The organism is Streptomyces anulatus (assembly GCF_014650675.1).
Classification (GTDB): Bacteria; Actinomycetota; Actinomycetes; order Streptomycetales; family Streptomycetaceae; genus Streptomyces; species Streptomyces anulatus.
This window is the reverse complement of sequence record NZ_BMVK01000002.1, coordinates 115,344-230,686: the sequence shown is the minus strand read 5'-3', so window position 1 is coordinate 230,686 and position 115,343 is coordinate 115,344. Positions and strand designations below refer to the sequence as shown.

Annotated in this window: 97 protein-coding genes, 1 tRNA gene and 1 riboswitch (2 of these 99 cut by a window edge); of the genes, 52 read left to right on the top strand and 46 right to left on the bottom strand. The window is 72.2% G+C overall.

The window, feature by feature from the left end; all coding sequences use genetic code 11:
- Positions 1–169, bottom strand: the beginning of a protein-coding gene (locus tag IE272_RS05715) for a glycoside hydrolase family 6 protein (RefSeq protein ID WP_050360367.1). Its footprint begins 881 nt before the window's first position; 169 of the gene's 1,050 nt are visible here — the first part of the coding sequence; its start codon is at positions 167–169; its stop codon lies beyond the left edge, outside the window.
- A gap of 138 nt (positions 170–307) precedes the next feature.
- Complete coding sequence (locus IE272_RS05710) at positions 308–1,291, bottom strand: ArsR/SmtB family transcription factor (protein WP_056700521.1); 984 nt, start codon at positions 1,289–1,291, stop codon at positions 308–310.
- 83 nt (positions 1,292–1,374) lie between these two features.
- Here IE272_RS05710 and IE272_RS05705 point away from each other — a divergent pair, with 83 nt between their 5' ends.
- The 4 genes from IE272_RS05705 to icmA all read left to right on the top strand — a co-directional run bounded on the left by IE272_RS05705 (position 1,375) and on the right by icmA (position 5,507).
- Complete coding sequence (locus IE272_RS05705; RefSeq protein ID WP_190006397.1) at positions 1,375–2,796, top strand: MFS transporter; 1,422 nt, start codon at positions 1,375–1,377, stop codon at positions 2,794–2,796.
- Positions 2,797–2,806: 10 nt separating this feature from the next.
- Entirely contained in the window at positions 2,807–3,316 is a 510-nt protein-coding gene (locus IE272_RS05700; protein WP_007448021.1) for a MarR family winged helix-turn-helix transcriptional regulator, read from the top strand.
- Positions 3,317–3,383: 67 nt separating this feature from the next.
- Complete coding sequence (locus tag IE272_RS05695; protein ID WP_026290710.1) at positions 3,384–3,710, top strand: DUF3817 domain-containing protein; 327 nt, start codon at positions 3,384–3,386, stop codon at positions 3,708–3,710.
- A gap of 96 nt (positions 3,711–3,806) precedes the next feature.
- Complete coding sequence (gene icmA / locus IE272_RS05690) at positions 3,807–5,507, top strand: coenzyme B12-dependent isobutyryl-CoA mutase large subunit (RefSeq protein WP_050360364.1); 1,701 nt, start codon at positions 3,807–3,809, stop codon at positions 5,505–5,507.
- 95 nt (positions 5,508–5,602) lie between these two features.
- On the opposite strand, the gene IE272_RS05685 is transcribed toward icmA, so the two are convergent.
- The gene (locus tag IE272_RS05685; protein WP_007448029.1) at positions 5,603–6,229 is read right to left on the bottom strand and encodes a TetR/AcrR family transcriptional regulator; all 627 of its coding nucleotides are present in this window, start codon (positions 6,227–6,229) and stop codon (positions 5,603–5,605) included.
- A 472-nt stretch (positions 6,230–6,701) separates the two neighbouring features.
- Here IE272_RS05685 and IE272_RS05680 point away from each other — a divergent pair, with 472 nt between their 5' ends.
- The 4 genes from IE272_RS05680 to IE272_RS05665 all read left to right on the top strand — a co-directional run bounded on the left by IE272_RS05680 (position 6,702) and on the right by IE272_RS05665 (position 10,882).
- The gene (locus tag IE272_RS05680; protein ID WP_229897215.1) at positions 6,702–7,652 is read left to right on the top strand and encodes a tetratricopeptide repeat protein; all 951 of its coding nucleotides are present in this window, start codon (positions 6,702–6,704) and stop codon (positions 7,650–7,652) included.
- Between the two features lie 650 nt (positions 7,653–8,302).
- Positions 8,303–8,956: a DUF6230 family protein gene (locus tag IE272_RS05675; RefSeq protein WP_056703868.1), complete on the top strand. Its 654-nt coding sequence runs from the start codon at positions 8,303–8,305 to the stop codon at positions 8,954–8,956.
- Positions 8,957–9,051: 95 nt separating this feature from the next.
- Entirely contained in the window at positions 9,052–9,597 is a 546-nt protein-coding gene (locus IE272_RS05670; RefSeq protein WP_050360360.1) for a DUF6114 domain-containing protein, read from the top strand.
- Positions 9,587–10,882, top strand: a complete 1,296-nt coding sequence (locus tag IE272_RS05665; protein WP_190006396.1) for a hypothetical protein — start codon at positions 9,587–9,589, stop codon at positions 10,880–10,882. The genes IE272_RS05670 and IE272_RS05665 overlap by 11 nt, the downstream gene beginning before the upstream one ends.
- 99 nt (positions 10,883–10,981) lie before the next feature.
- Here the strand turns inward: IE272_RS05665 and pyk are convergent, their stop codons facing one another.
- The 3 genes from pyk to pta form a co-directional block, all read right to left on the bottom strand.
- Entirely contained in the window at positions 10,982–12,412 is a 1,431-nt protein-coding gene (pyk, locus tag IE272_RS05660; RefSeq protein ID WP_050360358.1) for a pyruvate kinase, read from the bottom strand.
- 103 nt (positions 12,413–12,515) lie between these two features.
- Positions 12,516–13,736 (bottom strand): acetate kinase, encoded by a 1,221-nt coding sequence (locus tag IE272_RS05655; protein WP_190006395.1) that lies wholly within the window; start codon positions 13,734–13,736, stop codon positions 12,516–12,518.
- A 53-nt stretch (positions 13,737–13,789) separates the two neighbouring features.
- Positions 13,790–15,871, bottom strand: coding sequence for a phosphate acetyltransferase (pta, locus tag IE272_RS05650; RefSeq protein WP_190006394.1), 2,082 nt, complete (start codon positions 15,869–15,871; stop codon positions 13,790–13,792).
- 331 nt (positions 15,872–16,202) lie between these two features.
- Here pta and IE272_RS05645 point away from each other — a divergent pair, with 331 nt between their 5' ends.
- Complete coding sequence (locus IE272_RS05645) at positions 16,203–17,228, top strand: ATP-dependent 6-phosphofructokinase (RefSeq protein ID WP_007448045.1); 1,026 nt, start codon at positions 16,203–16,205, stop codon at positions 17,226–17,228.
- A gap of 58 nt (positions 17,229–17,286) precedes the next feature.
- Here the strand turns inward: IE272_RS05645 and IE272_RS05640 are convergent, their stop codons facing one another.
- The 3 genes from IE272_RS05640 to IE272_RS05630 all read right to left on the bottom strand — a co-directional run bounded on the left by IE272_RS05640 (position 17,287) and on the right by IE272_RS05630 (position 20,589).
- Complete coding sequence (locus IE272_RS05640) at positions 17,287–17,991, bottom strand: helix-turn-helix domain-containing protein (RefSeq protein ID WP_190006393.1); 705 nt, start codon at positions 17,989–17,991, stop codon at positions 17,287–17,289.
- 181 nt (positions 17,992–18,172) lie between these two features.
- The gene (locus tag IE272_RS05635; RefSeq protein ID WP_050360354.1) at positions 18,173–18,847 is read right to left on the bottom strand and encodes a response regulator; all 675 of its coding nucleotides are present in this window, start codon (positions 18,845–18,847) and stop codon (positions 18,173–18,175) included.
- Complete coding sequence (locus IE272_RS05630) at positions 18,844–20,589, bottom strand: sensor histidine kinase (RefSeq protein WP_229897214.1); 1,746 nt, start codon at positions 20,587–20,589, stop codon at positions 18,844–18,846. The genes IE272_RS05635 and IE272_RS05630 overlap by 4 nt, the downstream gene beginning before the upstream one ends.
- 157 nt (positions 20,590–20,746) lie before the next feature.
- On the opposite strand from IE272_RS05630, the gene IE272_RS05625 reads away from it, so the two are divergent.
- From IE272_RS05625 to IE272_RS05605, 5 genes are all read left to right on the top strand, one after another.
- A complete protein-coding gene (locus tag IE272_RS05625) occupies positions 20,747–22,111 on the top strand; it encodes a cation:dicarboxylate symporter family transporter (protein WP_050360352.1) in 1,365 nt (454 codons plus the stop codon).
- A gap of 225 nt (positions 22,112–22,336) precedes the next feature.
- Positions 22,337–23,632 carry an LAETG motif-containing sortase-dependent surface protein gene (locus IE272_RS05620; RefSeq protein WP_057665838.1) on the top strand — a complete coding sequence of 432 codons (1,296 nt, stop codon included), beginning with the start codon at positions 22,337–22,339 and terminating at the stop codon, positions 23,630–23,632.
- A gap of 117 nt (positions 23,633–23,749) precedes the next feature.
- Entirely contained in the window at positions 23,750–24,160 is a 411-nt protein-coding gene (locus IE272_RS05615) for a MerR family transcriptional regulator (RefSeq protein WP_190006392.1), read from the top strand.
- The gene (trxA, locus tag IE272_RS05610; RefSeq protein ID WP_190006391.1) at positions 24,157–24,552 is read left to right on the top strand and encodes a thioredoxin; all 396 of its coding nucleotides are present in this window, start codon (positions 24,157–24,159) and stop codon (positions 24,550–24,552) included. The genes IE272_RS05615 and trxA overlap by 4 nt, the downstream gene beginning before the upstream one ends.
- Before the next feature lie 51 nt (positions 24,553–24,603).
- Entirely contained in the window at positions 24,604–25,497 is an 894-nt protein-coding gene (locus IE272_RS05605) for an NAD(P)-dependent oxidoreductase (protein WP_050360348.1), read from the top strand.
- A gap of 79 nt (positions 25,498–25,576) precedes the next feature.
- Here IE272_RS05605 and glgB read toward each other — a convergent pair whose 3' ends face one another.
- The 4 genes from glgB to IE272_RS05585 form a co-directional block, all read right to left on the bottom strand.
- Positions 25,577–28,006: a 1,4-alpha-glucan branching enzyme gene (gene glgB, locus IE272_RS05600; RefSeq protein WP_190006390.1), complete on the bottom strand. Its 2,430-nt coding sequence runs from the start codon at positions 28,004–28,006 to the stop codon at positions 25,577–25,579.
- 135 nt (positions 28,007–28,141) lie between these two features.
- Positions 28,142–29,563 carry a maltokinase N-terminal cap-like domain-containing protein gene (locus IE272_RS05595; RefSeq protein WP_057665842.1) on the bottom strand — a complete coding sequence of 474 codons (1,422 nt, stop codon included), beginning with the start codon at positions 29,561–29,563 and terminating at the stop codon, positions 28,142–28,144.
- A 234-nt stretch (positions 29,564–29,797) separates the two neighbouring features.
- On the bottom strand, positions 29,798–31,504 hold the full coding sequence (gene treS, locus IE272_RS05590; protein ID WP_047178879.1) for a maltose alpha-D-glucosyltransferase: 1,707 nt from the start codon (positions 31,502–31,504) through the stop codon (positions 29,798–29,800).
- Positions 31,501–33,519, bottom strand: coding sequence for an alpha-1,4-glucan--maltose-1-phosphate maltosyltransferase (locus IE272_RS05585; RefSeq protein ID WP_056703903.1), 2,019 nt, complete (start codon positions 33,517–33,519; stop codon positions 31,501–31,503). Before IE272_RS05585 ends, treS begins: the two co-directional genes overlap by 4 nt.
- 685 nt (positions 33,520–34,204) lie before the next feature.
- Here IE272_RS05585 and glgP point away from each other — a divergent pair.
- Together glgP and IE272_RS05575 are read left to right on the top strand one after the other, a co-directional pair.
- On the top strand, positions 34,205–36,874 hold the full coding sequence (gene glgP, locus IE272_RS05580) for an alpha-glucan family phosphorylase (protein WP_190006389.1): 2,670 nt from the start codon (positions 34,205–34,207) through the stop codon (positions 36,872–36,874).
- 237 nt (positions 36,875–37,111) lie between these two features.
- Positions 37,112–38,332 (top strand): alginate lyase family protein, encoded by a 1,221-nt coding sequence (locus IE272_RS05575; protein ID WP_056703909.1) that lies wholly within the window; start codon positions 37,112–37,114, stop codon positions 38,330–38,332.
- A gap of 100 nt (positions 38,333–38,432) precedes the next feature.
- Here the strand turns inward: IE272_RS05575 and IE272_RS05570 are convergent, their stop codons facing one another.
- Together IE272_RS05570 and IE272_RS05565 are read right to left on the bottom strand one after the other, a co-directional pair.
- The gene (locus IE272_RS05570; RefSeq protein ID WP_190006388.1) at positions 38,433–40,478 is read right to left on the bottom strand and encodes a M4 family metallopeptidase; all 2,046 of its coding nucleotides are present in this window, start codon (positions 40,476–40,478) and stop codon (positions 38,433–38,435) included.
- Between the two features lie 444 nt (positions 40,479–40,922).
- Entirely contained in the window at positions 40,923–41,513 is a 591-nt protein-coding gene (locus IE272_RS05565) for a TetR/AcrR family transcriptional regulator (protein ID WP_056703915.1), read from the bottom strand.
- 124 nt (positions 41,514–41,637) lie between these two features.
- Here IE272_RS05565 and IE272_RS05560 point away from each other — a divergent pair, with 124 nt between their 5' ends.
- From IE272_RS05560 to IE272_RS05550, 3 genes are all read left to right on the top strand, one after another.
- Positions 41,638–42,729 (top strand): FAD-dependent oxidoreductase, encoded by a 1,092-nt coding sequence (locus tag IE272_RS05560; protein ID WP_190006387.1) that lies wholly within the window; start codon positions 41,638–41,640, stop codon positions 42,727–42,729.
- Between the two features lie 79 nt (positions 42,730–42,808).
- A tRNA-OTHER gene (locus IE272_RS05555) sits at positions 42,809–42,927 on the top strand.
- A 126-nt stretch (positions 42,928–43,053) separates the two neighbouring features.
- The gene (locus IE272_RS05550) at positions 43,054–43,920 is read left to right on the top strand and encodes a TIGR03620 family F420-dependent LLM class oxidoreductase (protein WP_056703920.1); all 867 of its coding nucleotides are present in this window, start codon (positions 43,054–43,056) and stop codon (positions 43,918–43,920) included.
- Between the two features lie 20 nt (positions 43,921–43,940).
- On the opposite strand, the gene IE272_RS05545 is transcribed toward IE272_RS05550, so the two are convergent.
- Together IE272_RS05545 and IE272_RS05540 are read right to left on the bottom strand one after the other, a co-directional pair.
- A complete protein-coding gene (locus IE272_RS05545; protein WP_190006386.1) occupies positions 43,941–45,821 on the bottom strand; it encodes an ABC transporter ATP-binding protein in 1,881 nt (626 codons plus the stop codon).
- Entirely contained in the window at positions 45,818–47,761 is a 1,944-nt protein-coding gene (locus tag IE272_RS05540; protein ID WP_098893241.1) for an ABC transporter ATP-binding protein, read from the bottom strand. The genes IE272_RS05545 and IE272_RS05540 overlap by 4 nt, the downstream gene beginning before the upstream one ends.
- Before the next feature lie 163 nt (positions 47,762–47,924).
- On the opposite strand from IE272_RS05540, the gene IE272_RS05535 reads away from it, so the two are divergent.
- From IE272_RS05535 to IE272_RS05520, 4 genes are read left to right on the top strand one after another with little or no spacing between them, the layout of a single operon-like run.
- A complete protein-coding gene (locus IE272_RS05535) occupies positions 47,925–48,842 on the top strand; it encodes an ABC transporter ATP-binding protein (protein WP_056704333.1) in 918 nt (305 codons plus the stop codon).
- 1 nt (position 48,843) lies between these two features.
- A complete protein-coding gene (locus IE272_RS05530) occupies positions 48,844–49,641 on the top strand; it encodes an ABC transporter permease (protein ID WP_050362330.1) in 798 nt (265 codons plus the stop codon).
- 14 nt (positions 49,642–49,655) lie between these two features.
- The gene (locus tag IE272_RS05525; RefSeq protein WP_190006385.1) at positions 49,656–51,005 is read left to right on the top strand and encodes a sensor histidine kinase; all 1,350 of its coding nucleotides are present in this window, start codon (positions 49,656–49,658) and stop codon (positions 51,003–51,005) included.
- A complete protein-coding gene (locus IE272_RS05520) occupies positions 51,002–51,655 on the top strand; it encodes a response regulator (RefSeq protein ID WP_190006384.1) in 654 nt (217 codons plus the stop codon). The genes IE272_RS05525 and IE272_RS05520 overlap by 4 nt, the downstream gene beginning before the upstream one ends.
- 16 nt (positions 51,656–51,671) lie before the next feature.
- On the opposite strand, the gene glgX is transcribed toward IE272_RS05520, so the two are convergent.
- Positions 51,672–53,930, bottom strand: coding sequence for a glycogen debranching protein GlgX (gene glgX / locus IE272_RS05515; RefSeq protein WP_190006383.1), 2,259 nt, complete (start codon positions 53,928–53,930; stop codon positions 51,672–51,674).
- 154 nt (positions 53,931–54,084) lie between these two features.
- Between glgX and IE272_RS05510 the strand changes: the two genes are divergently transcribed.
- The 7 genes from IE272_RS05510 to IE272_RS05480 all read left to right on the top strand — a co-directional run bounded on the left by IE272_RS05510 (position 54,085) and on the right by IE272_RS05480 (position 61,107).
- Entirely contained in the window at positions 54,085–55,326 is a 1,242-nt protein-coding gene (locus IE272_RS05510; protein WP_050362333.1) for a L,D-transpeptidase, read from the top strand.
- 218 nt (positions 55,327–55,544) lie between these two features.
- A complete protein-coding gene (locus tag IE272_RS05505; RefSeq protein WP_056703936.1) occupies positions 55,545–56,792 on the top strand; it encodes a L,D-transpeptidase in 1,248 nt (415 codons plus the stop codon).
- A gap of 93 nt (positions 56,793–56,885) precedes the next feature.
- Positions 56,886–57,653: an enoyl-CoA hydratase/isomerase family protein gene (locus IE272_RS05500; protein ID WP_050362334.1), complete on the top strand. Its 768-nt coding sequence runs from the start codon at positions 56,886–56,888 to the stop codon at positions 57,651–57,653.
- Positions 57,654–57,927: 274 nt separating this feature from the next.
- Positions 57,928–58,443, top strand: a complete 516-nt coding sequence (locus IE272_RS05495; RefSeq protein WP_032793793.1) for an ATP-binding protein — start codon at positions 57,928–57,930, stop codon at positions 58,441–58,443.
- Positions 58,444–58,824: 381 nt separating this feature from the next.
- The gene (locus tag IE272_RS05490) at positions 58,825–59,640 is read left to right on the top strand and encodes a polysaccharide deacetylase family protein (protein ID WP_056703939.1); all 816 of its coding nucleotides are present in this window, start codon (positions 58,825–58,827) and stop codon (positions 59,638–59,640) included.
- 39 nt (positions 59,641–59,679) lie between these two features.
- Complete coding sequence (locus IE272_RS05485) at positions 59,680–59,895, top strand: EF-hand domain-containing protein (RefSeq protein WP_007457219.1); 216 nt, start codon at positions 59,680–59,682, stop codon at positions 59,893–59,895.
- Positions 59,896–60,039: 144 nt separating this feature from the next.
- Entirely contained in the window at positions 60,040–61,107 is a 1,068-nt protein-coding gene (locus IE272_RS05480; RefSeq protein WP_073957630.1) for a CopD family protein, read from the top strand.
- Here IE272_RS05480 and IE272_RS05475 read toward each other — a convergent pair.
- From IE272_RS05475 to IE272_RS38590, 12 genes are all read right to left on the bottom strand, one after another.
- Entirely contained in the window at positions 61,104–62,597 is a 1,494-nt protein-coding gene (locus IE272_RS05475; RefSeq protein ID WP_190006382.1) for a carboxylesterase/lipase family protein, read from the bottom strand. The genes IE272_RS05480 and IE272_RS05475 overlap by 4 nt on opposite strands.
- A 36-nt stretch (positions 62,598–62,633) precedes the next feature.
- The gene (locus IE272_RS05470; protein ID WP_190006381.1) at positions 62,634–64,922 is read right to left on the bottom strand and encodes a peptidoglycan recognition protein family protein; all 2,289 of its coding nucleotides are present in this window, start codon (positions 64,920–64,922) and stop codon (positions 62,634–62,636) included.
- 290 nt (positions 64,923–65,212) lie between these two features.
- Complete coding sequence (locus tag IE272_RS05465; protein ID WP_408997626.1) at positions 65,213–66,079, bottom strand: terpene synthase family protein; 867 nt, start codon at positions 66,077–66,079, stop codon at positions 65,213–65,215.
- Between the two features lie 545 nt (positions 66,080–66,624).
- On the bottom strand, positions 66,625–67,491 hold the full coding sequence (locus IE272_RS38595; RefSeq protein ID WP_229897213.1) for a zinc ribbon domain-containing protein: 867 nt from the start codon (positions 67,489–67,491) through the stop codon (positions 66,625–66,627).
- A gap of 508 nt (positions 67,492–67,999) precedes the next feature.
- Entirely contained in the window at positions 68,000–68,575 is a 576-nt protein-coding gene (locus IE272_RS05455) for a phage tail protein I (protein ID WP_050362340.1), read from the bottom strand.
- On the bottom strand, positions 68,572–70,533 hold the full coding sequence (locus IE272_RS05450; RefSeq protein WP_190006378.1) for a putative baseplate assembly protein: 1,962 nt from the start codon (positions 70,531–70,533) through the stop codon (positions 68,572–68,574). The genes IE272_RS05455 and IE272_RS05450 overlap by 4 nt, the downstream gene beginning before the upstream one ends.
- On the bottom strand, positions 70,533–70,982 hold the full coding sequence (locus tag IE272_RS05445) for a GPW/gp25 family protein (RefSeq protein ID WP_050362342.1): 450 nt from the start codon (positions 70,980–70,982) through the stop codon (positions 70,533–70,535). The genes IE272_RS05450 and IE272_RS05445 overlap by 1 nt, the downstream gene beginning before the upstream one ends.
- Complete coding sequence (locus IE272_RS05440; protein WP_012378964.1) at positions 70,979–71,296, bottom strand: PAAR domain-containing protein; 318 nt, start codon at positions 71,294–71,296, stop codon at positions 70,979–70,981. Before IE272_RS05440 ends, IE272_RS05445 begins: the two co-directional genes overlap by 4 nt.
- 104 nt (positions 71,297–71,400) lie before the next feature.
- Entirely contained in the window at positions 71,401–73,182 is a 1,782-nt protein-coding gene (locus IE272_RS05435) for a VgrG-related protein (protein ID WP_190006377.1), read from the bottom strand.
- Positions 73,179–73,901: a CIS tube protein gene (locus tag IE272_RS05430; protein ID WP_050362344.1), complete on the bottom strand. Its 723-nt coding sequence runs from the start codon at positions 73,899–73,901 to the stop codon at positions 73,179–73,181. The genes IE272_RS05435 and IE272_RS05430 overlap by 4 nt, the downstream gene beginning before the upstream one ends.
- A gap of 49 nt (positions 73,902–73,950) precedes the next feature.
- Positions 73,951–74,376 carry a phage tail protein gene (locus tag IE272_RS05425; RefSeq protein ID WP_007457195.1) on the bottom strand — a complete coding sequence of 142 codons (426 nt, stop codon included), beginning with the start codon at positions 74,374–74,376 and terminating at the stop codon, positions 73,951–73,953.
- A gap of 67 nt (positions 74,377–74,443) precedes the next feature.
- The gene (locus tag IE272_RS38590) at positions 74,444–74,857 is read right to left on the bottom strand and encodes a hypothetical protein (protein ID WP_229897212.1); all 414 of its coding nucleotides are present in this window, start codon (positions 74,855–74,857) and stop codon (positions 74,444–74,446) included.
- A 1,258-nt stretch (positions 74,858–76,115) separates the two neighbouring features.
- Here IE272_RS38590 and IE272_RS38585 point away from each other — a divergent pair.
- Positions 76,116–76,262, top strand: coding sequence for a hypothetical protein (locus tag IE272_RS38585; protein WP_229897211.1), 147 nt, complete (start codon positions 76,116–76,118; stop codon positions 76,260–76,262).
- Between the two features lie 15 nt (positions 76,263–76,277).
- The gene (locus tag IE272_RS38580; RefSeq protein WP_229897210.1) at positions 76,278–77,408 is read left to right on the top strand and encodes a hypothetical protein; all 1,131 of its coding nucleotides are present in this window, start codon (positions 76,278–76,280) and stop codon (positions 77,406–77,408) included.
- A 138-nt stretch (positions 77,409–77,546) separates the two neighbouring features.
- Here the strand turns inward: IE272_RS38580 and IE272_RS05415 are convergent, their stop codons facing one another.
- From IE272_RS05415 to IE272_RS05395, 5 genes are all read right to left on the bottom strand, one after another.
- On the bottom strand, positions 77,547–77,705 hold the full coding sequence (locus IE272_RS05415; RefSeq protein ID WP_003966147.1) for a DUF6760 family protein: 159 nt from the start codon (positions 77,703–77,705) through the stop codon (positions 77,547–77,549).
- A complete protein-coding gene (locus IE272_RS05410) occupies positions 77,702–78,196 on the bottom strand; it encodes a hypothetical protein (RefSeq protein ID WP_050362346.1) in 495 nt (164 codons plus the stop codon). The genes IE272_RS05415 and IE272_RS05410 overlap by 4 nt, the downstream gene beginning before the upstream one ends.
- Positions 78,193–78,633, bottom strand: a complete 441-nt coding sequence (locus tag IE272_RS05405; RefSeq protein WP_007457189.1) for a phage tail protein — start codon at positions 78,631–78,633, stop codon at positions 78,193–78,195. The genes IE272_RS05410 and IE272_RS05405 overlap by 4 nt, the downstream gene beginning before the upstream one ends.
- Positions 78,634–78,695: 62 nt before the next feature.
- Positions 78,696–80,228 (bottom strand): phage tail sheath family protein, encoded by a 1,533-nt coding sequence (locus tag IE272_RS05400; protein ID WP_190006375.1) that lies wholly within the window; start codon positions 80,226–80,228, stop codon positions 78,696–78,698.
- 705 nt (positions 80,229–80,933) lie between these two features.
- Positions 80,934–82,223: a COG1470 family protein gene (locus IE272_RS05395; RefSeq protein WP_190006553.1), complete on the bottom strand. Its 1,290-nt coding sequence runs from the start codon at positions 82,221–82,223 to the stop codon at positions 80,934–80,936.
- 237 nt (positions 82,224–82,460) lie between these two features.
- On the opposite strand from IE272_RS05395, the gene IE272_RS05390 reads away from it, so the two are divergent.
- From IE272_RS05390 to IE272_RS05375, 4 genes are all read left to right on the top strand, one after another.
- Positions 82,461–83,222, top strand: coding sequence for a helix-turn-helix transcriptional regulator (locus IE272_RS05390; RefSeq protein ID WP_050362349.1), 762 nt, complete (start codon positions 82,461–82,463; stop codon positions 83,220–83,222).
- Between the two features lie 121 nt (positions 83,223–83,343).
- Entirely contained in the window at positions 83,344–86,598 is a 3,255-nt protein-coding gene (locus tag IE272_RS05385) for a DUF11 domain-containing protein (RefSeq protein ID WP_229897209.1), read from the top strand.
- Entirely contained in the window at positions 86,595–87,299 is a 705-nt protein-coding gene (locus tag IE272_RS05380; RefSeq protein ID WP_056703969.1) for a Pvc16 family protein, read from the top strand. Before IE272_RS05385 ends, IE272_RS05380 begins: the two co-directional genes overlap by 4 nt.
- Positions 87,296–89,419: an ATP-binding protein gene (locus tag IE272_RS05375; protein ID WP_190006374.1), complete on the top strand. Its 2,124-nt coding sequence runs from the start codon at positions 87,296–87,298 to the stop codon at positions 89,417–89,419. Before IE272_RS05380 ends, IE272_RS05375 begins: the two co-directional genes overlap by 4 nt.
- Before the next feature lie 100 nt (positions 89,420–89,519).
- On the opposite strand, the gene IE272_RS05370 is transcribed toward IE272_RS05375, so the two are convergent.
- Positions 89,520–91,511: a heavy metal translocating P-type ATPase gene (locus IE272_RS05370; RefSeq protein WP_190006373.1), complete on the bottom strand. Its 1,992-nt coding sequence runs from the start codon at positions 91,509–91,511 to the stop codon at positions 89,520–89,522.
- A gap of 95 nt (positions 91,512–91,606) precedes the next feature.
- Between IE272_RS05370 and IE272_RS05365 the strand changes: the two genes are divergently transcribed.
- Positions 91,607–91,993 carry an ArsR/SmtB family transcription factor gene (locus tag IE272_RS05365; RefSeq protein WP_007457171.1) on the top strand — a complete coding sequence of 129 codons (387 nt, stop codon included), beginning with the start codon at positions 91,607–91,609 and terminating at the stop codon, positions 91,991–91,993.
- A 187-nt stretch (positions 91,994–92,180) separates the two neighbouring features.
- On the top strand, positions 92,181–92,399 hold the full coding sequence (locus IE272_RS05360; RefSeq protein ID WP_032793799.1) for a hypothetical protein: 219 nt from the start codon (positions 92,181–92,183) through the stop codon (positions 92,397–92,399).
- Between the two features lie 117 nt (positions 92,400–92,516).
- Here IE272_RS05360 and IE272_RS05355 read toward each other — a convergent pair whose 3' ends face one another.
- The 4 genes from IE272_RS05355 to gcvT all read right to left on the bottom strand — a co-directional run bounded on the left by IE272_RS05355 (position 92,517) and on the right by gcvT (position 97,038).
- Positions 92,517–93,902: an L-serine ammonia-lyase gene (locus tag IE272_RS05355; protein WP_007457163.1), complete on the bottom strand. Its 1,386-nt coding sequence runs from the start codon at positions 93,900–93,902 to the stop codon at positions 92,517–92,519.
- Positions 93,903–94,136: 234 nt separating this feature from the next.
- On the bottom strand, positions 94,137–95,396 hold the full coding sequence (glyA, locus tag IE272_RS05350; RefSeq protein ID WP_190006372.1) for a serine hydroxymethyltransferase: 1,260 nt from the start codon (positions 95,394–95,396) through the stop codon (positions 94,137–94,139).
- Between the two features lie 19 nt (positions 95,397–95,415).
- Positions 95,416–95,793: a glycine cleavage system protein GcvH gene (gene gcvH, locus IE272_RS05345; RefSeq protein ID WP_010060008.1), complete on the bottom strand. Its 378-nt coding sequence runs from the start codon at positions 95,791–95,793 to the stop codon at positions 95,416–95,418.
- A 120-nt stretch (positions 95,794–95,913) separates the two neighbouring features.
- Positions 95,914–97,038 (bottom strand): glycine cleavage system aminomethyltransferase GcvT, encoded by a 1,125-nt coding sequence (gene gcvT / locus IE272_RS05340; protein ID WP_050362355.1) that lies wholly within the window; start codon positions 97,036–97,038, stop codon positions 95,914–95,916.
- 173 nt (positions 97,039–97,211) lie between these two features.
- Positions 97,212–97,309, bottom strand: a riboswitch (glycine riboswitch).
- A gap of 163 nt (positions 97,310–97,472) precedes the next feature.
- On the opposite strand from gcvT, the gene IE272_RS05335 reads away from it, so the two are divergent.
- From IE272_RS05335 to IE272_RS05290, 10 genes are all read left to right on the top strand, one after another.
- Entirely contained in the window at positions 97,473–98,165 is a 693-nt protein-coding gene (locus tag IE272_RS05335; protein WP_190006371.1) for an AAA family ATPase, read from the top strand.
- Between the two features lie 72 nt (positions 98,166–98,237).
- Positions 98,238–99,008, top strand: coding sequence for an enhanced serine sensitivity protein SseB (locus IE272_RS05330; RefSeq protein WP_050362357.1), 771 nt, complete (start codon positions 98,238–98,240; stop codon positions 99,006–99,008).
- Between the two features lie 186 nt (positions 99,009–99,194).
- Positions 99,195–99,941 carry an enhanced serine sensitivity protein SseB C-terminal domain-containing protein gene (locus tag IE272_RS05325; RefSeq protein ID WP_007457149.1) on the top strand — a complete coding sequence of 249 codons (747 nt, stop codon included), beginning with the start codon at positions 99,195–99,197 and terminating at the stop codon, positions 99,939–99,941.
- A 289-nt stretch (positions 99,942–100,230) separates the two neighbouring features.
- Positions 100,231–101,901 (top strand): ABC transporter substrate-binding protein, encoded by a 1,671-nt coding sequence (locus IE272_RS05320; RefSeq protein ID WP_098891534.1) that lies wholly within the window; start codon positions 100,231–100,233, stop codon positions 101,899–101,901.
- 85 nt (positions 101,902–101,986) lie between these two features.
- On the top strand, positions 101,987–102,991 hold the full coding sequence (locus tag IE272_RS05315; protein WP_050362360.1) for an ABC transporter permease: 1,005 nt from the start codon (positions 101,987–101,989) through the stop codon (positions 102,989–102,991).
- A 1-nt stretch (position 102,992) separates the two neighbouring features.
- Positions 102,993–103,955 carry an ABC transporter permease gene (locus tag IE272_RS05310; protein ID WP_050362361.1) on the top strand — a complete coding sequence of 321 codons (963 nt, stop codon included), beginning with the start codon at positions 102,993–102,995 and terminating at the stop codon, positions 103,953–103,955.
- 6 nt (positions 103,956–103,961) lie between these two features.
- On the top strand, positions 103,962–104,954 hold the full coding sequence (locus IE272_RS05305; RefSeq protein ID WP_050362362.1) for an ABC transporter ATP-binding protein: 993 nt from the start codon (positions 103,962–103,964) through the stop codon (positions 104,952–104,954).
- A complete protein-coding gene (locus IE272_RS05300) occupies positions 104,951–106,174 on the top strand; it encodes an ABC transporter ATP-binding protein (RefSeq protein WP_057665888.1) in 1,224 nt (407 codons plus the stop codon). The genes IE272_RS05305 and IE272_RS05300 overlap by 4 nt, the downstream gene beginning before the upstream one ends.
- Before the next feature lie 18 nt (positions 106,175–106,192).
- Positions 106,193–106,864 carry a trimeric intracellular cation channel family protein gene (locus IE272_RS05295; RefSeq protein WP_007457135.1) on the top strand — a complete coding sequence of 224 codons (672 nt, stop codon included), beginning with the start codon at positions 106,193–106,195 and terminating at the stop codon, positions 106,862–106,864.
- Positions 106,865–106,935: 71 nt separating this feature from the next.
- Entirely contained in the window at positions 106,936–107,805 is an 870-nt protein-coding gene (locus IE272_RS05290; protein WP_190006370.1) for a thioesterase family protein, read from the top strand.
- A gap of 8 nt (positions 107,806–107,813) precedes the next feature.
- Here the strand turns inward: IE272_RS05290 and IE272_RS05285 are convergent, their stop codons facing one another.
- The 3 genes from IE272_RS05285 to IE272_RS05275 form a co-directional block, all read right to left on the bottom strand.
- Positions 107,814–108,635 carry a MerR family transcriptional regulator gene (locus IE272_RS05285; RefSeq protein WP_050362366.1) on the bottom strand — a complete coding sequence of 274 codons (822 nt, stop codon included), beginning with the start codon at positions 108,633–108,635 and terminating at the stop codon, positions 107,814–107,816.
- 106 nt (positions 108,636–108,741) lie between these two features.
- Positions 108,742–109,626: a DUF2268 domain-containing putative Zn-dependent protease gene (locus IE272_RS05280; protein WP_190006369.1), complete on the bottom strand. Its 885-nt coding sequence runs from the start codon at positions 109,624–109,626 to the stop codon at positions 108,742–108,744.
- Positions 109,607–110,296, bottom strand: coding sequence for a TetR family transcriptional regulator (locus tag IE272_RS05275; protein WP_098891531.1), 690 nt, complete (start codon positions 110,294–110,296; stop codon positions 109,607–109,609). Before IE272_RS05275 ends, IE272_RS05280 begins: the two co-directional genes overlap by 20 nt.
- A 138-nt stretch (positions 110,297–110,434) precedes the next feature.
- On the opposite strand from IE272_RS05275, the gene IE272_RS05270 reads away from it, so the two are divergent.
- The 3 genes from IE272_RS05270 to IE272_RS05260 all read left to right on the top strand — a co-directional run bounded on the left by IE272_RS05270 (position 110,435) and on the right by IE272_RS05260 (position 112,458).
- Positions 110,435–110,590: a hypothetical protein gene (locus IE272_RS05270; RefSeq protein WP_097967998.1), complete on the top strand. Its 156-nt coding sequence runs from the start codon at positions 110,435–110,437 to the stop codon at positions 110,588–110,590.
- A gap of 77 nt (positions 110,591–110,667) precedes the next feature.
- Positions 110,668–111,069 (top strand): hypothetical protein, encoded by a 402-nt coding sequence (locus IE272_RS05265; protein ID WP_050362369.1) that lies wholly within the window; start codon positions 110,668–110,670, stop codon positions 111,067–111,069.
- A gap of 219 nt (positions 111,070–111,288) precedes the next feature.
- A complete protein-coding gene (locus IE272_RS05260) occupies positions 111,289–112,458 on the top strand; it encodes a cysteine desulfurase family protein (RefSeq protein ID WP_190006368.1) in 1,170 nt (389 codons plus the stop codon).
- Between the two features lie 33 nt (positions 112,459–112,491).
- Here IE272_RS05260 and IE272_RS05255 read toward each other — a convergent pair whose 3' ends face one another.
- Positions 112,492–113,238 (bottom strand): N-acetylmuramoyl-L-alanine amidase, encoded by a 747-nt coding sequence (locus tag IE272_RS05255; RefSeq protein ID WP_190006367.1) that lies wholly within the window; start codon positions 113,236–113,238, stop codon positions 112,492–112,494.
- 61 nt (positions 113,239–113,299) lie between these two features.
- Here IE272_RS05255 and mnmA point away from each other — a divergent pair, with 61 nt between their 5' ends.
- Positions 113,300–114,436, top strand: a complete 1,137-nt coding sequence (gene mnmA, locus IE272_RS05250) for a tRNA 2-thiouridine(34) synthase MnmA (protein ID WP_190006366.1) — start codon at positions 113,300–113,302, stop codon at positions 114,434–114,436.
- A 3-nt stretch (positions 114,437–114,439) separates the two neighbouring features.
- On the opposite strand, the gene IE272_RS05245 is transcribed toward mnmA, so the two are convergent.
- Together IE272_RS05245 and IE272_RS05240 are read right to left on the bottom strand one after the other, a co-directional pair.
- Positions 114,440–115,243: an alpha/beta fold hydrolase gene (locus IE272_RS05245; protein WP_190006365.1), complete on the bottom strand. Its 804-nt coding sequence runs from the start codon at positions 115,241–115,243 to the stop codon at positions 114,440–114,442.
- Positions 115,244–115,339: 96 nt separating this feature from the next.
- Positions 115,340–115,343 carry the 3' portion of an eCIS core domain-containing protein gene (locus IE272_RS05240; protein WP_190006364.1) on the bottom strand. Its footprint extends 1,625 nt past the window's final position, so only the last 4 of its 1,629 coding nucleotides appear in the window; the start codon falls outside the window, past its right edge — the gene reads right to left on this strand; the stop codon is at positions 115,340–115,342.

Genomic DNA, 115,343 nt, shown 5'->3' with positions numbered 1-115,343 from the left:
CGCTCGGGGCGGGTTCGCCCCGGACGAGGTCGTCCGCCGCCTCGGCGGTCCGGGTGACGTGCGGTTCCGGTGTCGAGCAGCCCGTGGTGAGGACGGTCGCCAGGGTGAGGGCGGCCAGGACGGGGACGGTACGGGGGAGAGCGCGGGGGACGATTCTGCGGCCGGACATCCAGACCCCTCGGACGGCGGTGACTCACGGATACGGAGCACAGGGAAACGTGAGCAATCGTGACATGACGGTCACCGAGAGTGGCGGCGCGACACCGTCCGTGACCCTTATGCCGCTAGGGCCTGGGCCAGGCGCGCGTCACTCCGAGGCGGCCAGCGCGATCCCCAGCGGCGTGCGCTCGTACAGCACCTGGTGTCCGTAGCGCCGCGAGGCCAGCAGCCCCGCCCCGCGCAGCACGGACAGATGGGCCGACACGGACGAGGGGGCGAGGCCCAGCCGGTGTGCCAGGGCGCTCGTCCCGGCCGGTTCGTCCAGCGCGCACAGCACATCGGCCCGGACCCGGCCGAGCAGCCGGGCGAGGGTCCCCGGGGTCCGGTCGCCGGACTCGCTCCACAGCCCGCCGATACCGCGCGCCGGGTAGATCAGCCCCGGCTGCCAGGGCTCCTCGTGGCCGCCCACCACCTCCGGCCAGACGAATACGCTCGGCATCAGCACCAGGCCCTGCCCGCCCAGCACCCGCTGGTGATCGCCCCGGGTCCCGGTCACGGTGAGCGTCGAGCCGTTCCAGCTCAGCCGAGGACTCACCTCGCCCAGCACCTGTTCGAGCCCGCTGTCCGCGAGCCGCCTCGAGTGGTAGGCGATGTCCGCCTCCAGCAGCGCCCGCAGCCGGGGCCAGTACGGCTCGATCAGCGTCTGCCAGGCCCGCTCCAGCAGATCGGCGAGCTCGTGCACGGCCCGCGCCGGATCGGCCAGCAGCCGCCGCCCGGTCGCCGATTCGGGACCGCCCGGCCGGTCGCCCAGCGCCAGCGCCATGTCGGCCCGCGCCACCTCCGGATCGACGGCCCGCACCGCCGCGATCTCCTCCTCGAAGGTGGCCAGCGGTCCTATCGGCGGAGGGCAGATGAAGTCCGGGTTGTGGCCGCTGTCCGGCATCAGCAGCCACAACGGCTCCAGGTCCAGCGTCACGGCCGCCTCCCGGATCCGGCGGAGCCAGGGCAGGTGGTAGCCGTGGCGGTAGGGGCGCGACAGGGTGCGCACCGCCTCCTGGGTCTCGAACAGCGGTGACAGCGCGAACCGGCAGCGCAGCAGATCGCTCTCGCCGAAGTGCAGCTGGAACGGCATGTCTCCCCCTCGCTCGCGGCCGCGAACATTCGGCTCCAGCCGAAAGTCTAGGGCCGGCCGCGCCCCGGCCCCAGGCTCGTCCCATGCCGACCGAAAGCCCCGCCCCGGCGGACACACCCCGTACACCGCCCGCCCCGGCGACACCGGTCCCGGCTCCGCCCCCGGAGCGTGCCGCCCACCCTGACCCGGGCCCCGGGCCCACGCTCCGGGAGCCCGCCGCCCCCGCCCCCGGTGCCCCGGCGCCCGCCGCCCCGCGCGGCTACCGGGCCGTCTTCGCCGTCACCGAGTTCCGGGCCGTCTTCGCCGCGCATCTGCTCTCGCTGCTCGGCGTCGTGGTCAGTGAACTGGCGCTCACCGTGCTCGTCTACGACCTCACCGGCTCCCCGCTGCTCAGCGCGCTGACCTTCGCGCTGGGGCTGCTTCCGTACATGATCGGCGGCACCCTGTTCGCGGGGGTCGCCGACCGCTACCCGGCCCGCCGCGTCCTGGTCGTCTGCGATCTGCTCTGCGCCGCCTGCGTCGCCGTGATGCTGGTGCCCGCCACCCCGGTCGCCGGGCTGCTCGCCCTGCGCTGCCTGGTCGCCGCCATCGCGCCCGTCTTCACCGGGACCCGGATGGCGGCGCTCACCGACATCCTCGGCGAGGGCGACCTCTACGTGCTGGGCCGCTCCTTGCTGCGGATCGTCTCGCAGAGCGCGATGCTCATCGGGTTCGGCGCGGGAGGAGTGCTGCTCACCGTGCTGTCCCCGCGCGGCGCGATCACCGTCACCGTGGTGACCTTCCTGTGCTCGGCCGCCCTGCTCCGCTTCGGCACCCGCGACCGCCCCGCCCGCTCGGTCACCGGCGACGGCGGCGGGACGCTGCTGAAGGAGTCGCTCTCCGGGGCCCGTCTGGTGCTGGGAGACCGCCGCATCCGGGCGCTGATGCTGCTGTTCTGGCTGCCCGCGATGTTCGTGGTGGCCCCGGAGGCGCTCGCCGCCCCGTACGCCGACGCGATCGGGGCCTCGCCCGCCGCGCTCGGGCTGCTGCTCTGCGCGATGGCCGTCGGGCACATCGGGGCCGAGCTGTTCGTGGGCTCCGCGCTCAGCCCCCGTAACCGCTCCCGGATCGTCCTGCCGGTCGCCGCCGCCGGCCTGCTCCCGCTCCTCGTGTACGTGGTCCGCCCCGGGCTGCCGCTCGCCCTGGCGGCCCTCGCCCTGGCCGGCGCCGGCGCCGCGTACGTGATCGGGCTCGACCAGTGGTTCGTCGACGCCGTGCCCCCGGAGCTGCGCGGCCGGGCCATGACGCTGCTCACCGCCGGGCTGATGACCGTCCAGGGCCTAGGGATGGGGCTGGCGGGGCTCGCGGCCGAGTTCTTCCCCGTGCACCAGGTGGTCGCCGGATCCGGAATCATCGGTACCGTCAGCACGCTCCTGCTCGTCGCCGAGGTCCGCAGGACAGCCCCCGGACGGATGTCCGATACCGAAGGACGAGACAGGGCTGACCGGCATATGACCAGTCGGTAAGGTCGATGCCGTGCCGAAGCCGCTCAGTCTTCCCTTCGATCCCATCGCCCGCGCCGACGAGCTCTGGCAGCAGCGCTGGGGACCCGTGCCCTCGATGGGGGCGATCACGTCGATCATGCGGGCCCAGCAGATCCTGCTCGCCGAGGTCGACGCCGTCGTCAAGCCGTACGGGCTGACCTTCGCCCGGTACGAGGCGCTGGTGCTGCTCGCCTTCTCCAAGGCCGGTGAGCTGCCGATGTCCAAGATCGGGGAGCGGCTGATGGTGCATCCCACCTCGGTCACCAACACCGTGGACCGGCTGGTCAGGTCCGGTCTCGTGGGGAAGCGGCCGAACCCCAACGACGGCCGCGGAACGCTGGCGTCCATCACCGACAAGGGCCGCGACGTCGTCGAGGCGGCCACCCGGGACCTGGTCGCGATCGACTTCGGGCTCGGGGTGTACGACTCCGAGGAGTGCGCCGAGATCTTCGCCATGCTGCGTCCGCTCCGGGTGGCGGCCCAGGACTTCGAGGAGAAGTGAACGCGGCCTTCCGGTGAGGCCGGGGTCGCGCGAAGATCGCCCCGGTCGTCCCGTTACGCTCGTAGCCATGAAACAGAACGTGCTCACCCGCTACCGGGTGATGGCCTACGTCACCGCCATCTGGCTGCTCGTCTTCACCGTGGCGATCATCGCGAAGTACGGCTTCGAGACCGGCGACACCATGCTGATCTCGCAGATCCACGGCGTGCTGTTCATCGTCTACGTCGTCTTCGCGTTCGATCTCGGCTCCAAGGCGAAGTGGCCCTTCGGCAAGCTCCTGTGGGTGCTGGCCGCGGGCTGCATCCCCTTCGCCTCGTTCTTCGTCGAACCCAAGGTCAGCCGCGAGGCCCGCGCCCTGGTCACCGACCCCGCACCGGTGACCGCCAAGGCCTGAGCCACAGGGCTCCGGACCACCCCGAACCGCCCCGCGCGAAAAGCGCCGGGCGGTTTGCCATCGACATTTACTAGGACGTCCTAGTAAATTCGAGGTATGGACGCTGACGCGATCGAGGAAGGCCGCCTCCGCTGGCAGGCCCGTTACGACAAGGCCCGCAAGCGTGACGCGGACTTCACCACGCTCTCCGGCGACCCGGTCGAGCCCGCGTACGGGCCGCGCCCCGGTGACACGTACGAGGGATTCGAGCGGATCGGCTGGCCGGGGGAGTACCCCTTCACCCGCGGGCTGCACCCCACCGGCTACCGGGGCCGCACCTGGACGATCCGCCAGTTCGCCGGCTTCGGCAACGCCCAGCAGACCAACGAGCGCTACAAGATGATCCTCGCGGCGGGCGGCGGCGGCCTCAGCGTCGCCTTCGACATGCCGACGCTGATGGGCCGGGACTCCGACGACCCGCGCGCGCTCGGCGAGGTCGGCCACTGCGGGGTCGCCATCGACTCCGCCGCCGACATGGAGATCCTCTTCGGGGACATCCCCCTCGGCGACGTCACCACCTCGATGACGATCAGCGGCCCGGCCGTGCCCGTCTTCTGCATGTACCTGGTCGCCGCCGAGCGCCAGGGCGTCGACCCGGGCGTGCTCAACGGCACGCTCCAGACCGACATCTTCAAGGAGTACATCGCGCAGAAGGAGTGGCTCTTCCAGCCCGAGCCCCACCTGCGCCTCATCGGCGACCTGATGGAGCACTGCGCCCGCGACATCCCCGCCTACAAGCCGCTCTCCGTCTCCGGCTACCACATCCGCGAGGCCGGGGCGACGGCCGCGCAGGAGCTGGCCTACACCCTCGCGGACGGCTTCGGCTACGTGGAACTGGGCCTCTCGCGCGGCCTGGACGTCGACACCTTCGCCCCCGGGCTCTCCTTCTTCTTCGACGCGCACCTGGACTTCTTCGAGGAGATCGCCAAGTTCCGCGCCGCCCGCCGCATCTGGGCCCGCTGGATGAAGGAGACGTACGGCGCGCAGACCGACAAGGCGCAGTGGCTGCGCTTCCACACCCAGACCGCCGGTGTCTCGCTCACCGCGCAGCAGCCGTACAACAACGTGGTGCGCACCGCCGTCGAGGCGCTCTCCGCCGTGCTCGGCGGCACCAACTCGCTGCACACCAACGCCCTCGACGAGACCCTCGCGCTCCCCTCCGAGCAGGCCGCCGAGATCGCCCTGCGCACCCAGCAGGTGCTGATGGAGGAGACCGGCGTCGCCAACGTGGCCGACCCGCTGGGCGGTTCCTGGTACGTCGAGCAGCTCACCGACCGGATCGAGGCCGAGGCCGAGAAGATCTTCGACCAGATCAAGGAGCGCGGCACCCGGGCCCACCCCGACGGGCAGCACCCCATCGGGCCGATGACCTCCGGCATCCTGCGCGGCATCGAGGACGGCTGGTTCACCGGCGAGATCGCCGAGTCCGCGTTCCAGTACCAGCGAGCCCTGGAGAAGGGCGACAAGCGGGTCGTCGGCGTCAACGTCCACCACGGCTCGGTCACCGGCGACCTGGAGATCCTCCGGGTCAGCCACGAGGTCGAGCGCGACCAGGTCAGCCAGCTCGCGGACCGCAAGGCCGCCCGCGACGACGCCAAGGTGACCGCCGCCCTCGACGCGATGCTCGCCTCCGCCCGCGACGGCTCGAACATGATCGCGCCGATGCTGGACGCCGTGCGGGCCGAGGCCACGCTCGGCGAGATCTGCGGGGTGCTGCGCGAGGAGTGGGGCACCTACACGGAGCCGCCGGGCTTCTGAGTTCCCGTCATCCCCCGGTGACCCGGTGACTTTCCCGCCGGGTCACCGGGGCGCCGTGGGCAACCGGGCCAGGGCCCGGTCGTCCCGCCGCCCCGCTATCCGGCCTGCGCGCCCGCCAGCCCCAGCAGCAGCAGCGAGGTGAAACCGCTCGCCCACTCGGAGTCCACCGGCTCCGCGCTCACCAGGGTGCGGTGCACCACGGCTCCGGCGATCACGTCGAAGATCAGGTCCGCGTTGCGGGCAGCCGTCGAGGCGTCGTCCTCGTACCGCAGCTCGCCGCGGGCCTGGGCGCGTTGCCGGCCCAGGAGCACCAGCCGCTTCTGCCGGTCCACGATGGCCGAGCGGATCCGGAGGCGCAGCGAGTCGTCGCGGGTGGACTCGGCGACCACCGCCATCAGCGCCGTACGGGCCTCCGGCCGCTCCAGCAGGGCGGCGAACTGGAGCACGACGCCCTGCACATCGGCGGCCAGACTGCCCCGGTCGGGCAGCTCCAGCTCGTCGAAGAGGACGGCGACCGCGTCCACGACCAGCTCGTTCTTGCCCGCCCAGCGCCGGTAGAGGGTCGTCTTGGCGACACCGGCCCGGGTCGCCACATCCCCCATCGTCAGCTTCGACCAGCCGAGATCGACCAGGGACGCCCGCGTCGCTTCGAGGATCGCGGCATCGGCCGCGGTGCTCCGCGGACGTCCTGTTCGGGTGGCTTTGGGGTCGCTGTCGTTCATGATGCGGCGACCATACCGGCCGGTAGGGGAAACGGTTGTGCTCCGGTGCCCGTGAGACAGATCACCGGGATCATCTGTCCGGGCGGGGTGATCCGCAGTTACGCTACGGGTCGTAGCGTAAGGAAGGCGGCCGGATCGCCCCCGAGCGCCACGGAACGAACGAGCGACAGCCACCGGGGTCTCCACGGAGATCCCAGGCGCCGGGTGGGGACCCGGGGCCGCACGGACCGGCCGGATGGGGATCCGGAAGGTCCACCCGGGCCTTCGGGCCCGGTCAGTTCCAGCCAGGGTCTTTCAGGGGCCCGACCGGTTCCACCGGGCCTTTCGGGGCCTCCGGGGAGCCGGGACCGCCTCGGCCCGTCCGCCCCCGCACACCGGTGGGGGCGCCCGGGCCGGTCCGGTTCTCGCACTCGCTTTCCGGAACGGTGTGCTCAGGGGGGAGGATGTACGTATGCAGCCTAGGAACATGTCCATGAGCGGCGTTGTCGACCTCGCCGCCGTCAAGGCGGCCGGCGAGGCCAAGGCCAGGGCGGAGCAGGCCCGCGCGGAGGCCTCCCGTACCGGGGGCGCCGGCGCCGTCGCGCCCGCCGCCCTGGTGATCGACGTCGATGAAGCCGGCTTCGAGCGCGACGTCCTCCAGCGCTCCGCCGAGGTCCCCGTCGTCATCGACTTCTGGGCCGAGTGGTGCGAGCCGTGCAAGCAGCTGGGCCCTCTGCTGGAGCGCCTGGCCGTCGAGTACAACGGCCGCTTCCTGCTGGCCAAGGTCGATGTCGACGCGAACCAGATGCTGATGCAGCAGTTCGGCATCCAGGGCATTCCGGCCGTCTTCGCCGTCGTCGCCGGGCAGGCCCTCCCGCTCTTCCAGGGCGCGGCCCCCGAGGCTCAGATCCGCGAGACGCTGGACCAGCTGATCCAGGTCGGCGAGGAGCGCTTCGGGCTGACCGGGATCGCCGTCGACCCGGACGCCGCCCCGGCGGACGCCGTCCCGGCCGAGGCTCCCGCCGGCCCGTACGACGCCGTGCTGGAGGCCGCCGCGTCCGCTCTCGACGCCAATGACTTCGGCGGAGCGGTCCAGGCGTACAAGAACGTCCTCGCGGACGACCCGGGCAACCCGGAGGCCAAGCTCGGCCTGGCCCAGGCGGAGTTGCTCGGCCGCGTCCAGAGCATGGACCCGCAGGCGGTCCGCAAGGAGGCCGCGGACAACCCGGGCGATGTGAACGCCCAGCTCGCCGCCGCCGATCTCGACCTGGTCGGCGGACATGTCGAGGACGCCTTCGGCCGGCTCGTCGAAGCGGTCCGCCGCACCGCGGGCGACGACCGCGACGCCGCCCGGCTGCGACTGCTGGAGCTGTTCGAGGTGATCGGTCCGGAGGACCCCAGGGTCACCGCCGCGCGCACCTCGCTGGCCCGCGTCCTGTTCTGACACGGTCCGCCGTCCGCTCCGGACGAGCTCGATTGTTCCGATGTGACAAGTCGGCCGCGCTGCCCCCCGGGCAGCGCGGCCGTTTTGCCGTTCCGACGCCAAAGAAGACCGCGAGAAGCCTTCGCTTTACCAAATCTTGACAAAGATGCAAGCTGTTACTCGCAGTAAGGCGGGTCGGTGATTCTGTCCTGTTTCCATGAAGTTTCCCGCCATTCCGATGTCCCTTTCGTGCCACCCTGCGTCGCCGTGTGATGCCGCCCTGTCGCCCTGTGGTTATCGGGCCGTTACTAGCCAGTAACGATCCCCCTTGTGTCGCGGCCGTGAATGCACCACGATCGGCCACGCTCGGTCCAATACCTTCAGCCCGGTCTCCAGCCGGTGCCTGAGGGGCTGTTGGGTCCCCACCGAGTGGTCGGCGGCAGAGGCGCCGACCGCGGACAGGGGGGTTCCCGCCCACGGGTGGGGCCTGTCCGACCGGCTGTGCGGAAAGCGCGGCCAGTGGTTGTCGCTCGGGGGTGAACGCCGGTGGATCGGATGCGGGACACGTCTCCGATACGGGCGCTCTCCTTCCCGAGGACGTAGCACTTCTCCCATCCCAGGACGGGCACGATGCCCGGCCGGAGATGTACGTCCGAGAAGAAGGAGCAAGTATGAGTTCCCAGGTTCGCGGTGGGACGAGATGGAAGCGGTTCGCTCTGGTCATGGTGCCGAGCGTCGTCGCCACGGCGGCGGTGGGCGTCGGCCTCGCACAGGGCGCGCTCGCCGCGTCGTTCAGTGTGTCGGGGCAGAGCTTCAAGGTCAGCACCGACAAGCTGGACGGTCACGACTTCGTCCAGTACGGCAGTGTCGCGGTCGGTAAGGACCTCGAAGGCAAGGAAGCCGCGCACCCGGTCGCGGTGTCGGGCTTCAGCAGTGCCACGATCACCAACATGTGCCAGTCGGTGGTCACGCCGAAGGTCCCCTTCATCGGCAAGAGCGTCAGTCTTGAGCTGAGGGCCGGTACCGACCCGGACCGGCCGGTCGAGGCCACCAACCTCTACCTGGACGTCGCACAGCTGGACGCCGACGCCGACTTCGAGAACATCGACATCGGTGTCGCGGCCGGTTCGCTGAAGAAGAAGGACAGGCCGAACGGGATAGGCATCCAGCCCGGCACCAAGGCGAACGAGGCCGGCTTCGCGCAGCGTGCCGACCGTGCCGTTCTGACCAAGGTGAAGCAGACGGCGTGGGCGACCACCGCCGGTACCTTCAAGCTCAGCGACCTGAAGCTGAAGCTGCACACGGGCGTCAAGGAGTGCTTCTAGCCTCCGGCTCGGGTGGCCGGAAAGTCCCCTCAGGGCTTTCCGGCCGCCCACCCTCCCCTTCTCACGGCAGTACCGGTTCCAGGGAGCTGTTTTCCATGAGCCCCGAGTCCACAGGGCAGAACGAGCACTACATCCGCGTCCTTCGGCGACGCTTCCGCGCCTGGCGGGGTCACCGGCCGTTCTGGGCCGGACTGTTCACCATGGTCGGTGGGATTCCCATCGCCTACTTCCCGTACGCGAGCATGACGCTCGGCAACATGACGCTGGCCATGTCCACCACGGCCGGCGCCGGATCCCTGATCATCGGGGTCCTGCTGATCACGCTCGGCCTGACGATGTGGTACCACAGCATCGTGCGGGTCTTCGCCGGTGTCGCGGCCATCCTGCTCGCGCTGATCTCCATCCCCGTCGCCAACATCGGCGGCTTCGTCGTCGGATTCGCCCTCGCCCTCGTCGGCGGAGCCCTGTCCATTTCCTGGGCCCCGGGCAAGCCCGAGAGCGCCGACGGGACCCCGCTCGCCGAGCACCCGGACGAGGAGCGGTCGAAGGATGAGCTCCACGCCGCGGCCGTGCCGCAGCAGCAGGGCTCCGGGTACGACCTGGCAGTCGACACCGACGGCGGGGGGCACCGTGCGGGGTGACGACGGACAGCAGACGAACGCCTACCCCGGCGACGACCTCCGCGAGCGCAGGGGCCCCCGTCACGCGGCCCCCAGGAAGTCGCTGCTGACCAAACTCCACCTGCCCAGCGGCAAGAAGGCGCTGGCGCTCGCGGCGATGCCGACGGCGGTCTTCGTCGGCATGGGGCTGACGCCCAAGCTGGCCCTGGCCGACGACCGTGCCGACATCCCGTTCGCGCCCGGACCGTGCGTCACCCGGTCCGACGAGCCGAGCGAGTCCGATTCGCCGAAGGCCACCCCGTCCCCGTCGGCCACGGCGAAGGACGAGCAGGACGACGCGTCCGGCAAGGACGACGCCGCGACCCCGAAGCCCTCGGCGAGCGGTTCCGCCTCCGACCCGGACAAGGACCCCGCGCCCGGCACGGACGCGGACAAGTCGGCGCGGTCCGCCGGGGAGACGCCCGCCGAGGCGCCCTCCGCGACCCCGACGCCCACGAAGTCGAAGAACCCGCTCGACCCGCTCGGGGTCGGCGACGCGCTCAAGGACCTCTTCGACGGGCCCGACGACGAGGCCACCGAGGAGCCGGCGAGCCCGTCCCCGAGCCCCACGACCGAGGCCCCGAAGCCGTCCGACGAGGCGAAGGACCCGGCCAAGGACGCGGCGGACAAGGCGAAGGAGACGTCCGACAGGACGGCCGACGCCATCCGCGAGGCGGCCGAGAAGGCGGGCAAGGACGTCGAGGAACTCGACGAGGACGCCAAGGGACTCGACCCCAAGAAGGACGAGGACATCCCCGACGGCGCCAAGCCCCGCTTCCCGTGCCCCGAGGCCGACCCGGACGCACTCGCCGCGGCCGAACTGGAGCCCGGCATCCCGCTGCTCCCGTCCGACCCGTGGACCCTGGAGTCGACGCTGCTCACCCTCAACGGCCTGGACTACCACGGCATCGTCGAGGTGAAGAAGGCGGACGGCAGCATCAAGAAGGTGCTGAAGTTCACCGCCAGTTCCATCGACATCAAGGACCTGCACCAGCTGACCGTCGGCCCCGCGGGCACGACCGGTCATGTGAAGTCGCGGCCCGGATCCACCTCGACGATCCGCAACGGCGAGGTGACGATGTACACGGAGGAGCTGAAGGGCAACCTCTTCGGTCTCATCCCGATCACCTTCAGCCCGGAGACCCCGCCGCCGCTGAACGTCCCCTTCGCCTTCTTCACCAAGGTGAAGGTGGTTCAGGCCGGCCAGTTCGGCGGCACGCTCACCGTTCCGGGACTGCAGAACTTCCTCGACGGCGGCAACGGCTGACAGCCGTCCGCCCCCCGAACCCGTCCGGGAGCCGCACAACGCCGTGGGCCGTACTCCTCACCAGGAGTACGGCCCACGGCTCTGCGGTGCGGGGTGCGGTCAGTCCCGCTCGCCGCCGCCCAGGTGGTGCACCCGGACCATGTTGGTGGTGCCGGGGATGCCGGGGGGCGAGCCGGCGGTGATGACCATCGTGTCGCCGTCGTTGTAGCGGTTCAGCTTCAGCAGCTCAGCGTCGACCAGGTCGACCATCGCGTCGGTGTTGTCCGCATGCGGGACGACGTGCGACTCGACGCCCCAGCTCAGGGCGAGCTGGTTGCGGGTGGACTCGTCCGTGGTGAAGGCCAGGATCGGCTGGGCGGTGCGGTAGCGGGAGAGACGGCGGGCGGTGTCGCCGGACTGGGTGAAGGCGACCAGGGCCTTGCCGTCGAGGAAGTCCGCGATCTCGCAGGCCGCGCGGGCCACCGAACCGCCCTGCGTACGGGGCTTCTTGCCGGGGACCAGCGGCTGGAGGCCCTTGGAGAGCAGCTCCTCCTCGGCGGCGACGACGATCTTCGCCATCGTCTTGACCGTCTCGATCGGGTACGCGCCCACCGAGGACTCGGCGGACAGCATGACCGCGTCCGCGCCGTCCAGGATCGCGTTGGCGACGTCGGACGCCTCGGCGCGGGTCGGACGCGAGTTGGTGATCATCGACTCCATCATCTGGGTCGCCACGATCACCGGCTTGGCGTTCCGCCGGCACAGCTCCACCAGGCGCTTCTGCACCATCGGGACCTTCTCCAGCGGGTACTCGACGGCCAGGTCGCCGCGGGCCACCATCACACCGTCGAACGCCGCGACGACGCCCTCCATGTGCTCGACCGCCTGCGGCTTCTCCACCTTGGCGATGACGGGGACCCGGCGGCCCTCCTCGTCCATCACCTTGTGGACGTCCTTGACGTCGTCGGCGTCCCGGACGAAGGAGAGGGCGACCAGGTCGCAGCCCATCCGCAGCGCGAAGCGCAGGTCCTCGACGTCCTTCCCGGACAGGGCCGGGACGTTGACCGCCGCGCCGGGCAGGTTGATGCCCTTGTGGTCGGAGATGACACCGCCCTCGATGACGATGGTCCTCACCCGGGGGCCCTCGACCGCCACGACCTTCAGCTCGACGTTGCCGTCGTTGATCAGGATCGGGTCGCCCTTGGCGACGTCGCCGGGCAGACCCTTGTAGGTCGTGCCGCAGATCGACTTGTCGCCGGGGACGTCCTCGGAGGTGATGGTGAACTCGTCCCCGCGGACCAGTTCGACCGGGCCCTCGGCGAACTTCGCCAGCCGGATCTTCGGGCCCTGGAGGTCGGCGAGCACGCCCACCGCGCGGCCGGTCTCGGCGGCCGCCTTGCGGACACGGTCGTAACGGCCCTGGTGTTCCTCGTGGGTGCCGTGACTGAAGTTGAAACGGGCCACGCTCATGCCGGCCTCGATCAGAGCGACGAGCTGCTCATGGGAGTCGACGGCGGGACCGAGGGTGCAGACGATTTTGGAACGGCGCATGAGGCGGATCCTATCGGTTTGTTTCGCTGCGGAATATTCCGTCTGGTGGAAGATACAAAGGGGCGCGGGGGTGCTCAGTTGTCGACCTGTCCGAGGCCCCGGATCAGGGCGAACCGGGCCCCTCGACGAGCGCGAACGTCTGGTCGGCGATCTCCAGCTCCTCGTCCGTCGGCACCACGGCGACCGCCACCCGGGCGTACTCCGGCGAGATCAGCCGCGGCTCCGCGGACCGTACGGCGTTGAGCGAGGCGTCCACCGCCATGCCCAGCTCCTCCAGGCCCGCGATGGCAGCTTCCCGCACCGGAGCCGCGTTCTCCCCGACCCCCGCCGTGAACGCCACCGCGTCCACCCGGCCGAGGACCGCCGTATAGGCGCCGATGTACTTCTTCAGCCGGTGGATGTAGATGTCGAAGGCCAGTGCCGCCCGCTCGTCGCCCTCGTCGATCCGGCGGCGGATCACCCGCATGTCGTTGTCGCCGCACAGGCCGACCAGCCCGCTCTTCTTGTTCAGCAGGACGTCGATGTCGTCGGCCGACATGCCCGCCACCCGCTTCAGGTGGAAGGTGACCGCCGGGTCGATGTCCCCGGAGCGCGTACCCATCACGAGCCCCTCCAGGGGTGTCAGGCCCATGGAGGTGTCCACGCACCGCCCGCCCGCGACCGCCGATGCGGACGCCCCGTTGCCCAGGTGCAGCACGATGACGTTCACGTCCTCGGGGGCCCTGCCCAGCAGCTCGGCCGTCTTCCGGGAGACGTACGCGTGCGAGGTGCCGTGGAAGCCGTAGCGGCGGATGCGGTGCGCGTCGGCGGTCTCCACGTCGATCGCGTACCGCGCGGCCGCCTCCGGCATCGTCGTGTGGAACGCCGTGTCGAATACCGCGACCTGCGGCAGGTCCGGCCGCAGCGCCCGCGCCGTGAGGATGCCCGTGATGTTCGCCGGGTTGTGCAGCGGCGCGACCGGGACGAGGCGCTCGATCTCCCGCAGCACCTCGTCGGTGATCACGGTCGGCGCGCTGAACCTCAGCCCGCCGTGCACCACCCGGTGCCCGATCGCGGCGAGTTCGGGGGAGTCGAGGCCGAGGCCGTCCGCCGCCAGCTCCTCGGCCGCCGCCTTGAGCGCCGCGTCGTGGTCGGCGATCCGGCCCGTACGCTCACGGGGCTCGGCGCCGTCGCCGGTCAGCGGCGTGTGCACCAGGCGCGAGGTCTCCTCGCCGATCCGCTCGACCAGGCCCGAGGCGAGCCGTGAGCGGTCGCGCATGTCGAGGAGCTGGTACTTCACCGACGAGGAGCCGGAGTTGAGGACGAGGACACGATGCGGTTCCACAGGGGCTGCCGTGCTTTCGTTTCCGGAGGGAGTGGCCGGGGGAGTGGGCGCCGTCATGCGGGGCGCTCCTCGCCCTGCGCCTGGATCGCCGTGATCGCCACGGTGTTGACGATGTCCTGGACGAGCGCGCCGCGCGACAGGTCGTTGACCGGCTTGCGCAGACCCTGGAGCACCGGGCCGACCGCCACCGCGCCCGCCGAGCGCTGCACGGCCTTGTAGGTGTTGTTGCCGGTGTTCAGGTCCGGGAAGATCAGCACGGTCGCCTGGCCCGCCACCTCGGAGCCGGGCAGCTTCGTCGCCGCGACGGACGGCTCGACCGCCGCGTCGTACTGGATCGGCCCCTCCACCCGCAGCTCGGGCCGCTCCGCCCGCACCCGCTCGGTGGCCTCGCGCACCTTGTCGACGTCCGCGCCGGAGCCGGAGGTCCCGGTGGAGTACGACAGCATCGCGATCCGGGGTTCCACGCCGAACCGGGCCGCCGTCACCGCCGACTGCACCGCGATGTCCGCGAGCTGCTCCGCGTTCGGGTCCGGGTTGACGGCGCAGTCGCCGTACACGAGGACCTTGTCGGCCAGGCACATGAAGAAGACGGACGACACGATCCTGGCGTCGGGCTTCGTCTTGATGATCTCGAAGGCTGGGCGGATCGTGGCCGCCGTGGAGTGCACCGACCCGGACACCATCCCGTCGGCGAGACCCTCCTGCACCATCAGCGTGCCGAAGTAGTTCACGTCCGCCACCACGTCGTGCGCCAGTTCCACCGTCACCCCGCGGTGCGCGCGGAGTTCGGCGTACCGCTCGGCGAAGGCCCCCCGCAGCTCCGAGGTGTGCGGGTCGATCAGCTGGGTGTCCGCGAGGTCGATGCCGAGGTCGGCGGCCTTCTTGCGGATCACGTCCACGTCGCCGAGCAGCGTGAGGTCGCAGACGTCCCGGCGCAGCAGTACGTCGGCGGCGCGCAGCACCCGCTCCTCGGTGCCCTCCGGCAGCACCACGCGCTTGCGGTCGGAGCGGGCCTGCTCCAGCAGCTCGTGCTCGAACATCATCGGCGTGACGCGTCCGCTGCGGGCCACCGAGATCCGGTCGAGGAGGGCGCCGGTGTCGACGTGGCGCTCGAACAGGCCGAGGGCGGTCTCCGCCTTGCGGGGCGTCGCCGCGTTCAACTTCCCTTCGAGGGCGAAGAGTTCGCCGGCCGTGGGGAAGGATCCGCCGGCCACCGACACGACCGGGGTCCCCGGTGCGAGCCGGGCGGCCAGCGTGAGTATCTCCTCGCCGGGGCGCTCGTTCAGGGTCAGCAGCACGCCCGCGATGGGCGGGGTGCCCGCGCTGTGCGCGGCCAGCGAACCCACCACCAGGTCCGCCCGGTCCCCTGGGGTGACCACCAGGCAGCCGGGCGTCAGCGCGTTCAGCAGGTTCGGCAGCATGGCCCCGCCGAACACGAAGTCCAGCGCGTCGCGCGCGAGCCCCGCGTCGTCGCCGAGCAGCACCGTGCCGTCCAGCGCCGCGGTGATCTGGGCGACCGTGGGCGCCGAGAGCGCCGGGTCGTCCGGCAGGACGGAGACGGGCACCGGCAGCCGGGCCGCGAGCCGCTCCGCGATCGCCGCGCGGTCCTCGGCGGCGACCCGGTTCACCACCATGGCCAGCACATCGCAGCCGAGGCCCGCGTAGGCGCGGTAGGCGTTACGGGTCTCGGCGCGGACGGACTCCGCGTTCTGCCCCTTGCCGCCGACCACCGCGATCACCGACGCCCCGAACTCGTTGGCGAGCCGGGCGTTCAGCGCCAGCTCGTCGGGGAGCTGCGTGGCGGCGAAGTCGCTGCCCAGGACCAGGACCACCTCGTACGCGCGGGCGACCTGGTGGAAGCGCTCGACGAGCCGGGAGACCAGCTCGTCCGTGCCCTTCTCCGCCTGCACGGCGGAGGCCTCGTGGTAGTCCAGGCCGTAGACGGAGGCCGGGCTCTGGGAGAGCCGGTAGCGGGCCCGGAGCAGCTCGTAGAGCCGGTCGGGTCCGTCATGGACCAGCGGACGGAACACACCGACCCGGTCCACCTGACGCGTCAGAAGCTCCATGACTCCCAGCTCGACGACCTGCCGGCCGTCCCCCCGGTCGATCCCGGTCACGTACACGCTGCGCGCCACGCGTGCTCTCCCGTCCTTGTGTTCGGTGCCGCGACCCGTGGGCGTCCGGACGTGCGGTGATGCCCCCGTGCCCGCCCGGTGATCCGCCGGGTGCGGCAGTGGCCTGCATTGCCTCTTGACGATACCTGCGGGGGCCGCTATGCCGCCCGCCGGAGGCCCCGCTCCGGCAGGGACGCACGTCCCCTGCCGGAGAGGGCCTCCTACCCCCTGGACCCGGCCGAAAGCGCGGGGTCCGTGCCGGGCGTGGGACAATCGTCCTGGTTCAGGGCACGGAGGCCGCCACGGTCGGTCTCCCGGAAAAGCGCGACTAGCGAGCAGGAGACACACCTCGATGCGCATCGGAATTCTCACCGCGGGCGGCGACTGCCCCGGCCTGAACGCAGTGATCCGGTCGGTCGTCCACCGGGCCGTGGTCGGCCACGGCGACGAGGTCATCGGCTTCGAGGACGGCTTCAAGGGGCTGCTCGACGGCCACTTCCGCCCCCTCGACCTCAACGCGGTCAGCGGCATCCTCGCCCGCGGCGGCACCATCCTCGGCTCGGCCCGCCTGGAGCGCGACCGGCTGCGCGAGGCCGCCGAGAACTGCGAGGAGCTGTCCCGCCGTTACGGCATCGACGCGCTCATCCCGATCGGCGGCGAGGGCACGCTCACCGCGGCCCGCATGCTCTCCGACGCGGGCATGCCGGTCGTCGGCGTCCCGAAGACCATCGACAACGACATCTCCTCCACCGACCGGACCTTCGGGTTCGACACGGCGGTGGGCGTCGCGACCGAGGCCATAGACCGTCTCAAGACCACCGCCGAGTCCCACCAGCGGGTGATGGTCGTCGAGGTCATGGGCCGGCACGCGGGCTGGATCGCGCTGGAGTCCGGGATGGCCGGCGGCGCCCACGGCATCTGCCTGCCCGAGCGCCCCTTCCAGGTCGACGACCTGGTCAAGATGGTCGAGGAGCGGTTCGCGCGCGGCAAGAAGTTCGCCGTCATCTGCGTCGCCGAGGGCGCGCACCCGGCGGAGGGCTCCATGCCGTACGCCAAGGGCGAGATCGACCAGTACGGCCACGAGCGCTTCCAGGGCATCGGCAACCGCCTGGCCATCGAGCTGGAGACCCGGCTCGGCAAGGAGGCCCGGCCGGTCATTCTCGGCCATGTCCAGCGCGGCGGCACGCCGACCGCGTACGACCGGGTGCTCGCCACCCGCTTCGGCTGGAACGCCGTGGAGGCCGTGCACCGCGGCGACTTCGGCCGGATGACCGCCCTGCGCGGCAACGACATCGCCATGGTCCCGCTCGCCGACGCCGTCACCCAGCTGAAGAGGGTCCCCGCCGAGCGGATGTACGAAGCCGAGTCGGTCTTCTAGCCGTCCCTCCGGCCGACCCTCCGGAACCGCACGGGCCGCACGGGCGGCCCGTGCGGGGTCACACCCCGGCGGTCCGCCAGAACTGGTCCACCACCCGGGACAGGAACGCCCGCCCCGCGTCGCCCGTCGACCCGGCGCGTTCCTGCCCCGTGCTGCTCCAGCTCAGCGTGGAGACCATCAGGGCCTGGTAGTCGGCGTGCAGTTGTTCCAGCACGTCCTGGATCAGCGCCCGGTCCAGCGGGACGACCTTGGCCACCGGGCGGACGTACGCCTGCCAGCGCGTGGTGACCGCGCTGCTCAGCAGCTCCGCCAGCTCCTCGTCGCGGCCCGTCGCCGTCAGGAACTGCGCCGCCGTCAGATCCAGCGCCCGGCACAGCGCCGCCGACTGCTTCTCGTTGCCCCGCCAGCGCCCCGACTCCTCCATCCGCAGGTACGAGGCGCCGGTCATTCCCAACTGGCGGGCCAGGTCGTCCACGCTCAGATCCCGGGTCATACGGTGCTCGCGCAGGGTGGCGGCGGCCGCCAGCAGCTCTCCGGGGGCGCACCACAGAACGCCGGCGAGGGCGGTCAGCTCGCGTTCCCCGGGCGTCGCGAGGCCGCGCTCCCAGGCGATGACGGTCTCTGCGCTGATCCGGAGTCCGTACTGGGCGGCGAGCCCGTAGGCGACATGGCCGGGAGCCATCCCCAGTGCCTCGCGGAGACGGCGCGCGGCGGGGGCGTTGAATGGCGGGGTGGGGTGCACGGGCCCACCGTAGAAGTCCATTTCCGCCCTGGCTACGGTACGTTCCCCACAGATCACGCTTCGTAGGAACCTCCAGCCGCGAACCGGGCGGACGGTACGCGAATGCCGCCCCACCAGCGCTTTCTTTTGATCATCCGTAGCAGCCCGCCAAGGCCGTGAAACCGACCGGCAAGCGCTTGTCGGCCATTTCCGCGACGGCCGGTCAGCGCCCTGCGGCCAGCCAGCGGTAGTGCAGCTCAGGTCGGCCGACCTGCCCATAATGCGGACGCCTCGCGGCGCTGCCGACGGTCACCAGGTGCTCCAGGTACCGGCGGGCCGTGATCCGCGAGATGCCCAGCCGCTCCCCGGCGGCAGCCGCCGTCACCCCCTCCGGCGACTCCTTCAGCACCCGGGTCACCGCCTCCAGCGTCGGGCCGCTGAGTCCCTTGGGCAGCGCGGCCGGATGGGCGACCCGCAGCGCGCCCAGCGCCCGGTCCACCTCCTCCTGCCCGCTCGCCTCCCCGGCGACGCCTCGGAACTCCGCGTACCGCACCAGCCGGTCCCGCAGCGTGGGGTACGTGAACGGCTTCAGCACGTACTGCACGACGCCGAGCGACACCCCCTCCCGGACCACCGCGAGATCCCTCGCCGAGGTCACCGCGATCACGTCCGCCCCGTGGCCGGAGGCCCGCAGTGAGCGCAGCAGCCCGAGCCCGTGCCCGTCCGGCAGATAGAGGTCGAGCAGCAGGAGATCCACCGGCGTCCGCTCCAGCGCCCGCACCGCCGCCGCCCGGGTGTGCGCCACCGCCGTCACCGTGAAGCCCTCCACCCGCTCCACGTACATCTGGTGGGCGGCGGCGGCCACCGGATCGTCCTCCACCACCAGGACCCGGATCATGTCGTGACCTCCTCGGACGCGGACGTGGACGCGGGCGTGGTTCCGGGCGTGGACGGGGACGTGGACTCGGCCCCGGACCCGGGTCGCGAACCTGTCGACCGGGCCCGAAGCGGCAGCCGTACGGTGAACCGCGCGCCGCCGTCCGGACCTGGATCCAGCTCCACCGTGCCCCCGTTGCGGTACGCCGCCTGCCGCACCAGCGCCAGGCCGAGCCCGCGCCCCGCCCCGTGCGTCGACCAGCCGCGCCGGAACACCTCGTCCGCCTCCTCCGGGCCGATACCCGCTCCCGTGTCCGCGACCCGCAGCAGCAGCTCCCGCTCGTCCGCGAGCGCGGTCACGGTGACCCGGGCCCGCCCCGCCGGGCCCCCGGGCGCCCGGGGCGACGGCACCGCCCCGGAGCCGTCGTCGGTGCCGTCCGAAGCCGCTTCCACCGCGTTGTCGATCAGATTCCCCAGGATCGTCACCAGATCGCGCTGGGCCAGCGAGGGCGGCAGCGCCCCGTCGTCGATCAGGCTGTCCTCCGCGAGCACCAGCTCCACGCCCCGCTCGTTCGCCTGGGCCGCCTTGCCGAGCAGCAGAGCCGCCAGCACCGGCTCCTCCACCGCCCCCACCACCCGGTCGGTCAGCACCTGGGCCAGCTCCAGCTCCGCCGTCGCGAAGTCCACCGCCTCCTCCACCCGGCCCAGCTCGATCAGCGACACCACGGTGTGCAGCCGGTTCGCCGCCTCGTGGGCCTGGGAGCGCAGCGCCTGCGTGAAACCGCGCTCGGAGTCCAGCTCACCGGAGAGCGCCTGCAACTCGGTGTGGTCGCGCAGGGTCACCACCGTGCCGCGCCGCTCACCGCCCACCACCGGACGGGTGTTGACCACGACGACCCGCTCCGCCGTCAGGTGCAGCTCGTCCACCCGCGCCTCCGACGCCAGCAGCGCCCCGGTCAGCGGCGCGGGCAGGGCCAGCTCGTCGACCGTACGGCCGACCGCCTCCGCGTCCGGCTCCAGGCCCAGCAGCTCCCGCCCGGCGTCGTTGATCAGCGCGATCCGCCGCCGCCCGTCCAGCATCAGCAGCCCCTCGCGCACCGCGTGCAGGGTGGCCTGGTGGTAGTCGTGCAGCCGGCTCAGCTCGGCCGCGTTCATCCCGTGGGTGTGCCGCCGCAGCCGCGCGTTGACCACGTACGTGCCGATCCCGCCGAGCGCCAGCGCCCCGCCCGCCGCGAGCGCGAGCGCGCCGAGCTGGTCCCGTACCTGCGAGGAGACCCGGTCCACGGTGATGCCCGCGCTGACCAGGCCGACGATCCGCCCGTTGTCGCGGATCGGGGTCACCACCCGGATCGAGGGGCCCAGCGTGCCGGTGTACGTCTCGGTGAAGGTCTGCCCGCGCAGGGCCTTCGCGGTGTTCCCGAGGAAGGTGTCCCCGATCTGCGCCGTGTCCGGATGCGTCCAGCGCACCCGCTCCGTGTCCATGATCGTGATGAAGGCGATCCCGGTGTCCTCGCGCACCCGCTCCGCGTACGGCTGGAGCGCGGCGGACGGGTCCGGGGTACGGATGGCCTCCCGTACGGAAGGGGAATCGGCCACCGCCAGCGCCGCCACCCGCACCTGCCGGGCGGCCGTCTCCTCGGCCTGCGCGCTGCCCGAGACGTACGCGAAGACGGCGCACCCCGCCACCACCGCGGCGATCAGTACGACCTGCATGGCGAAGAGCTGGCCCGCCAGGGATCGGGGGCGGGTACGGGGGAGGCGCATACCCCACAGTCTGCCTGGCCCCGCCGGACCTGCTCCGGGTGGCCGGAAAGTGCCTGTGAACGATATGAACGCAAGGGTGACCGGGGTCACAGGGCGGTGGATAGTCGCCGGAGCCCCCAGGGACGGGGGCGTCGTGACCGAGCCGAGGAGCCCCACCATGGCTGTGGCAGCCAAACAACGGGACCGCACCCACTACCTGTACATCGCCGTGATCGCCGCCGTGGCGCTCGGCATCCTGGTGGGCTTCGCGGCCCCCGGGGTGGCCGTCGAGCTGAAGCCCATCGGCGCCGGCTTCGTGAACCTGATCAAGATGATGATCTCGCCGATCATCTTCTGCACGATCGTGCTGGGCGTCGGCTCGGTCCGCAAGGCCGCCAAGGTCGGCGCGGTCGGCGGTCTGGCGCTGGGCTACTTCCTGGTCATGTCGACCGTGGCCCTCGCCATCGGCCTGCTCGTCGGCAACGTCCTGGAGCCCGGCTCCACCCTCCACATCACCGAGCAGGCGCGGGCCGCCGGCGAGGCACAGGCGTCCGGCGCGAGCGAGTCCACCGTGGACTTCCTGCTCGGCATCATCCCGACGACGATCGTCTCCGCCTTCACCGCGGGCGAGGTCCTCCAGACCCTGCTCGTCGCGCTGCTCGCGGGCTTCGCGCTCCAGGCGATGGGCTCGACCGGCGAGCCGATCATCCGCGGCATCACCCACATCCAGCGCCTCGTCTTCCGCATTCTCGCCATGATCATGTGGGCCGCCCCGGTCGGCGCGTTCGGCGCGATCGCCGCGGTGGTCGGCGAGACCGGCCTCGACGCCCTGAAGTCCCTGGCGATCATCATGATCGGCTTCTACGTCACCTGCGCGCTGTTCGTCTTCGTGGTGCTCGGCGCGATCCTGCGCCTGGTCGCCGGGGTGAACCTGTTCTCGCTGCTGAAGTACCTGGGCCGCGAGTTCCTGCTCATCCTGTCCACCTCCTCCTCGGAGTCGGCCCTGCCGCGGCTGATCGCGAAGATGGAGCACCTGGGCGTCAGCAAGCCCGTCGTCGGCATCACCGTGCCGACCGGCTACTCCTTCAACCTCGACGGCACCGCGATCTACCTCACGATGTCCTCGCTGTTCATCGCCAACGCGATGGGCGACCCGCTGAGCGCGAGCGAGCAGATCTCGCTGCTGGTCTTCATGGTCATCGCCTCGAAGGGCGCGGCGGGCGTGACCGGCGCGGGTCTGGCGACCCTGGCCGGCGGACTCCAGTCGCACCGCCCCGAACTCGTCGACGGCGTCGGCCTGATCGTCGGCATCGACCGCTTCATGAGCGAGGCCCGCGCGCTGACGAACTTCGCGGGCAACGCGGTCGCCACGGTGCTGGTCGGCCACTGGACCAAGGAGATCGACAAGGACCGGGTAAACGAGGTGCTGGCCGGCCGGGTCCCGTTCGACGAGAAGACCCTCGTCGACGACCACGCCCCGGCAGGCGGCTCCGGAGAGGTCCCCGAGCAGCGGGACACCCCCGGGCAGCCCGTCAAGGTCTGACCCCGCGGCTTCCTCGCATCGCCCCACAGCCACTGCGGCACCCCCCCCACCCGAGGACACCCGTACCCCCGGTACGGGTGTCCTCGGTCCGTGTCCGGTACTGGTGCCTTGTGTCCGTGTTCTGTCACGACCGCTCAGGTCGGCACAACCCTCCTCGTCCGGCACCGGTCTTGAGAGGTGAAGGACCGCAGTCAGCCCGCGAGCCCCCACGACCGAAGGATTTCCATGCGCATCCCCCCTTCCCGCAGCCGTACCCTGCGCGGCGGGACCGCCGCCGTAGCCGCCGCAGCGCTGGTGGCGCTGGGCGCCGTGCCGGCGCTCGCCGCCGAGGCGGAGCCGGATCTCGGCGTCGGAACGATCGCGCCGGTCGAGGGGGTTCAGCCCGGAAGCTCGTTCTCCACCCCGCTCACCTTCCTCAACAAGGGGACGGAGGAGGTGCCCTCGGCCTGGGTGACGTACGCCGTGTCGCCGGGCCTCAAGGCGGACGAGACGCACAAGAACTGCACGTACTACACGATCAACTCCTACGACGAGATGCCCGAGTCGAACGTCGCCTCCTGCAAGATCGACCAGCCGCTGAAGCCCGGCGTCGTCTACGGCACGGCGAAGCCCGTCTCGGTCAAGGCGCTCGGCTCCGCGTTCCGCGACGACCTGCGGGTGACGATCGGCGTCCACGAGCCCGGCCCGGACGACGGCGGCTCCTCCGAGCCGGTGCCCGGCACCGGCGACCCGCTCACGCTCGTGGAGAAGGGCCCGGCCACCGACGCCGACCGGAAGAACCACCCCGAGTCCTTCGCCCGGGCCGGTGTCACCGCCGCCAACACCGCCGACTTCGCCCTGACCGGCGCGGAGCTGAAGGGGAAGGTCGGCGAGAAGGTCACCGCGACGGTGAAGTTCGCCAACAAGGGACCCGCTCGTGTGCAGGGCGCCCTCGACGAGAGCGTCACCACGGTCGACATCCGCATCCCGAAGGGCACGTCCGTGGTCAAGCCCCACGGCTACTGCGAGGCCGTCACCAAGACCCACTACCGCTGCGGCACCTCGCAGTCCTGGGTCGACGTGAACCGCGGCGAGAGCTACCCCTTCGTCCTGCGCATCGACAAGGCGGTCGGCCGTACCACCGGCGAGGTCTCCTTCAGCGGACAGGAGCGCCCCTTCGACCGGAACGCCGAGAACGACACCGCGCAGATCGTGGTCGACACGGGCAAGGACGAGGGCACGGCAGGCTCCTCGGGCTCCAACGGTTCCTCCGGCTCCACCGGAGGCTCCTCGTCCACTGGCGGCTCCGGCTCCACCGGCTCCACGAGCACCACCGGCGGGACCGGCACCACCGGCGGCTCCGCCGACACGGGCGGCTCGACGACCGGCGGCGCGACCCCGCAGACGACCGGCGGCGGCAACCTCGCCGCGACCGGCTCGGACTCCACCGCGCCGCTCGCCGGCATGGCGGCCGCGGCGGTCGCCGCGGGCGGCGGCATCATCTGGGCCGTACGCCGACGGTCGGCGGCCCGCGCCAACTGACGGCGCTGCACTCCGCCCGGCCCGGGGCAGACGCCCCGGCCCGAGGCGGACAACCTGATCTGACGCCGACGCCGACGCCCTTGCGTTGACGTCGGCGTCAAGGAATACGTTCGTCCCATGCGAATCGGGGAGCTGGCCGAGCAGGCCGGGACGACGACGCGGACGCTCCGCTACTACGAGTCGCGCGGGCTGCTGCCCGCGCGGCGAGCGGAGAACGGCTACCGCAGCTACGACGAGGGCGACCTGCGCCTCCTCCAGCAGATCCGGACCCTGCAGGACTTCGGGTTCGACCTGGAGGAGACCAGGCCCTTCGTCGACTGCCTGCGCGCCGGCCACCCGGCCGGGGACACCTGTCCCGCCTCGCTCGCCGTCTACCGGAGCAAGCTCGACGAGCTGGACGCGCTGATCGGCCGGCTCGCGTCGGTGCGCGCCGAGGTCGGCGCACAGCTCGCCCGAGCCGAACTGGAGGCGTCGGCCGACCTGCCCGGTGGACCGGCGCCCCGCTGCGAACTGGGAGGACACCCATGATCAGGACCGAAGGCGTCACCGACGTCACCGAGGAGACCTTCGCGGCGGAGGTGCTGGAATCCGCACTGCCCGTGCTGGTCCAGTTCACCGCCGACTGGTGCGGCCCCTGCCGCCAACTCGCTCCGGTGCTGGGCGAGATCGCCCGTGAGGAGGCCGACCGGATCAGGATCGTCCAGCTCGACGTCGACCGCGAGACCGCGGTCTCCGTACGGTACGGCGTGCTGGCGACACCGACCCTCATGGTCTTCCGGGCGGGCGAGCCGGTGCGGTCGATCGTCGGCGCCCGGCCGAAGCGGAGGCTGCTCCAGGAGCTGGAGGACGTCCTCGCCCCGGTCGGCTCCACCGACCCGGACCGCACCGACCTGGATGCTTTCCCGGAAGTGCGTATCTGACAGTCAAGTGGGTTCTGGTCAGACCCTGTTCGCCCGCCCAGCATGGTTCCCATGACGCAAGCGAACACGACCACCGAACCCACCCCCGTCACCGTCCTCGGCCTCGGCGACATGGGCCGCGCCCTGGCCGGCGCCTTCCTGGCCGCCGGTCACCCCACCACCGTCTGGAACCGTTCCCCCGGAAAGGGCGAGGACCTCGTGGAGCGGGGCGCGGTCCGGGCCGCCTCCGCCGAGGAGGCCGTACGGGCGAGCGGACTCGTCGTGGTCTGCCTCGTCGACTACGACGCCTCCGACGCGGTCCTGGAACCGCTGGCCGGGGCACTGGCGGGGCGCGTCCTGGTCAACCTCACCTCGGACACCCCGGCCCGTTCGCGGCAGGCCGCCGCCTGGGCCGAGAAGCACTCCCTGGCCTACCTCGACGGGGCGATCATGGTGCCGGTCGACGTGGTCGGCTCGGCGGAGGCGCTGGTGTTCCACTCCGGCGACCGGGCCGCGTTCGAGGCGCACGAGTCCACCCTCAAGGCGCTCGGCGCGCCCGCCACCTTCCTCGGCGAGGACCACGGGCTCGCCGCCGCCTACGACATGGCGATGCTGGACTTCTTCTACGGGGCCATGGGCGGTCTCGTCCACGCCTTCGCGCTGGCCCGTGCGGAGGGCATCGACGGCGCGTCGCTCGCCCCGTACCTCAACACGATCGCGGGCATCCTGCCGCCGATCGCCGCGTACACGGCGAAGGACATCGACACGCGTACGTACGCGGGCGAGGGCGCCAACCTCGCCATGATGGCGGCCAGCGTCGACCACATCCTGCACACCGCGAAGGACCGCGGCCTGGACGTCTCGCAGCTCGCCGCTCTCAAGGGCGTCACCGACCGGGCGATCGCCCGGGGCCACGGCTCCGAGTCCTGGTCGAGCATCGTCGAGGTGATGGCCGCCGATCACTGACCCGCCGTCGACGGGGGAGGGGCCCGCACCACGTCGTCATCGACGCGGTACGGGCCCCGGGGCCGTTCACACCGGGCGGCTACGCCGGGCGGAACCACACCGTCGCCAGCGGCGGCAGCGTCAGCGAGATGCTGCACGGGCGGCCGTGCGCGGGCACCGCCTCCGCCTTCAGCGGCTCCTCGTTGCGCACGTCGCCGCCGCCGTAACGGGCCGCGTCGGTGTTCAAGACCTCCACCCAGCCCTCCGCGCCGGTCTCCGGCACCCCGAGGCGGTAGTCGCTCCGGACCGCCGGGGAGAAGTGGGAGACCGCGAGCAGCGGGGAGCCGTCCGCGTCGTACCGCAGGAAAGCGAACACGTTGTCCTCGGCCGCGCCGCCGTCCACCCAGCTGAACCCCTCCGGCACCGTGTCGCGCTGCCACAGCGCGGGCACCGCCCCGTACACCGCGTTCAGGTCGCCGACCAGGGTCCGCACCCCGCGGTGGTCGCCGGACGCCCCGTACGACGGATCCAGCAGCCACCAGTCCGGCCCGTGTCCCTCCGACCACTCCGCCCCCTGGGCGAACTCCTGCCCCATGAACAGGAGTTGCTTACCGGGGTGGGCCCACATGAAGCCCAGGTAGGCGCGGTGGTTGGCGCGCTGCTGCCACCAGTCGCCCGGCATCTTGGTCACCAGCGCCTGCTTGCCGTGCACCACCTCGTCGTGCGAGATCGGCAGCACGTAGTTCTCGCTGTACGCGTACACCATCGAGAACGTCATCTCGTTGTGGTGGTACTTGCGGTGGATCGGCTCCTTGGCGACGTACTGGAGCGAGTCGTGCATCCAGCCCATGTTCCACTTCAGCCCGAAGCCCAGCCCCCCGCCGTCGGTGGGCCGGGTGACGCCGTCCCAGGCGGTGGACTCCTCGGCGATGGTGACGACACCGGGGTTGCGGCGGTAGACCGTCGCGTTCATCTCCTGGAGGAAGGAGACCGCGTCCAGGTTCTCCCGGCCGCCGAACTCGTTGGGCGACCACTGGCCGTCCTCGCGGGAGTAGTCGAGGTAGAGCATCGAGGCCACCGCGTCGACCCGGAGCCCGTCGATGTGGAACTCCTCGCACCAGTACGTGGCGTTGGCGACCAGGAAGTTGCGGACCTCCGTGCGGCCGTAGTCGAACTCCAGCGTCCCCCAGTCCGGGTGCGCCGCGCGCTGCGGGTCGGAGTGCTCGTACAGCGGGCGCCCGTCGAACTCGGCCAGCGCCCAGTCGTCGCGCGGGAAGTGCGCCGGAACCCAGTCCATGATCACGCCGATGCCCGCCCGGTGCAGGGCGTCCACCAGGAAGCGGAAGTCGTCCGGGGTCCCCATCCGCGAGGTCGGCGCGTAGAACCCGGTGACCTGATAGCCCCAGGAGCCGCCAAAGGGATGCTCGGAGACCGGCATCAGCTCCACGTGCGTGAAACCCAGGTCCTTGACGTACGCCGGGAGCTGTTCGGCGAGCTGGCGATACGTCAACCCGGGTCGCCAGGAGGCGAGATGGACCTCGTACACCGAGAACGGGGCCTCGTGGACGGGCCGGTCGCCCCGGTGGGCCATCCAGTCCGAGTCCTGCCACTCGTGGTGCGACGCGGTGACGATCGAGGCGGTCGCGGGCGGCACCTCGGTGCGCCGGGCCATCGGGTCCGCCCGCACCGTGTGCGAACCGTCCGGGCGGCAGATGTCGTACTTGTACAGCGTGCCCTCGCCGACCCCGGGCAGGAACAGCTCCCACACCCCGGTCGAGCCGAGCGAACGCATCGGGAAGCCGGTGCCGTCCCAGTAGTTGAAGTCACCGGTGATCCGCACGCCGCGCGCGTTCGGAGCCCAGAGGGTGAACCGGGTCCCGGCCACCCCCTGGTGCTCCATCGGCTCCGCGCCGAGCGCCCGCCACAGCTCCTCGTGGCGGCCCTCGCCGATCAGGTGCAGATCGAGTTCGCCGATCGCGGGCCAGAAGCGGTACGGGTCCCCCACCTCGATGGTGTTGTCGTCGTACGCCACTTCGAGGCGGTACGCGGGGGCCTCCGGCACCGGCAGCACACCGGAGAAGAAGCCGTCGCCGTCGTCGTGCAGTTCGGCCCGCAGTCCGGTCGCCAGCACCGTGACGGACCGCGCGAACGGCCGGAGCGCCCGCACCAGCACCCCGCCGGGGATCGGGTGCGCGCCGAGCACGTCGTGCGGCGCGTGGTGGTCGCCGGCCAGCAGCCGGCCGCGGTCCGCGCCGTCCAGGGCCGGTGCGGGGCGGGCGCCCTGGCCGTCCCCGGCCTGCCGGGGACGCGGCGGGCCCGCGTCGGCGCGCCGGGGCCGGACGCGCCCGGCGGGCGGCGCGGCAGCGGTGCCGGAGGCGCGCGCCGGCGTGGCCACCACGTCCACGGAGGCTTCGACAGCGGCTTCGACAGCGGCGTCGACGGGGGCTTCGACCGGCGCCTCGGCCGGGACCTCGACGGGAACTTCGGCGGTCTTGCGGGATGCCTTGCGGGACGGTTTGCGGGCGGTCACAGGGACTGCCTCCTCGGAGGTGAAGGGGGGAGAAGCAAGGGGGAAGAGGGAGAAGAGGGGAGAAGCGGGGAGAAGCGGGGTGGACGGGAGTGCCGGGGAGAGGACGGTGGCCGCCGGGGGCGGGAGGAGTCCGGATCAGGCCGCGGCGGACCGGGCCAGCCGCTGGATGGCCGCCATCGGAACCGGCAGCCAGTCGGGGCGGTGCCGGGCCTCGTACAGCACCTCGTACACGGCCTTGTCGGTCTCATGGGCGCGCAGCAGCTCCGGTTCGCCGCGCGGGTCCCGGCCCGACGCCTGCGCGTAGCCCTCGCAGTAGGCGGCACGGCAGCGGGCCGCCCACTCCGGGTTCCACGGGCGGTGCGAGCGGGCCGCGTAGTCGAAGGACCGCAGCATGCCCGCGACATCGCGGACCGGTGGCGCGGGCATGCGGCGCTCGGGCAGCGGGCGGGCCGGTTCGCCCTCGAAGTCGATCAGCGACCAGAAGCCGTCGGCGGAGCGCAGCGTCTGCCCGAGGTGGAGGTCGCCGTGCACCCGCTGCTGGGCCCAGCCGCTGCCCCGGACGCCGAGGTCCGTCACCGCCTCGAACGCGGCGCGCAGTCCGGGGACGTGCGGCACGAGCGCCGGGACCGCCTGGGCGGCCGCCTCCAGCCGCCGGGTCATCTCCGCGACGAGCTGCCGGGTCTGGGTGCCGCGCAGCGCCGGGGTCGGCAGCGCGGCGGCGAGCGCGGTGTGCACCTCGGCGGTGGCCCGGCCCAGCGCCCGCGCCTCGGGCAGGAAGTCGCGGCCCGCGGCGAGCGCGGCCAGCGCGAGCTGCCAGCCGTCGCGCGCGCCGTGCAGGAAGGGCTGGAGGACGCCGAGGGTGAGCGGTTCGGGGCCGGGCGCCTCGAACCAGGCGACCGGGGCCGGTACCCGCTCGCACCCCTCGCCGCCGAGGGCCAGAGGCAGTTCCAGGTCCGGGTTGGTGCCCGGGAAGACGCGCCGGAAGATCTTGAGGATGAACGCGTCCCCGTAGACGAGCGAGGAGTTGGACTGTTCGGCGTCCAGCACCCGGGGCGTGAGACCGGCCGGGATCGCGGCGGTCCGCTCGAAGCGCAGTGAGCCGAGGCTCCCGGGGCGGCGGAAGCGTTCCAGCAGCACATCGGCCAGCCGGGGGTCGTGCAGCGCGTCGTAGACGACCCGTCCGGCGAGCGGGCCCCGTTCCACCCGGCCGATCAGCGCGCCCGCGAGCAGCGGTGGAAGTGACGTTCTTGCGCCGAGCAGCAGTTGGTAGCAGTCATCGGCGGGGCGGTCCTGCTGGGAGGGCTGCTCGACCCGCAGCAGCAGGTGCAGGAGTCCCGGGCCCGCCGCGCCGTCCAGCGGCAGCATCTCGGTGGCCGAGACCAGGGAGAAGCCGGTGACCGGCCGGCCCTTGCCGGCGAACCACCGCTGCCGGGGCAGCCAGGCGTGGAGCAGCGGGGCGAGGGACGGGAGCAGGGTCCCGTCCTGTGTACTGCTGGGAGTTGCGCTGTTCCTCGTGCTCTTCGCCAGGGCGACGTGAGTGGATGCAGCCTCCGACATGGCATCGCGTCCTTTCCCCGGGCACACCACAGGATGCGAAGAGTGTCCCGGATTGCGGCAATGGCTGTCCGGCTGTGCGGGACGTGTCGGGAGAGGAGAGTCCTTACGGACTCGAACGGCGGAACGGTGAAGGCCGGAGAAGGCGCTGGAACCGTGAAGGCCCGAGGCCTTTTCCTGGGGTCAGGGTGCCCCGTGCGGGTCGGTGGAAACCGTCCCGCACGGGGCGGGTGGACCTCAGGCCGGCGGCGCGTCCTTGCGCAGCCGGAACCAGTAGAAGCCGTGTCCCGCAAGGGTCAGCAGGTAGGGCCACTGGCCGATGGCCGGGAAGCGTACGCCACCGATCAGTTCCACCGGATGACGTCCGTCGAACGATCGCAGGTCCAGTTCCGTCGGCTGCGCGAACCGCGAGAAGTTGTGCACGCACAGGACGAGATCGTCCTTGTACTCGCGGGTGAACGCCAGCACCGCCGGGTTGGACGAGGGCAGTTCGGTGTACTCGCCGAGACCGAAGGCCGGATTCTGCTTCCGGATCTCGATCATCCGGCGGGTCCAGTGCAGCAGCGAGGACGGCGAGGCCATCGACGCCTCGACGTTGGTGACCTGGTAGCCGTAGACCGGGTCCATGATCGTGGGGAGGTAGAGCCGGCCCGGATCACTGGAGGAGAACCCGGCGTTGCGGTCGGGCGTCCACTGCATCGGGGTGCGCACCGCGTCCCGGTCGCCCAGCCAGATGTTGTCGCCCATCCCGATCTCGTCCCCGTAGTAGAGGATCGGGGAGCCGGGCAGCGACAGCAGCAGCGCGGTGAACAGCTCGATCTGGTTGCGGTCGTTGTCCAGCAGTGGGGCCAGGCGCCGCCGGATGCCGATGTTGGCGCGCATCCGCGGGTCCTTGGCGTACTCCGCGTACATGTAGTCGCGTTCTTCGTCCGTGACCATTTCGAGGGTCAGCTCGTCGTGGTTGCGCAGGAAGATGCCCCACTGGCAGTTCTTCGGGATCTCCGGGGTCTTGGCCAGGATCTCGGAGACCGGGTAGCGGCTCTCGCGGCGGACCGCCATGAAGATCCGCGGCATCACGGGGAAGTGGAACGCCATGTGGCACTCGTCGCCGCCCTGCTCGTAGTCGCCGAAGTAGTCGACGACGTCCTCCGGCCACTGGTTGGCCTCGGCGAGGAGCACGGTGTCCGGGTAGTTGGCGTCGATCTCCTTGCGGACCCGCTTGAGGAAGTGGTGGGTCTCGGGGAGGTTCTCGCAGTTGGTGCCCTCGCGCTGGTAGAGGTAGGGCACCGCGTCGACCCGGAAGCCGTCGATGCCCAGGTCCAGCCAGAAGCGCAGGGCCGCCAGGATCTCCTCCTGGACCGCCGGGTTCTCGTAGTTGAGGTCCGGCTGGTGGGAGAAGAAGCGGTGCCAGTAGTACTGCTTGCGCACCGGGTCGAAGGTCCAGTTGGACGTCTCGGTGTCGACGAAGATGATCCGGGCGTCCTGGAACTGCTTGTCGTCGTCCGCCCAGACGTAGTAGTCGCCGTACGGCCCGTCCGGGTCGGTGCGGGACTGCTGGAACCACTCGTGCTGATCGCTCGTGTGGTTCATGACGAAGTCGATGATGACGCGCATGCCCCGCTGGTGCGAGGCGTCCACGAACTCCACGAAGTCGGCGAGATCGCCGAACTCCGGCAGGACGGCGGTGTAGTCGGAGACGTCGTAGCCCCCGTCGCGCAGCGGCGACTTGAAGAACGGCGGCAGCCAGAGGCAGTCGACACCGAGCCACTGGAGATAGTCCAGTTTGGCGGTGATGCCCTTGAGGTCGCCGATTCCGTCGCCGTTGGAGTCCTGGAAGGACCGGACGAGCACCTCGTAGAAGACGGCGCGCTTGAACCAGTCGGGATCGCGGTCCTTGGCGGGAGTGTCCTCGAACGTGTCGTGGACAGGCTCATTGACGATCATGGTGTGGGTGACCCTCCGGTCGGCGGGGACGGTCGCAGGACGGCGATGTGCGCGGGCGTGATGCCCGGCTCTAGGCGCACATAGAAGGTCCTGCCCCAGTGGTAGGTATCGCCGGTGAGCTCGTCGCGCACCGGTACGCGCTCGTGCCATGAGAGGCCGAGCCGCTCCATGTCCAACGAGACCGTGGCCTCCTGGGTGTGGTGCGGGTCGAGGTTCACGACCACCAGAACGGTGTTCGCTCCGGAGCGCTTGCTGTAGGCGATCAGCGCTTCGTTGTCGGTGTGGTGGAAGTGGACGTCGCGCAGCTGCCGCAGAGCGGGGTTACGCCGGCGGATCCGGTTCAGCGAGGTGATCAGGGGGGTCAGCGTGCGGCCCTCGCGTTCCGCCGACTCCCAGTCCCTCGGGCGCAGTTCGTACTTCTCCGAGTGCAGGTACTCCTCGCTCCCCGGCTTGGCCGGAGTGTTCTCGCACAGCTCGAATCCCGCGTACACGCCCCAGGAAGGGGCCAGCGTCGCGGCCAGGACCGCCCGTGCCTCGAAGGCCGGGCGGCCGCCCTCCTGGAGGTAGCCGGGAAGGATGTCGGGGGTGTTCACGAAGAAGTTGGGCCGCATGTACGACGCGGCCTCGCCGGACAGCTCCGTGACGTACTCCGTGAGCTCCTGCTTGGTGTTGCGCCAGGTGAAGTAGGTGTACGACTGCTGGAAGCCGACCGCGCCCAGGGTGTGCATCATCGCCGGGCGGGTGAAGGCCTCCGCCAGGAAGACCACATCGGGGTCGGCGCCGTTGATCTCCTCGATGACCTTCTCCCAGAAGACCACCGGCTTGGTGTGCGGGTTGTCGACCCGGAAGATCCGCACGCCGCGGTCCATCCAGAAACGCAGGATGCGGACCGTCTCCGCCACCAGACCGCGCATGTCCTTGTCGAAGGCGATCGGATAGATGTCCTGGTACTTCTTCGGCGGGTTCTCGGCGTACGCGATCGAACCGTCGGGGCGGTGGTGGAACCAGTCCGGGTGCTCCTTGACCCACGGGTGGTCCGGCGAGCACTGGAGCGCGAAGTCCAGCGCGATCTCCATCCGCAGATTGCGGGCCACGGAGACGAAGTGGTCGAAGTCCTCCAGCGTGCCCAGCTCCGGGTGGACCGCGTCGTGCCCGCCGTCGGCCGAACCGATCGCCCACGGCACGCCCGGATCGTGCTCCCCGGGCGTCAGGCTGTTGTTCGGACCCTTGCGGTGGGCGGTCCCGATCGGATGGATCGGGGGCAGGTACACGACGTCGAACCCCATCGCGGCGACCGCCGGCAGCCGCTCGGCGGCCGTCCGGAAGGTGCCGCTCACCAGGCGGGTCTCCGCGTCCGGCGAGGTGTCCGCCGGGTCCACCGGCACCCGCTTCGCGCCCTCCGAGCGCGGGAACAGCTCGTACCACGACCCGAACAGCGCCCGCTCGCGCTCCACCCGCACCGCCAGCGGCTTGGAACGGGTGACCAGTTCGCGCAGCGGATACCGGGCCAGGACCGCGTCGGCGGCCGGGGTGAGGGCGGCGGCCAGCCGGGCGGCCGGCGGGTGGGCCGGGTCGCGCAGCGCGTCCACCGCGGCCAGCACCGCCTCCCGGCCGTGCTTCTTCGGCACGCCCGCCGCGGCCCGCTCCAGCAGCGCCGCGCCCTCCGCCAGCACCAGGTCCGTGTCGATGCCCGCCGGGATCTTGATCGCGGCGTGGTGCCGCCAGGTGGTGACCGGATCGCTCCAGGCCTCCACCGTGTACGTCCAGCGGCCCTCGGATCCCGGGGTGACGTCCGCCCCCCACCGGTCCGTCCCCGGCGCCAGCTCGCGCATCGGGGTCCACGGCCCGACCCGTCCGCTCGGATCGCGCAGCACGACGTTGGCGGCCACCGCGTCATGGCCTTCGCGGAAGACGGTGGCGCTGACCTGGAAGGTCTCACCGGCGACGGCCTTCGCCGCCCGTCTGCCGCAGTCGACGAGAGGACGGACGTCCAGGACGGGAATACGACCGATCATGGAATCACCTGAGGGCTGGAGGAGCTCGGCGTGCACGGGGGACGGCACGGGCGCGGAGGACCGACCGCGTGTGCCGCGAAGACGGGGATCTGTCCTTTGTAGCTGCTCAGCTGTCTGCTGACGGGCTGTGGGCATGGCCGCTCCTGTCCGCGTTCACTCGAATGGCACTCGAATGGGTGGGTCGCGGGGGTTTCGTGCATGTTTCCGGATGCACGGAGAACGTCTGCGGGCCGGGTCGTGCCGCGTACCGGGGAAGCCTTCCCCGCGTCCGAGGGTGGGAAATCCGGCGCTGTGTTAACTACTCGGTCGTAGCCGACCGCCCGGGCCCCGCCGCACGCGGCGCGCACGCCCCCGGTGGGCGAGGGGAGCCCGAGGCGCCTCCACGGGTTCCGGATACCCGCTCTGCGGCGACACACGGCAGCCTTCCCTGTGACAGGGAGGTCCACAAGGCTGCGTACGGGGGTGAAATCGGCCAAACCCCCAGGTGAGCGGAGTGACGGGGGAGCACGGGCGAGGTGGTTGGGGCGTCCGGGGGGAGGCGCGCGGCGGCCGGCCCCGGACCCAGTGAGCCGTCCGCGCGCCGTGGCAGGCGGCCACGGACGGCCGCTACCTTCAGGGGTGACGGAAGGGACGCACACCGTGGTGCGTCCGCCCGGATGCGCAAGTCCCCTGTAAAGGTGGAGCAGTGAAGGCCATTCGTCGATTCACCGTGCGTCCTGTCCTCCCCGAACCCCTCCGACCTCTCCACGACCTCGCGCTGAACCTGCGCTGGTCGTGGCACACCGAGACCCGTGAGCTCTTCCGGTCCGCCGACCCCGAGGGCTGGCGGCCCGCGGACGCCGACCCCGTACACCTGCTCGGCTCGCTGTCCGCCGGGCGGCTCGCCGAACTGGCCGGGGACGAGGAGTACCTCGGCCGCCTCGCCGGGGCCTCCGCCGACCTGGCCGAGTATCTGGAAGGCCCCCGCTGGTACCAGGAGCAGCGGGCCGCCGGAGCGGAACTCCCCTCCGCCGTCGCCTACTTCTCACCCGAATTCGGCGTCACCGCGGCGCTGCCCCAGTACAGCGGCGGCCTCGGCATCCTGGCGGGCGACCACCTCAAGGCCGCCAGCGACCTCGGCGTCCCGCTCATCGGCGTCGGTCTGCTCTACCGGCACGGCTACTTCCGCCAGACCCTCTCGCGTGAGGGCTGGCAGCAGGAGCACTATCCCGTCCTCGACCCCAACGAACTCCCGCTCGACCTGGTCCGCGAGGCCGACGGCGCCCCCGCCCGGGTGGTGCTCGCCCTGCCCGGCGGACGTTCGCTGCACGCCTGTATCTGGCTGGCCCGGGTCGGTCGTGTGCCGCTGCTCCTGCTCGACTCCGACGTCGAGGAGAACGCCCCCGGCGAACGCGACGTCACCGACCGGCTGTACGGCGGCGGCAGCGACCACCGCCTGCTCCAGGAGATGCTGCTCGGCATCGGCGGGGTGCGCGCGGTGCGCACCTGGTGCCGGCTGACCGGCACGCCGGAGCCCGAGGTGTTCCACACCAACGAGGGCCACGCCGGCTTCCTCGGTCTGGAGCGCATCCGCGAACTGGCCGCCACAGGGCTCGACTTCGACGCCGCCCTCGAAGTGGTCCGGGCCGGGACCGTGTTCACCACCCACACGCCGGTGCCCGCCGGGATAGACCGTTTCGACCGGGGGCTCGTCGCCCGCCACTTCGGCGACGACGGCGAGCTGGCCGGCGTCGGCGTCGAGAAGATCCTGCGGCTCGGCACCGAGACGTACCCCGGCGGCGAGCCGGAGCTGTTCAACATGGCGGTGATGGGACTCCGGCTCGCCCAGCGCGCCAACGGCGTCTCCACCCTGCACGGAGCCGTCAGCCGGGAGATGTTCTCCGGGCTCTGGCCGGGCTTCGACCCCGCCGAGGTGCCGATCACCTCCGTCACCAACGGGGTCCACGCACCGACCTGGGTCGCCCCCGAGGTGTTCCGGCTCGGCGCGGGCCAGGTCGGCGAGGGCCGCGCCCACCAGGTGCTGGCGGGCGGCCCGGTGGCCGACGAGGCGGACGGGACCACCGGCACGCCCCGCCGCTGGGACGCGGTGACCGGCATCGGCGACCAGGAGATCTGGGACCTGCGCCGTGAGCTGCGCGGCCAGTTGGTCACCGAGGTCCGCCGCAGGCTCTACGCCTCCTGGCGCCGGCGCGGCGCGGGCACCGCCGAGCTGGGCTGGATCGACGGCGTCCTCGACCCGGACGTCCTGACGATCGGCTTCGCCCGGCGCGTCCCCTCGTACAAGCGGCTCACGCTGATGCTGCGCGACCGCGACCGGCTGCGGTCGCTGCTGCTGCATCCGACCCGCCCGATCCAGATCGTCGTCGCGGGCAAGGCCCACCCCGCCGACGACGGCGGCAAGCGGCTGGTGCAGGAGCTGGTGCGGTTCGCGGACGACGCGGGGGTCCGCCACCGCATCGTCTTCCTCCCGGACTACGGGATGGGTATGGCGCAGAAGCTCTACCCGGGCTGCGACGTCTGGCTCAACAATCCGCTGCGTCCGCTGGAGGCGTGCGGCACGAGCGGGATGAAGGCGGCGCTGAACGGCTGCCTCAACCTGTCCGTGCGCGACGGCTGGTGGGACGAGTGGTTCGACCCTGACTTCGGCTGGGAGATCCCCACCGCCGACGGCTCGGCGATCGACGAGGACCGCCGCGACGAGCTGGAGTCGAACGCCCTGTACGCCCTGATCGAGGACCGCGTCGCCCCGCGCTTCTACGACCGGGGGGCCGGGGGGCTGCCCGACCGCTGGATCGAGATGGTCCGCTCCACCCTGGTCAACCTGGGGCCGCGGGTGCTCGCGGGGCGGATGGTGCGCGAGTACGTGGAGCGCCTGTACGCCCCCGCCGCGCAGTCCCGGCGGGCCCTGGATTCCGGGGCGGCGCGGGACCTTGCCCAGTGGAAGGCCAGGGTCCGGGCGGCCTGGCGCGGGGTCTCCGTCGACCATGTGGAGTCGGTGACCGACACCGCGGCGGGCGGCTCGGCGGAGCTCGGCGCCACCTTGGCGCTGCGGGTACGGATCGCGCTCGGCGGCCTGGACCCGGACGACGTGGAGGTCCAGGTGGTCGCGGGCCGGGTCGACGCGGGCGACGCCATCGCGGACGCCCAGGTCTTCCCGCTGAAGCCGGCGGGCGGTCAGGACCTGGAGGACCGCTGGCTGTACGAGGGGCCGCTCGCGCTGGACCGGACGGGACCGTACGGCTACACCGTGCGCATTCTGCCCGCCCACCCGCTGCTGGCCACCAGCGCCGAACTGGGCCTGGTCGCGCTGCCGGCCGAGGCAGCGGGGGAGGGCGCGGGCGTGCTGCTGCGCTGAGCGTGCGCCACGGCGGACCCGAGGGACCCGGCACCCGTGCGGTGCCGGGTCCCTGCGCGTGTGCCGGTGGGGCCGGGGCCCGTTCGTGCAATGAACACAGAACCTTGACGTGTCCATGGAATGGCTTTACGTTCCTGACTCATCACAGGGTTCATCATGCGGCCCATTGTTCACACCCATGAACTTGGTTGCCGGGTCGGGCTATTGAACCGCCACCGCACCGGAAGGCACCCCCACATGCGCACCGGCACCATTCCCCGCGTTCTCGGCACCGCCGCCGCCCTGGCCGCGCTGCTCACCACGGCGCTCGCCGCACCCGCCCTGGCGGAGCGGCCCCCGGCCCCCGCCCCGGCCCCCGGCCGAGCCGCCGCCCCGGCGGACTTCACCCACCCCGGGGTGCTCGTCAGCCGCCCCCAACTGGACTTCGTCCGGGGCCGGGTGCAGGCGGGCGCACAGCCCTGGAAGAGCGCCTTCGACCAGATGGCGGGAAGCAGGTACGCCTCCCTGACCCGTACCCCCAAGCCGCGCGCCGTCGTCGAGTGCGGCTCCTACTCCAACCCCAACAACGGCTGCACGGACGAGCGCGAGGACGCCATCGCCGCGTACACGCTCTCGCTGGCCTGGTACATCACCCAGGACAGCCGGTACGCGCAGAAGGCCATCCAGATCATGGACGCCTGGTCGGCCGTCATCAGGGACCACACCAACAGCAACGCGCCGCTCCAGACCGGCTGGGCCGGCTCCTCCTGGCCCCGCGCCGCCGAGATCATCAAGTACACCTACAGCGGCTGGCCGAACTCCGGCCGCTTCGGCACGATGCTGCGGGACGTCTACCTCCCCGAAGTCACCAACGGCTCCCACTCCAACGGGAACTGGGAGCTGTCCATGACCGAGGCGGCGATCGGGATCGCGGTCTTCCTGGAGGACCGCGCCGCCTACGACAAGGCCGTCGGCAAGTTCCGCGGACGTGTCCCCGCGTACATCTATGTGACCGCCGACGGTTCGCTGCCCAAGGTCGCCCCCGGCAGCGGGCTCGACACCCGGGCGAAAGTCGTCAACTACTGGCAGGGGCAGTCCACCTTCATGGACGGCCTCTCCCAGGAGACCTGCCGCGATCTGACCCACACCGGCTACGGCCTCTCCGCCATCTCCCACATCGCCGAGACCAGCCGGATCCAGGGCCAGGACCTCTACCCGGAGGTCGCCGACCGGCTGCGGCACGCGATGGGGCTGCACGCCAAGTACCAGCTGGGCGCGGCCGTGCCGTCCTCGCTCTGCGGCGGCTCGCTCAAGGACGACCTCGGGCCGGTCACCGAGGTCGGCTACAACGCCCTCGCCAACCGCCTCGGTCACGCGATGACCAACACGCGGACGCTGACCGAGCGGCAGCGGCCGGCCGGGTCCAACAACCTGTTCGTCGCCTGGGAGACCCTGACCCACGCGAACAACCCCGCCTGACGCGGGGCCCGCACACGCCACGGCGAACGGCCCGGGAGGGGGCGAACCCCTCCCGGGCCGTTTCGTGTGTGCTCCCTCCGGGCCGGTGGGCCCGGCGGGATCAGAAGGTGAGCTTGAAGCTGTTGATCCGCCCGGTGTCCTGGCGTGCGACGTCCTGGACCTTCAGCTTCCAGACCCCGTTGGCCACCTCGGACGAGGCGTTGACCGTGTAGGTCTCCACCACGTTGTCCGCGGAGTCGCCGGAGGAGGAGTTCTTCAGCCGGTAGGCGGTGCCGTCCGGGGCCACCAGGTCGACGACCAGGTCACCGCGCCAGGTGTGCGTGATGTTCACGTCCGCCTTGAGGGTGCTCGGCGCGTTGCCGGTCACACCGGAGACGGTGACCGAGCTGGTGACGGCCGCACCGGCGTCCGGGATGGTCACCGCGGTGGTGTTCTCGAACACCTTGCCGCCCGGGTCGGGGTTGCCGCCGCCGGGGCGGGCGCCCACGTTGATGCCGGCCCAGGCGTGGGCCACGGCCGCGTACTCGGGGCTGGTGGCCCCGTACAGCTCACTGGCGACCGCGAGCGTGCCGGTGCGGGCAGCGGCGTAGTTGGTCGTCGAGGTGAACTTGGTGGTGAGCGCCTTGAACCAGATCTGCAGCGCCTTGTCCCGGCCGATGCCGGTCACCGGGAGCCCGTCGGAGGTCGGCGAGTCGTAGTTGACGCCGTTGACGGTCTTGGCGCCGCTGCCCTCGGAGAGCAGGTAGAACCAGTGGTTCGCCGGGCCCGAGGAGTAGTGGACGTCGACGTTGCCGATGCCCGAGTACCAGGCGTCCTTGGACGCGCCGTCCTTGGAGGGCTTGTCCATGTAGCGCAGCGGGGTGCCGTCGCCGTTGATGTCGATCTTCTCGCCGACCATGTAGTCGCCCGGGTCCTGGGCGGTGTTGGAGTAGAACTCCACACCCGCGGCGAAGATGTCGGAGGTGGCCTCGTTGAGGCCGCCGGACTCGCCGCTGTAGACCAGCTTGGCCGTGACCGAGGTCAGGCCGTGTGTCATCTCGTGGGCGGCCACGTCCAGGGAGGTCAGCGGCTTGACGTTGCCGCTGCCGTCGCCGTACGTCATGCAGAAGCAGCTGTCCTGCCAGAACGCGTTGACGTAGTTGTTGCCGTAGTGGACGCGGGAGTACGCGCCGACGCCGTCACCGCGGATGCCGGAGCGGCCGTGCACGTTCTTGTAGTAGTCCCACGTCTCGGCCGCGCCGTAGTGGGCGTCCGCGCCGGCCGTCTCGGCGTTCTGCGGAGTGCCGTCGCCCCAGATGTCGTCCGGGCCGGAGAACAGCGTGCCGGTGCCGGAGCTGCCCCGGTTCAGGTTGTACGTCTTGTGGTTGCCGCGCGTGGTGTCGGTCAGGGTGTACGAGGGCGCGGTGCCCAGGGTGACCTGGCCGTTGTACTGCGTGTTGCCCGTGCCGTTGTGGACGGCCTGCCACTCGTAGAGCTTCTCGCCGGAGGCGGCGTCGGTGACGACGTGCAGCTCGTTCGGGGTGCCGTCGTGCTGGAGTCCGCCGACCACGGTCTCGTACGCGAGCTGCGGGGAGCCGCTGCCCAGCCACACCACCTTGCGCGGGGCCTCGCTGGCCTTCTTCGCCTTCGAGCCCTCGGCCTTCGCCCGGCCGAGCGCCTGCTGCTCGGCCGCTGCCGGGGCCACGTCGGCGGTGAGGCCGACGGCCTTCAGCTGCGCGCTGGTCGCCTTCGACGCCTTGCTGACGCCCTCGGTCGCTCCGGCCGGGGACGCCTTGACCACGAGGTCGCCGCCGAGGACGGGAAGCCCGCCCAGGGTGCGCTCGTAGCGGGTGTGCGTCGTGCCGTCGCGGTCCTGGGCGACGTCACGGACCACGAGCTTCTCCGTGGACCCGAGGCCGAGTTCCTTGGCGGTGGCCGCCTTGGTGGCGTTCGCCTCGCTGAGCAGCTCGGCGCGCTGGGCGGGGGAGAGCTTGGCGGGCAGGGCGCCCGGGTCGGCCTTCGTGCCGGCGGTGATGCCGCCGAGCGGGGCCGAGGAGGGTGCGGAGGTGGCGGTCGCGGCGCCGGACGGAATGGCGACGGCTATGAGGGCTGCTGCGGCTATCAGAGCGCCGGTCGCGGTGGCGCGACGGCTGGGCGTGGATCTCACGCGGACTCCTTCTGCGAGGGGGGTACCGGCGGCGCTGGACGAGCCGTCCGGACGGTGCAGGCGGTGCGCAGAACGGGGTGAAGAGTGTCAGCAGATGACCGCACCTGTCAGGACCGCGTCAATAAGTTGGCCGGTTTTCGTTCGTTGCAGGAAAGGTCATGTTCGTTAAGCGGACGTTTCGCCGATCATTGCCGCAGTGTTACCGGGCGTTGTGGAGCCCGGTATTCACAGGGTGGTCACAGGTTTCGTGCGCGAAGGGCACCGCGGCGTCGCGGGCGGGAAGGGGTGTGATGACCGCCTGATGAGACAGCGTCGGGTTCTGGCCAGATTCACACGCCGGAATGCGCCGATCCGTCAGGATGCGGCGCGGGGGCGGCGCGGGGGCGGTCATGGCGCGAGGCGCTCCGGGCGGCCGCGGGTGCGGCGCCGGCCCGGCCGCGGCGCTCAGTCGCCCGCGTCCGTCGGATACACCGCGTCCAGGAGGTCGCGCACGAAGCGGTCCACGTCGTCCAGTCCTGCCGCCGCGAGCGTGTCGGGGCCGTTCGTCAGCAGATGCGGGATCGCCGCGTGCAGCGCGAGGGTGACGACGGCGGCCCGCTGCGGGGTGACGGGCAGTCCGGCGGAGCGCTGGGCCAGCTCGAAGCCCGCGAAGTCCCCGCTCGCCATCGGATCGAGGATGCCGGACAGCCAGGGTCGCCGGGTCGCCTCGGCCTGGAGCTCCAGCACCGCCAGCAGCCGGGAGCGGCCCGGCCCCGCGACGTTCTCCAGGAGGGAGCGGAAGAGGACCGTCAGGCCCTCGCGGTCCATCGGCCCCCGGGTCGCGGCCAGCTGTCCGGTGAGCGCGAGGTACTGCTCCAGGCAGCGCTCCGCCACCGCGCGGAGCACCGCGTCCCTGGTCGGGAAGTAGTTCTTGGCGGTGCCCGGCGGCACCTCGGCGGCCCGGTCCACGGCCCGGTGGGTCAGTCCGCGCCCGCCGTCCCGGGCCAGCACCTCGACGGCCGCGTCCCGCAGCCGGTCCCGCCGGTCCGGATTCACGCGCGCTCCCTCACTCCCGTACGGCCGCCCTCTTCCGGCCCTTCTGTTGCCGATGCTACCCCAGCCGTGGTACCACAGTTGTGGTGGTTCTCTTGCAGGGTCCGAACGAGCTCGGGAGCGCGACATGACAGGAACGGCGACCGTGGTCGGCGCGGGAATAGGCGGTCTGGCGACCGCGATCGGACTCCGCCGCGCGGGCTGGACGGTCACGGTGCTGGAACGGCGCACCGAATTGGAGCGGTACGGAGCGGCCTTCGGCATTCACCCCACCGCGCAGGCCGCGCTCGACCGGCTCGGCGTGGGCGACGCGCTGCGCGACCACGCCGTGCCCTACCGCGACGCGCACATCCGCACCCCGGACGGCAGGCCCATGGCCCGCCTCCCGCTGGAACGCATCGAAAGCAAGGCGGGCCGCCCCGAACTCCTCATCTCCCGGCCCTACTTGCTGGACGCCCTGCTGGCGGGCCTGGACGCCTTCGGGGACGTACCGATCAAGCTCGGCGAGCGGGTCACCGACGTGGACGCCCTCGCCGCGGGGCAGGACCTGGTGATCGGCGCCGACGGCATCCGCAGCGCCGTGCGCACCGCCCGCTTCGGCGACCGCAGCGGCCCGCGCCGGGTCGGCACCGTCGCCTGGATCGGCATCGCCGACTTCGAGAGCCCGGTGCACGGCGAGACCTGGGGCAGCGGCCGGTTCTTCGGGCTGACCCCGGTCGAGCCGGGCCGCACCAACTGGTACGCCACCGTGCCCGAGGCCACCACCGCCGAGGAACTGCGCGCCTCCTTCGCCGGCTGGCACGACCCGATCCCGCGGATCCTGGACGCCACCGACCCGGCCACCTGGATCCGCTACGAGATGCGGCACCTCTACCCGGCGCTGCCCTCCTTCGTCTCCGCCGACGCCCGGCCCGCCTCCCGTGTCCCCACCGGCGCCCGGCCGGCCCCCGTCGCCCTGGTCGGCGACGCGGCCCACGCCATGACGCCCAACCTCGGCCAGGGCGCCTGCACCGCGATCCTGGACGCGGACGCCCTGACCCGTGCACTCGCCGCCGCACCCCCGGGCCCGGCGGGCATCGCCGGGGCCCTGCGCGCCTACGACGCCGAACGCCGCCGCAGCGCCCAGCGGACGGCCCTCGGCTCGCGGACCCTGCACCGCTTCATGAGCACGGAACGCACCCGGCTGCGGGACGCGGCGGTGCGCCTGCTGCCGGGGTGAGGGCGGTCGATCCCGTCGCCCCGGAGGCGGCCGCCACCCTACGATCGGCGGACCGGGACCGCGCGGTCCCGCAGGGTGCGGTGCCGTGGCCGAGCGGCCCAAGGCGATCGGCGCGGGGGAGACTCCCTCCGCGCCGACCGATGAGGCGGGGGCGGGTCTGCCCCGGCCCGTCCGCGGGTTCGAATCCCGTCGGCATCGCACCCGGCCGTCAAGGCGGAGTGACCGGACGCCGACGATCGGCTTCCGGACAGGACGGGGCCTTGCGGGCGACAGGTCCCGCCCGCGCCGCTACAACGGAGCTTCCCCACCCAGGAAGGCTTCGCCATGCAGCTCGGGACGATCGGTATCTGGAGCCTGGCGTTCACGCACGGGGACCGCGCCGAGGCGCGGGACGCCGCGACCGAGCTGGAAGAGCTCGGGTACGGCGCCATCTGGCTCGGCGGCAGCCCGGGCGGCAACCCGCGCGCGGACCTGCTCACGGCTTCGGCGGTCCTGTCGGCGACGAGCCGGATCACCGTCGCGACCGGGTGCGTGTCCATCTGGGACAGGCCACCCGGCCGACTCGCCGCCGCCTACCACGCTTTGCCGGAACGGCAACGGAACCGGCTCTTGGTGGGCCTGGGCGTCAGCCATGCCGAGATCGCCGGCCGGTACCACGAGCCGTACCACGCGCTGCGCTCCTACCTGGAGGCACTGGACGCGGCGGATCCGCCACTGCCGTCGACCGCCCGCATCATCGGTGCGCACGGGCCGCAGATGACCCGGCTGGCAGCAGCCAGGACCACGGGAGTGCACCCCTACCTCGTCGGCCCCGCCCATACCGCCTGGGCCAGGTCGATGCTGGGCGAAGGGCCCTTGCTGGCGCTGGAACAGACCGTCATCCCGCACACCGACGCCGGGAAGGCCCGCGCCACGGCCCGGGCCATGCTCGCTCCCTACCTCGGGCTGCGCAACTACCGGTCGGCGTGGCTGCGCGGGGGGTTCGCGGTCGAGGACCTGTCCGGCGGCGGCAGCGACCGGCTGATCGACGAGCTGTTCGCCTGGGGCGAACCGGACGAGATCGCCGCCCGGCTCACCGAGCACCACCGGGCCGGAGCCGACCACATCGCCGTCCAGGTGGTCACCGACAGCTTCGACACCTTCGCCCGCCAGGCATGGCGCGACCTCGCCCCGGAACTGCTCGCCGCATAGGCGGCCCCGGCCGGAACCGCTCAGGCCAGGCTGTCCTTCCACGTCCGGTGCAGCCCCGCGAACCGCCCCGTCCCGCCGATCAGTTCGGCGGGCGCGCCGTCCTCCACGATGCGGCCGTGCTCCATCACCAGCACCCGGTCCGCGATCTCCACCGTGGAGAGCCGGTGGGCGATCACCACCGCCGTGCGGCCGTGCAGCACCGTGTCCATGGCCCGCTGCACGGCCCGCTCGCCGGGGACGTCCAGGGAGCTGGTCGCCTCGTCCAGGATCAGCACCGCCGGGTTCGCCAGCAGGGCCCGGGCGAACGCCACCAACTGCCGCTGGCCCGCCGAGATGCGCCCGCCCCGCTTGCGTACGTCCGTGTCGTAGCCGTCCGGCAGGGCGGCGATGAAGTCGTGCGCGCCGATCGCCTTCGCGGCGTGCTCGATCTCCTCGCGGGTGGCGTCCGGGCGGCCGATCGCGATGTTCTCCGCGACGGTCCCGGAGAACAGGAACGCCTCCTGCGTCACCATCACCACGCCCCGGCGCAGCTCGGCGGTGTCCAGGTCGCGCAGGTCGGTGCCGTCCAGCAGCACCCGGCCTTCGGTCGGGTCGTAGAAGCGGGCCAGCAGCTTGGCCAGCGTCGACTTGCCCGCGCCCGTCGACCCGACGACCGCCACCGTCCGGCCCGCCGGGATCTGCAGGTCGAACGTGGGCAGCACCTCGCCGCCCGTACGGTAGGCGAACCGCACCCCGTCGAACGTGACCTCCCGGCCCGGGAGTTCGCCCGAGCGCGGCGGCAGTTCCTTCGGCCGGTCGGTCTCCGGGACGTTCGGCGTCTGGGCCAGCAGTCCGGCGATCTTCGTCAGCGAAGCGGCCGCCGACTCGTAGGAGTTGAGGAACATCCCCAGCCGGTCGATCGGGTCGTACAGCCGGCGCAGATACAGCACCGCCGCCGCCAGCACCCCGAGCGCCAGCGTCCCGTCCGCCACCCGGTAGGCGCCCCACAGCACCATCCCGGCCACCGCCGTGTTCGCGATCAGCCGTGAACCGATGACATAGCGGGCCATCTCCAGGATCGCGTCGCCGTTCGCCCGCTCGTGGCGGGTGTTCAGCGTGGTGAAGACGGTGTCGTTGCTCCGCTCGCGGCGGAACGCCTGGACCGGACGGATGCCGTTCATCGTCTCCGCGAACTTCACGATCACCGCCGCGATCGCCGTCGACCGCGCCGTGAACGCGACGGACGCCCGCCGCCGGTACGTCCGGACCATCAGATACAGCGGTACGAAGGAGAGCGTGGCGATCGCGCCGATCCCCAGGTCCAGCCAGAGCAGCACCAACGCGATCGACACGAACGACAGGACCACGCCGATCAGTTCCTGGAGCCCCTCGCTCAGCAGCTCCCGCAACGACTCCACATCCGTCGTGGAACGCGAGATCAGCCGGCCCGAGGTGTAGCGCTCGTGGAAGTCGACGCTGAGCGCCTGCGCGTGCCGGAAGATCCGGCCGCGCAGATCGAGCAGCACGTCCTGGTTGATCCGCGCGGCGGCCCGGATGAAGGCGTACTGGAGGACGCCCGCGCCGACGGAACACACCGCGTAGCCGATCGCGACCGCCATCAGCGGCCCGTAGTCGTGGTCGCGGAACGCCGGGACCCCGCTGTCGATCGCGTACGCCACCAGCAGCGGGCCCGCCTGCATCGCGACCTGCTGGACCAGCAGCAGCAGGGCCGACACCGCGACCCGGCCGCGCATCGGGGCCAGCAGCGAGAACAGCAGTGCCCTGGTCGCCCCGGGCGGCGCGGGCAGGTCGTCCCGGTCGAACGGGTCGTCGGCGCGCCCGGGGGCGGGCGCGGTCCGGCTCTTCGGCGGGCCATCGTCGTCGGCGGCCGGGAGCGACGCGTCATCGGTGGTCGTGGTCATCGGGCACTGCCCTCCTCGGCGGGGACCTGCTGTACGGGGGTGCTCACCGAAGTGGCGGGGTGCGGCCCGGCGGGCTCGCCCACCGGCGTGGAGAGTTCGCCCACCGGCCCGGCGGGAGGCGGCGTGGCGGGCTCGCCCACCGGTGCGGCGGACGCGTCCACCGGCCCGGCGGGCTCGTTCCCGGCGCCCGACATCAGCCAGGCGTACTCCGCGTTGTCGCGCAGCAGCTCCTGATGGGTGCCGACCGCGGCGATCCGGCCCCCGGACAGCAGCGCCACCCGGTCGGCCAGCATCACCGTGGAGGGGCGGTGCGCCACGACCACCGCGGTCGTCCGCTCCAGGACCTGCCGCAGCGCGGCCTCCACCAGCGTCTCCGTGTGCACGTCCAGCGCGGAGAGCGGGTCGTCCAGCACCAGGAAGCGCGGCTCCCCGACCACGGCGCGGGCCAGCGCGAGGCGCTGACGCTGGCCGCCGGACAGGCTCAGGCCCTGCTCGCCGACCTCGGTGTCCAGCCCCCGGGGCAGCCGGTGCACGAAGTCGGCCTGGGCCACCGACAGCGCCCGGCGCACCTGCTGCTCGTCCGCGTCCGCCGCGCCCATCGTCACGTTCTCGCCGACCGTCGCGGAGAACAGCGTCGGCTCCTCGAACGCCACCGAGACCAGCTCCCGCAGCCGGGAGCGCTCCATCGTGGCGATGTCCTCGCCGTCCAGCGTGATCCGCCCGCCGGTCACCTCGTGCAGCCGGGGCACCAGAGCGGTGAGCGTCGTCTTGCCCGACCCCGTACCCCCGACCAGGGCCAGCGTCTCACCGGGCCGGATGTGCAGATCGATCCCGGCGAGGACCGGCGGCGAGCCCGGATCCGCGTCCGGGTAGCGGAACTCGACGCCCTCGAACACCATCCCCGGACCGGTGGCCGGAGCGCCCTCGCGGACCGGCGCGGCCCCGGGCTCCTCCGCCACGTCCATCACCTCGAAATACCGGTCGGTCGCGGTCGCCGACTCCTGGCTCATCGCCAGCAGGAAGCCGATCGACTCCACCGGCCAGCGCAGGGCGAGCGCCGTGGACAGGAACGCCACCAGCGTGCCCGCGGACAGCGTGCCGTCCGCCACCTGGATCGTGCCCAGCACCAGCGCCGCGCCGATCGCCAGCTCCGGGATCGCGGTGATCAGCGCCCAGATCCCGGCGAGCAGCCGGGCCTTGCCCAGCTCCGTGGTGCGCAGCCGGTGCGACAGCGCCCGGAACGCCTGCGCCTGACTGCGGTGCCGGCCGAAGCCCTTGACGATGCGGATGCCCAGCACACTCTCCTCGACGACCGTGGTGAGGTCGCCGACCTGGTCCTGGGCCCGGCGCGCGACCACCGAGTACTTCGTCTCGAACAGCGAGCACAGGATCATCAGCGGCACCGCGGGCGCCAGCAGCACCAGACCGAGCGTCCAGTCCTGGGCGAACAGGATGACGAACCCGACCAGGATCGTGGCCGTGTTGACGACCAGGAAGGTCAGCGGGAACGCCAGGAACATCCGCAGCAGCATCAGGTCCGTCGTCCCGCGCGACAGCAGCTGACCCGAGGCCCAGCGGTCGTGGAACGCGACCGGCAGCCGTTGCAGATGGCGGTAGAGATCCGCCCGCATCGACGCCTCGACCCCGGCCAGCGGACGCGCCACCAGCCAGCGCCGGAGCCCGAACAGCAGCGCCTCCGCGATGCCGAGCAGCAGCAGATACAGCGCCCCCAGCCACACTCCGCCCGGATCGCGGTCGGCCACGGGACCGTCCACCATCCACTTCAGGACCAGGGGGATCACCAGCCCCAGGCAGGACGCCAGGATCGCCACGAAGGCGGCCGTGAACAGGCGCACCCGTACGGGTCGGACATAGGGCCACAGGCGCAGGAGGGAGCGCACGGCGGACCGGTCCGTGCGCTCTGCAGGCTTTTTGGGCATCAGGGGCGACCTTACGTTTCACCACTGACATCGGTCCTGCCAATTTCCGCCGGGCCGGACCTCCGCCGGCGACGGTCGTACCCCGGGTCAACCGATCGGCCGATGCGCCGTCGAGCGTGACGGCGGATACCGCCCGCGCCCGCCCGCCGGAACCCTGGTGGACATGGCAATCATCGAAGTCAACGGGGTACGCAAGACCTACGCGGGCCGTGCCGTGGTCGACGGCGTCTCCTTCTCCGTGGACGAGGGCGAGATCTTCGGCATCCTCGGCCCCAACGGGGCGGGCAAGACCACCACCGTCGAATGCGTGGAGGGTCTGCGCATCCCCGACGCGGGCACCATCAGGGTCGCCGGGCTCGACCCCGTCGCCGACCACGACCGGGTGACGCACCTGCTCGGCGCCCAGCTCCAGGAGAGCGAACTCCAGGCCAAACTGACCGTACGGGAGGCCCTGGAGCTGTACAGCGCGTTCTACCCGACCCCGGCCGACTGGCGTCCGCTCGCCGCCCGGCTCGGCCTCGACGAGAAGCTCGACACGCGCTTCGCCAAGCTCTCCGGCGGCCAGAAGCAGCGCCTGTTCATCGCGCTCGCCCTGATCGGCAACCCGAAGGTGGTCGTCCTCGACGAACTGACCACCGGCCTCGACCCGCGCGCCCGCCGCGACACCTGGAAGCTCATCGAGGAGATCCGCGACGGCGGGGTGACCGTCCTCCTCGTCACCCACTTCATGGAGGAGGCCCAGCGCCTCTGCGACCGGATCGCCGTCATCGACCGGGGCAAGGTCGTCGCCCTGGACACCCCGGCGGGGCTGATCCGGCGGGCCACGGGCTCCACCGTCGTCTCCTTCGTGCCCTCCCGGGCGCTCACCGGCCCCGACCTCACCCGGCTCGCCGCGCTTCCCGGCGTCGAGACCGTGACCCCGCCCGACCGCGAGGGGGCGCTCACGCTGCACGGCACCGACGAGACCGTCACCCCGTTCGTCGCCCTGCTCGCCGAACTCGGCGTCACCGCCCAGCGGCTGCGCATCACCGAGACCAGCCTCGACGAAGCCTTCCTCGACCTCACCGGACAGGACCTCTGACATGCCGACCGAGACCACCACCGCACCCACCGCCCCCGGGTCCCGCGTCGCCCGGCGACGCGGTCCCGCGGCCGCCGTCCTGATCGCCGAGACCCGGCTCTTCCTCCGCGAACCGGGCAACCTGTTCTGGATCTTCGTCTTCCCCTCCGTTCTCCTGGTGATCCTCGGCTTCATCCCCGCCTTCAAGGAGACGCAGGACGACCTCGGCGGACGGCGCGTCATCGACCTGTACGTCCCCATCTCGATCCTGCTCGCCATGATCACGGCGGGGATCCAGGCGATGCCGCCGGTCCTCACCGCCTACCGCGAGCGCGGAATCCTGCGCCGGATGTCCGCCACCCCGGTGCGGCCCTCCGCCCTGCTCGGCGCCCAGATCCTGCTGCACGGCGCGGCCTGCCTCGCCTCCGCGCTCCTCGTCACCGCCGTCGGCCGGATCGCCTACGGGGTCGCGCTGCCCGAACAGCTCCCCGGCTACCTGCTGGCGCTGCTGCTCGCCGTCGCCGCCGTACTGACGCTGGGCTCCATGATCTGCGCCCTGTCCCGGACCACGAAGGCGGCCACCGCGATCGGCACGGGCGCCTACCTCGTGATGATGTTCAGCGCCGGCGTGTGGCTGCCCGTCCAGACGATGCCCGACGCCCTGCGCCGCATCGTGGAGATCACCCCGTTGGGGGCCGCCTCCCAGGCGCTGGAGCAGGCCGCCTCCGGGAGCTGGCCGGGCTGGATCCACCTCCTGGTCCTCGCCCTGTGGACCGCGGCCCTGGGCACCGCGGCCGCTCGACTCTTCCGGTGGCAGTGACGGAGACTGCCGGAATGACGTTGCCGCCCCGCTCCTCGTACCTGTCGGGTGCGACAGGGCCCCGCACCATCGAGGACCGCTGGGAGCAGTTCTACCGGTACGGTCCCTACGCCGTCCTCACCCTGTCCGTCCTCGTCGGGGGTGTCGCCGCCGACCTGATCATGACCCGTACCGAGATGTACGTCGCCGGGGCCCTCGTCGCGGCGGCGTACGGGCTCCAGCTCTGGTGGGGCCGGGCCCGCCCGCGTACCGCTCCGGGCGCCCCGGCCGGGGTGACCTACTACGCCGCCCGGACCGTCCTGGCCTTCGCGCTGTCCTGGCTCAACCCGTTCTTCGCGATCTACGCGGCGCTCAGCTACTTCGACGTCGAGCCCCTGCTGCCCAAGCGCTTCGTCCGCGCCGGGCTGCTCACCACCGCCGTCACCCTGGCCGGTTCGCAGAGCGGAGGCCTGCCGCCCGCCTCGTTGATGAACTGGGTCGCCTTCTGCGTGCTCTACATCGTCAACGCCACCCTCGCCCTCTTCTTCTGGCACGTCGGCATGCGGGAGGAGGAGAAGGCCCGCATCCAGGCCGAGACCATCGCCGAACTGGAGCGCACCAACCTCCGGCTGGAGGAGGCCATGGCGGAGAACGCGGCCCTGCACGCCCAACTCCTCGTCCAGGCCCGTGAGGCCGGGGTCGACGACGAGCGGCGGCGGCTCGCCGCCGAGATCCACGACACCCTCGCCCAGGGCCTCACCGGGATCATCGCCCAGCTCCAGGTCGTCACCTCCGTCTCGGACCGCGATCCGGTGACCGCCCGCCTCCATCTGGAGCGGGCCGCCGCGCTCGCCCGCCACAGCCTCGGGGAGGCCCGCCGCTCCGTGCACAACCTGGCCCCCGTCGCCCTGGAGCACGACGAACTGGCCGGGGCGCTGGGGAAGACGGTCGCCGGCTGGGCCGAACAGCACCGCGTCCGGGCCGACTTCACCGTCACCGGAACCGTCGAACCGGTCCACGACGAGATCGCCGCGACCCTGCTGCGCATCGCGGGCGAGGCCCTCGCCAACGCAGGGCGGCACTCCGGGGCCTCACGGGTCGGGGTGACGCTGTCCTTCATGGACGACGAACTGACCCTGGACGTACGGGACGACGGGCGAGGCTTCGACCCCACGACCGCGACCCCGGCCGGCCGCACCGGAGGCTTCGGCCTCGGCGGTATGCGGGCCCGCGCGGAGCGCATCGCGGGCGCGGTCGAGGTGGAGTCGGAACCGGGCGGCGGCACGGCGGTATCGGCCAGGGTCCCCCTGGTCAGGTACCCCGTGAACAGCACCGCGGTGGCCCCTGGTCAGGCTGCCCCGAGCCGCCGTACGGTGCCGTCATGACCGAGACCGCCGCCCGCGCCATCAGCCTCGTCGTCGTCGACGACCACCCGGTCGTCCGGGACGGACTGCGGGGCATGTTCGCCGCCGCCCCCGGATTCGACGTCCTCGGCGAGGCGTCGAACGGCGTGGACGCCCTCACGGCCGTCGAACGCCTCGACCCCGACGTCGTCCTGATGGACCTGAGGATGCCCGGCGGCGGGGGAGTGGCGGCCATCGCGGAGCTGACCCGGCGCGGCGCGCGCTCGAAGGTGCTGGTGCTGACCACGTACGACACCGACTCCGACACCCTGCCCGCGATCGAGGCGGGCGCGACCGGCTACCTCCTCAAGGACGCCCCGCGCGAGGAGCTGTTCGCGGCCGTCCGGGCCGCCGCCGACGGGCGCAGTGTCCTGTCGCCCGCGGTCGCCTCCCGGCTGATGACCCGGGTCCGCACCCCCGCCGCCGACCCCACCGAGACCGCCCTGTCGGCCCGCGAGCGCGAGGTGCTGGTCCTGGTGGCGCGGGGCACCACCAACCGGGAGATCGCCGCCGAACTCTTCATCAGCGAGGCGACCGTGAAGACCCACCTCACCCATGTCTTCGCCAAGCTGGGCGCCAAGGACCGGGCCGCGGCCGTCGCCGTCGGCTACGACCGGGGCATCCTCGGCTGATCCGTACGTCCCCCGCTCAGTCCGCCACCCGCAGCAGCAGCACCGAGCGGGCCGGCACCGTCATCTCCGTACCGCCGTCCAGGACGGTGCCGGGAGCCTCGGTCTGCTCCTCCCGGGAGGTGTCCAGGACCAGTTCGTAGCGGGCCGCCCACGGTGCTCCCGGCAGGGCGAAGACCGTCGGCTCCGCGCCTGCGTGCAGGACCGCCAGGAAGCTGTCGTCGGTGACCGGCTCGCCCCGCGCGTCCCGCCCCGGGATGTCCCGCCCGGAGAGGTAGAGGCCGAGCGTGGCGGCGGGGGCGTACCAGTCGCCCTCCGTCATCTCCCGGCCGTCCCGGGCGAACCACGCCAGGTCCCGCAGCCCGTCCGGGGCCTGCGCGCGGCCGGAGAAGAACGCGCGGCGCCGCAGCACCGGATGGGTCCGGCGCAGCGTCAGCACCCGGGCCGTCAGCTCGGTCAGCTCCCGCCACTGCGGCTGTTCCAGCAGTGACCAGTCCAGCCAGCCGGTCGCGTTGTCCTGGCAGTAGGCGTTGTTGTTGCCGCCCTGCGTCCGGCCCATCTCGTCGCCCGCCACCAGCATCGGCACCCCGGTGGACAGCAGCAGGGTGGTCAGCAGATTACGGAGCTGGCGGCGGCGCAGCGCGTTGATCCCCGGGTCGTCGCTCTCGCCCTCCGCCCCGCAGTTCCACGCCCGGTTGTCGCTCGTCCCGTCCCGGTTGCCCTCCCCGTTGGCCTCGTTGTGCTTCTGCTCGTAGCTCACCAGGTCGCGCAGGGTGAAGCCGTCGTGCGCGGTGACGAAGTTGACCGAGGCGTACGGGCGGCGGCCGCCCCAGGCGTACAGGTCGCTGGAGCCGGTCAGCCGGTAGCCGAGATCCCGTACGTCGGGGAGCGCGCCGCGCCAGAAGTCGCGCACCGCGTCGCGGTAGCGGTCGTTCCACTCGGTCCACAGGGGAGGGAAGGCTCCGACCTGGTAGCCGCCGTTGCCCACGTCCCACGGCTCGGCGATGAGCTTGACCCGGCGCAGCACCGGGTCCTGGCCGATCACCGCGAGGAACGGGGAGAGCATGTCGACGTCGTGCATCGAGCGGGCCAGCGCCGCCGCCAGGTCGAAGCGGAAGCCGTCGACGCCCATCTCGGTGACCCAGTAGCGCAGCGAGTCGGTGATGAGCCGCAGCACCTGGGGCTGCACCACGTGCAGGGTGTTGCCGCAGCCCGTGTAGTCGGCGTAGCGGCGCGGGTCGTCCCTCAGGCGGTAGTAGCCCCGGTTGTCGATGCCGCGCAGCGACAGCATCGGTCCCAGCTCGCCCGCCTCCGCGGTGTGGTTGTAGACGACGTCGAGGATCACCTCGATCCCGGCCTCGTGCAGCGCGTGAACCATCCGCTTGAACTCGCCGACCTGCTGGCCCGCCGTCCCGGAGGCGGAGTAGCCGGCGTGCGGGGCGAAGTAGCCGATGGAGTTGTAGCCCCAGTGGTTGCGCAGCCCGCGCCGCAGCAGATGGTCCTCGTGGGCGAACTGGTGCACCGGGAGCAGTTCGACGGCGGTCACCCCGAGCCGCGTCAGGTGCTCGATCGCGGCCGGGTGCGCGAGCCCCGCGTACGTGCCGCGCAGCTCGGGCGGGATGTCCGGGTGCAGCTTGGTGAAGCCCCGCACGTGCAGTTCGTAGATCACGGAGTCGGCCCACGGGGTCTTGGGGCGGCGGTCCTCCACCCAGTCGTCGTCGTCGCGCACGACCACGCCCTTGGGCACGAAGGGCGCCGAGTCCCGGTCGTCCCGCACGGTGTCGGCCACATGCTGGTCCGGCCAGTCCCGTACGTGCCCGTAGACCTCGGGCGGCAGGGCGAAAGTCCCGTCGACCGCACGGGCGTACGGGTCCAGCAGCAGCTTCGCCGCGTTCCAGCGGGCCCCCGTCCACGGGTCCCAGCGGCCGTGCACCCGGTAGCCGTAGCGCTGACCGGGCCGCACCCCGGGCACGAAGCCGTGCCAGATCTCATGGGTCAGCTCGGTCAGCGGGCAGCGGGTCTCCATGCCCCGCTCGTCGAACAGGCACAGCTCGACCGCCTCGGCCCCGCCCGCCCACAGGGCGAAATTGGTCCCCGCCACCCCGTCCGGGCCGACCCGGAAGCGGGCCCCCAGCGGCATCGGCGCCCCGGGCCAGACGGCGGGGGCCGACGCCCCCGCCCGGGCGGCGTCGGCGCGGTGGGCCTCCGCGATCTCCGCCCGGGCCCCGGCCACCGCTTCCGGATCCCGTACTGCCTCCTGCTCGGCTGCGCTGGACACCGTGTCGCCTCCCGCGGCTCGTGGGACGGGCACCTACGAGGGGGGCGCGCGGCGTCCCGGCGGCGGCCCCCTTCAGGTAGTCCTCCCCTCTGTTCTGCCCACCGGGCGGCCCGCACTCACGTTTCCCCCGACCGGCCCTGGTCGTTGGGGGAGCGTGAACCACACAGCGAAGAGCGCACGGGCCGGCTCGGCCGCCGTGCTGACATGGGCAGGACTGCTGACCGTGCTGGCCCTTCTGACCGGCTGCACCGACACCCGCGAGGCTTTGTTCAACGGCAAGGCGGGCTCCTCCGACGACGCGATCAGCGTCTTCCCCGCGGACGGCGCCGAGGACGTCGACGAGGAGACCCGCATCGCGGTGAAGGTCCCCGACGGGCGGCTGGAGAGCGTGAAGGTCATGCGGATCGAGGACGCGCAGCGGCAGACGGTGGCCGGGCGCATCGCCGATGACGGGAGGTCCTGGAAGCCGGAGCCCGCCGCGGGGCGGCTCGCCCTCGCCGCGAAGTACAGCATCGACGCGGTGGCCGTGGACGGAGCGGGCCGCCGTTCCGCCCGGCACTCCACGTTCACCACACTCGTGCCCGAGCACCGCTTCATCGGGTACTTCAAACCGGAGAACCGGTCCACCGTGGGCACCGGCATGATCGTCTCCTTCTCCTTCAACCGCCCGATCGCCGACCGGGCCGCGGTGGAGAAGGCCATCCGGGTGACGTCCGATCCGGTGGTGGAGGTCTCCGGCCACTGGTTCGGCAAGGACCGGCTCGACTTCCGCCCGAAGGCGTACTGGAAGCCGGGCACCGAGGTCACCGTCGACGTCGGGCTGCGCGACGTCGAGGGCGCCCCGGGGGTCTACGGCAGCCAGGACAAGACCGTCGTCTTCACGGTCGGCCGCTCCCAGGTCTCCCTGGTCGACGCGGAGGAGAAGACCATGGAGGTGCGCCGGGACGGCGAACTCGTGGATACGGTCCCGATCACCGCAGGAGCCCCGAAGACGACCACGTACAACGGGAAGATGGTGGTCACCGAGATGCACGAGGTGACCCGGATGAACGGGGCCACGGTCGGCTTCACGGACAAGAAGGGCAAGGGCGAGTACGACATCAAGGACGTGCCGCACGCGATCCGGCTCACCGAGTCCGGCACCTTCCTGCACGGCAACTACTGGGCCGACGAGTCCGTCTTCGGCGAGGAGAACGTCAGCCACGGCTGCGTCGGGCTGCGCGACGCCAAGGGCGGCAGCGGCTCCACCCCCGGCGGCTGGTTCTTCGACCGGACCCTGATCGGCGACGTCGTCGAGGTGGTCAACTCCCGGGACAAGAAGGTCGCACCGGACAACGGGCTCAGCGGCTGGAACCTCGGCTGGAAGAAGTGGAAGGCGGGCTCCGCCCTGCGCTGACGCCCCGGGCCCGCCCGCGTTTGGCCCGCACCCCGCCGCTGCGCCCCGGCACCCCGCGCCACCTGCACAGCTCCCCGGACCACTGGTACGGAACGGTGACATTCCGGAGGGAGTTCACCCCGCACGCGATGTGATTATCTTGCGGCGGGCGCGCATGTTCGGCGCGCGGGGGTGCGGGCCACGGCGGGAGCCGGGCCCTGCGAGGGGAGACGACCACAGTGAACGGGCAGCCGATATCGGGGGCATCGGCCGGGGCGAGCGGGAAGCGGCGCGGCGGAACGGGGCTACTGGCCCTGGTTCTGGGCGCACTGCTGTTGCTGGTGACGGCCTGCGGCGGCGGCAGCGCCGACGCGGGGGACGAGAAGGGGCCGGCGGGCAGCGCGAAGAAGGAGGACACGACCGCCTCGCAGGCGGTGGTGACCATCGCGCCCAAGGACGGCGCGGAGTCCGTGGCGACCAGCGGTGCGCTGAAGATCGGCGCCACGCAGGGCAAGCTGACCACGGTGAAGGTCTCCGACCCCAAGGGCAACGAGGTCGAGGGCGAGATCGCGGCCGACGGCGCGAGCTGGACGCCCGAGCGGCATCTCGCCGCCTCCACGAAGTACGCGGTGCACGCGGTGGCGAAGGACGCCGAAGGGCGCGAGTCGGCGAAGGACACCACCTTCACCACGCTCGTCCCGGCGAACACCTTCATCGGGCAGTACACACCGGAGGACGGTTCCACCGTCGGGGTCGGCATGCCGGTCTCCATCAACTTCACCCGGGGCATCACCGACCCCGACGCGGTGGAGCGGGCGATCAAGGTGACGGCCGAGCCGGCCGTCGAGATCGAGGGCCACTGGTTCGGGAACGACCGTCTCGACTTCCGCCCGGAGAAGTACTGGGCGGCGGGCACCAAGGTGACCGTCGACCTCAACCTCGACGGCGTCGAGGGCCGGCCGGGCGTCTACGGCAAGCAGGCCAAGAAGGTGTCGTTCACCATCGGCCGCAGCCAGGTCTCCACCGTCGACGCGAGCGCGAAGCGGATGAAGGTGGTCCGTGACGGCAAGCAGATCAAGGACATCCCGATCTCCGCGGGCGCCCCGGCGACGACCACGTACAACGGTCAGATGGTCATCAGCGAGAAGCTCAAGGTGACCCGGATGAACGGTGACACCGTCGGCTTCGGCGGCGAGTACGACATCAAGGACGTGCCGCACGCCATGCGGCTGTCCACCTCGGGCACCTTCCTGCACGGCAACTACTGGGGCGCGTCCTCCATCTTCGGCAGCACCAACACCAGCCACGGCTGCGTCGGTCTGCGGGATGTGCGCGGCGGCTACGACAACCAGACGCCGGCGGCCTGGTTCTACAACAAGTCGCTGATCGGCGACGTGGTCATCGTGAAGAACTCGCACGACAAGACGATCCAGCCGGACAACGGCCTCAACGGCTGGAACATGGACTGGGAGGAGTGGAAGAAGTAGGACTTCCTTCCGCTCCCCGATCGACCCGGCGGGCCCGGTGCTGTGACCAACGGCACCGGGCCCGCCGGCGTTAGCGTTGGTTAACCTGCCTCCATGACTGTGACCCTCGAAGTACGCGACGGTGTCGGCACGATCCTCCTGGACCGGCCGCCCATGAACGCCCTGGACGTGGCGATCCAGGACCGGCTGCGGGAGCTGGCCGAGGAGGCGACCCGGCGCGAGGACGTGCGGTCGGTGATCCTCTACGGCGGCGAGAAGGTGTTCGCGGCGGGCGCGGACATCAAGGAGATGCAGGCGATGGACCACACGGCGATGGTCCTGAGGTCCAAGGGCCTCCAGGACGCCTTCACCGCCGTCGCCCGCATCCCCAAGCCGGTCGTCGCCGCCGTCACCGGCTACGCGCTCGGCGGCGGCTGCGAGCTGGCGCTCTGCGCCGACTTCCGGATCGCCGCGGACAACGCCAAGCTCGGCCAGCCGGAGATCCTCCTCGGACTGATCCCGGGCGCGGGCGGCACCCAGCGGCTCGCCCGGCTGATCGGCCCCTCCCGCGCCAAGGACCTCATCTTCACCGGCCGCATGGTCAAGGCGGAGGAGGCCCTGACGCTGGGACTGGTCGACCGGGTGGTCCCGGCCGCCGAGGTCTACGAGCAGGCGCACGCCTGGGCCGCCAAGCTGGCCAAGGGGCCCGCGCTGGCGCTGCGCGCGGCCAAGGAATCGGTGGACGCCGGGCTGGAGACGGACATCGACACCGGGCTCACCATCGAACGGAACTGGTTCTCCGGCCTGTTCGCCACCGAGGACCGCGAGCGGGGCATGCGCAGCTTCGTCGAGGAGGGTCCGGGCAAGGCCACCTTCCGCTGACCCGTAGTCAGAACGGATGGCCCGGTAGTCGGGTCGGACGGTCCCGCGCGGGGAGTTCATCCGTCAGAGCGGATTATCCGGGCCTTAAGGCAACCTTAAGGCCCGGAGCCGCCCCCGGCCGGGCCTTCCTCGTCGGGCCGGTCATCGTCGCAGCTCAGCGAGGTCGTTCGGGGAACTGTTCTGCCAGAGGCATATGCCAAAAGCCTTCCGTGAGAGGGGTTGTTCCGGGGTGCCGATTCCCCCGGAACGGCCCCGGAGGGCGATCCGTGCGGCCATGATGGTGGGCATGGCGGGCCTGGAGGGTGTGGATCAGCCGCGACCGCGCAGCAGCGCGACCGCGGCACGCTGGACGTCGACGATGGATGACGAACAGGCGTTCAAGGCGCTGGAGTTGTTCGGAAATCCGACCGAGGGGGAAGTCCGGCTGCCGTCCCGCCCGGAGTCGGCGGCGACGGCGCGGCGCATCACTTCCTGCGTCGTGCTCCGCCAGTGGGCCCTCTCGCCCCAGACCGCCGAGTACGCGGTACTCCTCGTCTCCGAGCTCGTGGGGAACGCGGTACGCCACACCGGGGCCCGGGTCTTCGGGTTACGAATGGTCCGCCGCCGGGGCTGGATCCGCATCGAGGTGCGCGACCCCTCGCGCGGGCTGCCCTGTCTGATGCCGGTGCGCGAGATGGACGTCAGCGGCCGGGGCCTCTTCCTCGTCGACAAGCTCTCCGACCGGTGGGGTGTGGATCTGCTGCCGCGCGGCAAGACCACCTGGTTCGAGATGCGCATCTCCGACCGCTGACCTGCTGAAACGCAGAAACCCCCGGTCGGCCGTGGTGCGGCGCTGCGAGGGTTTCTGGCGGGGGCCGTGACATGGGGGGTGTGTTCACGGCCGCTCAGGACGACCTTGGCCCGGGTCGATGGGGGTCGTGGATCCGACTATGGCAGATGGGCGACCCCGGTGCCAAAGCGACTTGTCGGAATATTTAAGGAACAAACGGGCAACTCTTGGTTGAATCGCAGGTGTGCTCGGTCACTCGCCTGGTTTTCCATGCATTTTTATGGCAGCGCTTGAATGATTCATTGATCATCTGCCGATCTACATAATCAGCACATTTCGCCCAATGCGCCCCTACTGTGTCCCGGGAATCGGTGGAACCCGTGGAGCGTGAGGTGGTCGGGCATGGATGGACGCAGGGCTCCGATGGGCCGCCGTGACGCACTGGGCGCGGGGGCCGGGGTGCTGGCCGCCGCCCTCGCCGCCGGATGCGCCCGGAGCGACCGGGCGGCGGGCGGAGCCGCCGGCCCCGCCGTGCTGCCGGAAGCGGCTCCGGCCGCCGCCCCCGCCCCGCAACGCTTCCCCGGGCTGCCCTTCCGGATCGCGCACGGTCCCCGCGACCGGCCCCGTGTCGCCCTCACCTTCGACGGACGGGGCGACCCGGACCTCGCCCGCGCCGCACTCGCCCGGTGCGAACAGGCCGGGGCGCGCGTCACGGTGCTCGCGGTCGGCACCTGGCTCGCCGAACACCCGGGCCTGGCCCGCCGGATCCTCGACGGGGGCCACGAGATCGGCAACCACACCGAGCACCACATCGACCTCGCGTCCCTGGACGAGCACGCGGCGTACGAGGAGATCGCCGCGTGCGCCCGGCGGCTGCGCCGGCTCACCGGGTCCATCGGCACCTGGTTCCGCCCCTCGCCCACCGGGTACGCGTCCCCGCTCCTCCGGCGCCTCACCCAGCGGGCCGGCTACCCCCACGTCCTCGGCTGCGACGTGGAGTCGCTCGACCACGCGGCCACCCGCGTCGCCGCCGTCACCCGGAAGGTCGCGGGGGAGCTGCGCAACGGATCCGTGGTGGAGCTGAGCCTCGGCCGCCCGGTCACCGTCGACGCGCTGCCGCTGCTTCTCGCCGAGATCGGCCGCCGCGGGCTGCACGCGGTGACGGCCACGGAGCTGCTGGGCCGACCGGCCGCCGAAGCCACCCGGACGGCCCGATAATCTGACCCCTGACATTCGGCATCACGAAGGGGCGGAACAGTGGCGGACATCGAGTCGGCGCGGACGGCATTCGAGCGGTTCGACAAGAACGGCGACGGGCTCATCACGGCCAACGAGTACAAGAGCGCGATGGCCCAGCTGGGCGACCCCTTCGTCACCGAGACGGTGGCGCAGGCGATCATCAACGCCCACGACGCCAACGGTGACGGCCTGCTCACCTTCGACGAGTTCTGGGCCTCGCAGAACAAGGCCTGATCCGCCTCGGCGGCCGGTCCCGCGCCGTCGGGGCCCGGCCGCCGCCGGGTACGTCCGGAGGGGCCCCTTACGGCGCCTTCCGGCCGTCCCGCCCGCCGTGCGCGGCTTGCTGTGTCTTTGTCCACCGGCGAGGATCGGGCCGTGATGTTCTCCGGACCCCCCGCCGACCCGGCCGCGCCGACCGGGCCCGGCCTGCCCGCCGCCGCGGCCGTACCGGCTCCGACGGGCGACGTGCCGCGCGCCGGCGAGATACCCGGGGGAGCGTCCGGGCCGCGGGCCGGACGCTCCTGGACCGCTCCCCTCCTGCTCTGCGCCGCAGGCGTCCTCGCGCTCCTCGTGGCGCTGCTCGGCCCCGGCCTCGTGGCACGCGGCACCGGGGAGCTCCGGATACCCGGCGCCGGACTCACCACCGTGCTCCGCACCGTCCTGTTCGCCGCGCTCGCCCTCCACCTCGGCGAAATCATCGCCCCGCAGCTCGTCCGGCCCGTCCGGGGCCGCCCCCGTACCGCCGTGCGGAGCTGGGCGGTGTACGCCTCGCTCGCCGGGGCGGCCGCCGCGGCCGGGCAGATCGTCCGGCTCGCCGCCGTCAGCGATCTCGGGATCACCGAGACCTACGGCACCCGCGAGGGCGGTCTGCTCCTCCTCATCGCCAACGGCCTGGTCCTCGCCGCCTTCTGCGCCGCGAGCAGGCGCCCGGCCCTCGCGCTCGCCCCGCTCGCCCTCGTCATCGGCGCGGAGGCCCTGCGCGCGCATCCGGAGGCGTACAGCCCGGAGTTCGGCGCCGCCCTCACCGTCGTCCATCTGACCGCCGCGTCGCTGTGGACCGGCGGTCTGCTGTACGTCCTGCGCACCATGTGGCTCTGGCGCGACTCACCCGTCGCGGCCCGCGCACTGCTCGGCCGGTACGCGCGCCTGGCGATCTGGCTGTACGTCGCCCTCGCCGCCACCGGCACCGCCTCGACCCTGCGCCGGCTGCCGCTGGACGTGGTGTTCACCTCCGCCTACGGGCGCACCCTGCTGGTCAAGCTGGCGCTGATGGCCGTGGTCAGCGTGCTGGCGGTGGCGGCCCGGCGGCGGATGCTCCGGGACGCCGACCCGTCGGTCGCCCACCGGCTGGCCCGCCGCGAACAGGCCGTGCTGGGCCTGGTGGTGGTGGTCTCGGCGATCCTCACCGTGGTCCCCGACCCGCACTGGATCTCGCTGCGGCCCTAGGTCGTGTCCGCGACCTGGCTCCGGTACGGCTTCCAGCCGCGCAACTCGTCGTCGCGCGGGGCCAGGACCAGTTCCGGGGCGCCCGGTCCGAAGACCGTCACGGGGCGCCGCGCGTCCCAGGACGGCCACCCCGGGTCCCCGCCCGTCGCGAAGTCCACCCACGCCCGGTGCATCGCGTCCGCCAGCTCCTGCGGGGCGTCCGGGCCGGTCAGGGCCATCGTGTCGGGGTGGGCGAGCGTGTCGAAGACGAAGCCCAGCTCCAGCGCGTGACAGGCGCCGAGCCGCTGTACGGGGGTGGGCCAGCCGAACTCGTACACGTACGTGGCGCCCGGCGCGTGCGTCCGGGCGTCGGCCAGCCGGTTGAGCGGCACCCGCAGCAGCAGGTCCGTCGCGAGCGCGCCGAGGATCTCACCGGGGGTGGCGTCCGGGCGGTTGGCGCGGTAGGCGCGGGCGGTGGCGTTCGGCACCCGGAACTTCAGCAGGGCGAGGCGGAGCCGCAGCGCGCCGATCTTCTCGGTGAGGCCGCCGGGCACGAACCAGAGCCGGTACTCCTCGGTGTTCGTCCCCAGCAGCAGGTCGATCCCGGCGGACGCGCCCGCGTGCAGCGCCTCCACCGGGTTGTGGGGCAGCAGTTCGCCGTCCACGACCGGCTGGAAGGAGTTGCGGCCGGTCAGCGGGTTCCCGCCGCTGGTCACCTCGGTCTGCGCGGTCAGCAGCGCCTCCGGGTCCACGGCGGCCAGCGCGGCGGCCGTCGCGGGCACCCCGAGCCGCTTCGCGATCAGCTCGGTCGTCCCGCGCGCGGCGGCGGGCGGCAGCGCGGCGGGCGCCCCGCTCTGGAGCACCGCCCGCCGCAGCAGTCCCGCGGACCGGGGTGCGGTCAGCAGGGCGGCGATGCTGACCGCACCCGCCGACTCCCCGGCCACGGTCACCCGGTCCGGGTCGCCGCCGAACGCCGCGATGTTGTCGCGCACCCACTCCAGGGCGGCCAGCTGGTCCAGGAGCCCTCGGTTGGCGGGCGCGTCCGGGAAGACGCCGAAGCCCTCGACGCCCAGGCGGTAGTTGACCGAGACGAGGACCACCCCGTCCCGGGCGAACGCGGACCCGTCGTACACCGGCACCGCCGAGGAGCCGTGCGTCAGCGAACCCCCGTGGATCCACACGAGCACCGGCAGCCCGGCCGCACCCGGCTCCGGCGAGGGCGTCCACACGTTGAGGTTCAGACAGCCGTCGCCCGGCACCGCCGGATCCGGCAGCAGCCGGTCCAGCGGCGGGGCGTAGGGCCGCTTGGGGGCCGTCGGGCCGTACGCCACGGCCTCGCGCACCCCCGTCCACGGCTCGGGGGGCCCGGGGGCGCGGAACCTGCGCGCCCCCACCGGCGGAGCCGCGTACGGGATGCCGCGGAAGACCGCGACGCCCCGCTCCACCGCACCGCGCACGGTGCCGTGCACGGTCCTCACCTGTGGGGGAGCCCCCGCCTCGATGTCGGACATGTGCCAACCCCTCTCGCGGTGCGGTGGTCCGGGCGGCTACTTCAGGTAGACCAGCCCGTCCGTGGTCAGGGCCGGGCGGCCCGTCGTGCCGACGACCACGATCTTGACCGTGTGCTTGGCGCTGGAGGACCAGGACTTCGTCCAGATCGCCTGCCGGTACTTCGTGGTCGACGACTTCAGGTCCACCGTGGCGGCCTTCTTCCCGTCGACATACACGTATGCCTGCCCCGAAGTGGTGGCCCGCGACACCACCCAGGCGGCTGACCGGCCGGTGAACGTCCAGGTCAGACTGGCGCCCTTGGTGCTGCTGGAGTACGACCTGCCGCCCAGGTAGCTGCTGGAGGACTTCGTGGTCCACTTACCGCTCTTGGTGGCGGCGGACTCCTGGAGGATCACCGGGGTGCCGGTGACCGAGGCGGCGGCCCTGTTGCCCGCGCGGTCGTACGCCGTCATCTTCCAGGCGGTCGCCGTGGCGGGCTTCGCGGTGTGCGAGGCGCTGCCCGTGGTCGGGCCGTAGGTCTTCGCGACGGGGGCGGTGAGCCGGACCTCCTTGAGGGAGGCGGCGTCGGTGGCCTTCCACTTCAGGGTGAGCGGGACGGCGGTGGAGTTCACCGTGCCGGTGCGCAGGGTGAGGGCCGGCTTGGTGGAGAAGACCGGCGGTGCGGTGTCGGCGACCACGGTCGCGACCGGGGACAGGGAGGTCTTCCCCGACTGGTGGGTGGCGCGGACCTGCACGGAGTGCTTGCCGGCGACGAGGGTGGCAGGGGCCGAGGTGACGTTGCCCTTGACGGTGGCCACCGGCTTTCCGCCGACGAGCAGTTCGTAGCTCTTGACGAAGGCGGCGGGGGTGGTCGCCTTCCAGCCGACGGTGATCTTCGACCGGGTGTAGTACGTGGAGCCGGAGGCGTTCGCCCCGGTCACCGAGGCGATGGTGAGACCGGTGACGGGTCCGGCGGCCAGGGAGCGGATGGCGGGGAGCTGGCGGTAGAGGGAGAGGCCGGGGCACTCGGTGGCGAACCCGTCCCGGTGCCCGGAGATCCGCGGGAAGGCGTACTGGCTTCCGGCGACGAACTGCTTGTGGTCCATGTTGTTGCCGTTCGCCCCGGCGGTGAGCTGGACCGAACCGCCCGGGTCGGCCTTGTACTGGCCGAGCTTCCACGCGGCGACGCGGGCGACGGAGGTGGTCGCGGCGGTCGCGGCGCTGGTGTCGGTGTACATGCCGATCACGGCGATACCGGTGGTGTCCCGGTTGAACCCGTAGGTGTGCGCTCCCATCACGGGCCGGTCCACACCGCCCTTGCGGCCCTCGAAGACCGTGCCGCACTTGTCGACGATGAAGTTGTAGCCGAGGTCCTTCCAGCCGTTCGACTTCACGTGGTACGTGTGCAGACCGCGCACGATGGCCGCCGAGTCGGCGCAGGAGTACGCGTTCGTCTGCGCCGTGTGGTGGACGAAGACGGCCTTGACCTGGTCCAGGTAGTCGGGCGCCTCGGTGCTGAGCGACTCGTCGGCCTTCCAGGCCGCCCGGGAGACGATCGGCGGCTGCGGAACGGTGGACGGCGGGGCGGGCGGGAGCGTCGGCGACGGTGAGGTGGTGGGCGTCGTCGGCGACGCGGACGGCGTCGGGGGCTCGGTGCTCGGCGTGGGGCTCGGCGGCGCCGGGGTCTCGGTGGTCGGGGTGGGCGACGGCTCGTCCGTGGGCTCCTCGACCGGCTCCTGCGAAGGCGGGGTGACCGGCGGCTCCTCGCCGGGCGTGGGCTCCTCGGAGGGGGTCTCCTCGATGCTGAACGCGGCCGGTTCGGCGGCGAGCGGGGTGGTGTCGCCGCCCGGGTCGACGGTGTCGAGCCGCAGCCCTGCGGGCAGCCCGGCGCGGGCGCCGTCCCCGGCCAGGACGCGGACCTCGACGCCGTCGGAGGGGCCGACCCAGCGGGGTTCGGTGGTGCCGCGGACCCCGGACCGGCCGGTCTCGGTGCGCCCGTCGATCTCGGTGTCCAGGGGCAGCCAGCCGGTCCAGTCGCCGGTCGCGGAGGACCGGGTACGGGCCTCGACGCTTCCCGTCACCCGAGCGGCGGGATCGGTCCAGGTGACGCCGAGCAGGCTGAACGGTTCGGTGTCGCGCCGCGCGAGCGACGCGGAGTCGCCGTCGGGCGAGGTCTTCAGCGCGGTCCTGTGCACATCGGGCTTCACCGGGGCGGACTTGGCGTCCGCCGCCTGCCCGTCGCGGTCGGGGCCGGAGGTGCCGGTCACGCCCTGGAACACCAGGACACCCGCCACGGCCGCCGTGGTGACGGCGGCCGTGGTCCACATTCTTCGCTGTGCTCTCACGTGTGATTCCCCGGGGACGACGTTGGCTGGAAGGCAGGGCATTCCGGCCGGTCAGTCGCTGACCGGGGGCACGACGTCTCCGTCGGCCCGGCCGGTGGGGGCGACCCGGGACATGCTTGCGGGCCCCAGTCTTCCATGCGGTCGGACCGGACCTCGCCCCCACCCTGCCCGGGCCCGGCGGGAAACGGCCGGGGGGCACGGCGGCCCGGGGATCGCCTCCCGGCGCGGGGTCCGGGAGACGATCCCGGGGCCCCGCGCAGGGTTGAGGAGTTCTTCGCCGGGCGGGTCGTTCAGGCGGCGAAGTACTGGGACAGCGAGTCCCGTTCGTCCAGCTCCACCAGATCCGGGCGGGTGTAGCGCTCGGCGCGCGCGTGGTAGTCGAAGTCGCCCCGTACGAGTCCCCGGTAGTCCTCCACGCACCGCTCCAGGGCCACCCGGGTGGGGCCGCCGATGCCCGCCGCCTCGATTTCGTCGATCAGTTCCTTTTCCGCCCGCTGCACCCGCTCGGCAATCCGGGCCAGTTGGATACCGGCCTCGTCGACCGCTTCCTGGAGGGTGCAACCCCGGTCGCGCTGAATCAGCCGTACGGCGTTGTGCTCGTACCCGAGAGCGGCTTCCTTCTCGAAGGAGCAGATGTCGTTGCAGAGCCCGGAATGATCGGTGACCGCGTTCCGCAGGGCGATATACGCGGGCAGGCTCCGGGCGGAATCCGGGAGGTCGATTCCGGCGGTGATCTCGTGCAGGCAGAGAAAGGGCTGCATGGCGACCGAATCCCGCCGGTGCTTGGCGAATTCTGCACGGCTCGGCACCTGTCCGGCGGCGCGCTCGACGGCCTCGGCGTAGTACGTCCACAGCCAGGCCGCCGTGTCCCGCCGGAACTGCCGGTTCCACTGCGGCGACCGCCCGCGGCAGGTGCGGTCCCGCAGCCCGGCGAGCGCCCGCTCCATCGGCCCGTTCGGCGCGGCCCCGTCGAAGACGTCCACCAGGCGGGTGATCGCCGTCTCGCACATCAGCGGATCGCGTCCGGCCGGGCCGTCGTCGAACTCGTCGTCCACCAGGAAGGCCCAGAAGAGCCATTGACAGAAGAGGTCGAGATGCTCCTGCGTGGCCTGCGGGAAGATGAGGGAAATCCATAGTTCCGGACGGGTCCGGATCATTTTCTTCCGGGCCGGTACGGACAGATCCAGCCCTTCGGATTCGGCCCATTCCCAGGCCGCCTCGCGGGTTTCCGTCAGGCCTGGATGACATCCAGCACTCTGGAACGGCATGTGAAACGCCGGTAACGTGATCTGGCTCATTGCTGCCCCTCGTCTGATGAATGCAGGCGGACGATATGAACGACGCATTCCGGGTGATCGGGCAAGGGACGGGCCCGCCGGGAGGCGGCGGCCGACAGCCCGGAGGCCGGGCGACGGGGCGACATGCGAGGTGGGAGGGCCATCACTGTCCTCCTTCCTCCGCCGGGAGCCGGGGCCGCCGGGGCAGAGTCGACGAGCCGGTGGGCGGGCGCGTCACCATGGGTAAGGCCCAGTCAACCCCGGGTGGGGGCGCGGAGGGAAGCCATTTGTGACCGAAATTGTTTGATCGTCAAGAACTCTCTGATCGTTACTGGGTAGTTGGTGAACTCATGGGGCCCTCGGCGTGGCGGTGACAGGTGTGCGGCCGGGAGCGTCGAGTGAACGGCGGAGTGGCGGCTTCCGGCTCAGGTGCGCTTGAAGAACTCGATCTCGCCGACCGCGATCGGCCGGCCCTCGCCCTGGCCTGCCGCCTCCCGCAGCACCAGTTGGACGGAGACGACATCGCTGATGCCCAACCGTGTCTCCTGCTTGCCGGGCTTGTCGTTGAGGGTCACCGTCTTCTTGTGCACCTTGTCGTCCTTCGTGGTGACGAGCAGCTCCGCCCGGGTCGGCCGCGCGCCCTGCCGGAATTCCTGCGGTTCCTTCGACACACCGCTGTACACCACGACGCCGACCAGCCGGAACGGCGTCTCGAACGAGGCGGTCAGCGACGCGCCGAGCGCGGGAGCGCCCCAGTACTTGTTCGTCAGGCCGTCGGTCGCCGCAGTCGCCGGGTGGCCGGGAGCCGAGGCACTGGCGGTCACCCCGGTGGGGCTGATCTCCCGCGTGCCGCCGAGCTTGTCCCGGACGTCCTCGAAGACGTAGCGCCCGAGCGGGAAGAGCAGGAAGCCCGCGACCAGCAGTCCGGCCACGACCAGGACCAGCAGCGTCCGCCGCAGCGCCCGGCCCGAACCGCCGCGCACCCGGCGGCGGAACGGCCACACCGTGCGCCACCACGGCAGCGCGGCGGGCTGTTCCCGGGCCCGGAGCGGAGCGGCGCACCGCCGGCAGAACTGCCGCCCCGGGAGGTTCGGCGTGCCGCAGGCCGGGCAGGGCGGACCGTCCGGCGTCTCGTCCGTCGCCACCGGCCGCACGACCGGCCGCCGGGCCACGGGCTTGGCCGGCCGCACCGCCCCGATCGGCTCGTCCTCCTCGTCCCCCTCGGACGCACTCCTGGAGGCCGGTGCGGATGCCGGGATTCCGGGACGTACGGGAGCGGGGGCGGGCCGCACCGGAGGCACGGACGGCGTCGCCGGTACGGGACTCTCCGGGGGTGCGGTGGGCTGCGGCGGTACGGGGGCGGGCGCGGGCCGAGCGGGCGGCTCGGGGCGTTGCGACTGTTCGGGCCGCTCCGGGGCTTCGGGGGCGGACCGCGCCGGTGGGCCGGATCGCTCCGAAGACGAAGACGAAGACGAAGGTGAAGGCGAAGACGAAGGTGCGGGTGCGGGGGCAGGCGTGGGCGCGGGCCGCGCCGGACGTGGGGGAGGGCCCGAGTCCGGTACGGGCGTCGTCGTCGTCGGCGGCGGCCCGGCCGGTTCCGGGGCCGGGTCGGGCTCCGGCTTCCGCACGGGCTCGGCCTCCGCCACCGGCTCCGGCCCAGCCACGGGCTCCGGCTCCGGAGCCGGCGTTCGCGTCGGCCGCGCGGGCTGGGAGGACCAGCCCAGGTAGCCGCCGCAGTTGCCGCAGAAGTCGTCACTCTCGCCGTTGGCCGTACCGCATGCCGGGCACGAACGCATCACGTCAGCTTCCTGTCTGTTCGGGTTCTCCGGGCGGGCCCGGCAGGACCTCCACCCGGCAGATGAGGTGGACGGGGCACGAGGCGGTGGCGACGTCCAGAACGCGGCGGGCGTCCACCGCGACGCCCTCGCGCACCGGCCAGACCCGCACGAGCAGTTCACCGGTCGGCGGCGGCGGGAGGGCGGCGCCCGGCTCGGCCGACCAGGTGGCGCCCCCGCCGTCCCGGACGTCCGCGTGCACACCGCAGCAGAGCCGAAGCCGCTCGACGAGCCCCCGCCGGGTGCCGCGCCACCGGTGCAGCTCGACGGCGCGCGCGACGACCGCCCGGCGCAGCTCGACCGGCCACGCCGGATCGGCCTCGACGCCCACCCAGGACGCCAGCCAGGGCAGGAAGTCGGCCGGGGCCAACGACGGGTCGAAGTAGGCGGGCAGGTTGTCCAGGGTGGACAGGACCGGGGCCAGCACCGTGTCCAGGCCCGCCGTGAACCGCTGGGCCAGGTCGTCGTCCGCGTACAGGGCGGGCAGCAGTTCGCCGATCGGGTACCGGCTGGGCAGCCCGGGTATCGCGGCCCGCGTCATGCGCCCTCACCGGCCCCGTTCGCGGTGACCACCACCTGGTGCTGGTGCGAGAAGACCAGGGCCCCCGGCGCCACGTCGACACGGTCCACCGCCGCCCCGCGCCGCCCGGTGATCGGGTCCGCCGGGAACAGCCGGACGTCCTCCACCAGACCGGCCCCCTCCACACCCTGGAGCACGGCGAAGACCTCCCCGTACTGCACGGGCCTGCCGAACGGCCACCCCCGGCCGTCCGCCCCGCCCCGCAACGGGTCGATGTGCCGGAACAGCGCCTCCAGCGCCTCCGCCCGGACCCGGTCCACATCGCCGGGCGCGGCCACCAGCCGGGCGACGACCGTGACGCCCTGGTAGGCGGGCGGCTCCACGACCAGCCGGGTGCCGACAAGACGCCGTTCGTCGAGCCGCTCGGTGACCGCCGCGAGCACCGGGTCCGAGGGGATCAGCTGCTCGAACCGCAGCCGGCCGTCCTCGTCGGCGGTCGCGTCGGGCACCACCAGCACCCGTACCGCACCGGCCTCGCCCGCCACGGCCGGCAGACAACGCACCCGGCGCAGCGACGGCGCGGCCTCCCGGGCGATGACCTCGTAGTCCTCGGCCGTCACCGCCCGCTCCTGCACCCGCAGGATGTTGGGCGCGCGCACCTTCGCGTTCTCCACGGTCTCCCCGTCGACCCCGCCGGTCGCCGCCTCACGGTTGTTCACGCCCGCGACGTACGGCACCGAACTGCGCAGCACGGAGATCGCGCCCCGGGCGACGTTCCCCGCCGCGCCGCCGCCCGTCCGGTAGCGCGGGACGCGGAGCTGGGCGCCCTTCTCCGGCACCGCGCCGTACGCGCGCATCGTGCCGTCCTGCTCCCGCACCTCCGGCGGGAACGCGAACTCCCCGGCGACGGCGTCGATCCGGACGTGCCGGTCACCGGGCCGGGACGCGCCGAAGTGCTCGACGGGGGTCCACACCTGCCAGCCCTCGTCGGTCGAGACCTGGACGACCGGCGGCTCCCCGTCCAGCAGCAGCGGAGCCCGGCTCACCGAGAAACGCTGCCCGGCGACGCCCTCGGACACCCCGAGGGGCACGTCGAGGACGGTCTCCGCGTGCTCCGCGGCCGCCGTGCCGCCGACCGTGAACACCTCGGCCTCCCGGATCGTCGGCGACTCCGAGTAGAACGGCTGGCCCGGCTCCGGAGCGGTGACCCGGCAGCGCAGCCACCCCGCCCGGGTCCCCGCCACGACGGACGCGGTGTGCCCGGCCGGGACGAACACGACGACCTCGCCCGGCCTGTTCAGCCCGCCGGTGCTGTCGGTGCCGGTCGCGCACGTCACCCAGCGGGCCCCGTCCCACGCCTCCCACACCAGCGGCGGCTGACGCGGGTCGACGCCCACGCCCTCCACCCGGCTGTCGAGGCGGACGGCGACGATGCACCGGGGCACGGCCGTCGGCAACCCGAACAGCAGGGCGTCACCGGGCTCCGGCCGGGACTGGAAGCACGGGATGTCCTTGCCCGCGCCGAGCGGTCCCGTCCGGTCCGTCTGCTCGCCCGACACCGGCGCGGTGACCAGCCGGACCAGCGAACTCGGCACGATCGGCAGGTCGTCGGAGGTGGAGAACACCACCGGCTCCTCGGCCTCCCCGCGCGCGGTGGCGACCTCGGTGCCCGCGAGGAGGTGCACGGTCTCCGGCTGAGGCGCGGACAGCCAGAAGTCGATCTCGGCCCGCGCAACGGCCGGCGGGAACAGGGTCACGCCCAGCAGATCGAGGAAGGCCGCGTAGTTCTTGTCCGGCACCCGGTTCAGCCGGTACAGCAACTGGTCGACCAGGTACGCGAACGTCTCGATCAGCGTGACCCCGGGGTCCGACACATTGTGGTCGGTCCACTCGGGGGAGCGCTGCTGGACGTACCGCTTGGCCTCGTCGACGAGCTGCTGGAAACGCCGGTCGTCCAGATTGGGCGAAGGCAGGGCCATCAGCGCACTCCCGCTTCCCGAGCACTCCCGGACGGGCTCTCGGAAGAGCCCTCCGACGACGGGATCGTGTAGAAGGGAAAGACGAGGTTGCGCAGGTCGTTGGTGGCCCGCACGGTGTAGTGCACGTCGATGTAGAGCGTGCCCTCCTCGATGGCGTCGAACGCGATCACCACGTCCGTCACCTCGATGCGCGGCTCCCACCGCTCCAGCGAGGTGCGGACCTCCTGCGCGATCCGCCCGGCCGTCGCCCCGTCGCCGGGCGCGAAGACGTACTCGTGGATGCCGCAGCCGAACTCCGGGCGCATCGGCCGCTCGCCGGGAGCGGTGCCGAGGATCAGGCCGATCGCCTCCTCGATCTCCCGGTCCCGCTCGACCAGCGCGATTCCGCCGGTCGGCCCCACCCGCAGCGGGAAGCCCCAGCCGCGCCCGATGAATCCGCCGCCGCTCACATCGGGCCCCCGATCAGGACGTTCAGCGCACCGCTGATGATGGGCGCGCCGCAGCTGGTGTTGTCCCGCATCCGGGCGGCGGGCAGCCCGCCGATCAGCACCTGGCCGGTGAGTGCGGCGGCCGGGTTGGGCATGATCACGTTGCCTGGCCCGAGCGCGGCGTGCGGAGGGACGACGCACACATGGAGGCTCCCGGTGACGGCCGCGGGCCGACCGCCGATGAGCACGGTGGCCACGGCCACCGCACCCGGGGGCGGGGTGCCGATGAGACCGCCGTGGGCGGTGCTGTCGCCCGTGCGGGCTGCGGGGGGCATGGCCGGGTTTCTCCTTGCTGTGAAAGGGACTTCGGGGCTGTCGGGCTTCGTCGCGGACGGACGGACGGATGGGCGGACGGATGGGGATACGGGCGGGCGGGCGGTCAGTTGATCCTGATGAGCTTGGCCTTGAGGACCGCGAGCAGTCCGCCGTCGACCGTGACCCCTGTCTTGCCGTTGACGGTCACCGAGCGGCCCTTGATGTTCACGTCGCCCGTAGCCCCCGCGTCGAGCGTGATGCCCGAAGCGGACAGCGTCACCGAGCTGAGTTCCCGGGTGCCGCCCCGGGCCTTCACCGTCAGCGTGATCTCGCCCTTCTTCTCGTCGAGCATCACATCGAGCCGCTTGTCACCGCTGGCGATGCGTACCCCGGACGGGCCGCGCGGAGCGTCGAGCAGCTCCAGCCGGTTGCCCGAACGGGACACCAGGGAGCGGCGGTTGACCTTCCCGCTCGTCGGATCGACCAGCGGGACGTCGTGCGGCGAGGGCTTGTCGACCCCGTTGTACAGACCGCCGAGCACGTACGGGCTGTCCAGCAGCCCCTGCTCGAACCCGACCAGCACCTCGTCGTTGACCTCGGGGCTGAACACCCCGCCGCCGCCCTGGCCGCCCCACTGCACCGTACGGACCCAGTCGGTGACGTACGTGTCGTCGAGCCACGGGAACTTCAGCCGCACCCAGCCGCGTTGGCCCCTGCCCTCCTCGCGGATGTCGGTGACCACCCCGATCGCCAGGCCCGGCATGCGGGGGCCGCGCGAGGGGGCGTTCCCGCCGGAGGCCAGCCCCGAGAGCGACCGGTCCGGCGAGGCGCTGACGATCACCGTCGTGCGGTAGCCGGTGTCCGGTTCGAGGACGTGGTGCGCGGCGGTCGCGGTGTAGCGGCCGGAGAAGGCGGGCCCCACGTTGCCGAGGGCCACCGGCATACCCGCCCGCAGCCGGGGGTTCCCGTAGGCGACCGCCTCGACCTCCCCGAAGCCGGCGCTGACCGATGCGGCGAGCGCACCGGCCACGGCCCGGGTCTCCGCCTGGGTGCGGTACGGGGTGTCGGCGATCGTCGTCCGGGAGCCCGGGCCGAACATCTTGGCCGCCGTCGACGGACTCATCCCCGGGGTGACGGTGTCGCTGCGGACGGACTGCTGCCGGGCCACCAGCCGGGTCTTGGTCTCGACGTTCCAGCCGCGCACCTCGACGCTGTCCGCCCCGTCCGCACCCGTCAGCACCGCACGCAGGGCCAGCAGGTTGTTCCCGTACTCCAGGACCATCGGGTTGCGCGTGGCGGAGGTCGTCGGCGAGGGGGCCGAGGAGGCGGGGTCCGGCTTGGTGAACTGCAGCCGTCCCTTGTCGTCCACCCGCACGGTGGCCCCGCTCTCGGCCGCGAGGTGCTGGAGGAACTCCCAGTCCGACACGTTCGGCTGGGTCACCTGCTTGTACGTGACCGGCGCGGCCTCGATCCGCCCGCAGGCCAGGCCCGCGCCGGCGGCGACCTTGCGGACGATGTCCGCCGTCTTCATGTTCCGGTACGCCATGACCTTCCGGCCGCGCTGGAGCCGGTGCGCCTTGGAGAACGCCCGCACGACGGTGAACGATCCGGTGGTGTCGGTGTCCAGCTCGACCGCGGTGACCTCCCCGGTGAACAGCCGCTCGCGCGCCCGGTCCTGCACGGTGACCACCGAGATCTTCAGCGGGGTGCCCATGCCGATGCCGGTCTTGGCGAGGAACGTGTGGTCGGGGTCCCGGTACATCAGTACGGCGGTGTCCGGCAGGCCCACGTTCTCGTCGACCACACAGCTCACCAGCTGGGTGGCCCAGGCGGCGGGCAGCTCCGCGGGCGCCTCGACGATCGGGTCGGCGGCGAAGGAACGGCCGGGGGCTTCCTTCCCGCTCATCGGTTCTCCTCCGCCAGGTGGTCTTCCCGCCCGGGCACGAGGAGCTCCCGGCCGGGCGTCAACTGCATGGGGTCGTCGATGTCGTTGGCGTGCGCGATGGTCCGCCACGCGGTGGCGTCGCCGTACTCCCGCCAGGCCAGCAGCGGCAGGCTGTCCCCGGCCACGACCCGGTGGGTGCGCCGCGCGTCCTTCGAACCCGACGTCGGGTTCTGTCCGGCCGGGTCGACGCTCGCCTCCTCGATCGACAGGGAGCAGGTGGCGCGCAGCGGCTTCCCGTCGACGTCGAACAGGGTGTAGGAGACCGAGAGGTTGGAGAGCACCCCGTCGAACGAGGTCGTCTTGGACGTCCCCCAGTCGAAGCGCACCCAGGGGCTGGCGGGCGTCTTGCGGGCCAGGCTCTTGGGAGTGGGGACACACGCGGTCATCAACTGTTCCACCGCTTTCTCCACGGAGTTGTCGTGCGTGGCGGTGGCGTCCAGGAAGACCTCCAGCGACAGGGCACGGGGCCCGCTGCCGACGAACTCGGGCAGCGCGGACTGCCCGGCCATCCGGGACGGGGTGCGCCGCCACTCGGTGCTCTTGCTCAGCGAGAGCTTCGCGGGGTTGAACTGCAACGTGAGGCGGGCGAGCGTCCCGCCGGGCTTGGCGCCGACGGTCGACGGCGGTTCCATGATGGTCAGCTGGGCGCGAGCGCGGCTCGCGCGGAGAGCGGGTGACATTGCGTTCCTCCTTCCTTCGTCCGGTTCCTGTCGGATGCGTCGGCCCCGGTCAGGAAGGCTCCAGCCCCTCGTGCGCGATCTCCAGCGTCTCGATCGCCGCCTGGGAGTTGGCCGGATCGAAGGACGGCCCCTGCCAGCGCACCGGCACGATGCCGTGCACCTGCCAGCTGATGATCCGGCTGAGGTCGGGGCGCAGCGCCACGATCTCGCCGTCCTTGGGCTCGACCCGCTGGATCGTCTCGTTCAGCCAGCGCGCGATCTTGAGGGTGTCGGCGGTCACCGGTCGGGTCAGCGTGATGTTCGTCCAGGTGATCCGCCCCGGCAGCTGCCAGGTAAAACCGTTGTTGCCGCCCTCGGCGTACGTCTCCATCTCCACCTCGGCGCCCAGGCCGGAGCAGGTGTGGAACGCGCCCAGGTCGCTGCCGCCGATCGCGAGCTTGAAGAACACGCTCGTCGCGAAGATGTTGTCCGTCATGCGTCTCTCGTCTTCTCTGCTGTCTCTCGTACGGGTCGTGCGGGGGTGGGCCGGGGCGGTCGTGCCGTCAGCGGCGGCCGTCGTGGAGCCGCCCGCTGCGTTCCCGGCCCCGGCGCAGATCGGCGCGGATGAGCCGGCTCACCGGGTCGAGGAGCCGACGGGCCAGCTCCTCGATCTCCGTACCGCTCAGCCGGTTCGCCGGAGGAGCGTCGGAAGCGTCGTCGGAGCCGGTGGCCTCCCGCGTCGCCCCGGCCGCGGGCTTAAGCGGGGCGGCCTGCACGGGAACCCCGGTGATCCCGGCGTTCGCCGCCGCACGCTGGACCGCCTGCGCCCTGCTCTCCGGGCGACCGCCTCCGGCGGCCTGTGCGGGCGCGCGGGGCGGCACCCGTACGTCGAGACCGGGCGGCCCACCGGGAGCACCGCCGCCCACGGGGGCCGGTCCGGTGAGCGGAGGACCGGCGCTCTCGGCCGCCACGGGCATCGGCAGCCGCTGTACGGGTACGGCGGCTTCCGGATGTGCCGCCGCGGGCGGATGCGGCCGGACGACGGGAACAGGACGCGTGCCGGGGGCGGTTGCGGACGCGGAAACCATCGACGGCGCTGACGGCGCTGACGGCACCGACGGCCCTGGCTGCATCCCCGGCCGGGCGGGCAGGGCGTGCGGGAGCGGCACCGCGCGTTGAACAACAGGGACCGGGACCCGGATCGGTGCAGGTGCAGGTGCAGGGGCGGAGGCAGCGGCATTGGCCTGGCCGGAGACCGGGGCGGCGTGCCGCGCGGAACCCTTCTGCTGAGCCTGGCGGGCCGCCCCCGGCCCGGAAGCCTGCTGCTGCGGCGGCGTGCCGGGCGGCGTGGGCGGGGGAGTCGTGGCCCGCCCGGACCGCCGTACGAGTCGCTGGAGTACGCCACCGGCGGACGGACCGCGCCCCGTGGGGGCTGCCGTGCTCCCCGGGACGCGCCCCGGTTCGCTTCCGACCCGCCGGCCGGTGGGTCCGGCGGTCCGGGTCTCGGTGCCTGGAGCCGGGTCCGTGAAGGCGGTGCCGCCCCGGTGCGCGGGGGACGCGGTCGCCGAGCGCTGGACCGTGGCCCCCGGAGCCGTACCGGAGGACGCCGGCCGCCGGGGACCGGCGCTCGGCCCGCCCCCGGTGCTCCCGCCGGCAGGGCCCGGCGACGGAGCGCCGGCGTCCGGCTGACGCACGTCGCGCCGCCAGGTGGCCGCCACGACCGGGCGCGCGGTGCTGCCGCCCGCTGTCGTCGTCGGAGGTGCCGAAAACCCTTCGGCGGAACCGGTGTTCACCGTCAGGGCGCGGCCGGAGAGCAGAGTCCGTGACCGCTGGACCGAGGGCGACGGCGTCGCACCGCTCAAGCCCTGCGACGCCGTACGGCCCCGAGCGACCGGCCGGACGCGTACCGGCTGCGGGGGAGCGGCGGCGGCCTGAGCGGTCCGGGTACGGGCGGGGTCCGCCGCGCGCTGGACGGCCGGGGTTCCGGGCGACGACGCGGCGGGCGTTGCGGACGCCGAGGGCACGGAGGACGCCGAGGGCCCTGCGGGTGCGACCGGGGCCGACCGCACCGGCATTGCGGAGGGAGCGTCCGGCGGCGCCGGAACGTGAGCCGGAACAGCGCGCCCGGGGCCCCGGGCGCGCCCCGGATCCGGCCGCGTTCCGGTGGACTCGTGGCCGCCGAGCAGCGGCGCGTCGCCGCCGAGCCGGGCGGTGGGCGGCAGCGAGGGAAGCGGCGTGCCGATCCCGCCCCGCGCACGGGCCCGTGTGCTGCCGGAGGCGTCGGGCCGCGGCGCCCGCTGCACCGAAGGGGAGGACCCCGACGGCGTCGGCGAACCGGAGGGCCGGGCGCTCGGGGACGACTGGGACGGCTGGGACGGCTGAGGTGCAGGGGATCGGGTGTCAGGCGACGACGACGGTGACGGCTGCTGCCGTGCCGACGCAGAAGCCGACGCCTTCGTCGGGCCGGCCGAACGGGAGGCGGGCGTCGAGGGAGTCATGGCAGCCGGAAGGCTCGGCGGGTCCGATGCCTGGCGCTGGAGCACCGGCATCTCGGCCGCCGGGTGGGCCGTGGCCGGGGCGGACGGTACGACGCCCGCCGGTCCGTCGGGGCCGGCCGTCCTGGCTCCGGCGGGCATCTCGCGCAGGGGCCTGCCCAGCGCGGGGCGGACCACATCGGCGGCGGGCCGGCCGGAGACACGGTCAGGAGACGGGGCGTCGCCCTCCGGAACCGTACGGTCCGGACCGCTCCGCCGCTCGGACGCGGACCCCTGGACGGCGGGGGCGGCAGCCGGCCCGGACGGCGCGGCCGATGACGAAGGAGCGGAGGCGGGGGAGACGGCGGGGGCGGCGGGCACGAGTCCGGCTATCTGCCGCAACGGCATCGCCGGACGCCGGGCGACGATCAGCGGCGGCGCGATCCGCTGCGGACGTACGGCGGCGGGAGTGCGCGCACCGGGCACCACGGCCGACCGGGCCGGGGCGGACGCACCCGACGCACCCGACGGCGACCGGTTCGCGTCGGCCGGGGCCGCACCACGCGCCGCGCCCGACCGCTGGACAGACGGCGGCGATCCGGGGCTCGGCTTCCCCGTCCCCGTCCCCGTCCCCGTACCGCCGTTCGTCCCGCTGCCCCTGCCCGTCGCCCGGGTCGTCACCGAGGTGGACGGCAGGTCCGTCGTGGGACCTGCGGGTTCGTCGGCGCCCGGGGGCCGGACCGCGCGCAGCAGCAGCGGTCCACCGGGGGAGGCGGACCGTGCCGCACCGGGGCGGGCGACACCGTGGATGAGGCCGACGGGGGCCGACGGCAGGACGGAGTGGCCGAGTTCGCCGCCGAGGGCCGGGTTCTGCCAGGAGGCCAGCCGTGACCGGAACCGCAGCCCGTCGCTCACGCCGATCGAGGACCGGGCGACGGTCACCGACGGCGGGGCCACCCGCCGCCAGCCGCCGTCCCAGCCACCGCCGTCAGCGCCGGAAGCCGCCGAGGCACCGGAACCGGAGTCGGAACCGGAACCTGAGTCGGAACCCTGACCGGGACCGGCAGCAGGGCCGGAGTCCGGGACGGGAGCGGGTACGGCGGACACGTCGGCGTGCCCGCCGCCCTCTCGCGAGGGTGCGCCGGAGCGCTGCCGGTCCGCCCGGCGCAGCCAGTCCCCGAGCCCCACACGATCACCCGCCTTCGTTGACGCGGGTGTTGATCCGCGCTATCTCCCGCACCCACTGCTGACGCTCGCCGTGGGTGAGGTCGAGAATGTCCTCACGCTGCCAATGGAAGTGGTAGGCGACGTACGCGATCTCCTCCCGCAGCCGGGGAAGCGCGTACGTCACGATTCCCCCAGGCGCCCACCCGAGAGGTCCACCTCGAACGACCCGTGGCACAGCGGGCAGGTCACCGCGGCATGCGTGTGGCCCTCGCTGTTGATCCGGCGGTAGAAGTCCTGGAGGAACGCCACGTCGGTCGCGTACATCCGCTCGACGATCCCGGCGTGCACATCGGTGACCGTGCCGAGCTGAGTGATCACCTGGCTCAGCAGCACCACGGACAGATACGCCGGGTTCTCCTTCACCCGCAGATCGATCTGCGGGCGCAGCTCGTCCCGGGCCGTCGCGAGCCGCATGGTGCCGCTGCGGTGCACATGGCCCTCGTCGTCGACGTACCCGCGCGGCAGCTCGAAGGCGAACTCCGTCTGCAGCGTCTCCCGTTCCCGGGGGCGGGCGGGAGCGGGCGCGGAGGCCTCCTCGCGCGCGGCGGGCGCCGTGGCGAGGTTGTCCAGGACTTCTTCGAGGCCGCTGCCCGGCGTAACGGTCCGGCGCCTCATTCGACCACGATCTCCTCGAAGGTGATGGTCACCGTCTCGGTCGCCGCGCTGGACTCGCCGGCCTTGAGGGAGGGGCCCTCCCACTTGGAGGCCCAGCCCTGCATCAGCTGGATGCGGCGGACGGTCTCACCGGTCGAGTCCTTGATCTCGATCGTGAGGTTCTGCCGCGCGGTGTCGACGGCCCCGTTGTTGAGGGTCTCCTTGATCCAGGTGGTGAACTCGCTGCTCTTGTCGAGCCCGCGGGTGATCGTCACCTCGCCCGCCTGCCGGGCGCCCGGCTGCTTGCGGATGATCTGCTTGCCCTCGGCGGTCACCTGACGGACCTCGACGACTTCTTCCTCGACGGTCATGCCGCTGATCTCCTGGATGGACTCCACGAGATAGCCGCCGAGCTGAACGCCGAAGACGTGGGTGGAAAGAGCGTCGCCCTCTGCCATGACTGTGTGTCACCTGTTCTGATCGGGAAAGGAAGTGAAGGGGTGGGGGAGGACCGCGAAGGTCACTCGTCGACGAGGCTGGTGCTGTCCGAGAACTGCGAGAGACGGAAGATCACGAACTCCGCGGGCTTCACCGGGGCCACCCCGATCTCGCAGACGACCTGACCGAGGTCGATCGACTCCTGCGGGTTGTTGCTCCGGTCGCACCGGACGTAGAACGCCTCCTCGGCCGTGCGGCCGAACAGCGCGCCCCGGCGCCACTCCTCGGTGAGGAAGGCGGTGACGTTGCGCCGGATGCTCGACCAGAGACGGTCGTCGTTCGGCTCGAACACCACCCACTGGGTGCCCAGGAGGATCGACTCCTCCAGGTAGTTGAAGAGGCGGCGCACGTTGAGGTAGCGCCAGGCCGGGTCGGACGAGAGGGTGCGCGCGCCCCAGATGCGGATGCCGCGGCCCGGGAAGGCGCGTACGCAGTTCACGCCGATCGGGTTGAGGAGGTCCTGCTCGCCCTTGCTGAGGCGGATCTCCAGGTCCACCGCGCCCCGGATGACCTCGTTGGCGGGGGCCTTGTGGACGCCGCGCTCGTTGTCGCTGCGCGCCCAGACGCCGGCCACGTGACCGCTCGGCGGGACCAGGGAGTTACGGCCGCTCGCCGGGTCGAAGACCTTGACCCACGGGTAGTAGAGAGCCGCGTAGCGCGAGTCGTAGCCGGCGTCCTCGTTGCGCCAGGTGCGCACCCGCTGGGCGTTCATGCCCGGCGGGGTGTCGAGGACGGCGACCCGGTCGCCCATCTGCTCGCAGTGCGAGATGACCGCCAGCTGCACGGTCTTGACGCCCTCGGCGTCGATGTCGCCGCGCTGGAAGGCGCTCATCAGGTCCGGGACGGCGACCATCGTGATCTCGTCGATCGCTTCGAGGCCGGAGAACCCGGTACGCGCGGAGGCGTCGCCCACGTACTCCGAGGCGTCGAGCCGTGCCACACCGGAGCCGGGGGCGCCCGCTGCTGCGGGGGCAAGGGCGACGGTCTGCTTCTCGGGGCGGCTCTGCGCCGTGCCGGGCTGCTCGGTGACCTGGATCAGCTTGGAGTCGCGGGCCTGGGTGACCAGGTAGCCCTTGACGTTCTTGCGGGTGGAGACGTCGTACGTCTCCACGGCCTTGCCGGCCTGGCGCACCAGCAGCCGGAAGCGGTCCTCCGGAGGGTTCTCGCCCTCGGCGTCGGCGATCTCCACGGAGAGGTCGGCGCCCGTGCCGGGCTTGGCGGAGACGAGGAACCCGCCGAGCGCGACGGGAGCGGGGGCCTGGGAGACCGCACCCTGCGCCGCACCCTCCGCGGGGCCGCCGATACGCACGATGTAGGCCGCGCCGCCGCCATTGGCGAAGAAGCCGTAGACGGCGTGGGCCAGATAGGTGTCAGCGGTGAAGGCGCCGAACGTCTGCACGTACTGGTCCCAGTTGGTCACCAGCGTCGGCTGATGGAAAGGGCCCGTCCCGGCGAAGCCGACGAAGGCTGCGACCGCGGTGCCGACTCCTTCGATGGGCCGTGCTCCGGACTGCACCTCCTCCACGTAAACACCGGGGGTGAGGTACGACGGCATGCTCGCTCCTTCTGGACGGTCACTCGATCACTGGCCAGTCTTGACCGTCCGGCCGGGCGGGGAGTAGGCCCCAGGGTCCTGGGCGCGGGGCAAGGAGACTGCCTTTCCGGGCCCCCGTACGCCGGGTAACACTGCCCTTGGCGGGCCGGGCGGAACACTCGCCCGTATTCGCGGGGGCCTGCCCGCATTCCACGGGCGACGTGAAGAGAACGAGAACAACGTGTTACGGAACAGTCCGCTGGAGCCGCCCCGCCCGGGGATTGGGCGAAAGGGCGGACGCCGCGCCAGGGACCTGATGTGTTTGGTATCTCTTTTTCCCGGTAAACCCCGGCAGGTCGATCGCCGTCAGGGGCCACGGGGGAAACGCTCCGAGGTGACGCGATTCGGCCAGAATGCGCCGAGAAGGCGTACGGATTCGGCCGGGTACGGAAGGCGGAAGCGGGCACGAGGACGCTCCGAACGGGCATCCGCCCACCGCCCTCGAACCGTCAGGACCGTTTCTGAGCAGGCCTGTTCGTGCCCGCGGTCATCGGGAGCGGATATTCTTCCGATGCTGTCGCCGCCGCGGGCGACCGATCCGGTCGAGACTTCTGGTGTATCCGGGAGGGCGAATCCGCCACCGCCCGGCACGCCGGGTTTCCTCTCGACCGGGTTTCTGCTGTTGTCTCGTCGGCAGGCGAAGCAGAACGCTCGGCGTCGCTGTTTCTATCGTGCGAGATCGCTCAGTACACCGCTGACATTCAGAACCTGATGGCACCCGGAAGCCTGCGCACCGGTAGCCGGTGTGCCGGGCTTGGCACAGGTGACGGATGCGGTGACGGTGGCGTTCTCAGGAACCTGAATGGGGGTGACCCAGTGATAGTCCTGGTTGCGGAAGGTTTCCAGCGCGATGGTCGTGATCTTGCGCTCGCCGAAGGAGATCGTCACGATGCCCTCGTCACCCTGGAAGTTCGCCACCACGATGTCGGTGACGCCGAACACCTTCCCGGCCGGAACCTTGTAGGAGCCCTCCTCCGAGGCCCCCGCGCGGGCCTGCACATCGATGGTCTCGGACGTCTGCTGGCCGCCCCCGACCCCGCCGTTGCCTCCGCCTCCGCCGGAGCCGCCCGGGCCGGAACCGCCCGTACCGGGGCCCGATCCGTCCGGACCGGTTCCCTCTCCCTGACCGCCTGCCGGGTTGTCCGCGCCGCCGGGCGGGGCCGACCCCTGCTCCTTGCCGCGTTCGGTCTCCTCCTGCGCCGCCTTCGTCCCGGCCTGCTTGGCTGTGCTCTGCACCGCGGGCCGCACCAGGGCGAACCACGCGAGCAGCAGGGCCAGCAGCGCCGCCAGCACGATCAGCAGCCACTTGGGCAGCACCGGTATCTGGGCGAACTCGCCGGGCAGCGGCTCGGGTCCACCGGGCTGCTCGTCCTCGGCCTCCCCCTCGGCGCCCTCGGTCGCCCGGACCTCGAACGGCCAGGTGACCGGCTCGCCGAACCAGATCAGCTTCCGGGCCCGGACCTTCAGCCCGAACTCCGCCGACTCACCCGGCTCCAGCCGCTTCTTGTCCGGCGTGAAGGCGAGCCGCAGATCCTCCCCGTCCTGCTTGGCCGCGAGGGCCACGTCGACCGGGGTGTTCCCCTTGTTCTGCACGGCGGTACGGAAGCGGGCGCCCAACCAGCCCCGGCGGCGGCGCGGTTCCAGCTCCGTGCGGAGCTCGTGGAAGGGCTCCACGGTCACCGTGCCCTCGGGGACCACCACCGACTCGGGCCGCTCCGCGGGCAGGACCCGTACGGCCAGGGGGGTTTCGCCCGCCCGGACCTCGTGGGAACGGGGCGGGGCGAAGGTCAGGGTCACCGTCTCGGAGGTGCCCGGGTACAGCGACACACGCGCCGGCTCGACGGTACTCCAGGCGGCACAGTCGCCGACCACTTCGAGTGTGTAGGCCTCGACGATGTCGCCGTCGTTGCGGACGGTCAGGGTGGTCGTCGCGGTACCGCCAGGCGACACCGTCACCGTGGGGCTTTCGAGTTCGGCAGATGTGGTCACTCTGCGACGGTAGGCCGCCCGCACCCCCCGGCAGCAGAGACGCGAGGGCAACGAGCGGGCAGGGGTGATGCCCCGAGGGCCCCCCGGCACGGTGTCCCCGCGCCCCCCGCGCGGGCCCGCGCGCCATGCCCCGGCCGGCGGGGGCGGCACGAGCACCAGCAGGCATATCGGGCTGAAGTACCTGAGGAAGACGGGCACGGAACGATGACGACGATCACGGACACGACGAACAGCACGACGAGCGGCACGGTGAACGGCACGGCGAGCCGCACGGCGACGCGCGGGCAGTACCGCAGGCCCGACGCGGCGCAGCGCCGCACGGCCGGCTCCGGGGGAGCGCCCGGGGGCAGGGTCTCCGTCGCGGTGTACGCGGAGGACCTGATCCTGCAGACCGGCATGATCCACCAGCTGCGCGTGCGACCCGAGATAGAACTGCTGCCGGAGGCCGAGGCGGACCGGGCGCAGGTCTCCCTGGTCGTGGTGGACATGGTGGACGAACCCACCGTCCAGCTCCTGCACCGTCTCCAGCGCAACACCTCCACCCGCACCGGACTGGTCGTGGGGTTCTTCGAGTCGGGCGCCCTCCAGACCATGATCGAGTGCGGGGTCGCCGCCGTCCTCCGCCGCGGCGAGGCCGACCAGGACCGGCTCGTCCACCTGGTGCGGGCGATGGCCAACGGCGAAGGCGTCCTGCCGGGCGATCTGCTCGGCAAGCTCCTCGACCACGTCAGCTCCCTCCAGCGGACGGTCCTCGACCCCCGCGGGCTCACGCTCTCCACCCTCACCGCGCGTGAGGCGGAGATGATCCGGCTGGTCTCGGAGGGCTGCGACACCGCGGAGATCGCGCAGAAGACCTCGTACTCCGAACGCACCGTCAAGAACGTGCTGCACGAGGTCGCGACCCGGCTCGAACTGCGCAACCGGGCCCACGCGGTGGGCTACGCGATGCGGCACGGGCTGATCTGAGGATCCGCCGCAAAGGGCAGCGATCCCTTCCCCCGTCCCGGGTACTCGCGGCCTGTCCTTCGCCCCCGCGCGGGGGCGAAGCTGGCCGGTGGAGAGTCATCGACAGACTGTGAGGTGGGCCGTGACCGGCACTGCTGGCCCGGCAAAGCATTCCCGGCTGGGCCGACTGACCGGCGCGGTGGTGCTGTTGGCACCGCTGCTGCTGGTCGGCTCGGCCGCCGCCCCGCACGGGGCCGCCGAGGCCGTCGCCGCCGTGGCGGACGCGGAACCGCTCCAGGCGGGGCGCGTCGCCTTCGCCGGCACCGAACACCGCAGCCTGGGGCGGGCCAACGACAAGGACACCACCGACCCGCTGTTCGGCGACGGCCCTGCCCACTACGACCAGGACCCCTCCGCCCGCGGGGACGTCCTGGTCTTCACCAGCCTGCGTGACAGCGCCCGGCCTCAGGTGTACGTGCGCGGCGCGGACGGCTCGGTGCGCCGGCTCACCACCGACCGGGACGCGGCCCACCCCGAACTCTCCCCGGACGGCAGGACCGTCGTCTTCGACTCGGCGGAGCCCGGACCCGGCGGCACGGTCCAGCGCGACCTGTGGTCGGTCGGCGTCGACGGCTCGGGCCTGCGCCGGCTCAGCGACACCCCGGACAACGAGGAGTCCCCGACCTGGTCCCCGGACGGCACGAGGATCGCGTACGCCTGCGACGGCATCGAACTCCGGGGATGGCAGATATTCGAGCAGGCCGTCGCCGGCGGCCCCCGCACCCGGATCAGCGACGGACCGGCGGGCGACGCCACCGAGCCGTCCTGGAACCCGGTGGAGGACGACGCCCGCCGGGGCCTCGTCGCGTACACCCTCACCACGAACCCCGACCCGGACGTCGACGACGGCACCGAACTGCGGGCCACCCAGGGCATCGGGAAGGACCGGCCGCTGCTGGCCGGCGCGCACGCCGAGTGGGGCACCCGCTCGGCCTCCTGGCTGCCCGACGGCGAGGACATCGTCTTCCTCAGCCCGTACCACACCTGCGGCTGCGACGACTTCGACCACGTCTACCGGGTGACCGCGTTCCAGGACGAGGCGCCGGACCAACTGGTCAACGAGAACCGCCAGGTGGGACCGCCCACCTGGTTCGCTCCGGCCGGGACCGTCGTCATTCCCCGGATCACCCCGGACCCCGAGGCCGTCAAGAAGCCGGACGAGCTGCTGGCCGCCGCGCAGATCGTGACGCTCCAGGACGTCCGGCAGGACGGCTCCGACCCCCGCGACCTGGGGCTCACCATCCTGAAGGAGGACCCGGCGGCCCGCACGAACACGGACCACGCCAAGAACCCCCTGTTCCGGCCGGGTCCCGGGTACGACCCGTGGCACGAGCGGCAGAACTACACGCCCGACGGGCGGCGCATCGTCGTCACCCGCTTCGAGGACGGCGACGCCGGGCGGATCGAGCGGATCTGGATGACCGACGCCGACGGACGGAACGCGGCGCCGCTGCCGCTCGACGGCCGCGAACCCGGCGACTGGGACACCGACCCCACCTTCTCGCCCGACGGCACCAAGCTCGCGTTCACGCGGACCTCGCCCGGCGGCGTCGGGGACGAGGCGGGCCCGAGCCGCATCCTCATCGCCGACGTCGCCAGCGGGGCGATCCTCGACGAGATCCAGCCCCCCGAGGGCCAGGCGGCGGGCGACGACGCCCAGCCGACCTGGTCGTCCGACGGCATCAACCTCGCCTTCACCCGCAGCCAGGTCATCAACGGCAACGGCGCCAACAAGCGCATCTGGGTCGTGCCGCTGGCCGACCTCGACCGGCAGCGGGACCTGAGCGCCACCATCTGCCCCGGCGACTGCGAAGTCATCGACGACAGCCCCGCGTTCTCCCCGGACGGCCTGAAGGTCGCCTTCAACCGCAAGGACGGCGGCGGCCGGGTCAACCACCAGGCCGGAGTGCTCATCAAGCCCCTGCGCGGCGGCGGCTGCCGGGTCGTGCTGCCCTCCGTCCAGAAGGACGACCCCGACGGCTGCGACCTGCCGATCCCCGACACCTCCGTGACCGGCCCCCACCAGCCGCGTGACGTGGCCTGGTCGCCCGACGGCAGCAAGCTCCTGTTCACCTCGCGCCGGGAGTTCCCGGCGAACTCCATGGAGCAGCTCTCCGTACTCGACATCGCCTCCGGCGATGTGGCCCCCCTCGACAACACGCACGACGGCCGGCAGAAGGAGCCCTCCTTCCAGCAGTCCGTCGACCTGTCGCTGACCGCACCGCCCACCGGGGACCCGGTGGAGGTCGGCTCGTCCACCGAGGTGGAGATCACCGTCACCAACCGGGGCCCCTCGCCCTCGCCCGGCACCCTCCTCACCGTCGACGCCCCGCCCGGCGTCCGGCTGGAGGAGCTGACCACCGACGCCGGGACCTGCGCCGCCGGTACGCCCCAGTGCGACCTCGGCATCGTCCCGCCCGGCACCGACGTGACGATCACGGCCCGGCTGACCGGCGTGACCATCGGCGACCAGCGGATCAACTGGTCCGTCACCGGCGCCGTCCTGGACCCCAACCCCACGGACAACGCCACCGGAACGATCGTCCCGGTCGAGGACGTGCCGCCGCCGACCCCGACCCCGACCCCGACAACGCAGCCCCCGACCCCGACCCCGACGACGCCCGCCCCCACCCCGCCGCCGACGACCACGCCGCCCCCGCCGCCGGCCCCCGCACCGCCGCCGCCCGCGCCCGAGGCCGGACCCGGCGTCACCGTGCGGGCCCAGCCCAGCCCCGGCTACGTCGGCGGCAAGGTCGTGGTGACGTACACCGTGCGCAACGGCAGGAACGCGCTCGCCACCGGACTCCGGCTGAAGCCCGGACTGCCCGCGGGCATCCCCGCCGGAGCGCTCCCCGCGGGCTGCACCGGCGGCACGTGCACGCTCCCCGACCTCGCACCCGGCGCGTCCACGGTCCTCACCGTCGTCCTGTCGCCCGACAAGGCCCTGCGGACGACGATCACCGCACAGCTCACCACCACGGGCACCGACGCCAGCCTCCGCGACAACGTCTCCCGGATCCCGCTGCGCATCCTCCAGCCCCGCATCGTCGCGGTGCCCGCCGTCGGCAAGCCCGGCTTCGTCACCTCCGTACGGGGCAAGGACTTCCCGCCCGGCGCGCCCGTCACCCTCAGCTGGAAGCCCGGGATCACCGCCGCGGCGGCTCCGACCCGGCCGCAGGGCGACGGCTCGTTCATCGCCCAGCTCCTCATCGTGGCCAAGGACCGGACCGGGCCGCGCACGATCACCGCGAAGGGCCCCGGCTTCAGCCCCGTGAAGACGGACTTCCTCGTGGTGCTCGGCACCATCACCCCGCCGGACGAGGTGATCCGCCGATGATCCACGAAGTCGACGAGGGGCTGCGGCTGCTGCTGGCCGAGGCCGGACTGGAGGACAGCGGTGTCGACCTGGTCTTCGACGCCCCGACGAAGGACTGGTCCGCCCGCCGCAACGCCCCGACCATCAGCGTCTTCCTGCACGGCATCCGCGAGGACGCGGGCAGACGGCGCACCGGCACGGCCGAGACGCACGACGAGGAGGGCGTGGTCACCGGCTGGCGGACCCCGCCGCGCTGGTTCGAGCTGACCTATCTGGTCACCGCCTGGACCAACCGCCCGCAGGACGAACACCGCCTGCTCTCCGAGGTGTTGCGCGCCCTCGTCCGCTCCGACGTACTGCCCGCCCGGATGCACACCGGAAGCCTCGCCGAACTCGGCCTGACCGTGGAGCTGGAAGCGGCGGGGCCGGGAGCCGGCGGACCGTCCGCCTCGGACGTCTGGTCCGCGCTCGGCGGCGAGCTGAAGGCCGCGATCGACCTCCGGGTCGTCGCACCGCTGGCCGGCGAACGCACCCCCGCGGGCCCGCCCGTCACCGAAGGACTCGTGATGAAGGCCGCACCTCACCTGGACGGCGACGACGGCGGCCCCGGCCGCCGCCTGCGTTACGACGGAGCGTCCGACCCGGGCGGGCAGGGCTTCGCCGCGCCCCGTGAACGGCAGTTGCCGCCCGGCCGGCGCAAGCGGGGGAACGCCGCACGATGACCCTGGCACCACAACAGCTCCACGGCCACGGCCCGATGACCGGCGTCGAGGAGATCTGGGAGCGGCTCGGCCGCGTCGAGCAGCGGGTCCGGGAAGCGGTCGCGGCACGCCGGGCCGTCGACCCGGACCCCGACGACCCCTACCGGGGGCAGTACCTCACCCCGGAGGGCGCGGCACGGATCCTGGAGACCCGCGACGCGTTCACACCCGTACCGGCGTACGAGGACGGGGCCGAGCCGGACACCCCCGCCGGGAGCCGGCTCGGCCGGCTGGCGGAGCACTTCGGCCTCGCCCCGCCGGACGTCGAACTCCTGCTGGTCGCCATGGCCCCGGACATCGACACCCGGTTCGAGCGGCTGTACGGCTATCTCAACGACGACCTCACCCGCCGCCGGCCCACCATCGGCCTGGCCCTGGAACTCTGCGGGCTGCCCGCCGCCGGCTCCGGGCGCTTCCGCTTCGCGCCGTCCGCCCCGCTCGTCGCGGGCGGGCTGCTGGAGATCGCGGACGGCGAGCGCCCGCTGCTCTCCCGCACCCTGCGCGTACCGGACCGGGTCACCGCGCACCTCCTCGGCGACGACCGGACCGACGGCCGGCTGGGCGGGCTCGTCCAGGAGGCCGCGCACCCCCGGGAGCCGGAGGAGCGGCCCGAGGTCCCCCGGATCGCGGCGGCCCTCGGCACGGGCAGCGGACTGGTGCACCTGCTCGACCGGGGCGGCGACCCGCGCGGCCTCGCGGTCGAGGCGCTGGCCGCCGCCGGACGGCGCCCGCTGGTCGTCGACGTCGCGGCGCTCGCCACCGCCCCCGAACCGGCCCCGCTCGTACGGGCCCTGGCGACCGAGGCCCGCCTCGGCCGCGCCGGGGTGGTCCTCGGCCCGCTCGAAACGCTCGCCCCCGAACGCCCCGAGGGGGCCCGGGTGCTCGGCTCCCTGTGCGCGGCGCTCGGATCCACGCCCCTGATCGCGTACGGGAAGAAGAACTGGGACCCGCTGTGGACGGCGGAGAGCCCGGTGCCCTTCACCGTCCGGCCCCCAGGTCCCGACGGCACCGCGCGGCAGTGGCGGCGCGCGCTCGCCGACGCGGGCCGGACGGTCGGCCTGTCCGCCGCGCACGCGTCCCCCGACGACGCGCTCATCGAGTCCGCCGCCGCCTACCGGCTCGACTCCGGCCAACTGCGCAGGGCGGCGACCGTCGCCTCCCGGCTGGCCGTCCTCGGGCAGCGGCCGGTCACCCCGGAGGATCTGCGGACGGCGGTCCGCGCCCAGAACGGTGCGGGCCTGGAACGGCTCGCCCGCCGCATCGAGCCCGCGGTCGGCTGGGACGACCTGGTGCTGCCCCCGGCGACCCGCACGCAACTGTCCGAACTCGCCCTGCGCGCCCGCCACCGCGAGACGGTGCTCGGGCAGTGGCGGATGCGGCCGGGCGGCGGCCGGGGGAGAGGCGTCATCGCCCTGTTCGCCGGCGAGTCCGGCACCGGCAAGACCATGTCCGCCGAGGTGATCGCCGCCGAACTGGGCATGGAGCTCTACGTCGTCGACCTGTCCACGGTGGTGGACAAGTACATCGGGGAGACCGAGAAGAACCTGGAGCGGATCTTCGTCGAGGCGTCCGACGTCAACGGCATCCTCCTGTTCGACGAGGCCGACGCGATCTTCGGCAAGCGTTCCCAGGTCAAGGACTCCCACGACAAGCACGCCAACATGGAGTCGGCCTACCTCCTCCAGCGCATGGAGTCCTTCGACGGCATCGCCGTGCTCACCACCAACCTGCGGGCCAACCTCGACGAGGCGTTCACCCGCCGCCTCGACGTGATCGCCGAGTTCCCGATGCCCGACGCCCGCCAGCGCCTGGCCCTGTGGGACCGCTGTCTGGGCCCGGCGATCCCGCGCGACTCCGCGCTCGACCTGGAGTTCTGCGCGGACCGCTTCGAGCTGGCCGGCGGATCGATCCGGGCCTGCGCGGTGACCGCCGCCTACCTCGCGGCCGCTTCGGGGGCGCCGCTGCACATGGACCAGCTCGTCACGTCGGTGCTCCAGGAGTACCGCAAGCTCGGACGGCTGGTGCTGGAGAGCGAGTTCGGGCCGTGGCTGGCGAAGGAGCGGAGGCGCGGCGGGCGGTAGCGGGCGCCCCGGCCACGGTGGGTGCCGGTCTGTTCCCCCTTCCGTTCCCCCTTCTGTTCCTGCGTCAGCGGCTGCACCTGTGTCCCTGTCTGTGTCTGCGTCAGCGTCCGCGCCCCGGTCCGACGCGGCGTAGGGCGGCCCGGTCCCAGGCGGCCTCGCGCAGCAGGCGGAGGCCGTTGAGGCCGACGATGACGGTGGAGCCCTCGTGCCCGGCGACGCCGAGCGGCAGGGGGAGGGTGCCGATCAGGCCCCAGGCGACCAGTACGGCGATGAAGGTCCCGGCGATGACCAGGTTCTGGACGACCAGGCGGCGGGCGGTCCGGGAGAGGGCCACGACGGCGGGGACGGTGGCGAGTTCGTCGCGGACGACGACGGCGTCGGCGGTTTCCAGCGCGAGGTCGGATCCGGCCCGGCCCATCGCGATGCCGGTGTGCGCGGCGGCCAGGGCGGGCGCGTCGTTGACACCGTCGCCGACGACCAGGACCCGCAGACCCTCGGCCTCCCATGCCCGTACGGCGGCGACCTTGTCCTGCGGGAGCAGCCCGGCCCGCACATCGCCGATCCCGACCTCGGCGGCCAGCCGGCGGGCGGCGCGCTCGTTGTCACCGGTGAGCAACACCGGGGTGCGGCCGGTCAGTTCGGTGAGCGCGGCCACTGTCGCCCGCGCGTCCGGGCGCAGCCGGTCCGCGATGCCCAGCACGCCGACCGGGGCGCCGTCACGGAGGACGAGGACGGCGGTGCGGCCCCCGTCCTCCAGCGACCGGACCGCCTCGTCGGGGCCGGGGCCACCGGCGGCGATGCGGGCCGGGGACCCGACCCGGACGGTGCGGCCGTCGACGGTCGCGGTGACGCCGGCCCCGGGGGAGGAGACGAACCCGGTCGCCTCGGCGAGGACGAGGCCGCGCGCCCGGGCGGCCCGGACGACGGCGCGGGCGAGGGGATGCTCGCTGGGGTGCTCGGCCGCCCCCGCCAGGGCCAGCAGCCGGTCCTCGTCCAGACCCGATCCGGGCAGGGGGAGGACGTCGGTGACGCGTGGGGTGCCCTCGGTCAGGGTGCCGGTCTTGTCCAGCGCCACCGTGTCGACCTGGCCCAGGCGCTCCATCACGACCGCGGACTTCGCGAGCACGCCGTGGCGGCCCGCGTTGGCGATCGCGGACAGCAGCGGCGGCATGGTCGACAGGACCACCGCGCACGGCGAGGCGACGATCATGAACGTCATCGCGCGCAGCAGTGCCGACGTGAGGGTGTCGCCGAAGGCGAGCGGGACGCAGAAGACGGCCAGGGTGGCGATGACCATGCCGATCGAGTACCGCTGCTCGATCTTCTCGATGAACAACTGGGTCGGCGCCTTGGTCTCGGAGGCCTCCTCGACCATCTTCACGATCCGGGCGATCACCGAGTCCGCCGGATCCCGCTCGACGCGCACCCGCAGAGCGCCGGTCCCGTTCACCGTGCCGGCGAACACCTCGTCCCCCGCCTGCTTGGCCACCGGCAACGGCTCACCGGTGATCGTGGCCTGATCGACGTCGCTCGCCCCGTCCAGAACGTGCCCGTCCGCGCCGACCCGCTCTCCGGGGCGCACCAGGATGACGTCCCCCACCGCCAGGCGTTCGGCGTCCACGGTCTCCTCGGCGCCGTCCGCACGAACCCGGGTCGCGACCTCGGGGGCGAGGTCGAGCAGGCCGCGTACGGAATCCGCGGTGCGGGCGGTCGCGACCGCCTCCAGGGCGCCGGAGGTGGCGAAGATGACGATCAGCAGAGCGCCGTCCAGGACCTGCCCGATCGTGGCTGCGCCGAGTGCCGCCACGACCATCAGCAGGTCCACGTCCAGCGTCTTGTCCCGCAGGGCCTTGAGGCCCTCCCACCCCGGCTCCCAGCCGCCGGTGACGTAGCTGGCGGCGAACAACGGGCCCCACGCCCACGCCGGAGCATCCAGCAGATACACGGGGAGCGCCAGCAGGAACAGCAGCAGGGAAGCCAGCGCCCACCGGGCCTCCGGCAGGGCGAGGAGGCGTGTACGTCCTCTCGGCGGCACCGGGCGCGGAGCCCCGGCGGTCATCGGCTCGGGCCGTTGATCCACGACAGAAGACATGACAAAGCAACCCTTCACGGGTGGACGACGGGCAACGCGCTCACCATACAGGAACACCTGAACAGGTCTTCATGTGTCACGCGTATGATGACGGTATGGGCCACGGAGCAGACGCCAGGAGCAGCGCCACCACCCGCGAACGCCTCGACGCGGTCGGTGCCGCCGACGTCGCCGCCACCCTCCAGGCCCTCGCCACGCCCTCTCGGCTGCACATCCTCGCCCGGCTCCAGGAGGGCCCCTGCTCGGTGGGCGACCTCGCCGACGCCGTGGGGATGGAAGCCTCGGCCTGCTCCCACCAGTTGCGCCTGCTGCGCAATCTCGGCCTCGTCACCGGCGAACGCCACGGCCGCTCGATCATCTACGCCCTCTACGACAACCACGTCGCCGAACTCCTCGACCAGGCCCTCTTCCACGTCGAGCACCTGCGCCTGGGCGTCCGCGACCTCCCGGTCGAGGCACCCGAACTCGCGGTCGCCGACTGACCCCGTCGCGGGCGCTGCGTGGACTTTCGGACAATCCCGGCCGATCTTCTGTCCCTGCCTGTCGGGCCCGCTCCTCTCTCCTATGCTCTACATGTCTGTAGAGATGGACGGGCCGGTGCGGAAGTCCGCGCGGCTCCCGCAGTACGCGCGCGCTTCGTGGGGAGCGCGGCACGAGAAGGGGACGAACGTGGCTTCGATCGATCTGGGCAAGGTGCTGGACAAGGCGTGGGCCGACAAGAGCGTGCCCGAGGTGCTGGCGGCGCCGGTGTCGGCGCTCAAGGGGGTCTCGGACCGCCAGGGTGACCTCCTCGAGGAGGCGTTCGGCATCAAGACCGTGGCCGACCTCGCGGACCTGAAGTACGTCGGCTGGGCGCAGGCACTGGCCGCGCTGGACGCGGCGAAGTAACGCCCCTGCGGGCGGGCGGTGCCGCGGACGCGCCGGTCCCGTGGCACCGCGCTCACGGGGAGCCCTGACAGCACGGAAAGGCAGAAGAATCGCCGGTCAGGGCCTACCCGGTCTCCGTCAGCACTCGATGATGTTCACCGCGAGCCCGCCCCGCGCCGTCTCCTTGTACTTGACGCTCATGTCGGCCCCGGTCTCCTTCATGGTCTTGATGACCTTGTCGAGGGAGACCTTGTGGCTGCCGTCCCCGCGCAGCGCCATCTTCGCGGCCGTCACCGCCTTCACCGCCGCCATGCCGTTGCGCTCGATGCAGGGGATCTGGACGAGCCCGCCGACCGGGTCGCAGGTCAGGCCCAGGTTGTGCTCCATGCCGATCTCGGCGGCGTTCTCCACCTGCTCGGGGGAGCCGCCGAGGACCTCGGCCAGGGCTCCGGCCGCCATCGAGCAGGCCGAGCCGACCTCGCCCTGGCAGCCGACCTCGGCGCCGGAGATCGAGGCGTTCTCCTTGAACAGCAGGCCGATCGCACCGGCCGCGAGGAGGAAGCGGACGACGCTGTCCTCCTTCTCGGACTCGGTGCAGCCACCGGCCGCGAAGTTCATGTAGTAGTGCAGAACGGCGGGGATGATGCCCGCCGCGCCGTTGGTGGGGGCGGTGACGACGCGGCCGCCCGCCGCGTTCTCCTCGTTGACCGCCATCGCGTACAGAGTGATCCACTCCATCGCGTGGGCCTGCGGGTCGCCCTCGGCGCGCAGCTGGCGGGCCGAGTTCGCGGCACGGCGGCGGACCTTGAGGCCGCCGGGGAGGATGCCCTCGCGGGACATGCCGCGGGAGACGCAGGCCTGCATGACACGCCAGATGTCCAGCAGCCCGGAGCGGATCTCCGCCTCGGTGCGCCAGGCCAGCTCGTTCTCCAGCATCATCGAGGAGATCGAGAGACCGGTCTCCCGGGAGAGCCTCAGCAGTTCGTCGCCGGTGCGGAACGGGTGCTTCAGCACGGTGTCGTCCGGGACGATCGGGTTCTCCCCGGCCACCGCGTCCTCGTCGACGACGAAGCCGCCGCCGACCGAGTAGTACGTCTTCTCCAGGACCGGGGCGCCCTCGGTGTCGTACGCGAGGATCGTCATGCCGTTGGCGTGGTACGGGAGCGCCTTGCGGCGGTGCAGGACCAGGTCCTTGTCGAAGTCGAACGGGATCTCGTGCATGCCCAGCAGATTGATCCTGCCGCTGCCGCGGATCTCCTCGACCCGGCCGTCGGCGGACTCCACGTCCACGGTCTGGGGCGACTCGCCCTCCAGGCCGAGCAGGACCGCCTTGGGCGTGCCGTGCCCGTGGCCGGTCGCGCCGAGGGAACCGTACAGCTCGGCCCGTATCGAGGCGGTGTGCGCGAGCAGGCCCTCGTTCTTCAGGCGGCGCGCGAACATCCGGGCGGCGCGCATCGGGCCCACCGTGTGGGAGCTGGACGGGCCGATGCCGACCGAGAAGAGGTCGAAGACCGAGATGGCCACGGGGGTACTCCTTGGGTTGGGAAGACGCCGTTGTCTGCCTGGGTGGTGCCGGAAAACGGGCCAGGTGGTACGGGAACGAGCCGGGTGGTGCGGAACGGGCCGGGGTGGGGCCCACGGGGCACAGGGGGCATAGGGGGCGAAGTGTGGAGCGGGTGACACAGGTCGGGGCACCGCGCTCACACTGTTCAGTGTGCGCGGTGCCCCGCCCGAACGTGCAGAACCGCAGGCCAGGTGTTACTTCAGGCCGGGGTACAGCGGGAACCTCTCGGCCAGCGCGACCACGCGGGCCTTGAGGTCGTCAGCGTCGTAGGACGGCTTGAGGGCGGCGGCGATGATCTCCGCGACCTCGGTGAAGTCCTCGGCGCCGAAGCCGCGGGTGGCCAGCGCCGGGGTGCCGATCCGCAGGCCCGAGGTGACCATCGGGGGACGCGGGTCGTTCGGGATGGCGTTCCGGTTGACCGTGATGCCCAGCTCGTGGAGCCGGTCCTCGGCCTGCTGGCCGTCCAGCTCCGAGTTGCGCAGGTCGACCAGGACCAGGTGCACGTCGGTGCCGCCGGAGAGGACGGATACGCCCACCTCGGTGACGTCCGGCTGGATCAGGCGCTCGGCCAGGATCCGCGCGCCGTCCAGGGTGCGCTGCTGGCGCTCCTTGAACTCCTCGCCCGCCGCGATCTTGAACGAGACCGCCTTGGCCGCGATCACGTGCTCCAGCGGGCCGCCCTGCTGACCCGGGAAGACCGCGGAGTTGATCTTCTTGGCGAGCTCCTGGGTGGAGAGGATCACGCCGCCGCGCGGACCGCCGAGGGTCTTGTGCGTGGTGGTGGTGACGACGTGGGCGTGCGGCACCGGGTTGGGGTGCAGACCGGCCGCTACCAGGCCCGCGAAGTGCGCCATGTCGACCATCAGGTACGCGCCGACCTCGTCCGCGATGCGGCGGAAGGCGGCGAAGTCCAGCTGGCGCGGGTAGGCGGACCAGCCGGCCACGATCAGCTTCGGCTGGGACTCCTTGGCGAGGCGCTCGACCTCCTCCATGTCCACGATGCCGCTCTCGTCGACGTGGTACGGGACCACGTTGTAGAGCTTGCCGGAGAAGTTGATCTTCATGCCGTGGGTCAGGTGACCGCCGTGGGCCAGGTTCAGGCCCATGATCGTGTCGCCCGGCTTCAGCAGCGCGAACATCGCGGCGGCGTTCGCCTGCGCGCCGGAGTGCGGCTGCACGTTCGCGGCCTCGGCGCCGAACAGGGCCTTGATCCGGTCGATCGCGATCTGCTCGACGACGTCGACGTGCTCACAGCCGCCGTAGTAGCGGCGGCCCGGGTAGCCCTCGGCGTACTTGTTGGTGAGGACGGAGCCCTGCGCCTCCATGACGGCGACCGGAGCGAAGTTCTCCGAGGCGATCATTTCGAGGGTGGACTGCTGACGGTGGAGCTCGGCGTCGACGGCGGCGGCGACGTCCGGGTCCAGCTCGTGGAGGGAGGAGTTCAGAAGCGACATCAGGGGGTCCCTTAAGGTCTCAGTTGCCGGAGAACGCGGTGTACTCGTCGGCGGAGAGCAGGTCGGCCGGCTCCTCCGCGACGCGCACCTTGAACAGCCAGCCGCCCTCGAAGGGAGCGGAGTTCACCAGCGAGGGGTCGTCCACGACGTCCTGGTTGGCCGCCGTCACCTCACCGGTCACCGGCGAGTACAGATCGCTGACGGACTTGGTCGACTCCAGTTCGCCGCAGGTCTCGCCCGCGGTCACCGTGTCGCCGACCTCCGGGAGCTGGGCGTAGACGACGTCACCGAGCGCGTTGGCCGCGTACTCCGTGATGCCGATGGTGGCCACGCCGTCCTCGAGGGCCGACAGCCACTCGTGCTCCTTGCTGTACCGCAGCTGCTGGGGGTTGCTCATGACCTGAATTCTCCTGTACGCGGGGGAGTGCTGATGAACGGTGGTCTTACGGTGTGAGACGGAGGTACGTCACTTCCGTGACGCCTGCGCGTGCGAGAAGGCCCGGGTTCTCCCGGGATGTCACTTCTGGCGCTTGTAGAACGGCAGCGCGACGACCTCGTACGGCTCGTGCGTGCCGCGGATGTCCACGCCCACGCCCTCGGTGCCCGGCGCGGCGAAGGCCGCGTCCACGTAGGCCATGGCGATCGGCTTGCCCAGGGTCGGGGACGGGGCGCCGGAGGTGACCTCGCCGATCACCTTGCCGTCGGCGACGACGGGGAAGCCCGCGCGCGGGACCCGGCGGCCCTCGGCGATCAGGCCCACCAGCTTGCGCGGCGGGGCGCTCTCGGCGCGCTCGGCGGCGGCGGTCAGGGCCTCGCGCCCGACGAAGTCGCCCTCCTTCTCGAACTTCACGACCCGGCCCAGGCCCGCGTCGAACGGGGTGAGCGCGGTCGTCAGCTCGTGCCCGTACAGCGGCATGCCCGCCTCCAGGCGCAGCGTGTCCCGGCAGGAGAGCCCGCAGGGGATCAGGCCGTGCGGGGCGCCGGCCTCGGTCAGCGCGCGCCACAGCTGCTCGGCGTGCTCGGGCGCGACGAACAGCTCGAAGCCGTCCTCGCCGGTGTAGCCGGTACGGGCGATGAGCGCGGGAACCCCGGCGACCGTGCCCGGCAGGCCCGCGTAGTACTTCAGCCCGTCCAGGTCGGCGTCGGTGACCGCCTTCATGATGGCGGGCGACTCGGGGCCCTGGACCGCGAGCAGCGCGTAGGCGTCCCGGTCGTCGCGCACCTCGGCGTCGAAGCCCCCGACCCGGGCGGTCAGCGCGTCCAGCACGATCTGCGCGTTGCCCGCGTTGGCGACCACCAGATACTCGGGGGCCTCTGTCTCTCCCAAGCGGTAGACGATCAGGTCGTCCACGATCCCGCCGTCCTCCTGGACGATCATCGTGTAGCGGGCCCGGCCGTTGCCGACGGTGGCGATGTTGCCCACCAGCGCGTAGCTCAGGAAGGCGGCGGCCTCGGGCCCGGTGACGGTGATCTCGCCCATGTGCGACAGGTCGAAGAGGCCGGCCCGGGTGCGTACGGCGTTGTGCTCGTCGCGCTCACTGGCGTACCGCAGGGGCATGTCCCAGCCCGCGAAGTCGGTCATGGTGGCACCGAGTGAGCGGTGCAGCGCGTCGAGGGCGGTAAGACGGGGGGCAGTGCTCATGGATACGGCTCCAGGGCATGACGACGTCAGGACGAATCCTCCCCATCTGTCATCGGAACCTGAGAGGTTCGCCGATAGCCCCTGACGGGGTATGCCCTGGAGGGCGCCCCGGATCAGGGGGCTCGGCTTGCACCTTGGGTGGAGCCGCGGAACGGCTCGCTTTTCAGATCTGCCTCATCCACGCGGTACGGGGCCTGAGAGATTCAAGGGAGGATCTTGCTCCTTCGGCGCCCGGCTCACACTGTGGCCGGAACTCTCCCGCGCGGATTCGAACGGCCGGTATGCAGTTGGCGGGGTCATCATCGCATGCATTGGGGGAGAGTGGGGGGCCCGGTCCCCGCGCAGGTGAAGACGGCGAGGCCGGTTGTGCCTCATTGCCTTTTCTTTACACTTCAGGGGCAGGCGTGGGGGACACGACGGCAGGGGGATGGGCGATGACGTTGCAGTGGTCGGCACCGACCGCGGGGGTCGCGCACGGCGCGATGCCCGCACAGCCCGGCGCTCCCGTACGGGAGCGGCTGACCGAGGACGCGCCGGTGGTACGCGACCTGCGCGGGCGCACCGGCTGTGGCCCGTACAGCCTCGATCTCACCGCCGGTGACGTCGTCGTGGTCTCCGGGCTCCCCGGCAGCGGGAAGTCGACTCTCATCCGGCGGGCCGTGCAGGGCCGCGCCATCGACTCCCAGAACACCCGCGACAGCTGGGCCGCCGCCCTGCCCGGTTTACTGCCCTACGCCCTCTACCGCCCCCTGGTCCGCGCCGCGCACTACCTCGGCCTCTGGAACGCCCTGCGCTCCGGTGAATCCGTCGTCGTGCACGACTGCGGCACCCAGACCTGGGTACGCCGCTGGCTCGCCCGGCACGCCGTGAGCCGGGGCCGCACGCTCCACCTGATCCTGCTCGACGTGACGCCCGAGGTGGCGCGGCAGGGGCAGCGCGAGCGTGGGCGCGGGGTCTCCGGCTACGCCTTCGCCCGCCACCGGCACGCGGTCGCCCGGCTGCTCCGCGACACCGAACAGGGGCTGCTCCCCGCCGGCTGCACCTCCGCGGTGCTGCTGGACCGTGAGGCCGCGGGGGCGCTCGCCCGGATCTCCTTCACGGCCGCCGAGGCTTCCACCGCCCGCTGACGGTTAAGGTGCTGGCCGGAGCAGAGGGCCGCCGAGGCGCGGCCGAGGCGGTGGAGAGAGGGCACAGAGGCAGTGGACATTCCGGCACCCGCACCGGCGCACCCCCAGCAGGGGTGGCCCGCCAACGAACTCGAAGAGGTGCTGACGGCCTCGCTCGGCGTCCCCGACGCGGGCGGCCGCCTCGTCGAGGTGCTCGGCCGCAGCTCCGTCTGGGTGCCGCTGCCGAACGGCGGCACCCCCGCGAGCGCGGACCTCGACCTGCCGATGATGGAGATCGACGGCGCGGCCTTCGTCCCCGTCTTCAGCTCCGAGTCCCAGTTCCTCAGCTGCGTCGGCAGCCACATGTCCTTCACCGTCGCGCCCGCCCGCGATTTCGCCCGGGGCCTGCCCCCGCAGGTCGGCATCGCCGTGAACCCGGGCGGCGCGGTCGGCATACCGCTTCCGCCGCCCGCCGTCGCCGAGCTCTGCCGGGCCGGGCGCACCGCTCTGGACGGGCCGGCCACCGGCGGCCGGGTCCGGCTGTTCGAGCCGGACTGGCAGCACGACCCGGTCGACTTCCTCACCGCCGTGTCCGAGGAGTTCGAGGCCACCGGAGTGGTGAGCACCGCCCGCCGGGCCCTGGCGAGCATCGAGGGCGGCGACCCGGTCCTCTTCGTCGGCGTCGAGTTCGCCACCTGGGACGGCGCGGGACAGAGCGCACCCATGGACGCCATCGGCCGCGCGCTCGGCCGGGTCCAGGTGCCCTGGCCGGTCAACCTGGTCCTGCTGGACGTGGCGGAGGACCTCGTCGGCGACTGGATGCGGGAGAAGGTCCGCCCGTTCTACCGGCGCGAGGGCCACTGACGGCGGCGGGACCGGGTCCCGCCGGACCGTGGCGTCAAGTCGGTGTCAGAAGTGGCGCATAAGCTGGTTTGATGGCGTGGTCGCTCCCGTGTGCCCGGGAGCGGTGGCGCGAACGCGACAGATCGACGAGGGGCGGAATCCAGGGTGAGTGCGTCAGGCACCGCGGCGGCCGGGAAAGTCGAGCACATGCTGCGCCAGGTGACCCCCGGGCGTTACGACGCCTACGAGGCGCTGCTCGCCTCCGTCGCCGAGGGCCGGATCTGGATGCTGCTCTGGCACGGCACGGCCGGCTCCCCGGACGCCCAGTACGGGAACATGGAGATCGACGGCCTGGGCTACGCCCCCTGTGTCACCTCCGCCCAGGAGCTCTCCGCCAGCGGCTGGAACCGGGCCCACGAGCTGGTCACCGGACGCGACATCGCCCGCTCCCTGTTCCCCGACCGCTGGGGTATCTGGCTCAATCCGCACGCCCCCGGCGGCGGCGTCGGCATCCCCTGGCTCGACCTGCGGCGCATCGCCACGGGCCTGGACCGGCTGCCCGCCGGACCGCTCCGGCTCTCCGACCCCGCGATCGAACTCCCGCAGTTCTACGCCCTGCTCACGCAGAACGCCCACCGCACCCCCGCGATCCGCTCCCTGCGCCGCGCCTGGGTGCACCCCGCGGTCGGCGTCCCGTACCTCGCGATCGGCCTCGACCTCTACGACACCGGCCGCGCCTCCGTCGAATCGGTGCGCGAGATGATGCGGCAGTCGGTCGGCGCGGTCCCCGAGGGGCTGCCCGTCTCCACCGTCGCCATGTCCGACGAGTACGACCCGGTCGGCATGTGGCTGCGCGCGAACGCCCGCCCGTTCTACGACCGCGAGGCGCACGCCCCCGCCGGCCCGCCGCCCCTCGCCGCCCCCGGCTACGGATACCCGCCCCAGCCCCGCTGAGCTGCGGCGAGCGGGACCCGGGGCCTTTCGTCCGGATCGTGCCGGGCTCGCGGGCCCCGGTCCCTGAACCGGCCGATCCGAACGACGGGTTCCGGTCACCCTCCGTCGAACACCCCTCGATGTCCGGCTTGTTAACTTCCCCCGGGAGGATGTCCCGGAACTGGACGGTTTGTTAACTGTCCGGGTCTCGACTAGGTCTCACCGCTATCCGGACTGTTCTCTTGCGGCAGGCACCGTCTGTAGTGTGCGGCCATCAAACCTCACCACATGGCGAACCAGGGGTGGACCCATGCGAATATTCAAGTCCCGGGCTGTCCGGGCGATCACGACAGCGGTCGCTGTCGGTCTGATCGCCACGGGCTGTTCCAGCGAGCGGGACGAGGGCGGCTCCAAGGGGGGCGACAAGGACACCTTCGTCTTCGCCGGAGCCGGTGACCCCGGTTCCCTCGACCCGGCCCTCGCGAGCGACGGCGAGACGTTCCGCGTCACCCGTCAGGCCTTCGAGGCGCTCCTGGAGCACGAGCCCGGTGGAAGCAAGCTCGTCGGCGGTCTCGCCGAGAAGTGGTCGAGCGACCCGGCCGGCAAGGTCTGGACGTTCAACCTGCGCCAGGGCGTGAAGTTCCACGACGGCGAGGCGCTCAACGCCGCCGCGGTCTGCGCGAACTACGACCACTGGTTCAACTGGAAGGGCACGTACCAGTCCAGCGCGGTCTCCTACTACTGGCAGACCATCATGGGCGGGTTCGCGAAGAACGAGGACGCCGAGGCGCCCAAGCCCAACTACAAGTCCTGCACCGCCAAGGACGACAACACGGCCGTCATCGAGGTGAACGAGCCCTCGGCGAACCTGCCGGGCGGGTTCTCCCTCCAGGCGCTGGCGATCCACTCGCCGAAGGCCATCAAGGAGTACGAGAAGCAGGACGCGACCGCCAAGGGCGACGCGATCACGTACCCCAAGTACAGCCAGGAGGCCGGCACGGTCGCCGGCACCGGCCCGTACAAGATCACGAAGTGGAACAAGGGCAACAAGGAAGTCTCCCTCACGCGCTTCGACGGCTACTGGGGCGACAAGGCCAAGGTGAAGAACCTGGTCTTCCGCACCATCTCCACCGAGGAGACCCGCCGCCAGGCGCTCCAGGCGGGTGACATCGACGGCTACGACCTGGTCGCGCCGGCCGATGTGACGACCCTGGAGAAGGAGGGTTACGAGGTCCCGACCCGTGACGTCTTCAACATCTTCTACCTCGGCATGAGCCAGTCGGCGAACCCGGCGCTGAAGAAGCCCGAGGTCCGTCAGGCGATCACGCACGCCATCGACCGCGAGAACCTCGTCAACACCCAGCTGCCCGAGGGCGGCAAGGTCGCGACCCAGTTCATGCCCGACACGGTCGCCGGCTACTCGGACAAGGTAAAGACGTACCCGTTCGACACCGCCAAGGCGAAGGACCTCCTCAAGCAGGCCGGTGCGGAGAAGCTGACCATCGACTTCTGCTACCCGACCGAGGTCACCCGCCCGTACATGCCTGCCCCGCAGGACATGTTCGAGCTGATGAAGGCCGACCTGGAGAAGGCCGGCATCACCGTCAAGCCGAAGGCCATGAAGTGGGCCCCGGACTACCTGGACGCCACCGAGGCGGGCTCCTGCGCCCTGCACATGCTCGGCTGGACCGGTGACTTCAACGACGGCTACAACTTCATCGGCACCTGGTTCGCCGGGCCCGACAAGCAGTGGGGCTTCAAGGACCAGAAGGTCTTCGACGCCGTGAACGCCGCTTCCAAGGTCACCGACCCGGCCGCCCGCACCGAGGCGTACCAGAAGGCCAACGAGGCGATCGCGGAGTACGTCCCGGGCGTGCCGATCTCGTCGTCGCCGCCGGCCATCGCGTTCGCCAAGAACGTCAACCCGCCGAAGGTCTCCCCGCTGACGCAGGAGAACTTCGCCGAGGTCTCCTTCAAGTAATCGCACACCAGCGGGTCCGCCCGGCCACAGCAACCAGGTGGCCGGGCGGACCCGCATCGACGCACGTGAGAAAGGGGCATGCGGGGTGCTGCGACTCGTCGTAAGAAGACTTCTCCAGCTCATTCCCACCCTGCTCGGCCTGTCGGTCCTGCTGTTCCTCTGGCTGAACCGACTGCCCGGCGGACCCGCCTCAGCGATCCTGGGCGAGCGGGCCACCGAAGCCGAAGTAGCGAGAATCAACAGGGCACTCGGGCTCGACGAGCCGGTCCACGTCCAGTACTGGCGGTTCCTCAAGCGCATCTTCGAGCTCGACCTCGGAACCTCCACCCAGACCGGCCAGCCGGTGTGGGACGAATTCACCCTCCGCTTCCCGGCCACCGTGGAGCTCAGCGTCGCCGCGATCCTCATCGCCGTGGTCGTGGGCATCCCGATGGGCTACCTCGCGGCCAAGCACCGCGGCGGCTGGCTGGACGTCGCCTCCGTCTCCGGATCGCTGCTCGGCATCTGCATCCCGGTCTTCTTCCTGGCCATGCTGCTGCGCGGGATCTTCTCCGTGGAGCTGGGCTGGTTCCCGAGCCAGGGCCGGCTCACCACCGGACTCAACGCCACCGACATCACCGGATTCGCCGTCCTGGACGGCTTGTTGACCGGTGAGTTCGACGCGAGCTGGGACGCGATCATGCACTTGATCCTGCCCGCCGTCGCGCTGGCCTCGATCCCGCTCGCCGTCATCGTCCGGATGACCCGCGCCAGCGTCCTGGAGGTGCTCGGCGAGGACTACATCCGTACCGCCGAGTCCAAGGGCCTGGACAAGCGCGTCGTGCGCGGCCGCCATGTGCTGCGCAACGCCCTGCTGCCCGTGATCACCGCGGTCGGCCTGCTGACCGGCAGCCTGCTGTCCGGGGCGGTGCTCACCGAGTCCGTCTTCGACTTCGGCGGCATCGGCTCCTTCATCCGCACCGCGATCGACGGCCGCGACTACCCGGTCCTCGTCGGGTTCATTCTCTTCATCGCGATGGTGTACGTGCTGATCAACCTGCTGGTCGACCTCGCGTACAGCATCATCGACCCGAGAGTGCGGGTGCACTGACGTGACGATCCTGACCAACAAAGCAGACAAGATCGACCGTCTCGCCGAGCTGACACAGAGCTCCGAGACCGTCACCGGCAGCAGCCTGTGGCGCGAGGCGTTCCGCCGGATGCGGTCCAGCAAGATGGCGATCATCGGCGCGGCGATCATCGCCGCGTTCGTCCTCGTCGCGATCGTCGGCCCCTGGCTCGCACCGCACGGGCCCACCGCGCAGAACTGGCGCAGCGAAGTCTTCCCCAACCAGGGCAAGTTCGTCGGCATGCGCGGCGAGAACTGGTTCGGCCTGGACCACCTGGGCCGCGACATGTTCTCCCGCTGGCTCGTCGGGGCCCGGCAGACGCTGCTCGTCGGTGTCGTCTCCATGCTCATCGGCCTGATCGTCGGCGCGCTGGTCGGTGTGCTCTCCGGAGCCGCCGCCACCCTCGGCGGCAAGGTCGGCCAGCGCGTCGACACCGTGATCATGCGCTTCACCGACATCATGCTGTCGCTGCCCTCGCTGCTGCTCGCGGTCTCCATCGCCGCGGTCCTCGGCCAGTCGCTGACCACCGTGATGATCGCCGTGGGTGTCGTCCAGATCCCCATCTTCGCCCGCCTGCTGCGCGGTTCGATGCTGGTCCAGGGCGGCGCGGACTATGTGCTCGCCGCGAAGGCGGTCGGCATCCGGCGCAAGCGGATCGTGCTCACGCAGATCCTGCCGAACTCGCTGAGCCCGGTGATCGTCCAGGCCACGCTGAGCCTGGCCACCGCGATCATCGAGGCCGCGGCCCTGTCCTACCTGGGTCTCGGCAACCCCGACCCGGCCGTTCCCGAGTGGGGCGTGATGCTCTCCCAGGCACAGCGCTTCTTCGACAACGAGCCGATGATGGCCGCCTATCCGGCCGTCGGGATCATCATCACCGCCCTCGGCTTCACCCTGCTCGGCGAGGCCATGCGCGAAGCCCTCGACCCGAAGTTGCGAGGCTGAAGTCCTATGTCACTGCTCTCCGTTGAGGAACTCAGCGTCACCTTCACCGCCCGCGGCCGCAAGGACGCCACGGCCGTGGACGGTGTCTCCTTCGAGGTCGACCAGGGCCAGGTCGTGGGCCTGGTCGGCGAGTCGGGCTGCGGCAAGTCCGTCACTTCGCTCGCCCTGATGGGCCTGCTGCCCCGCAAGGGCGTGCGCGTCGGCGGCCGTGCCGAGTTCGACGGCCAGAACCTGCTGACCATGAACGAGCGCAAGCTGCGCGACCTGCGCGGCAGCCAGCTCGCGATGATCTTCCAGGACCCTCTCTCCTCGCTGAACCCGGTCGTCCCCATCGGGATCCAGGTCACCGAGATCCTCCAGCGCCACCGCGGCCTGAAGGGCGAGAAGGCCCGCAAGGAAGCCGCGTCCCTGCTCGACCGGGTCGGCATCCCCGACCCGGACCGGCGGCTCAAGGAGTACCCGCACCAGCTCTCCGGCGGTATGCGCCAGCGGGCGCTGATCGCCATGGCGGTCGCCTGCGCCCCCCGGCTGCTCATCGCCGACGAGCCGACGACCGCCCTGGACGTGACCATCCAGGCCCAGATCCTGGAGCTCCTGAAGGAACTGGTCGACCAGGAGGGCACCGCCCTGCTGATGATCACGCACGACCTCGGCGTCGTCGCCGGCCTCTGCGACGAGGTCAACGTCCTGTACGCGGGACGGGCGGTGGAATCGGCGGGCCGGCGCGAGCTGTTCGCCCACCCCACCCACCCGTACGCGCACGGGCTGCTCGGTTCCATCCCGCGGCTGGACGCGCCGCGCGGCGAGCCGTTGCACCCGATCCGGGGGTCCATCAACGACAAGATCGCCTGGGCCGACGGCTGCGCGTTCGCACCCCGGTGCGACCACTACACGATGGAGTGCCTCACCGGCACTCCCGAACTGACCGAACCACGCACGGCCGGACACCAGGTGCGCTGCGTCAACCCGGTCCTGCCCAAGGCGGAGGTCCCGGCATGAGCCTTCTCGAACTGGACGGCGTCAAAGTCCACTTCCCGGTCAAGAAGGGCCTCCTCTTCGACCGTACGGTGGGCCACGTCTACGCGGTCGACGGCGTCTCGCTGAGCGTCGAGGCCGGTCAGACGTACGGGCTGGTCGGCGAGTCGGGCTGCGGCAAGACGACGCTCGGCCGCGCGGTCCTGCGGCTGAACGACATCACCGAGGGCGGCGTCGTCTTCGACGGCACCGACCTGGCGAAGCTGCCCTCCGAGGAGATGCGGGCCTTCCGCCGCCGCCTCCAGATGGTCTTCCAGGACCCGCTGGGCAGCCTCAACCCCCGGCAGAACATCGAGTCCATCCTCGCCGAGGGCATGGCCGCCCACGGCATCGGGAAGGACGCGGCGGAGCGCCGGAAGAAGATCGAGGACATCCTCGCCAAGGTCGGCCTGCCGTCCAACGCGATGTCCCGCTACCCGCACGAGTTCTCCGGCGGCCAGCGCCAGCGCATCGGCATCGCCCGCGCGCTGGTGCTGGAGCCGGACGTGATCATCTGCGACGAGCCGGTGTCCGCGCTGGACGTCTCGGTCCAGGCGCAGGTGATCAACCTGCTGGAGGAGCTCCAGGAGTCCCTCGGCCTGACCTACCTGGTCATCGCGCACGACCTCGCCGTGGTCCGGCACATCTCGGACGTCATCGGGGTGATGTACCTCGGCGGTCTCGTCGAGGAGGCCCCGAGCGACGCGCTGTACGCGGGGCCCCGGCACCCGTACACCAAGGCGCTGATGTCGGCGGTCCCGGTGCCCGACCCCGAGGTCGAGGACCGCCGCGAGCGGATCCTGCTCCACGGCGACCTGCCCTCCCCGGCGAACCCGCCGGCCGGCTGCCGGTTCCACACCCGCTGCCCGTGGGTGCAGGAGACCAAGTGCGCCACGGAGCGCCCGCCGCTGCTGGACACCGGCGACGGGCACAAGGTGGCCTGCCACTTCACGGCCGAGATCGAGGCCGGGACGGTGAAGCAGACCCTGGCCACGGGCATCGAGGCGGTCATCGGCACGGAGACGGTGGCGGCCGAAGCGGTGGAGACCGCGGAGGCCGAGGCCCCCGCGGAGAAGCCGGCGGAGGACGAGGCCCCCGCCGAGGAGCCCGCGAAGGCCGAGGCCCCTGCCGAGGAGCCCGCGACCGTACCGGCCCAGGCCGACGCGGACGCCACCGAACAGACGGAGGACAGCCCCAAGGCGTAGGACCGGCACAATTGCCCGGTGCTCACCGAACTGTTCACGCCCTCCGTCCAGCATGCGCTCGATCTCGTCGGGATCTTCGTCTTCGCGATCTCGGGCGCCCTGCTCGCCGTCCGCAAGAACTTCGATGTCTTCGGCATCGCGGTCCTCGCGGAGGTGACAGCGCTGGGCGGAGGGCTGTTCCGTGACGTGATGATCGGCGCGATCCCGCCCGCCGCCTTCACCGACCTCGGCTACTTCACCACCCCGCTGTTCGCCGCCGTCCTGGTCTTCTTCCTCCACCCGCACGTGGAGCGCATCCAGGTCGGCGTCAACGTCTTCGACGCGGCGGGGCTCGGCCTGTTCTGCGTGACCGGCACGGTCAAGGCGTACGAGTACGGCCTCGGGCTCACCGCGTCGGCGGCGCTGGGCCTGGCCACCGCGGTCGGCGGCGGTGTGCTGCGCGACGTGCTGGCCAACGAGGTGCCCTCGCTGCTGCGCTGGGACCGCGACCTGTACGCGGTGCCCGCGATCGTCGGCGCGACCATGGTCGTCCTGTGCATCCGCTTCGACACCCTCAACGCCCTGACCAGCGGGTTGGCGGTGATCGCCGCGTTCGTGCTGCGGCTGCTGGCGCTGCGCTTCCACTGGCGCGCGCCCCGCGCGTACAACCGCTCCTCCGCACGCGCCGAGGGGGGCTCGGCGGCCACCTAGGGCTTCTCGCGCGGTGATCCGGCACCCAAAAAGCTACCGCTCAGTAGGGAGGTCGATGTACCGTGCATGCCATGGCACAGGCAGCGACTGACGCGGCGCAGACCGCACGGGCAACCATCGGCGACAGCGAGTTCGACCGGGACACCGCGGTCACCCTGCGCGAGGACGGCGTCTACGACGCCGAGCTCTCCGCGGGCTGGACCATCATCCACGCAGTCAACGGCGGCTATCTGCTGGCCCTGCTCGGCCGGGCCCTGGGCGAGGCGCTGCCGCACGCGGACCCGTTCTCCGTCTCGGCGCACTACCTCACCGCCTCCGCGCCCGGCCCCGCCGTGGTCCGCACCCAGGTCGTCCGCACCGGCCGCACCCTCTCCACGGGCCAGGCCTCCCTCTTCCAGTACGCCGAGGACGGCAGCGAGATCGAGCGCATCCGGGTCCTGGCCACCTACGGCGACCTGGACGCACTCCCCGACGACGTCCGCACGACGGCCCTGCCGCCGGCCATGCCGGACCGGGACCACTGCCTCGGCCCGAGCGACGGCGCGCCCAGGATCCCCGGCAGCTCCGCCATCACCGACCGCCTGGACATCAAGCTCGACCCGGCGACCGTCGGCTGGGCCGTCGGAGCCCCGTCGGGCAAGGGCGAGATGCGCGGCTGGTTCGGCCTGGCCGACGGCCGCGACCCGGACCCGCTGTCGCTGCTGCTCACCGTGGACGCCCTGCCGCCGACCTCGTTCGAGCTGGGCCTGGCGGGCTGGACCCCCACCGTCGAGCTGACCGCCCACATCCGCTGCCGCCCCGCCCCGGGCCCGCTGCGCGTCTCCATCACCACGCGCAACCTCGCGGGCGGCTTCCTGGAGGAGGACGCCGAGGTCTGGGACAGCGCCGACCGCCTCGTCGCCCAGTCCCGCCAGCTGGCCAAGGCCCCGCGCACCGCCTAGCCGGCCGTTCACTCCCAGACCGCGGACTCCGGATCGACGCCGTGGGCCCGGGCGTTCGCGGCGATCGCCTCGCACAGCCAGCCGCCGAGTCCCGGCGCGATCGCGTCGTAGTGCGCGACGTAGCCGGGATCGGTGACATACGTCCGGCCGATGCAGACCTGCATGGCGTGCGTGCAGTCGAAGTACGTCGAGATCTGCGCGCGGTGCCGCTCCGCGAGGGCGTCCGCGACCTCCGACCCGGGAGCGGCTCCCGTGCGGTACGCGGTGGCGAGGTCGGCGGACAGGGCCTCGGCTGCCGCCGCCACGTCCTTCCAGTCCTCGCGGCTCATCCCGGCCGCCCGCTCCGCGTACTGCGCCCACTGGTCCGTGCCGCCCCAGCGCTCCTCGGCCTCCTCGGTCCGGGCGGGATCCCAGTCGTCCCCGAAGATCTCCACCTGTTCCTCGGGCGTCAGTCGGATCCCCGGCTTCGACTCCAGCAGCATGCGGTCCACCGCACCCACCATCCGCTCCAGCCGGGAGATCCGCTCCGCGAGCTGTCCCCGCTGCCGGTGCAGATGTTCGCGCGCGTCGACCTCCGGATCGTCCAGGAGCCGCCCGATCGCGGCGAGCGGGATGCCGATCTCCCGGTAGACGAGGACCCGGTGGAGCCGGGCGACGTCGTCGTCCCCGTACACCCGGTACCCGGCCCGCGTACGCCCGCCCGGCCGCACCAGGCCGATCGTGTCCCAGTGGTGCAGCGTCTTCACGCTGACCCCGACGAGCCCGGCCGTCCGGCCGACGGTCAGGCCGTCGGCGGTCGGCTCCTCGGGGTGCCGGTCCTCGCTCCTCATCGGTCCAGTCTCCCGCAGCCGGGGGAGCGGTTCCCCCGGGCCGGGGTGACGGGTCCGGGGCCGGGCGTACGGGCGCGGACCCGGCTGTACGGATCCCGGGGCCGGGTCATACGGCGGTCGGCACGCCCGCGTTCCCGAGGACCTCGCGCGCGGGCAGGGCGACGCTCGCGGCGGCGGTCAGCCCGGAGGCCGCGAGGTGGGCGTCCGCGAAGCGCAGCCCGGCCGCGTAGCCGGCGAAGTCCGGCAGCCCGACCGGCTCCTGCCCCAGTCGGAGGGCGGTGCGGTCGCCGAACACGTACGGGGACAGGTTCCGCATGCCCGCGACGTCGATCCCGGCCGCTATCTTCGCGCAGGCGGCGTCCAGCTCCGCGCCGGACAGCGACGTCGCCCAGGGGCCCATGGCGTCCTCGCCCGCCAGTTCCCGTACGAAGGCCTCGGCCAGCCCCTCGGCCACGACCTGCTCGCCGACCGTGACCGCCATCGGGTCCCAGTCCACGTTGGCGTAGCGGACGTTGTGGTGCAGCTCGTGGGCGGCGGCGTGCCCGATCTTGGCGAGGCTGGTCGCGGTGGGCCACATCATCAGCAGGATCGCGCCCGGGATGCCGCCGAGGCCGAAGTAGCCCTGGTTGAGGCTCATCATCGGGTCGTCCGGGTCGCCGAGCACCAGAACCACGTGCACGGTGCCGGCGGTCCGCGCACCGGGCGCCGCCGTGCTCAGCCGCTCCCGCGCGGCGGCGAGGGACTCCTCGACCCGCTCCCACACCCGGGCCTCCCGCATCCGCTCCAGGGCCTCCGGCAGGCGCGGGTCCTCCCGGTCGAGCGGGAAGCCGCTGCCCGCGCGGTGCGTCTCGACCAGGTCCCCGACACCCACCCGCGACATCACCTCCTGCAACGGGGCGAGCATCTCCCGCAGGGCGTCGGGCCGTCGGGCCGGAGGGAGGCGCAGGAGGGCCAGCTGGGCGGAGGCGGTGTCATGGACGACGATCTTCATACCCGGGGACCGTAGGGCCTCCTGTTACCGGAGGGTCAAGCGGCGGCCTCTCGTCGAGCCAGTGCGTGCGGCCGATCGAGACCAGCCGCAGCCTTCGCCGGGCCACCCGGACGACCTCCCGCTCACCCGCCGGACCCGCCTCCAGCAGGGCCGACGCGGTGATCACCATGTGGTCCACATAGAGGCCGCCCAGCATCAGCAGGTCCTCCGTGCTCCACCCGGCCGACCCCGGCTCCTCGCGCAGGGCGAGCGCCACCTCCTCCGCGAACCGCAGCAGTTGGGCGGCGATGGCCACGCGCACCGGGCCCACGCCGCCGTGCTGCTCGCGGGCGATGAACCGGAAGTGGGCGGGCTGCGCGCCGACATGACGCGCTATCACCTCCACGCTGCGGTCCAGCCGTTCCTCGCTGTCGCCCGTCTCCGCGAGCACCGCGCCGATCAGCCCGTGCAGGCTGCCCAGGGTCTCCTCGACCAGGGCGACCCCTAGTGCGGCGGTGTCCTCGAAGTGCCGGTAGAAGGCCGTCGGGGTGACCCCGGCGGCCCGGGTGACCTCCCGTAGGCCCAGGCTGCTCAGGCTCTGGTGCTCCAGCAGGGCGAGCGCCGCGTCCAGGAGGGCCTGGCGCGTCCTGAGCTTCTGGGTCTGGCGGACTCCGGCGGGGGTGTGACTCATGCCATTCAGTAAACAACCGTTCTCCGAGTCGAGGAAGAGGTCCGGGGTTTAGACTCGCTAGTCAGTGAACACTCGTACTCCGAACGGCTGTCCTGTGGCCGCCGAACGGTGTCCGTCGTCGCACAGAGAGGTTCCGCCGTGCTCGTCCTCGTCGCCGCGCTGCTTCTGCTGGGGATCGTCCTCGGGACGGTCGCCCACATCCCGCTGCCGCTGACCCTGGCCGCCGCGACCGTGATCGGCTGCTGGCTGCTGATCTTCGCCGTACGCGAGCGCACGTCGCGCCGCACCCGCTGACCCGCCCCGCCCGCCGCACCCGCACCCGCACCCGCCGAGCCTGCCGTGTCCCGGATCGATCCGAAGGAGCTCGCACCATGACCCTCACCGACTTCGCCCGCCGCGTGACCGACTCCGGCACCTGCACCGTTACGGGTTCCGGGGCCGCCGGTCCCGACGCCGGCGCCGCTCCCGGAGCCACCGGCCAGGCCCCCGCCCCCGCCCCCGTCGTGGGCGCGGATGCCGCGGTCTCCCGGGCCGTGGGCCGGGAGGCGGACGGTCTGGCCGTCGCCTCCTTCGTCCTCGGCCTCGTCGGGCTGCTGGTCTTCAACGTCCTGCTCGGGCCCACCGCGATCGTGATGGCCCTGCTGGCCCTGGCCCGCCGCACCCGCCGCCGGGGACGTGCCCTGCTGGGCCTCGCCCTGGGCGTCGCCGACCTCGTCGTGCTCGCCGTCCTCGTCACCGGCAACGGCGCGGTCGCCTGGAACTTCGGCGGCTGACGCACACCCCCCACGCAGCCCGCGAGCCGCTCTCCCCGTTCCGGATCGGGCTCCGGACCGGGCTGAGAAACGGGCTCCGAACCGGATTCGGGCCGGGAGTCACGGGCCTCCGACCGGCCTCCGAGCCGGTCCGCCGCACCTCGCGCGGGCGTGCGCGGGGACCGGGCCGTGACGCGCCCGGCATGCGCCCCACCCCGGGCTCGTAGAATCGGCCCCACCATGGCTTACCTCGACCACGCCGCGACCACCCCGATGCTTCCCGAAGCGATCGGGGCGATGACCGCCCAGCTCTCCGCCACCGGCAACGCGTCCTCACTGCACGCCGCCGGACGCCGGGCCCGCCGTACCGTCGAGGAGTCCAGAGAAGCCCTCGCCGACGCCCTCGGCGCACGCCCCAGCGAGGTGGTGTTCACCTCCGGCGGCACGGAGGCCGACAACCTCGCCGTGAAGGGCCTCTACTGGTCCCGCCGCGACGCGGACCCCCGCCGCACCCGGGTCCTCGCCGGCCCCGTCGAGCACCACGCCGTCCTGGACGCCGTCGACTGGCTCGCCGAGCACGAGGGCGCGACCGTCGACTACCTCCCGGTCGACCGCCACGGCCGCGTCCACCCGGAAGACCTGCGCGAGGCGATCCTCCGCAACCCCGACGACGTCGCGATGATCACCGTGATGTGGGCCAACAACGAGATCGGCACCATCATGCCGGTCCGTGAACTGGCGGCGGTGGCGGCGGAGTTCTCCATCCCCATGCACGCCGACGCGGTCCAGGCGTTCGGTCAGCTGGAGGTCGACTTCGCCCGCTCCGGACTGGCCGCCATGACGGTCAGCGGGCACAAGATCGGCGGACCGTTCGGGATCGGCGCGCTGCTGCTCGGCCGCGACCACACCCCCGTACCCGTACTGCACGGCGGCGGCCAGGAGCGGCATGTGCGCTCCGGCACCCTGGACGTGCCCGCCATCGCCTCCTTCGCGGTCGCCGGACGGCTGGCGGCCGAGCGGCGCGAGCAGTTCGCCCGGCGCGTGGGCTCCCTGCGCGACGACCTCGTGGCCGCCGTACGCCGGGCCGTGCCGGACGCCGTGCTCGGCGGCGACCCGGATCCGGCCGGACGCCTCCCGGCCAACGCCCACTTCAGCTTCCCGGGCTGCGAGGGCGACTCCCTCCTCCTGCTGCTGGACGCCCAGGGCATCGAATGCCCCACCGGCTCCGCATGCACCGCCGGGATCGCCCAGCCCAGCCACGTCCTGCTCGCCACCGGCACCGATCCTGACCTGGCCCGGGGCACCCTGCGCTTCTCGCTCGGCCACACCTCGACCGAGGACGACGTGAAGGCGCTGGCCGAGGCGATCGGCCCGGCGGTGGAGCGGGCGAGGACGGCCGGGCTCAGCTGACGGCGGGGCCGGGAGCCGGTCGGGCGCCGGCCGTCACCCGGACGCCTTCGCCGAAGGCGTGGGCGTGGGCGCCGTCGCGGCCCGGCGCACCAGCTCCATGTACCGGTCCCAGTCCCAGTGCGGCCCCGGGTCCGTGTGGTCGGTGCCCGGCACCTCCACATGCCCGATGATGTGCTCCCGGTCGACGGGTATCCCGTGCCGCGCGCAGATCGACGCCGTGAGCCGCGCCGAGGACTCGTACATCGCCTTCGTGAGGTCCTTGGGGCGGTCCACGAACCCCTCGTGCTCGATGCCGACGCCGCGCTCGTTGTACGAGCGGTTGCCCGCCTGGTACGCCACGTCCAGCTCGCGGATCATCTGCACCACCCGCCCGTCCTGCCCCACGATGTAGTGCGTCGCGGCCTGGTGGGCGGGGTCCTGGAACACCTTCACCGCGCTGGCGAAACTGCCCTGGGTGACATGGATGATCACCCGGTCGACGGGGAAGTCGTCGGGACGGTCCGCGCGCCGCCAGTTCGCCTCCGATGCGGCCACCCAGGTCGCCCCCGCGTAGTCCAGCTCGCCCGGCTTCCGGGGCTTCTCGACCCCGGGCACCTGCCACCACAGGCGCTTCACCTGGTCGCGCGCGAGCACGGCGGCGGTACCGGCCGCCGCCACCGCACCGCCGCCGATCAGCAGCGCGCGCCGGCTGACGCCGTCCGCCGGCTTCTTCCGCGAGGCCGAGCCCGCGGACTTTCCCGAAGGCTTTCGCGCACCCCGGGTGCTCCCGTTGTTCCCCATGTGATCGTCAACGCATATCCGCGAGCGTTCGGTTCCCGGCGACCCGTACCCTGGAGGAGCTATGACTCAGACTTCCCAGCGCCCCCTGCGTGTCCTCGCCGCGATGTCGGGCGGCGTGGACTCCGCCGTCGCCGCGGCCCGCGCCGCCGAGGCGGGCCACGACGTGACCGGTGTCCACCTCGCCCTGTCCGCGAATCCCCAGTCCTTCCGGACCGGGGCGCGCGGGTGTTGCACCATCGAGGACTCCCGGGACGCCCGCCGCGCGGCCGACGTCATCGGTATCCCGTTCTACGTCTGGGACCTGGCGGAACGCTTCCGCGAGGACGTCGTCGACGACTTCGTCGCGGAGTACGAGGCCGGGCGCACGCCCAACCCCTGCCTGCGCTGCAACGAGAAGATCAAGTTCGCCGCGCTGCTCGACAAGGCCCTCGCCCTCGGCTTCGACGCCGTGTGCACCGGCCACTACGCCACCGTCGTGCTCACCGATGACGGCAGCCGGGAGCTGCACCGCGCCTCCGACATGGCCAAGGACCAGAGCTATGTGCTCGGCGTCCTGGACGAGAAGCAGCTCGCCCACGCCATGTTCCCGCTCGGCGACACCCTCACCACCAAGGACGAGATCCGCGCCGAGGCCGAGCGCCGGGGCCTGGCCGTCGCCAAGAAGCCCGACAGCCACGACATCTGCTTCATCGCCGACGGCGACACCCAGGGCTTCCTGGCGAGCCGCCTCGGCGGCCCGGCCGAGGGCGACATCCTCGACGAGTCCGGTGCGAAGCTGGGCACCCACGAGGGCGCGTTCGGGTTCACCATCGGCCAGCGCAAGGGCCTGAAGATCGGCCACCCGGCCCCCGACGGCAAGCCGCGCTACGTCCTCGACATCTCCCCGGTGAACAACACCGTCATCGTCGGCCCCGTCGAGGCCCTCGACGTGACCTCGCTGACCGCCATCAAGCCGCGCTGGTGCGGAACGCCCCCGTCCGGCCCGGGTACGTACACCGCCCAGCTCCGCGCCCACGGCGGCGAGACCGAGGTCACGGCCGAGCTCGTCGACGGCTCCGAACTGAACGTCACCTTCACCGAGCCGGTCCGGGGCGTGGCCCCCGGCCAGGCGGTCGTCCTGTACGACGGCACGCGCGTGGTCGGCTCGGCCACCATCGCCACGACATCCCGCCGCGAGCGGGCGGCGACGGGCGGCTGAGGCTCACGACGCCTGCCCGTAGGCGTACACGTCCTTGGCGAAGAAGTCCGCCAGCACCGGGGCGATCACCTGGGGCGCCACCTCGCGCATCTGGCCGGTCAGCGTCCGGTGCCGGCCGCGCGGCAGGGCCTCGGCCAGGGTCCGGGTCGCCGCGCGCGCCGGGGCGCTGCTGAAGCCGCCGCAGATCACCAGCGTCCGGGCGGCGACGGCCGCGAACCGCTCGACCGGGACCGCCCCGTCGCCCAGCAGGGCGTCGTCGTACGCCAGCGTGTGCGCCATCGCCTCCAGCTCCGCCCACATCGGGGTGCGCCGCATACGGGCGGCCGTCTCCTCCGCGACGCCCGTCATGGACAGGAACAGCTCCACCGCCCCGCCCCGGTCCCCGGCCGCCAGCAGCCGGTGCAGCCGGGCCGTGCAGCGGGCCTTGAACAGCAGCCCCGACGCGCCCGGCGTATAGGGCGGCTCGTACACGGCGAGCAGCTCCACCGACAGCCCGGCGGCGACCGCCTCCAGGGCCAGCGCCCCGCCCGACGACATCCCGAAGACCGACGCGCCCGGCCCGGCGGCCCCGACGACGGCGGCCAGATCCTCGGCCTCCCGTGCCACGGAGCAGCGCCCGACGTCACCGCTGGCGCCCCGGCCCCGGCGGTCGTAGGTGAGCACCGTGAAGCGCGGCGCGAGCAGGGCGGCCAGCGGCGCGTCGGCCGCCGAGTTGCTCAGCGCCCCGCCGACCAGCACCAGAGGCGGGCCGTCGCCCTGGCGTCGGTAGGCGATCGGTGTGCCGTCGGCGGAGAGAATCCTGTCCATGGGAGGGAAGACCGGTGCGGTCCGGAAAACTCATCGCTGCGGTGAGAAGAAGTTGGGCGGGAGGGACCCGGGTGAGAGGGACCCGGGCCGTACCGGTCAC

Coding starts and splice junctions, on each gene's coding strand:
- IE272_RS05710 (WP_056700521.1), bottom strand. CDS start 1,291: ATGCCGTTCCAGCTGCACTTCGGCGAGAGCGATCTGCTGCGCTGCCGG.
- IE272_RS05705 (WP_190006397.1), top strand. CDS start 1,375: ATGCCGACCGAAAGCCCCGCCCCGGCGGACACACCCCGTACACCGCCC.
- IE272_RS05695 (WP_026290710.1), top strand. CDS start 3,384: ATGAAACAGAACGTGCTCACCCGCTACCGGGTGATGGCCTACGTCACC.
- icmA (WP_050360364.1), top strand. CDS start 3,807: ATGGACGCTGACGCGATCGAGGAAGGCCGCCTCCGCTGGCAGGCCCGT.
- IE272_RS05685 (WP_007448029.1), bottom strand. CDS start 6,229: ATGAACGACAGCGACCCCAAAGCCACCCGAACAGGACGTCCGCGGAGC.
- IE272_RS05680 (WP_229897215.1), top strand. CDS start 6,702: ATGAGCGGCGTTGTCGACCTCGCCGCCGTCAAGGCGGCCGGCGAGGCC.
- IE272_RS05675 (WP_056703868.1), top strand. CDS start 8,303: ATGAGTTCCCAGGTTCGCGGTGGGACGAGATGGAAGCGGTTCGCTCTG.
- IE272_RS05670 (WP_050360360.1), top strand. CDS start 9,052: ATGAGCCCCGAGTCCACAGGGCAGAACGAGCACTACATCCGCGTCCTT.
- pyk (WP_050360358.1), bottom strand. CDS start 12,412: ATGCGCCGTTCCAAAATCGTCTGCACCCTCGGTCCCGCCGTCGACTCC.
- IE272_RS05645 (WP_007448045.1), top strand. CDS start 16,203: ATGCGCATCGGAATTCTCACCGCGGGCGGCGACTGCCCCGGCCTGAAC.
- IE272_RS05640 (WP_190006393.1), bottom strand. CDS start 17,991: ATGGACTTCTACGGTGGGCCCGTGCACCCCACCCCGCCATTCAACGCC.
- IE272_RS05635 (WP_050360354.1), bottom strand. CDS start 18,847: ATGATCCGGGTCCTGGTGGTGGAGGACGATCCGGTGGCCGCCGCCGCC.
- IE272_RS05630 (WP_229897214.1), bottom strand. CDS start 20,589: ATGCGCCTCCCCCGTACCCGCCCCCGATCCCTGGCGGGCCAGCTCTTC.
- IE272_RS05625 (WP_050360352.1), top strand. CDS start 20,747: ATGGCTGTGGCAGCCAAACAACGGGACCGCACCCACTACCTGTACATC.
- IE272_RS05620 (WP_057665838.1), top strand. CDS start 22,337: ATGCGCATCCCCCCTTCCCGCAGCCGTACCCTGCGCGGCGGGACCGCC.
- IE272_RS05615 (WP_190006392.1), top strand. CDS start 23,750: ATGCGAATCGGGGAGCTGGCCGAGCAGGCCGGGACGACGACGCGGACG.
- trxA (WP_190006391.1), top strand. CDS start 24,157: ATGATCAGGACCGAAGGCGTCACCGACGTCACCGAGGAGACCTTCGCG.
- IE272_RS05605 (WP_050360348.1), top strand. CDS start 24,604: ATGACGCAAGCGAACACGACCACCGAACCCACCCCCGTCACCGTCCTC.
- IE272_RS05595 (WP_057665842.1), bottom strand. CDS start 29,563: ATGTCGGAGGCTGCATCCACTCACGTCGCCCTGGCGAAGAGCACGAGG.
- treS (WP_047178879.1), bottom strand. CDS start 31,504: ATGATCGTCAATGAGCCTGTCCACGACACGTTCGAGGACACTCCCGCC.
- IE272_RS05585 (WP_056703903.1), bottom strand. CDS start 33,519: ATGATCGGTCGTATTCCCGTCCTGGACGTCCGTCCTCTCGTCGACTGC.
- IE272_RS05575 (WP_056703909.1), top strand. CDS start 37,112: ATGCGCACCGGCACCATTCCCCGCGTTCTCGGCACCGCCGCCGCCCTG.
- IE272_RS05560 (WP_190006387.1), top strand. CDS start 41,638: ATGACAGGAACGGCGACCGTGGTCGGCGCGGGAATAGGCGGTCTGGCG.
- IE272_RS05550 (WP_056703920.1), top strand. CDS start 43,054: ATGCAGCTCGGGACGATCGGTATCTGGAGCCTGGCGTTCACGCACGGG.
- IE272_RS05545 (WP_190006386.1), bottom strand. CDS start 45,821: ATGACCACGACCACCGATGACGCGTCGCTCCCGGCCGCCGACGACGAT.
- IE272_RS05540 (WP_098893241.1), bottom strand. CDS start 47,761: ATGCCCAAAAAGCCTGCAGAGCGCACGGACCGGTCCGCCGTGCGCTCC.
- IE272_RS05535 (WP_056704333.1), top strand. CDS start 47,925: ATGGCAATCATCGAAGTCAACGGGGTACGCAAGACCTACGCGGGCCGT.
- IE272_RS05530 (WP_050362330.1), top strand. CDS start 48,844: ATGCCGACCGAGACCACCACCGCACCCACCGCCCCCGGGTCCCGCGTC.
- IE272_RS05525 (WP_190006385.1), top strand. CDS start 49,656: ATGACGTTGCCGCCCCGCTCCTCGTACCTGTCGGGTGCGACAGGGCCC.
- IE272_RS05520 (WP_190006384.1), top strand. CDS start 51,002: ATGACCGAGACCGCCGCCCGCGCCATCAGCCTCGTCGTCGTCGACGAC.
- IE272_RS05500 (WP_050362334.1), top strand. CDS start 56,886: ATGACTGTGACCCTCGAAGTACGCGACGGTGTCGGCACGATCCTCCTG.
- IE272_RS05495 (WP_032793793.1), top strand. CDS start 57,928: ATGATGGTGGGCATGGCGGGCCTGGAGGGTGTGGATCAGCCGCGACCG.
- IE272_RS05490 (WP_056703939.1), top strand. CDS start 58,825: ATGGATGGACGCAGGGCTCCGATGGGCCGCCGTGACGCACTGGGCGCG.
- IE272_RS05480 (WP_073957630.1), top strand. CDS start 60,040: ATGTTCTCCGGACCCCCCGCCGACCCGGCCGCGCCGACCGGGCCCGGC.
- IE272_RS05475 (WP_190006382.1), bottom strand. CDS start 62,597: ATGTCCGACATCGAGGCGGGGGCTCCCCCACAGGTGAGGACCGTGCAC.
- IE272_RS05465 (WP_408997626.1), bottom strand. CDS start 66,079: ATGATCCGGACCCGTCCGGAACTATGGATTTCCCTCATCTTCCCGCAG.
- IE272_RS05455 (WP_050362340.1), bottom strand. CDS start 68,575: ATGACGCGGGCCGCGATACCCGGGCTGCCCAGCCGGTACCCGATCGGC.
- IE272_RS05450 (WP_190006378.1), bottom strand. CDS start 70,533: ATGGCCCTGCCTTCGCCCAATCTGGACGACCGGCGTTTCCAGCAGCTC.
- IE272_RS05440 (WP_012378964.1), bottom strand. CDS start 71,296: ATGCCCCCCGCAGCCCGCACGGGCGACAGCACCGCCCACGGCGGTCTC.
- IE272_RS05435 (WP_190006377.1), bottom strand. CDS start 73,182: ATGAGCGGGAAGGAAGCCCCCGGCCGTTCCTTCGCCGCCGACCCGATC.
- IE272_RS05430 (WP_050362344.1), bottom strand. CDS start 73,901: ATGTCACCCGCTCTCCGCGCGAGCCGCGCTCGCGCCCAGCTGACCATC.
- IE272_RS05425 (WP_007457195.1), bottom strand. CDS start 74,376: ATGACGGACAACATCTTCGCGACGAGCGTGTTCTTCAAGCTCGCGATC.
- IE272_RS38590 (WP_229897212.1), bottom strand. CDS start 74,857: ATGCCCGTGGCGGCCGAGAGCGCCGGTCCTCCGCTCACCGGACCGGCC.
- IE272_RS05410 (WP_050362346.1), bottom strand. CDS start 78,196: ATGAGGCGCCGGACCGTTACGCCGGGCAGCGGCCTCGAAGAAGTCCTG.
- IE272_RS05405 (WP_007457189.1), bottom strand. CDS start 78,633: ATGGCAGAGGGCGACGCTCTTTCCACCCACGTCTTCGGCGTTCAGCTC.
- IE272_RS05400 (WP_190006375.1), bottom strand. CDS start 80,228: ATGCCGTCGTACCTCACCCCCGGTGTTTACGTGGAGGAGGTGCAGTCC.
- IE272_RS05390 (WP_050362349.1), top strand. CDS start 82,461: ATGACGACGATCACGGACACGACGAACAGCACGACGAGCGGCACGGTG.
- IE272_RS05380 (WP_056703969.1), top strand. CDS start 86,595: ATGATCCACGAAGTCGACGAGGGGCTGCGGCTGCTGCTGGCCGAGGCC.
- IE272_RS05375 (WP_190006374.1), top strand. CDS start 87,296: ATGACCCTGGCACCACAACAGCTCCACGGCCACGGCCCGATGACCGGC.
- IE272_RS05370 (WP_190006373.1), bottom strand. CDS start 91,511: ATGTCTTCTGTCGTGGATCAACGGCCCGAGCCGATGACCGCCGGGGCT.
- IE272_RS05365 (WP_007457171.1), top strand. CDS start 91,607: ATGGGCCACGGAGCAGACGCCAGGAGCAGCGCCACCACCCGCGAACGC.
- glyA (WP_190006372.1), bottom strand. CDS start 95,396: ATGTCGCTTCTGAACTCCTCCCTCCACGAGCTGGACCCGGACGTCGCC.
- gcvH (WP_010060008.1), bottom strand. CDS start 95,793: ATGAGCAACCCCCAGCAGCTGCGGTACAGCAAGGAGCACGAGTGGCTG.
- gcvT (WP_050362355.1), bottom strand. CDS start 97,038: ATGAGCACTGCCCCCCGTCTTACCGCCCTCGACGCGCTGCACCGCTCA.
- IE272_RS05335 (WP_190006371.1), top strand. CDS start 97,473: ATGACGTTGCAGTGGTCGGCACCGACCGCGGGGGTCGCGCACGGCGCG.
- IE272_RS05325 (WP_007457149.1), top strand. CDS start 99,195: ATGCTGCGCCAGGTGACCCCCGGGCGTTACGACGCCTACGAGGCGCTG.
- IE272_RS05320 (WP_098891534.1), top strand. CDS start 100,231: ATGCGAATATTCAAGTCCCGGGCTGTCCGGGCGATCACGACAGCGGTC.
- IE272_RS05305 (WP_050362362.1), top strand. CDS start 103,962: ATGTCACTGCTCTCCGTTGAGGAACTCAGCGTCACCTTCACCGCCCGC.
- IE272_RS05300 (WP_057665888.1), top strand. CDS start 104,951: ATGAGCCTTCTCGAACTGGACGGCGTCAAAGTCCACTTCCCGGTCAAG.
- IE272_RS05290 (WP_190006370.1), top strand. CDS start 106,936: ATGGCACAGGCAGCGACTGACGCGGCGCAGACCGCACGGGCAACCATC.
- IE272_RS05285 (WP_050362366.1), bottom strand. CDS start 108,635: ATGAGGAGCGAGGACCGGCACCCCGAGGAGCCGACCGCCGACGGCCTG.
- IE272_RS05280 (WP_190006369.1), bottom strand. CDS start 109,626: ATGAAGATCGTCGTCCATGACACCGCCTCCGCCCAGCTGGCCCTCCTG.
- IE272_RS05275 (WP_098891531.1), bottom strand. CDS start 110,296: ATGAGTCACACCCCCGCCGGAGTCCGCCAGACCCAGAAGCTCAGGACG.
- IE272_RS05265 (WP_050362369.1), top strand. CDS start 110,668: ATGACCCTCACCGACTTCGCCCGCCGCGTGACCGACTCCGGCACCTGC.
- IE272_RS05260 (WP_190006368.1), top strand. CDS start 111,289: ATGGCTTACCTCGACCACGCCGCGACCACCCCGATGCTTCCCGAAGCG.
- IE272_RS05255 (WP_190006367.1), bottom strand. CDS start 113,238: ATGGGGAACAACGGGAGCACCCGGGGTGCGCGAAAGCCTTCGGGAAAG.
- mnmA (WP_190006366.1), top strand. CDS start 113,300: ATGACTCAGACTTCCCAGCGCCCCCTGCGTGTCCTCGCCGCGATGTCG.
- IE272_RS05245 (WP_190006365.1), bottom strand. CDS start 115,243: ATGGACAGGATTCTCTCCGCCGACGGCACACCGATCGCCTACCGACGC.